This window comes from Blastococcus sp. VKM Ac-2987 (genome assembly GCF_026967805.1).
Taxonomy (GTDB): Bacteria; Actinomycetota; Actinomycetes; order Mycobacteriales; family Geodermatophilaceae; genus Blastococcus.
In genome coordinates this window covers 1,115,897-1,228,022 of record NZ_JAPVBG010000001.1, presented here as the reverse complement: position 1 = coordinate 1,228,022, position 112,126 = coordinate 1,115,897, and the positions used below count along the sequence as shown (strand labels likewise).

Annotated in this window: 114 protein-coding genes and 1 tRNA gene (1 of these 115 only partly in view); 53 read left to right on the top strand and 62 right to left on the bottom strand. The window is 74.3% G+C overall.

The features are described 5' to 3' along the window. The 8 genes from O2W17_RS06090 to O2W17_RS06055 all read left to right on the top strand — a co-directional run. Positions 1–661 carry the 3' portion of a mechanosensitive ion channel family protein gene (locus O2W17_RS06090; RefSeq protein WP_269191505.1) on the top strand. Its footprint begins 533 nt before the window's first position, so only the last 661 of its 1,194 coding nucleotides appear in the window; the start codon falls outside the window, past its left edge; the stop codon is at positions 659–661. Between the two features lie 65 nt (positions 662–726). Beyond that, positions 727–2,004 carry a phosphopyruvate hydratase gene (eno, locus tag O2W17_RS06085; protein WP_269191504.1) on the top strand — a complete coding sequence of 426 codons (1,278 nt, stop codon included), beginning with the start codon at positions 727–729 and terminating at the stop codon, positions 2,002–2,004. 82 nt (positions 2,005–2,086) lie between these two features. Next, the gene (locus tag O2W17_RS06080) at positions 2,087–2,620 is read left to right on the top strand and encodes a septum formation initiator family protein (RefSeq protein ID WP_269191503.1); all 534 of its coding nucleotides are present in this window, start codon (positions 2,087–2,089) and stop codon (positions 2,618–2,620) included. Then, complete coding sequence (locus O2W17_RS06075; RefSeq protein WP_269191502.1) at positions 2,617–3,162, top strand: DUF501 domain-containing protein; 546 nt, start codon at positions 2,617–2,619, stop codon at positions 3,160–3,162. The genes O2W17_RS06080 and O2W17_RS06075 overlap by 4 nt, the downstream gene beginning before the upstream one ends. Beyond that, positions 3,159–4,115 carry a Ppx/GppA phosphatase family protein gene (locus O2W17_RS06070; protein WP_269191501.1) on the top strand — a complete coding sequence of 319 codons (957 nt, stop codon included), beginning with the start codon at positions 3,159–3,161 and terminating at the stop codon, positions 4,113–4,115. The genes O2W17_RS06075 and O2W17_RS06070 overlap by 4 nt, the downstream gene beginning before the upstream one ends. 54 nt (positions 4,116–4,169) lie before the next feature. Further along, positions 4,170–4,931, top strand: coding sequence for a uracil-DNA glycosylase (locus O2W17_RS06065; RefSeq protein ID WP_269191500.1), 762 nt, complete (start codon positions 4,170–4,172; stop codon positions 4,929–4,931). A 41-nt stretch (positions 4,932–4,972) separates the two neighbouring features. Further along, positions 4,973–5,046, top strand: a tRNA-Leu gene (locus tag O2W17_RS06060). Between the two features lie 150 nt (positions 5,047–5,196). After that, positions 5,197–6,048, top strand: coding sequence for a Bax inhibitor-1/YccA family protein (locus O2W17_RS06055; protein WP_269191499.1), 852 nt, complete (start codon positions 5,197–5,199; stop codon positions 6,046–6,048). A 70-nt stretch (positions 6,049–6,118) separates the two neighbouring features. Here O2W17_RS06055 and O2W17_RS06050 read toward each other — a convergent pair whose 3' ends face one another. Together O2W17_RS06050 and O2W17_RS06045 are read right to left on the bottom strand one after the other, a co-directional pair. Beyond that, positions 6,119–7,339, bottom strand: coding sequence for an acetyl-CoA C-acetyltransferase (locus tag O2W17_RS06050; protein ID WP_269191498.1), 1,221 nt, complete (start codon positions 7,337–7,339; stop codon positions 6,119–6,121). Between the two features lie 130 nt (positions 7,340–7,469). Then, positions 7,470–8,501, bottom strand: coding sequence for an SGNH/GDSL hydrolase family protein (locus O2W17_RS06045; protein WP_269191497.1), 1,032 nt, complete (start codon positions 8,499–8,501; stop codon positions 7,470–7,472). Positions 8,502–8,596: 95 nt separating this feature from the next. On the opposite strand from O2W17_RS06045, the gene O2W17_RS06040 reads away from it, so the two are divergent. Next, positions 8,597–9,949: a DUF2252 domain-containing protein gene (locus O2W17_RS06040; RefSeq protein WP_269191496.1), complete on the top strand. Its 1,353-nt coding sequence runs from the start codon at positions 8,597–8,599 to the stop codon at positions 9,947–9,949. Positions 9,950–10,047: 98 nt separating this feature from the next. On the opposite strand, the gene O2W17_RS06035 is transcribed toward O2W17_RS06040, so the two are convergent. Beyond that, complete coding sequence (locus tag O2W17_RS06035) at positions 10,048–12,033, bottom strand: VWA domain-containing protein (RefSeq protein WP_269191495.1); 1,986 nt, start codon at positions 12,031–12,033, stop codon at positions 10,048–10,050. A gap of 1 nt (position 12,034) precedes the next feature. After that, a complete protein-coding gene (locus O2W17_RS06030; protein WP_269191494.1) occupies positions 12,035–13,498 on the bottom strand; it encodes a sigma 54-interacting transcriptional regulator in 1,464 nt (487 codons plus the stop codon). A gap of 178 nt (positions 13,499–13,676) precedes the next feature. On the opposite strand from O2W17_RS06030, the gene ilvA reads away from it, so the two are divergent. From ilvA to O2W17_RS06005, 5 genes are all read left to right on the top strand, one after another. Next, positions 13,677–14,900 (top strand): threonine ammonia-lyase, encoded by a 1,224-nt coding sequence (gene ilvA / locus O2W17_RS06025; RefSeq protein ID WP_269191493.1) that lies wholly within the window; start codon positions 13,677–13,679, stop codon positions 14,898–14,900. A 127-nt stretch (positions 14,901–15,027) separates the two neighbouring features. Further along, complete coding sequence (locus O2W17_RS06020) at positions 15,028–16,026, top strand: ATP-binding cassette domain-containing protein (protein WP_269191492.1); 999 nt, start codon at positions 15,028–15,030, stop codon at positions 16,024–16,026. After that, a complete protein-coding gene (locus tag O2W17_RS06015) occupies positions 16,023–16,829 on the top strand; it encodes an ABC transporter permease (protein ID WP_269191491.1) in 807 nt (268 codons plus the stop codon). Before O2W17_RS06020 ends, O2W17_RS06015 begins: the two co-directional genes overlap by 4 nt. A 65-nt stretch (positions 16,830–16,894) precedes the next feature. Continuing rightward, a complete protein-coding gene (locus tag O2W17_RS06010; RefSeq protein WP_269191490.1) occupies positions 16,895–18,958 on the top strand; it encodes a M3 family metallopeptidase in 2,064 nt (687 codons plus the stop codon). Between the two features lie 118 nt (positions 18,959–19,076). Next, positions 19,077–20,003 carry a DUF5996 family protein gene (locus tag O2W17_RS06005; protein ID WP_269191489.1) on the top strand — a complete coding sequence of 309 codons (927 nt, stop codon included), beginning with the start codon at positions 19,077–19,079 and terminating at the stop codon, positions 20,001–20,003. Positions 20,004–20,116: 113 nt separating this feature from the next. Here O2W17_RS06005 and O2W17_RS06000 read toward each other — a convergent pair whose 3' ends face one another. Further along, positions 20,117–20,464: an RNHCP domain-containing protein gene (locus tag O2W17_RS06000; protein WP_269191488.1), complete on the bottom strand. Its 348-nt coding sequence runs from the start codon at positions 20,462–20,464 to the stop codon at positions 20,117–20,119. Between the two features lie 4 nt (positions 20,465–20,468). Further along, positions 20,469–21,035, bottom strand: a complete 567-nt coding sequence (greA, locus tag O2W17_RS05995) for a transcription elongation factor GreA (protein WP_269191487.1) — start codon at positions 21,033–21,035, stop codon at positions 20,469–20,471. 181 nt (positions 21,036–21,216) lie between these two features. Here greA and mca point away from each other — a divergent pair, with 181 nt between their 5' ends. From mca to O2W17_RS05975, 4 genes are all read left to right on the top strand, one after another. Further along, a complete protein-coding gene (gene mca / locus O2W17_RS05990; protein WP_269191486.1) occupies positions 21,217–22,104 on the top strand; it encodes a mycothiol conjugate amidase Mca in 888 nt (295 codons plus the stop codon). Beyond that, complete coding sequence (locus O2W17_RS05985) at positions 22,101–22,424, top strand: hypothetical protein (RefSeq protein ID WP_269191485.1); 324 nt, start codon at positions 22,101–22,103, stop codon at positions 22,422–22,424. The genes mca and O2W17_RS05985 overlap by 4 nt, the downstream gene beginning before the upstream one ends. Positions 22,425–22,491: 67 nt before the next feature. Further along, positions 22,492–23,307 (top strand): discoidin domain-containing protein, encoded by an 816-nt coding sequence (locus O2W17_RS05980; protein ID WP_269191484.1) that lies wholly within the window; start codon positions 22,492–22,494, stop codon positions 23,305–23,307. Positions 23,308–23,490: 183 nt separating this feature from the next. Continuing rightward, positions 23,491–24,930, top strand: a complete 1,440-nt coding sequence (locus O2W17_RS05975; RefSeq protein ID WP_269191483.1) for a sodium/glutamate symporter — start codon at positions 23,491–23,493, stop codon at positions 24,928–24,930. A 16-nt stretch (positions 24,931–24,946) separates the two neighbouring features. Here O2W17_RS05975 and O2W17_RS05970 read toward each other — a convergent pair whose 3' ends face one another. Beyond that, the gene (locus O2W17_RS05970) at positions 24,947–25,723 is read right to left on the bottom strand and encodes a hypothetical protein (protein ID WP_269191482.1); all 777 of its coding nucleotides are present in this window, start codon (positions 25,721–25,723) and stop codon (positions 24,947–24,949) included. 172 nt (positions 25,724–25,895) lie between these two features. Here O2W17_RS05970 and O2W17_RS05965 point away from each other — a divergent pair, with 172 nt between their 5' ends. Together O2W17_RS05965 and O2W17_RS05960 are read left to right on the top strand one after the other, a co-directional pair. Next, positions 25,896–26,495, top strand: coding sequence for a hypothetical protein (locus O2W17_RS05965; RefSeq protein WP_269191481.1), 600 nt, complete (start codon positions 25,896–25,898; stop codon positions 26,493–26,495). A gap of 34 nt (positions 26,496–26,529) precedes the next feature. After that, positions 26,530–27,780: a geranylgeranyl reductase family protein gene (locus O2W17_RS05960; RefSeq protein ID WP_269191480.1), complete on the top strand. Its 1,251-nt coding sequence runs from the start codon at positions 26,530–26,532 to the stop codon at positions 27,778–27,780. A 195-nt stretch (positions 27,781–27,975) separates the two neighbouring features. Here O2W17_RS05960 and trhA read toward each other — a convergent pair whose 3' ends face one another. Continuing rightward, positions 27,976–28,788, bottom strand: coding sequence for a PAQR family membrane homeostasis protein TrhA (gene trhA, locus O2W17_RS05955; RefSeq protein ID WP_269191479.1), 813 nt, complete (start codon positions 28,786–28,788; stop codon positions 27,976–27,978). 141 nt (positions 28,789–28,929) lie between these two features. Here trhA and O2W17_RS05950 point away from each other — a divergent pair, with 141 nt between their 5' ends. From O2W17_RS05950 to O2W17_RS05920, 7 genes are all read left to right on the top strand, one after another. Beyond that, positions 28,930–29,709 (top strand): isoprenyl transferase, encoded by a 780-nt coding sequence (locus O2W17_RS05950; RefSeq protein ID WP_269191478.1) that lies wholly within the window; start codon positions 28,930–28,932, stop codon positions 29,707–29,709. A gap of 46 nt (positions 29,710–29,755) precedes the next feature. Then, positions 29,756–30,973, top strand: a complete 1,218-nt coding sequence (locus tag O2W17_RS05945) for a DUF885 domain-containing protein (RefSeq protein WP_269191477.1) — start codon at positions 29,756–29,758, stop codon at positions 30,971–30,973. Between the two features lie 3 nt (positions 30,974–30,976). Then, positions 30,977–31,432 (top strand): hypothetical protein, encoded by a 456-nt coding sequence (locus O2W17_RS05940; protein ID WP_269191476.1) that lies wholly within the window; start codon positions 30,977–30,979, stop codon positions 31,430–31,432. Between the two features lie 57 nt (positions 31,433–31,489). Further along, the gene (locus tag O2W17_RS05935) at positions 31,490–32,497 is read left to right on the top strand and encodes an ATP-binding cassette domain-containing protein (protein WP_269191475.1); all 1,008 of its coding nucleotides are present in this window, start codon (positions 31,490–31,492) and stop codon (positions 32,495–32,497) included. Further along, positions 32,494–33,252: an ABC transporter permease gene (locus O2W17_RS05930; protein ID WP_269191474.1), complete on the top strand. Its 759-nt coding sequence runs from the start codon at positions 32,494–32,496 to the stop codon at positions 33,250–33,252. The genes O2W17_RS05935 and O2W17_RS05930 overlap by 4 nt, the downstream gene beginning before the upstream one ends. A gap of 265 nt (positions 33,253–33,517) precedes the next feature. Then, on the top strand, positions 33,518–34,813 hold the full coding sequence (locus tag O2W17_RS05925) for a PhoH family protein (RefSeq protein WP_269191473.1): 1,296 nt from the start codon (positions 33,518–33,520) through the stop codon (positions 34,811–34,813). Positions 34,814–34,979: 166 nt separating this feature from the next. Further along, a complete protein-coding gene (locus tag O2W17_RS05920; protein ID WP_269191472.1) occupies positions 34,980–35,915 on the top strand; it encodes a type IV toxin-antitoxin system AbiEi family antitoxin domain-containing protein in 936 nt (311 codons plus the stop codon). 83 nt (positions 35,916–35,998) lie between these two features. Here the strand turns inward: O2W17_RS05920 and O2W17_RS05915 are convergent, their stop codons facing one another. The 31 genes from O2W17_RS05915 to O2W17_RS05765 all read right to left on the bottom strand — a co-directional run bounded on the left by O2W17_RS05915 (position 35,999) and on the right by O2W17_RS05765 (position 64,921). After that, positions 35,999–36,244 carry a hypothetical protein gene (locus tag O2W17_RS05915; protein ID WP_269191471.1) on the bottom strand — a complete coding sequence of 82 codons (246 nt, stop codon included), beginning with the start codon at positions 36,242–36,244 and terminating at the stop codon, positions 35,999–36,001. Next, positions 36,241–39,234 (bottom strand): hypothetical protein, encoded by a 2,994-nt coding sequence (locus tag O2W17_RS05910; RefSeq protein ID WP_269191470.1) that lies wholly within the window; start codon positions 39,232–39,234, stop codon positions 36,241–36,243. Before O2W17_RS05910 ends, O2W17_RS05915 begins: the two co-directional genes overlap by 4 nt. Then, positions 39,215–41,260: a flagellar biosynthesis protein FlhA gene (gene flhA, locus O2W17_RS05905; protein WP_269191469.1), complete on the bottom strand. Its 2,046-nt coding sequence runs from the start codon at positions 41,258–41,260 to the stop codon at positions 39,215–39,217. Before flhA ends, O2W17_RS05910 begins: the two co-directional genes overlap by 20 nt. A gap of 174 nt (positions 41,261–41,434) precedes the next feature. Continuing rightward, complete coding sequence (locus O2W17_RS05900; RefSeq protein WP_269191468.1) at positions 41,435–42,583, bottom strand: EscU/YscU/HrcU family type III secretion system export apparatus switch protein; 1,149 nt, start codon at positions 42,581–42,583, stop codon at positions 41,435–41,437. Further along, the gene (gene fliR / locus O2W17_RS05895) at positions 42,583–43,347 is read right to left on the bottom strand and encodes a flagellar biosynthetic protein FliR (protein WP_269191467.1); all 765 of its coding nucleotides are present in this window, start codon (positions 43,345–43,347) and stop codon (positions 42,583–42,585) included. The genes O2W17_RS05900 and fliR overlap by 1 nt, the downstream gene beginning before the upstream one ends. A 4-nt stretch (positions 43,348–43,351) precedes the next feature. Then, a complete protein-coding gene (gene fliQ, locus O2W17_RS05890; RefSeq protein WP_269191466.1) occupies positions 43,352–43,627 on the bottom strand; it encodes a flagellar biosynthesis protein FliQ in 276 nt (91 codons plus the stop codon). 85 nt (positions 43,628–43,712) lie between these two features. Then, complete coding sequence (fliP, locus tag O2W17_RS05885) at positions 43,713–44,561, bottom strand: flagellar type III secretion system pore protein FliP (RefSeq protein WP_269191465.1); 849 nt, start codon at positions 44,559–44,561, stop codon at positions 43,713–43,715. Beyond that, positions 44,558–44,995 (bottom strand): FliO/MopB family protein, encoded by a 438-nt coding sequence (locus O2W17_RS05880; RefSeq protein ID WP_269191464.1) that lies wholly within the window; start codon positions 44,993–44,995, stop codon positions 44,558–44,560. Before O2W17_RS05880 ends, fliP begins: the two co-directional genes overlap by 4 nt. Beyond that, positions 44,992–45,732, bottom strand: a complete 741-nt coding sequence (gene fliN, locus O2W17_RS05875) for a flagellar motor switch protein FliN (protein ID WP_269191463.1) — start codon at positions 45,730–45,732, stop codon at positions 44,992–44,994. Before fliN ends, O2W17_RS05880 begins: the two co-directional genes overlap by 4 nt. Further along, positions 45,729–46,724, bottom strand: a complete 996-nt coding sequence (locus O2W17_RS05870) for a flagellar motor switch protein FliM (RefSeq protein WP_269191462.1) — start codon at positions 46,722–46,724, stop codon at positions 45,729–45,731. The genes fliN and O2W17_RS05870 overlap by 4 nt, the downstream gene beginning before the upstream one ends. A gap of 178 nt (positions 46,725–46,902) precedes the next feature. Further along, positions 46,903–47,388 carry a flagellar basal body-associated FliL family protein gene (locus tag O2W17_RS05865; RefSeq protein WP_269191461.1) on the bottom strand — a complete coding sequence of 162 codons (486 nt, stop codon included), beginning with the start codon at positions 47,386–47,388 and terminating at the stop codon, positions 46,903–46,905. Then, positions 47,385–48,287 carry an OmpA/MotB family protein gene (locus O2W17_RS05860; protein ID WP_269191460.1) on the bottom strand — a complete coding sequence of 301 codons (903 nt, stop codon included), beginning with the start codon at positions 48,285–48,287 and terminating at the stop codon, positions 47,385–47,387. Before O2W17_RS05860 ends, O2W17_RS05865 begins: the two co-directional genes overlap by 4 nt. Positions 48,288–48,312: 25 nt before the next feature. Beyond that, a complete protein-coding gene (locus O2W17_RS05855; RefSeq protein WP_269191459.1) occupies positions 48,313–49,083 on the bottom strand; it encodes a motility protein A in 771 nt (256 codons plus the stop codon). A gap of 3 nt (positions 49,084–49,086) precedes the next feature. Next, positions 49,087–49,374, bottom strand: coding sequence for a flagellar FlbD family protein (locus tag O2W17_RS05850; protein ID WP_269191458.1), 288 nt, complete (start codon positions 49,372–49,374; stop codon positions 49,087–49,089). Between the two features lie 164 nt (positions 49,375–49,538). Then, positions 49,539–50,771, bottom strand: coding sequence for a flagellar hook protein FlgE (locus O2W17_RS05845; RefSeq protein WP_269191457.1), 1,233 nt, complete (start codon positions 50,769–50,771; stop codon positions 49,539–49,541). Between the two features lie 67 nt (positions 50,772–50,838). After that, the gene (locus O2W17_RS05840) at positions 50,839–51,261 is read right to left on the bottom strand and encodes a flagellar hook assembly protein FlgD (protein WP_269191456.1); all 423 of its coding nucleotides are present in this window, start codon (positions 51,259–51,261) and stop codon (positions 50,839–50,841) included. A gap of 19 nt (positions 51,262–51,280) precedes the next feature. Further along, positions 51,281–52,657, bottom strand: coding sequence for a flagellar hook-length control protein FliK (locus O2W17_RS05835; protein ID WP_269191455.1), 1,377 nt, complete (start codon positions 52,655–52,657; stop codon positions 51,281–51,283). After that, positions 52,654–53,610 carry a transglycosylase SLT domain-containing protein gene (locus O2W17_RS05830; protein ID WP_269191454.1) on the bottom strand — a complete coding sequence of 319 codons (957 nt, stop codon included), beginning with the start codon at positions 53,608–53,610 and terminating at the stop codon, positions 52,654–52,656. The genes O2W17_RS05835 and O2W17_RS05830 overlap by 4 nt, the downstream gene beginning before the upstream one ends. Then, positions 53,598–54,053 carry a flagellar export protein FliJ gene (locus O2W17_RS05825; RefSeq protein WP_269191453.1) on the bottom strand — a complete coding sequence of 152 codons (456 nt, stop codon included), beginning with the start codon at positions 54,051–54,053 and terminating at the stop codon, positions 53,598–53,600. Before O2W17_RS05825 ends, O2W17_RS05830 begins: the two co-directional genes overlap by 13 nt. Next, positions 54,050–55,360: a FliI/YscN family ATPase gene (locus O2W17_RS05820; protein WP_269191452.1), complete on the bottom strand. Its 1,311-nt coding sequence runs from the start codon at positions 55,358–55,360 to the stop codon at positions 54,050–54,052. Before O2W17_RS05820 ends, O2W17_RS05825 begins: the two co-directional genes overlap by 4 nt. Continuing rightward, positions 55,357–56,118 (bottom strand): FliH/SctL family protein, encoded by a 762-nt coding sequence (locus tag O2W17_RS05815; protein WP_269191451.1) that lies wholly within the window; start codon positions 56,116–56,118, stop codon positions 55,357–55,359. The genes O2W17_RS05820 and O2W17_RS05815 overlap by 4 nt, the downstream gene beginning before the upstream one ends. A 211-nt stretch (positions 56,119–56,329) precedes the next feature. After that, positions 56,330–57,388 carry a flagellar motor switch protein FliG gene (fliG, locus tag O2W17_RS05810; RefSeq protein ID WP_269191450.1) on the bottom strand — a complete coding sequence of 353 codons (1,059 nt, stop codon included), beginning with the start codon at positions 57,386–57,388 and terminating at the stop codon, positions 56,330–56,332. A gap of 73 nt (positions 57,389–57,461) precedes the next feature. Next, entirely contained in the window at positions 57,462–59,051 is a 1,590-nt protein-coding gene (gene fliF, locus O2W17_RS05805) for a flagellar basal-body MS-ring/collar protein FliF (RefSeq protein ID WP_269191449.1), read from the bottom strand. Then, a complete protein-coding gene (locus O2W17_RS05800; protein WP_269191448.1) occupies positions 59,051–59,365 on the bottom strand; it encodes a flagellar hook-basal body complex protein FliE in 315 nt (104 codons plus the stop codon). Before O2W17_RS05800 ends, fliF begins: the two co-directional genes overlap by 1 nt. Beyond that, positions 59,365–59,769: a flagellar basal body rod protein FlgC gene (flgC, locus tag O2W17_RS05795; RefSeq protein ID WP_269191447.1), complete on the bottom strand. Its 405-nt coding sequence runs from the start codon at positions 59,767–59,769 to the stop codon at positions 59,365–59,367. Before flgC ends, O2W17_RS05800 begins: the two co-directional genes overlap by 1 nt. Positions 59,770–59,771: 2 nt before the next feature. Next, positions 59,772–60,119, bottom strand: coding sequence for a flagellar basal body rod protein FlgB (locus tag O2W17_RS05790; RefSeq protein ID WP_269191446.1), 348 nt, complete (start codon positions 60,117–60,119; stop codon positions 59,772–59,774). A gap of 286 nt (positions 60,120–60,405) precedes the next feature. Beyond that, entirely contained in the window at positions 60,406–60,762 is a 357-nt protein-coding gene (locus O2W17_RS05785; protein WP_269191445.1) for a hypothetical protein, read from the bottom strand. Continuing rightward, a complete protein-coding gene (gene fliS, locus O2W17_RS05780; RefSeq protein WP_269191444.1) occupies positions 60,759–61,151 on the bottom strand; it encodes a flagellar export chaperone FliS in 393 nt (130 codons plus the stop codon). Before fliS ends, O2W17_RS05785 begins: the two co-directional genes overlap by 4 nt. A gap of 45 nt (positions 61,152–61,196) precedes the next feature. Then, positions 61,197–62,570 (bottom strand): flagellar filament capping protein FliD, encoded by a 1,374-nt coding sequence (fliD, locus tag O2W17_RS05775; RefSeq protein ID WP_269191443.1) that lies wholly within the window; start codon positions 62,568–62,570, stop codon positions 61,197–61,199. A 111-nt stretch (positions 62,571–62,681) separates the two neighbouring features. Beyond that, entirely contained in the window at positions 62,682–63,854 is a 1,173-nt protein-coding gene (locus O2W17_RS05770) for a flagellin N-terminal helical domain-containing protein (protein WP_269191442.1), read from the bottom strand. A gap of 140 nt (positions 63,855–63,994) precedes the next feature. Beyond that, a complete protein-coding gene (locus O2W17_RS05765; RefSeq protein WP_269191441.1) occupies positions 63,995–64,921 on the bottom strand; it encodes a sigma-70 family RNA polymerase sigma factor in 927 nt (308 codons plus the stop codon). 265 nt (positions 64,922–65,186) lie between these two features. Between O2W17_RS05765 and O2W17_RS05760 the strand changes: the two genes are divergently transcribed. The 9 genes from O2W17_RS05760 (at position 65,187) to O2W17_RS05720 (ending at position 72,099) form a co-directional block, all read left to right on the top strand. After that, positions 65,187–65,672, top strand: coding sequence for a flagellar protein FlgN (locus O2W17_RS05760; RefSeq protein WP_269191440.1), 486 nt, complete (start codon positions 65,187–65,189; stop codon positions 65,670–65,672). Continuing rightward, positions 65,669–67,069 carry a flagellar hook-associated protein FlgK gene (flgK, locus tag O2W17_RS05755; protein ID WP_269191439.1) on the top strand — a complete coding sequence of 467 codons (1,401 nt, stop codon included), beginning with the start codon at positions 65,669–65,671 and terminating at the stop codon, positions 67,067–67,069. Before O2W17_RS05760 ends, flgK begins: the two co-directional genes overlap by 4 nt. A 4-nt stretch (positions 67,070–67,073) precedes the next feature. Continuing rightward, positions 67,074–67,958: a flagellar hook-associated protein FlgL gene (gene flgL, locus O2W17_RS05750; RefSeq protein WP_269191438.1), complete on the top strand. Its 885-nt coding sequence runs from the start codon at positions 67,074–67,076 to the stop codon at positions 67,956–67,958. Continuing rightward, on the top strand, positions 67,958–68,407 hold the full coding sequence (gene fliW, locus O2W17_RS05745; protein WP_269191437.1) for a flagellar assembly protein FliW: 450 nt from the start codon (positions 67,958–67,960) through the stop codon (positions 68,405–68,407). Before flgL ends, fliW begins: the two co-directional genes overlap by 1 nt. 92 nt (positions 68,408–68,499) lie before the next feature. Next, positions 68,500–68,802 (top strand): carbon storage regulator CsrA, encoded by a 303-nt coding sequence (gene csrA, locus O2W17_RS05740; RefSeq protein ID WP_269191436.1) that lies wholly within the window; start codon positions 68,500–68,502, stop codon positions 68,800–68,802. 201 nt (positions 68,803–69,003) lie between these two features. Next, positions 69,004–69,510, top strand: a complete 507-nt coding sequence (locus O2W17_RS05735; RefSeq protein WP_269191435.1) for a hypothetical protein — start codon at positions 69,004–69,006, stop codon at positions 69,508–69,510. Positions 69,511–69,581: 71 nt separating this feature from the next. Further along, positions 69,582–70,685 carry a flagellar biosynthesis protein FliA gene (locus O2W17_RS05730; RefSeq protein WP_269191434.1) on the top strand — a complete coding sequence of 368 codons (1,104 nt, stop codon included), beginning with the start codon at positions 69,582–69,584 and terminating at the stop codon, positions 70,683–70,685. 302 nt (positions 70,686–70,987) lie between these two features. Further along, entirely contained in the window at positions 70,988–71,335 is a 348-nt protein-coding gene (locus O2W17_RS05725) for a hypothetical protein (RefSeq protein ID WP_269191433.1), read from the top strand. After that, positions 71,332–72,099 carry a hypothetical protein gene (locus O2W17_RS05720; protein ID WP_269191432.1) on the top strand — a complete coding sequence of 256 codons (768 nt, stop codon included), beginning with the start codon at positions 71,332–71,334 and terminating at the stop codon, positions 72,097–72,099. Before O2W17_RS05725 ends, O2W17_RS05720 begins: the two co-directional genes overlap by 4 nt. Before the next feature lie 19 nt (positions 72,100–72,118). On the opposite strand, the gene O2W17_RS05715 is transcribed toward O2W17_RS05720, so the two are convergent. The 4 genes from O2W17_RS05715 to O2W17_RS05700 form a co-directional block, all read right to left on the bottom strand. Beyond that, the gene (locus tag O2W17_RS05715; protein ID WP_269191431.1) at positions 72,119–74,248 is read right to left on the bottom strand and encodes a D-alanyl-D-alanine carboxypeptidase family protein; all 2,130 of its coding nucleotides are present in this window, start codon (positions 74,246–74,248) and stop codon (positions 72,119–72,121) included. A 177-nt stretch (positions 74,249–74,425) separates the two neighbouring features. Next, positions 74,426–74,617 carry a hypothetical protein gene (locus O2W17_RS05710; protein ID WP_269191430.1) on the bottom strand — a complete coding sequence of 64 codons (192 nt, stop codon included), beginning with the start codon at positions 74,615–74,617 and terminating at the stop codon, positions 74,426–74,428. A gap of 107 nt (positions 74,618–74,724) precedes the next feature. Continuing rightward, positions 74,725–76,041, bottom strand: coding sequence for a citrate synthase (locus O2W17_RS05705; protein ID WP_269191429.1), 1,317 nt, complete (start codon positions 76,039–76,041; stop codon positions 74,725–74,727). A gap of 146 nt (positions 76,042–76,187) precedes the next feature. Then, positions 76,188–77,603 carry a class II fumarate hydratase gene (locus O2W17_RS05700; protein ID WP_269191428.1) on the bottom strand — a complete coding sequence of 472 codons (1,416 nt, stop codon included), beginning with the start codon at positions 77,601–77,603 and terminating at the stop codon, positions 76,188–76,190. Between the two features lie 109 nt (positions 77,604–77,712). Here O2W17_RS05700 and O2W17_RS05695 point away from each other — a divergent pair, with 109 nt between their 5' ends. Together O2W17_RS05695 and O2W17_RS05690 are read left to right on the top strand one after the other, a co-directional pair. Beyond that, a complete protein-coding gene (locus O2W17_RS05695; protein WP_269191427.1) occupies positions 77,713–77,859 on the top strand; it encodes a hypothetical protein in 147 nt (48 codons plus the stop codon). Between the two features lie 11 nt (positions 77,860–77,870). Beyond that, positions 77,871–78,500, top strand: a complete 630-nt coding sequence (locus tag O2W17_RS05690) for a DUF1707 SHOCT-like domain-containing protein (RefSeq protein ID WP_269191426.1) — start codon at positions 77,871–77,873, stop codon at positions 78,498–78,500. Positions 78,501–78,512: 12 nt separating this feature from the next. Here the strand turns inward: O2W17_RS05690 and glpX are convergent, their stop codons facing one another. Next, positions 78,513–79,565 (bottom strand): class II fructose-bisphosphatase, encoded by a 1,053-nt coding sequence (gene glpX, locus O2W17_RS05685; protein WP_269191425.1) that lies wholly within the window; start codon positions 79,563–79,565, stop codon positions 78,513–78,515. A gap of 113 nt (positions 79,566–79,678) precedes the next feature. On the opposite strand from glpX, the gene O2W17_RS05680 reads away from it, so the two are divergent. Both O2W17_RS05680 and O2W17_RS05675 read left to right on the top strand, forming a co-directional pair. Beyond that, positions 79,679–80,299: a DUF4245 domain-containing protein gene (locus O2W17_RS05680; RefSeq protein ID WP_269191424.1), complete on the top strand. Its 621-nt coding sequence runs from the start codon at positions 79,679–79,681 to the stop codon at positions 80,297–80,299. Positions 80,300–80,435: 136 nt separating this feature from the next. After that, on the top strand, positions 80,436–80,705 hold the full coding sequence (locus tag O2W17_RS05675; RefSeq protein ID WP_269191423.1) for a hypothetical protein: 270 nt from the start codon (positions 80,436–80,438) through the stop codon (positions 80,703–80,705). A 33-nt stretch (positions 80,706–80,738) separates the two neighbouring features. Here O2W17_RS05675 and O2W17_RS05670 read toward each other — a convergent pair whose 3' ends face one another. The 3 genes from O2W17_RS05670 to O2W17_RS05660 all read right to left on the bottom strand — a co-directional run bounded on the left by O2W17_RS05670 (position 80,739) and on the right by O2W17_RS05660 (position 83,465). Continuing rightward, the gene (locus O2W17_RS05670; RefSeq protein ID WP_269191422.1) at positions 80,739–80,960 is read right to left on the bottom strand and encodes an exodeoxyribonuclease VII small subunit; all 222 of its coding nucleotides are present in this window, start codon (positions 80,958–80,960) and stop codon (positions 80,739–80,741) included. Further along, entirely contained in the window at positions 80,957–82,198 is a 1,242-nt protein-coding gene (xseA, locus tag O2W17_RS05665) for an exodeoxyribonuclease VII large subunit (protein ID WP_269191421.1), read from the bottom strand. Before xseA ends, O2W17_RS05670 begins: the two co-directional genes overlap by 4 nt. A 64-nt stretch (positions 82,199–82,262) precedes the next feature. Further along, on the bottom strand, positions 82,263–83,465 hold the full coding sequence (locus O2W17_RS05660) for a hypothetical protein (protein WP_269191420.1): 1,203 nt from the start codon (positions 83,463–83,465) through the stop codon (positions 82,263–82,265). Positions 83,466–83,609: 144 nt separating this feature from the next. Between O2W17_RS05660 and O2W17_RS05655 the strand changes: the two genes are divergently transcribed. After that, positions 83,610–84,578 (top strand): 4-hydroxy-3-methylbut-2-enyl diphosphate reductase, encoded by a 969-nt coding sequence (locus O2W17_RS05655; RefSeq protein WP_269191419.1) that lies wholly within the window; start codon positions 83,610–83,612, stop codon positions 84,576–84,578. Positions 84,579–84,641: 63 nt separating this feature from the next. On the opposite strand, the gene O2W17_RS05650 is transcribed toward O2W17_RS05655, so the two are convergent. From O2W17_RS05650 to O2W17_RS05635, 4 genes are all read right to left on the bottom strand, one after another. Further along, complete coding sequence (locus tag O2W17_RS05650) at positions 84,642–85,238, bottom strand: DUF6542 domain-containing protein (RefSeq protein WP_269191418.1); 597 nt, start codon at positions 85,236–85,238, stop codon at positions 84,642–84,644. A 332-nt stretch (positions 85,239–85,570) separates the two neighbouring features. After that, positions 85,571–86,650 carry a DNA recombination protein RmuC gene (locus tag O2W17_RS05645; RefSeq protein WP_269191417.1) on the bottom strand — a complete coding sequence of 360 codons (1,080 nt, stop codon included), beginning with the start codon at positions 86,648–86,650 and terminating at the stop codon, positions 85,571–85,573. Positions 86,651–86,771: 121 nt separating this feature from the next. Then, the gene (locus tag O2W17_RS05640) at positions 86,772–87,302 is read right to left on the bottom strand and encodes a methylated-DNA--[protein]-cysteine S-methyltransferase (protein WP_269191416.1); all 531 of its coding nucleotides are present in this window, start codon (positions 87,300–87,302) and stop codon (positions 86,772–86,774) included. Next, complete coding sequence (locus tag O2W17_RS05635; RefSeq protein ID WP_269191415.1) at positions 87,302–89,008, bottom strand: AlkA N-terminal domain-containing protein; 1,707 nt, start codon at positions 89,006–89,008, stop codon at positions 87,302–87,304. Before O2W17_RS05635 ends, O2W17_RS05640 begins: the two co-directional genes overlap by 1 nt. Here O2W17_RS05635 and O2W17_RS05630 point away from each other — a divergent pair. From O2W17_RS05630 to galE, 6 genes are all read left to right on the top strand, one after another. Continuing rightward, positions 89,000–89,176 (top strand): hypothetical protein, encoded by a 177-nt coding sequence (locus tag O2W17_RS05630; protein WP_269191414.1) that lies wholly within the window; start codon positions 89,000–89,002, stop codon positions 89,174–89,176. The genes O2W17_RS05635 and O2W17_RS05630 overlap by 9 nt on opposite strands. Before the next feature lie 120 nt (positions 89,177–89,296). Next, positions 89,297–91,186: a putative bifunctional diguanylate cyclase/phosphodiesterase gene (locus O2W17_RS05625; protein WP_269191413.1), complete on the top strand. Its 1,890-nt coding sequence runs from the start codon at positions 89,297–89,299 to the stop codon at positions 91,184–91,186. A gap of 135 nt (positions 91,187–91,321) precedes the next feature. Then, entirely contained in the window at positions 91,322–91,810 is a 489-nt protein-coding gene (locus O2W17_RS05620; protein WP_269191412.1) for an STAS domain-containing protein, read from the top strand. After that, positions 91,807–92,589: a GAF and ANTAR domain-containing protein gene (locus O2W17_RS05615; protein WP_269191411.1), complete on the top strand. Its 783-nt coding sequence runs from the start codon at positions 91,807–91,809 to the stop codon at positions 92,587–92,589. Before O2W17_RS05620 ends, O2W17_RS05615 begins: the two co-directional genes overlap by 4 nt. Beyond that, positions 92,586–93,326: a GAF and ANTAR domain-containing protein gene (locus O2W17_RS05610; RefSeq protein ID WP_269191410.1), complete on the top strand. Its 741-nt coding sequence runs from the start codon at positions 92,586–92,588 to the stop codon at positions 93,324–93,326. Before O2W17_RS05615 ends, O2W17_RS05610 begins: the two co-directional genes overlap by 4 nt. Before the next feature lie 125 nt (positions 93,327–93,451). Further along, positions 93,452–94,450: a UDP-glucose 4-epimerase GalE gene (gene galE, locus O2W17_RS05605; protein WP_269191409.1), complete on the top strand. Its 999-nt coding sequence runs from the start codon at positions 93,452–93,454 to the stop codon at positions 94,448–94,450. Here galE and O2W17_RS05600 read toward each other — a convergent pair. From O2W17_RS05600 to O2W17_RS05560, 9 genes are read right to left on the bottom strand one after another with little or no spacing between them, the layout of a single operon-like run. Beyond that, the gene (locus O2W17_RS05600) at positions 94,438–95,169 is read right to left on the bottom strand and encodes a PIG-L deacetylase family protein (RefSeq protein ID WP_269191408.1); all 732 of its coding nucleotides are present in this window, start codon (positions 95,167–95,169) and stop codon (positions 94,438–94,440) included. The two genes, galE and O2W17_RS05600, sit on opposite strands and share 13 nt — an antisense overlap. Next, positions 95,166–96,374 (bottom strand): glycosyltransferase family 4 protein, encoded by a 1,209-nt coding sequence (locus O2W17_RS05595; protein WP_269191407.1) that lies wholly within the window; start codon positions 96,372–96,374, stop codon positions 95,166–95,168. Before O2W17_RS05595 ends, O2W17_RS05600 begins: the two co-directional genes overlap by 4 nt. After that, entirely contained in the window at positions 96,371–97,225 is an 855-nt protein-coding gene (locus tag O2W17_RS05590) for a sugar phosphate isomerase/epimerase family protein (RefSeq protein WP_269191406.1), read from the bottom strand. Before O2W17_RS05590 ends, O2W17_RS05595 begins: the two co-directional genes overlap by 4 nt. Then, the gene (locus O2W17_RS05585) at positions 97,222–98,670 is read right to left on the bottom strand and encodes a YcaO-like family protein (protein WP_269191405.1); all 1,449 of its coding nucleotides are present in this window, start codon (positions 98,668–98,670) and stop codon (positions 97,222–97,224) included. Before O2W17_RS05585 ends, O2W17_RS05590 begins: the two co-directional genes overlap by 4 nt. Continuing rightward, positions 98,667–99,539, bottom strand: a complete 873-nt coding sequence (locus O2W17_RS05580; protein WP_269191404.1) for an MBL fold metallo-hydrolase — start codon at positions 99,537–99,539, stop codon at positions 98,667–98,669. Before O2W17_RS05580 ends, O2W17_RS05585 begins: the two co-directional genes overlap by 4 nt. Then, a complete protein-coding gene (locus tag O2W17_RS05575; protein ID WP_269191403.1) occupies positions 99,536–100,564 on the bottom strand; it encodes a Gfo/Idh/MocA family protein in 1,029 nt (342 codons plus the stop codon). Before O2W17_RS05575 ends, O2W17_RS05580 begins: the two co-directional genes overlap by 4 nt. Next, positions 100,561–101,598, bottom strand: coding sequence for a methyltransferase domain-containing protein (locus tag O2W17_RS05570; protein WP_269191402.1), 1,038 nt, complete (start codon positions 101,596–101,598; stop codon positions 100,561–100,563). The genes O2W17_RS05575 and O2W17_RS05570 overlap by 4 nt, the downstream gene beginning before the upstream one ends. 12 nt (positions 101,599–101,610) lie before the next feature. Further along, on the bottom strand, positions 101,611–102,510 hold the full coding sequence (locus tag O2W17_RS05565; RefSeq protein ID WP_269191401.1) for a hypothetical protein: 900 nt from the start codon (positions 102,508–102,510) through the stop codon (positions 101,611–101,613). Further along, complete coding sequence (locus O2W17_RS05560) at positions 102,507–103,694, bottom strand: inositol-3-phosphate synthase (protein WP_269191400.1); 1,188 nt, start codon at positions 103,692–103,694, stop codon at positions 102,507–102,509. Before O2W17_RS05560 ends, O2W17_RS05565 begins: the two co-directional genes overlap by 4 nt. Before the next feature lie 210 nt (positions 103,695–103,904). Here O2W17_RS05560 and O2W17_RS05555 point away from each other — a divergent pair, with 210 nt between their 5' ends. From O2W17_RS05555 to O2W17_RS05535, 5 genes are all read left to right on the top strand, one after another. Further along, on the top strand, positions 103,905–104,804 hold the full coding sequence (locus O2W17_RS05555) for an ABC transporter ATP-binding protein (protein WP_269191399.1): 900 nt from the start codon (positions 103,905–103,907) through the stop codon (positions 104,802–104,804). Next, positions 104,801–105,643 (top strand): ABC transporter permease, encoded by an 843-nt coding sequence (locus O2W17_RS05550; protein WP_269191398.1) that lies wholly within the window; start codon positions 104,801–104,803, stop codon positions 105,641–105,643. Before O2W17_RS05555 ends, O2W17_RS05550 begins: the two co-directional genes overlap by 4 nt. Next, complete coding sequence (locus O2W17_RS05545) at positions 105,640–106,887, top strand: sensor histidine kinase (RefSeq protein ID WP_269191397.1); 1,248 nt, start codon at positions 105,640–105,642, stop codon at positions 106,885–106,887. The genes O2W17_RS05550 and O2W17_RS05545 overlap by 4 nt, the downstream gene beginning before the upstream one ends. Continuing rightward, positions 106,884–107,546: a response regulator gene (locus O2W17_RS05540; RefSeq protein WP_269191396.1), complete on the top strand. Its 663-nt coding sequence runs from the start codon at positions 106,884–106,886 to the stop codon at positions 107,544–107,546. The genes O2W17_RS05545 and O2W17_RS05540 overlap by 4 nt, the downstream gene beginning before the upstream one ends. Before the next feature lie 93 nt (positions 107,547–107,639). Further along, positions 107,640–108,896, top strand: coding sequence for an HNH endonuclease signature motif containing protein (locus tag O2W17_RS05535; protein WP_331254272.1), 1,257 nt, complete (start codon positions 107,640–107,642; stop codon positions 108,894–108,896). A gap of 50 nt (positions 108,897–108,946) precedes the next feature. On the opposite strand, the gene O2W17_RS05530 is transcribed toward O2W17_RS05535, so the two are convergent. Next, on the bottom strand, positions 108,947–110,245 hold the full coding sequence (locus tag O2W17_RS05530; RefSeq protein WP_269191395.1) for a sensor domain-containing phosphodiesterase: 1,299 nt from the start codon (positions 110,243–110,245) through the stop codon (positions 108,947–108,949). Positions 110,246–110,310: 65 nt separating this feature from the next. Further along, positions 110,311–110,928: a GDSL-type esterase/lipase family protein gene (locus O2W17_RS05525; protein WP_269191394.1), complete on the bottom strand. Its 618-nt coding sequence runs from the start codon at positions 110,926–110,928 to the stop codon at positions 110,311–110,313. Between the two features lie 35 nt (positions 110,929–110,963). On the opposite strand from O2W17_RS05525, the gene ychF reads away from it, so the two are divergent. Next, positions 110,964–112,037: a redox-regulated ATPase YchF gene (ychF, locus tag O2W17_RS05520; protein ID WP_269191393.1), complete on the top strand. Its 1,074-nt coding sequence runs from the start codon at positions 110,964–110,966 to the stop codon at positions 112,035–112,037. The last annotated feature ends 89 nt before the right edge of the window (positions 112,038–112,126 follow it).

The window sequence follows — 112,126 nt, the reverse complement described above, 5'->3', positions numbered from 1 at the left end:
CAACGTCTTCGCCGGGCTGCAGCTGGCCTTCACCGACGCCATCCGCGTCGACGACGTCGTGGTGGTCGAGGAGGAGTGGGGCCGGATCGAGGAGATCACCCTGACCTACGTCGTCGTCCACGTCTGGGACGACCGCCGGCTGGTGCTGCCCTCCACCTACTTCACGACCACGCCCTTCGAGAACTGGACGCGCAAGGAGTCGGCCGTGCTCGGCTCGGTCGAGCTCGACGTCGACTGGACCGTGCCGTTCGACGACATGCGCGCCGAGCTGCACCGGCTGCTCGAGGGCGAGGAGCTGTGGGACGGGCGGGTGTCGGTCCTGCAGGTGACCGACGCGGTCGGCTCGGTGGTGCGGGTCCGGGTGCTGGTCAGCGGCAAGGACGGGCCCACCCTGTTCGACCTGCGCTGCCACGTCCGGGAGGGCCTGGTCGGGTGGCTGCAGCGGGAGCACGGCCGCGGGCTGCCCCGGGTGCGGGTCGAGGAGCTGTCGGCGGCGGCCGGGCGGCGCGACCCGGCCGGGGCGCCCCTCCCGGCGGGGCCGGCCGAGGGCGCCTCGCTGTTCACCGGCAGCAGCGAGGCGCTCGAGCGCTCGCGGGCGTTCACCGGTCCGAGCGGGGCGGAGACGGCCGACCGGGACACCCCGCCGGGGCCCGGCCGCTGACCGTCGCCGACCTGGTCGGGTGAGGCGGGCGGTGCCGCGGCGCGTGGCTGGTTAGGCTGCCTCCCGTGCCGAGCATCGATGCCGTAGGCGCGCGGGAGATCCTCGACTCGCGCGGAAACCCCACCGTGGAGGTCGAGGTCGCCCTCGACGACGGGACGATCGCCCGGGCCGCCGTGCCCAGCGGCGCCTCCACGGGCGCCTTCGAGGCGGTCGAGCTGCGGGACGGGGGTGAGCGGTACGGCGGCAAGGGCGTGACCAAGGCCGTCGACGGCGTCCTCGACGTCATCGGCCCCGAGCTCGTCGGCTACGAGGCCAGCGAGCAGCGGCTGATCGACCAGCGCCTGCTCGACCTCGACGGCACCCCGGACAAGTCCCGCCTGGGCGCGAACGCCATCCTCGGCGTCAGCCTGGCCGTCGCGCGCGCCGCCGCCGACTCCACCGGGCTGCCGCTGTTCCGCTACGTCGGCGGGCCGTCGGCGCACCTGCTGCCGGTGCCGATGATGAACATCCTCAACGGTGGCGCCCACGCCGACAGCAACGTCGACGTGCAGGAGTTCATGATCGCACCCGTCGGCGCCGGCACCTTCGCCGAGGCGCTGGCGATGGGCACCGAGACCTACCACGCGCTCAAGGCGGTCCTGAAGGGCCGCGGGCTGGCCACCGGCCTCGGCGACGAGGGTGGCTTCGCCCCCGACCTGCCCAGCAACCGCGACGCCCTGGACCTCATCGCCGAGGCGGTGGAGAAGGCCGGCTACACCCTCGGCTCCGACATCGCCTTCGCCCTGGACGTCGCCGCGACCGAGTTCCACACCGACGGGGGCTACGACTTCGAGGGCCGGTCCCGCTCGGCGGAGTACCTGGTGGACTACTACCGGGGCCTGGTCGACGCCTACCCCATCGTCTCCATCGAGGACCCGCTCGACGAGGAGGACTGGGACGGCTGGATCGCGATGACCGCCGCCCTCGGCGACCGGGTGCAGATCGTCGGCGACGACCTGTTCGTCACCAACCCGACGCGGCTGGCCGACGGCATCGCCCGCGGCGCGGCCAACGCGCTGCTGGTGAAGGTCAACCAGATCGGCACGCTCACCGAGACCCTCGACGCGGTCAACCTGGCGCACCGCAACGGCTACCGCTGCATGATGAGCCACCGCTCCGGCGAGACCGAGGACACCACGATCGCCGACCTCGCCGTCGCCACCGACTGCGGGCAGATCAAGACCGGTGCCCCGGCGCGCAGCGAGCGCGTGGCCAAGTACAACCAGCTGCTGCGCATCGAGGAGGAGCTGGACGACGCCGCCCGCTACGCCGGTGCGGCGGCGTTCCCGCGGCTGAACGGCTGAGCCGGGACCGATGAGCAGCGTTCGTGGCCGGCGGGGCGGCCCCCCGGCCGACGGACGTCGGGCGACCGGCCGGGTGCCGCGCGTGCAGCACACCCGGCCGTTGCGCACCGGCCTGCGGTCGAACGCGTCCAGCCGGCCCGGGCAGCGGCGGTCCGACCGCCGCCCGGAGCGGCGGCCGGCCACCCCGGCCGCGGTCCGGCGCCGGCCGCTGTTCACCGGCCGCGTGGTCGTCCTGGTCGGGCTGGTGCTGCTGCTGGCGCTCACCCTGGCCGGTCCGCTGCGGCAGTACCTGGCCGGTCAGGCGGAGCTCACCCGGCTGGCCGCCGAGGGGGAGGCGCTCGACCAGCGGGTGGCCGACCTCGAGGGCGAGCTGGAGCGGCAGTCCGACCCCGCCTACGCGCAGCGGCAGGCGCGGGAGCGGCTGTCCTACGTGCTCCCCGGTGACCGGCTGCTGATCGTCGTCGACGGCGAGGCCGTCGAGGGCGACGCCGGCACGCTTGCCGCCGCGGCGGAGCAGCCGGAACCGCTGTCCTGGTACGAGGGGCTGATGCGGTCGGTGGCCGACGCCGACGCGGACGGGACCGATGGGACCGGCGCGGGAGGTGCGGACGAGTGAGCGAGCCGGTCACCCCGGAGGACCGGGAGGTCGTCGCGCGCCAGCTCGGCCGGCCGCCGCGCGCGCTGGTGGGTGTGGCCCACCGCTGCCCGTGCGGGCAGCCCGACGTGGTCGAGACCTCGCCGCGGCTGGAGGACGGCACGCCGTTCCCGACGCTCTACTACCTGACCTGCCCGCGGGCCTCGGCCGCCGCCAGCCGGCTGGAGTCCGCCGGCCGGATGCGGGAGTGGCAGGACGAGCTGGCCACCGACCCCGCGCTGGCCGAGGGATACCGGGCGGCGCACGAGTCGTACCTGGCGACCCGGGACGCCCGGGACGTGCTGCCCACCCGCGCCACCGCCGGCGGCATGCCCGACCGGGTCAAGTGCCTGCACGCCCTCGCCGGGCACGCCCTGGCGGCCGGGCCTGGGGTGAACCCGATCGGTGACCGCGCGGTCGAGGGCATGGGCGAGTGGTGGGCCAAGGGCCCCTGCGCGCTCCCGGAGGGCTCCGGTATCGAGGGCTCCGGTACCGCGGGCTCTGCCCCCGGGGACGACGCGTGACCCGGGTCGCGGCGATCGACTGCGGCACCAACTCCATCCGGCTGCTGGTGGCCGACGTGCCCGCCGACGGTGGGCACACCGACCTGCTCCGCCGGATGGAGGTGGTGCGGCTCGGCCAGGGCGTGGACGCCACCGGCCGGCTCGCACCGGAGGCGATCGAGCGCACCCGGCTGGTCCTGGCCGAGTACGCGGCGGCGGCCCGCGACCTGGGCGCCACCGACGTCCGGATGGTGGCCACCAGCGCCACCCGGGACGCGGCGAACCGCGCCGAGTTCGAGGACATGGCCCGGGCCACGCTCGGCCGTACGCCCGACGTGGTGACCGGCCGCGAGGAGGCCGAGCTGTCGTTCCTCGGCGCCACCGGCTCGGTCGCCGCCGCGGCGGCGGCGCACGGGCTCCAGCCGCCCCGCCCGCCCTACCTGGTGGTCGACATCGGCGGCGGCTCGACCGAGTTCGTCCTGGGCGACGACGACGGCGTGCTCGCCGCGCGGTCGGTGGACATCGGCTGCGTCCGGCTCACCGAACGGCACCTGCACGACGATCCGCCGACGCCCGAGCAGACCGCGCTCGGCGAGCGGGACATCCGGACCGCCCTGGCCGAGGTGACCGCCGAGGTACCCGTCGACCGGGCCGCCACCCTGGTCGGGCTGGCCGGGTCGGTGACCACCGTGGCGGCGCTCGCCCTCGACCTGCCGACCTACGACTCCGAGGCCATCCACGGCTCCCGGATCCCGGTCGACGACGTCCGGCGGGTCGCGGCCGGGCTGCTCGCGGCCACCCGGGTGCAGCGGGCGGCGTCGCCGGTCATGCACCCCGGCCGGGTCGACGTCATCGGGGCGGGGGCGCTGGTCCTCCGGGTGCTCATGGACGAGTTCGGCCTGCCCGAGGTGACGGTCAGCGAGCACGACATCCTCGACGGCATCGCGCTGCGCCTCGCCCGCCCCCAGGCATAGGAAGCTATGCCTGCGGTCCACGCGCTCCGGACGGGGGCATAGCCTCCTATGCCCATGGACGCCGAGGGCTTCCCGGTCACCCGCACGCCGGCGGGGGTGGTCCGCGGCGCCAGGGCGGTCCGCGAGCTCGCCGTCCTCGACCAGCGCATCTCCGGCTGCTACGCCTGCCCCCGGCTGGTCGCGTGGCGCGAGGAGGTCGCGCAGGTCAAGCGGGCCTCGTTCCGCGACCAGGACTACTGGGGCCGCCCCGTGCCGGGACTGGGTCCGGCCGACGCCCGGATCGCCGTCGTCGGCCTGGCACCGGCCGCCCACGGCGGGAACCGCACCGGCCGGGTGTTCACCGGTGACCGCAGCGGCGACTGGATCTTCGCCGCGCTCTGGCGGGCGGGGCTGGCCAACCAGCCCACCTCCACGCACCTCGGGGACGGCCTGGAGCTGACCGACGTCCGGGTGGCCGCGGCGGTGCGCTGCGCGCCGCCGGCGAACGTCCCGACGCCGGCGGAGCGGGACACCTGCTCCCCGTGGCTGGCCCGGGAGCTGGAACTGCTGCCCCGGCTGCGGGTGGTCGTCGTCCTCGGGGGCTTCGGCTGGACGGCGCTGTGGCCGGTGCTGGCCGCCGCCGGGTACCCGCTGCCCCGGCCGCGGCCGGCGTTCGGCCACGGCGTCGAGGTGGCGCTGACCGGGCCCCGTGGCCCGCTGACCCTGCTCGGCAGCTACCACGTGAGCCAGCAGAACACCTTCACCGGCCGGCTCACCGAGCCGATGCTCGACGCCGTCCTCACCCGGGCGGCGGAACTCGCCGCGACCGCCGGCTGAGGTCCCGGCGGTCGCCCCCGGCCCGCTAGCGTTCGGCGCACGCCCCCGTAGCCCAATCGGCAGAGGCAGGCCCCTTAAAAGGGTCCCAGTGTCGGTTCGAACCCGACCGGGGGCACCGCACCGCCCGCCGCGGCGTGACCCAGGGCACCCGGGCGGGGGATCTCCGGGCGTCGTGGAACGCTTCGGGCGTGTCGGGCGTTGACCTGACCGAGTGGAGTGCAGGAGGTTGGCTCCACGACCGACGAGTCACCTCGAGGAGATGACGATGGCCAGTAGGAACCCGGCGTTCAGCCGTGGCTTCGGGAACGCGGGCCCCGGCCAGCAGCAGGCCGGCTGGGGCAACACGTCCCAGTACGGTGCGCCCCAGTACGGGGCCCCGACGCAGTACGGCGCACCCGCGCCGCAGCAGGACGCGTACACCGCGCCGTCCCCGTACGGGACGACCGCGGACACGCGGTACATGACGATGGACGACGTCGTCACCAAGACGGGCCTGGCGTTCCTGGTCACCGTCGTCTCCGCCGCCGCGACCTGGGCCATGCCCGGCCAGGCTGCGTGGGGGCTGGCGCTCCCGGCCGTCCTGGTCGCCTTCGTGCTCGGCCTGGTGATCGCCTTCAAGCAGATCGCCAACCCGGCCGCGACGCTGGCCTACGGCGCGCTCTACGGTGTCGCGCTCGGCACGATCAGCGAGGCGTTCAACGACGTCTACCCGGGCATCGTCATGCAGGCGCTGATCGGCACCTTCGGTGTCTTCGCCGGCATGCTGGTGGTCTACAAGACCGGCGCCATCCGGGTCACCCCCAAGCTGACCCGCTGGGTCATGGCCGCCGGTATCGGTGTCCTGGTCCTGATGGTGGCCAACTTCGTGGCCGCCTGGATCGGTGGCGGCGACGGCCTGGGCCTGCGCTCCGGCGGTCCGCTGGCGATCGGCTTCAGCCTGCTGGTGATCGGTGTGGCGGCGTTCTTCCTGCTGCTCGACTTCGACATGGCCGACGAGGCCATCCGTCGTGGGGCGCCGGCCAAGTTCGCCTGGTACATCGCCTTCGGTCTGCTCGTGACCGTCATCTGGCTGTACATCGAGATCCTGCGCCTGCTCAGCTACCTCCAGGACGACTGACCTCGTCCGCACACGACAGTGGCCCGGTCCCCGCGAGGGGGCCGGGCCACTGTCGTGTCAGGGGGCTACCTCAGGAGAGGCGCTCCAGCACCATGGCCATGCCCATGCCGCCACCGACGCACATCGTCTCCAGACCGAAGGTCTTGTCCTTGGTCTGCAGGCCGTTGATCAGGGTGCCCGTGATCCGGGCGCCGGTGCTGCCGAAGGGGTGCCCGACGGCGATGGCGCCACCGTGCACGTTCAGCTTCTCGATCGGGATGTTCAGGTCGCGGTAGCTGGGGATGACCTGCGCGGCGAAGGCCTCGTTGATCTCGACGAGGTCGATGTCGTCGATGGTCATGCCGGCCCGCTTCAGCGCCAGGCGGGAGGCGTCGACCGGGCCGTAGCCCATGATCTCCGGCGAGAGGCCGGTGACCGCGGTCGAGACCACGCGGGCCAGCGGGGTGAGGCCCAGCTCGGCGGCCTTGGTGTCGCTCATGACCACGACGGCGGAGGCGCCGTCGTTGAGCGGGCAGGCGTTGCCGGCGGTGACCCGGCCGTCGGGGCGGAAGACCGGCTTGAGGCCGGAGAGGCCCTCGAGGTTCGTGCCCCGCCGCGGGCCGTCGTCCTGGGTGACGACGGTGCCGTCGGGCAGCGTGATCGGGACGATCTCCCGCTCCCAGAAGCCGTTGTCGATCGACTCCACGGCGAGGTTCTGGCTGCGGACGGCGAACTCGTCCATCTCCTCGCGGGTGACACCCTTGAGCAGCGCCAGGTTCTCGGCGGTCTGCCCCATCGCGATGTACACGTTCGGGGTGTCGCCGTTCTCCCGCGGGTCGGCCCAGGAGTCGGCGCCGCTCTCGGCCACCTTGGCCACGCGGGCCTCGGCGTCGGCGAACACCGGGTTCTTCGTGTCCGGGATCGCGTCGCTGTTGCCCTTCACGAACCGGGAGACGGTCTCCACACCGGCGGAGATGAAGACGTCACCCTCGCCGGCCTTGATGGCGTGCAGCGCCATGCGGGTGGTCTGCAGCGACGAGGAGCAGTAGCGGGTGACCGTCGTGCCGGGCAGGTGGTCCATGCCCAGCAGCACGCTGACGATGCGGCCCATGTTGTAGCCCTGCTCGCCGCCGGGGAGGCCGCAGCCGAGCATCAGGTCATCGATGTCGGTGGGGTCGAGCGCGGGCACCTTGTCGAGGGCGGCACGGACGACGGCGGCGGCCAGGTCGTCGGGCCGCATGTCCTTGAGCGAGCCCTTGAAGGCGCGGCCGATGGGCGAGCGCGCGGTCGCGACGATGACGGCTTCGGGCATGGGAGCCTCCACGTTGAGGGGGGTCCGACGCGGATCGCCGGACGTCGGTCACCTCGGAAACTACCCTCGTCGCGCGGCGGAAAGCCCCGGCGCCCGCCAGGAGGACGCCGGTGTGGCCCGGGTCACGTGGTCAGCCGGCGACCGGGGACGCGGCCTCCGCCTCGGCCGGCTCGGCCTGCTCCGGGGTCGGCACCTCGGTCGGGCGGCGCCGGCGCAGCAGCGCCCACGGGCCCCAGGGACCGGTCTCCGAGCCGGCCACCTCGGCGGCCTGGACCTCGGTGCCGGGACGGTTGGCGGCCCGCGCCGCGGCGCGGGCGACCGGCCGCACGGTGTCGCGGCGCAGCGAGCGCAGGCCCCGGTCGGCGCGAGCCGGCCACACGCCGAGCGCATCGGCGACCGAGGGCAGCAGGACCGCCGCCGCGGCGGCGTAGCCGGCCCCGCTGGGGTGGAACTCGTCCACGCTGAACATGGTCTGGTCGGAGGCGAAGGCGGGGCCGAGCAGCGAGCCCAGCGACACCGTGCGCCCTCCGGCCTCGACGACGGCGATGGTCTGCGCGGCGGCCATCTGCCGGCTCCACCGGCGGGCCAGCGTGCGCAGCGGCTGGGCGATGGGCCGGATGGTGCCGAGGTCGGGGCAGGTGCCCACGACGACCTCGCAGCCGGCCTCGGTCAGCCGGCGGACGGCGTCGGTGAGGTGGCCGACCGACACCGCGGTCGAGGTCCGGGCGGTCACGTCGTTGGCGCCGATCATGATGACCGCGACCGTCGGGTTCTCGGCCAGGGCGCGGTCGACCTGCACCTCCAGGTCGGCGGCGCGGGCGCCGGACTTCGCCAGGCGCAGCAACCGGACCGGCCGCTCGGCCAGCTCGGCCAGTCCCGCGGCGACGAGCACGCCCGGGGTCTCGGCGGCGCGCTCCACGCCGAGCCCGACGGCGCTGGAGTCGCCCAGCACGGTGAGCACGATCGGCGTGCCGCGGCCCCGTCCGTAGACGCCGTCGCCCGACGGCGGGTCGCTCTTGTGGCCGCGGGCCTCGACCTTGCGCCGGGCGGACCGGGCCTCCTCGCGGAGCAGGGCGACCAGGGCGGCTCCCGCGATACCGACCCCGCCGCTGCCGTACGCAGCTCCGGTGGCCAGTCGTCGGGCCGTGTCGTTGCGCGTCATGGTCCCTCCGCTCCGGGTCGGCACCTACGTCGTCGGGGCACCACCGACGTTATCGGCCGCCTACGGTGCAAGCTGTGCCCCCATCCCTCCCTGGTATGACCCAGGCCCAGGACCCCGACGAGCGCACGCGGCAGATCGTCGAGGTCCTCGTCGAGGCGTTCGGCGACCTGATGGACGCCGACGCCGACGCCTTCCGCACCAAGTTCCGGAAGATGGCGGCCGACCCGTTCGCCTTCTACCGGGGGAGTGCGCCTCTTTTCTACGCGGACATGGCGACGTTCGAGGATCGGTGGTGCGACGAGCGCACGTCGCGCGTGTGGATCCAGGGTGACCTGCACGCCGAGAACTTCGGCACCTACATGGACAGCGCCGGCCGGATCGTCTTCGACGTCAACGACTTCGACGAGGCCTACCTCGGGCACGTCAGCTGGGACCTCCGCCGGTTCTGCGCCAGCTTCGCCCTGCTGGCCTGGCGGAAGGCGCTCGGTGACGACGTCATCGGCGAGCTGCTGGGCGGCTACCTGCGCTCCTACCTCGACCAGGTCGAGGCGTTCACCCGCTCCGACGAGGACCGCTCCTTCGCGCTTCGTGCGGACAACACCGAGGGGGTGGTGCGGGAGCTCATCTTCGAGACCACCACCCGCACCCGTCTCGGACTGCTGGAACGCATGACGGTGATCGAGGGCTACCAGCGGCGGTTCGCCGAACGCCCGCGCAACCGCCGGCTGGACGACGACGAGCGGGAGCGAGTGCTGGCGGCGGTCGAGCGCTACCGCGAGACCGTGCCGAAGGGGCAGCGGCGCCGCGAGGTCACCTACAACGTCAAGGACGTCATCGGCACCGGCGGGTTCGGCATCGGCAGCGCCGGCCTGCCCGCCTACAACGTGCTGCTCGAGGGGTACGACCAAGCCCTGGAGAACGACGTCGTCCTGTCGCTGAAGCAGGGCAACGTGCCGGCGCCCAGCCGGGTGGTCACCGATCCGGAGATCCGCGGCTACTTCGAGAACGAGGGCCACCGGACGGCGCTGAGCCAGCGGGCGCTGCAGGCGAACACCTCCCAGTTCCTGGGCTACACCGAGATCGGCGGCCGCGGGTTCGTCGTCGCCGAGCTCTCGCCCTACGAGCTCGACCTCGACTGGGAGGACCTCACCGAGCCGGAGGAGATCGCCCCGCTGCTGGCCCAGCTCGGCCGGGCCACCGCGAAGCTGCACTGCGTGGGCGACGCCGACAGCGACCACACCCTCGTGCCCTTCCAGACGGAGGAGGCGATCAGCGCGCTGGTGGGGGACCGGCGGGAGGAGTTCGTCGCCGACCTGGTCGAGTTCGCGCACTCCTACGCGCACCGCACCCAGGAGGACCACCGGCTGTTCGTCAACGCCTTCCGCGCCGGCGCCATCCCGGGGATCAGCTCCAGCGGCTCGCACCCCCTGCCGGCGGACCGGGCATAGGAAGCTATGCATACGTCTACGCGGTCGAAACCGTAGGCATAGCCTCCTTTGCCCAGGGGCGCCGGGCCGACGGGGCGGTCCCGGCACGAGGTCCGGTCTCAGCGGGCGCGGCGGCCGCGACGGGTCCGCAGGTAGTCGGCGACGACGTACTCGCCCAGCCGCTCGGTGTCGGGCTGGAACACCCGCCCGCCGGCCCGCTGGGTCAGGTCGTGGACGAAGTGCACCAGGCCGGGGTCGGGGTCGAGCGCGAAGACGTTCACGGTCGCGCCGGAGCGGGCCACCCGCTCCACCTCGGCGACGGTGCGGGCGATCGTCTCCGGCATCGGCGGCCAGCAGAAGAACGGTGTGCCGTCGTCCTCCAGGTGGGCGGTGGGCTCCCCGTCGGTGACCACCAGGACCACCGGCTCGGCGTCCCGGTGCCGGGCCAGGAACCGCCGCGCCAGCATCAGCCCGTGCTGCAGGTTGGTGCCCTGTAGCGTGTCCACGCTCAGCTCGGCGAGGGTCTCCGGGCGGAGCACCTGCGCGGTGGAGGAGAAGCCGATGATCTCGATCGCGTCCTGGGGGAACCTCGTCGTCACCAGCGAGTGCAGCGCCATCGCGGTGGACTTCGCCGCGCCCCAGGTGCCCCGCAGCGCCATCGAGTAGGAGAGGTCGACCAGCAGGGCGACGGCGGCCCCGGTGCGCCGCTCGGTCTCCACCACCTCGAAGTCGTCGACGGCGATGCGCACCTGCCGGTCGCCGTCCCGCCTGGGCTCGTGCGCCGTCCGCAGCACGGCGTTCTTCAGCGTCCGGACGACGTCCAGGGGCTGCTCGTCGCCGAACCGCCACTCCCGGGAGCTGCCGGTGAGCTCGCCCGCGGCGCCGGCGTCGGCGACGTCGTGCTCGCCGCGGCCGGTGGCGTCGAGCTGGGCGAAGACCCGCCGCAGCGCGGTGGCCCCGAGCCGGCGGACCGCCTTGGGGGAGAGTTCCAGCGTGCCGCCGGACCGGTTCAGGTACCCCTGGCGCTCCAGCTCGCGCTCCAGCTGCCGTAGCGCGGCGAGGTCGTCGGCGGCGGAGCGGCCGAGCGCACGCTGCAGCAGCTCCTCGTCGACGTCGGCCAGCGAGGCGCCGGCGTAGCCCTGCGAGAGCTGGTTCGACAGCGCCTCCAGGTCGGCCAGCTCGGCGACGGCGCTGGTGGCGTCGCCCAGGCCGAGGGACTGCTCGCCGTCGGGCACCTGGCCGCGCTGCCCCCACGGCAGGTCGGGGCGGGCCTGGCGCAGCGCGTCGGACAGGTGGGCCATCTCGCTGGCCAGCCCCATGTCCTCCATCGTCTGCGCCATCAGCTCGGACAGCTCGGCGCGCTGCTCGGGGGAGAGGCCGGCCATCATCCGCTCCTGCGCGGCCGCCCGGCGCGCGAGGGAGTCGATGAGCTCCTCGACCGACTGCGGGTCGTCGGGGAAGAACTGCCCGTGCTGCTCCATGAAGTCGGCGAACTGCTGGTCGGTGTCCTCTCCCCGGTTGTGGGCGTCGACCAGCCGGGACAGGTCGGCGACCATGTCCTTGACCGCCTGCATGTCCTGCTCGCCGGCGTTCTGCAGCGCCTGCTTCATCGAGGCGAACGAGCTGTCGAGGACCTCGCGGCGCAGCAGGTCCTGGATCTGCTCGTAGGCCTGGCGTCCCTCGTCCGAGCGCCACGACCAGTCCTTGAGCGCGCGGACCGCCCCGGAGGTGTCCTCGGGCAGCGCGTCGAGCTCCGCCTCGGCCAGGCGCGCGGCGTCGTCCGGGTCGGGGAACAGCTCCCGGCGCTCGGCCTCGACGGCCCGCTCGAGCAGCTCGCGGACCTCCTCGAGGGTGCCGTCCATCCGCCCGGCGGTCCGTGCCTTGCGCAGCCGGTCGCGCACCGCCCGGCGCAGCTCGTCCAGCCCGCGCCGGCCCTCGGCGCCGCGCCGGAGCAGCTCGCGGAGCGCCTCGCGCACCCCGCTGCCGCCGAGCACCGAGTCACCGATCTCGTCGACGGCGTTGCCGAGGTCGTACGGCGGGGCCAGCGGGTCGGGCCCGCCCCGCCACGCCCCGTAGCGGTAGCCCCGCGGGCGTCGCGTGCTCACGTCAGGCCCCGTAGACGGTGCGGCCGCCGTCGGTGTCCTTGGCCAGCCGGCGGGTGAGGTAGAGCCCCTCGAGGGCGAACTCGACGGCCGCCGCGGCCTGCTCGGCGGACTGGTCGCCCTCGGGCACGCCCAGCCGGCCGAGCAGCTCGGCCAGCTTCGGGATCGTGCCCAGCTGGCCCAGCAGCGCCGGTGCCGGCACCAGGTCACCGGACTCGACGGTCTCCCCGCCGGTGAAGTGCTCCTGCAGGCCGGTGAGGTCCAGCCCGGCGCAGCGGGCGCGGAAGGTCTGCGCGGTCGCCTGGCGCAGCAGGTGCTCCAGGATCTCCAGCTCGCGGTCGTCGTCGGGATCGGAGCCGGCGTCGGCGAACTCCACCTTGCCGCGGCTGGCCGGCACCACGCTCGGCAGGTCCACGACCCGGGCCACCGGCCGGGTCTCCCCGGCCACGGCGGCCCGGCGGACGGCGGAGGCGGCGACCGTCTCCAGGCCCGCGATGGCGAAGCGGGCGCTGACGCCGGAGCGCTGGTCGACGTGGCTGGACTCGCGGACCAGCCGGGTGAACCGGGCGATGATCTCGACCAGGTGCGCCGGCACGACGGGCTGCGCGAGGTGGTCGGCGCCGGACGCCGTCGGCCACGTCACCGCCGCCTCCTGCTCGAGCAGGCGGATCTCGTCGGCGAGCTCGATCGGGTAGTGGGTGCGCACCTCGGCGCCGAACCGGTCCTTGAGCGGGGTGATGATCCGCCCGCGGTTCGTGTAGTCCTCCGGGTTGGCGCTGGCGACCAGCAGCAGGTCCAGCGGCAGCCGCACCCGGTAGCCGCGGATCTGGATGTCGCGCTCCTCCAGGACGTTGAGCAGCGCGACCTGGATGCGCTCGGCGAGGTCGGGCAGCTCGTTGACGCTGAAGATGCCGCGGTTGGTGCGCGGGACCAGACCGTAGTGGACCGTCTCCGGGTCGCCGAGCGTGCGGCCCTCGGCGACCTTGATCGGGTCGACGTCGCCGATCAGGTCGCCGACGCTGGTGTCCGGCGTCGCCAGCTTCTCCCCGAACCGCTCGCTGCGGTGCAGCCAGCCGACGGGGGTGGCGTCGCCGTGCTCGGCGATCTGCCGGTGCGCCCAGACGCTGATGGGGCTGAGCGGGTGCTCGTTGAGCTCGCTGCCGACCAGCACCGGGGTCCACTCGTCGAGCAGGCCGACGAGGGTGCGGATCAGCCGGGTCTTGCCCTGGCCGCGCTCACCGAGCAGGACCAGGTCGTGGCCGGCGATCAGCGCCCGCTCGACCTCGGGCAGGACGGTGTCCTCGAAGCCGACGATGCCGGGCAGGGTGGGCTCGCCGGCGGCGAGGCGGGCGAGCAGGTTGGCGCGGATCTCGGCCTTGACCGGGCGGAACGCGGCGCCGGTCGCGCGGAGCTCGCCGAGGGTGGTGGGTGCAGGGGCGGGGGTTGCCGGTGCGGGGGTGTCCGTCACCTCCGCCACGGTACGACGCTGTGCCCAATTGTCGTCCTCCGGACGACACCGCGATCAATTGCCGTCCCCGGCGGTGATGAGCCGTTGCGTCGCTCCTGCGCGGACCCCTCGGGGGCCCACTCGGCGCGACGGCCGGCGGTCACGTTGCCGGGGGCCGCGCTCCTGAGATGATCGAGGTATGTCCGCACCGGAAGTTCCTCTCGTCAGTGGTGCGGACGTCGAGGCGGCGGCGCAGCTGCTGGCCGGCGTCGTCCGGCGCACCCCGCTGGAGCACTCCCGTGGGCTGGCCGATCGCGTGGGCGGGCCGGTGTGGCTCAAGTGCGAGAACCTGCAGCGCACCGGGTCCTTCAAGATCCGCGGCGCCTACACGCGGATCGCCCGGCTGACCGACGCCGAGCGGGCCCGCGGCGTCGTCGCCGCCAGCGCCGGCAACCACGCGCAGGGCGTCGCGCTCGCCGCGCGGCTGCTGGGCGCCCAGGCCACGGTCTACATGCCGGAGACCGCGCCCCTGCCCAAGCTGGCCGCCACGCGCCACTACGGCGCCACCATCGAGATGCTGGGGCAGTCGCTGGCCGAGCCGCTGCTGGCCGCCGCGGACCACGCCCAGCGCACCGGCGCCGTCTTCATCCACCCGTTCGACCACCCCGACGTCATCGCCGGGCAGGGCACGGTCGGCCTCGAGGTGCTCGACCAGTGCCCCGAGCTGGCGACGGTGCTGGTCTGCGCCGGCGGTGGGGGACTGGTCTCGGGCGTCGCAGCGGCGGTCAAGGAACGCCGTCCCGACGTCCGGGTGGTGGCGGTGCAGGCCGAGCAGGCCGCCGCCTTCCCCGGGTCGCTGGCCGCCGGCCGGCCGGTGGCGCTGACGTCGATGGCGACGATGGCCGACGGGATCGCCGTCCCCCGCCCCACCGACCTCACGTTCGCCCACGTGCGGGGGCTGGTCGACGAGGTGCGCACGGTCAGCGAGGAGGACCTGTCCCGGGCGCTGCTGTTCTGCCTGGAACGCGCCAAGCTGGTCGTCGAGCCGGCCGGTGTCGCGGCGGTGGCCGCCGTCCTGGCCGACCCGACGGCGTTCGAGCCGCCGCTGGTGGCGGTCGTCTCCGGCGGCAACATCGATCCGGTGCTGCTGCTCAAGGTCGTGCAGCACGGCATGGCGTCGGCGGGCCGGTACCTCTCGCTGCGGCTGCAGGTGCCCGACCGCCCGGGCTCGCTGGCCGCCGTCCTCGCGGAGCTCGCCGCCGTGGGAGCCAACGTGCTGGAGGTCGAGCACGAGCGCACCGGCACCCGCCTGCGGATCGGCGAGGTGGAGGTCTTCGTCGTCCTGGAGACCCGCGGGCCGGTGCACGCCGACGAGGTGGTGTCGGTGCTCCGGCGGGCCGGTTACGCGGTCACCCCGGAGTAGGGCCTGGACGCCGATGAGTTCGGTGCGCCCCCGCCGTCTCTGACTGCATGGAGACGGACGGGCGAACTCTGCGCCCAGGGCGAAAAGCTGTCGGGCAATGTCACAGGTCGGCCTTAGCGTGCAGGCCATGAGCGAAGCGATCGTCGTCGATGGCCTGATGAAGCGCTTCGGCGAGAACACCGCCCTCGACGGCGTCAGCTTCTCCGTCGCCGAGGGGGAGGTCCTGGGGCTCCTGGGCCCCAACGGTGCGGGGAAGACGACGGTGGTCCGGATCCTCACCACCCTGCTCCTGGCCGACGCGGGCCGGGCCGAGGTCCTGGGCCTCGACGTCGTCCGCGAGGCCGACCAGGTGCGCGGCAGCATCGGGCTGACCGGCCAGTACGCGGCCGTCGACGAGTACCTGACCGGCTTCGAGAACCTCGAGATGGTCGGCCGGCTCTACCACCTGCCGAAGGCCGAGGCGCGGGCACGGGCCGGTGAGCTGCTCGACCGCTTCGACCTCACCGACGCGGCGAACCGCCCCGCCAAGGGGTACTCCGGAGGCATGCGCCGGCGGCTCGACATCGCCGCCTCGCTGATCGCCCGGCCCCGGGTGCTCTTCCTCGACGAGCCGACCACCGGCCTCGACCCGCGAAGCCGGCTGGCCATGTGGGAGTTCATCGCCGACCTCGCCGACGGCGGCACGACCATCCTGCTCACCACGCAGTACCTGGAGGAGGCCGATCGGCTCGCCGACCGGATGGTCGTCATCGACCGCGGCACGGTGATCGCGCGCGGTACCGCCGACGAGCTGAAGGCCCAGGTCGGCGGTCAACGACTGGAGCTGACCGTCCGCAGTGCCGAGTCGCTCCCCGCCATGGTCGAGCTGCTGCGCCCGCTGGCACTGGACGAGCCGCAGGCCGACGAGCAGACCCGCCGGCTGAGCCTGCCGGTCAGCGGCGGCGCGGAGGTGCTCGCCGAGGCGCTCAAGCGCCTCGACGGCCACGTCCGGGAGATCGTCGACGTGGGGCTGCGCCGCCCCGACCTCGACGACGTCTTCCTCACCCTCACCGGGCACGCGGCCGAGGAGGCCGCGCCCACCGACCAGCCGGCCGACGAAGCCGTCGCCGCAGGGAGCACCCGATGACCGCGCTGGCCCTGACCGTCTCCGACAGCCTGACCATCACCCGGCGCAACCTGATCAAGGTCAAGCGGGTGCCGGACCTGATCGTGTTCGCGACGTTGTCGCCGATCATGTTCGTCCTGCTGTTCCGCTACGTGTTCGGCAGCGCGATTCCCGTCCCGGGTGGGCTGAGCTATGCGGAGTTCCTGCTGCCGGGCATCTTCGCCCAGACCGTGGTCTTCGGTAGCACGATCACCGGCGCGAGCCTGGCCGAGGACCTCCAGAAGGGGTTGATCGACCGCTTCCGCTCGCTGCCCATGGCGCGATCGGCGGTGTTGATCGGGCGCACGCTGTCCGATTTGTGCCTGAACGTCCTCACCATCGCCGTCATGATGATCACCGGCTTGCTGGTCGGGTGGCGGATCCACACCTCCATCGGCGAGGCGATCCTGGGCGTGCTCCTGTTGCTGTCCTTCGCTTATGCGATGTCCTGGGTCATGGCGTTCGTCGGCCTGCTGGTCCGCACCCCCGAGGTGGTGCAGAACGCCAGCTTCATCGTCATTTTCCCGATCACGTTCATCGCGAACACGTTCGTGCCGATCGACAACTTCCCGGCCGTGCTCAAGACCTTCGCGGAGTGGAATCCGGTGTCGGCGGTGGTCCAGGGTGCTCGCACACTCTTCGGCAACGTGGTGCCGGGGGCTCCGGAGCCGAACGGCTGGGCGCTGCAGAACCCGGTGCTCTACGTGTTCATCTGGGTGGCGATCTTCCTGGCGGTGTTCGTGCCCCTCGCGGTGCGCACGTACCAGCGGACCGCCAGCCGCTGAGGTAGCGACCCAGAGGATTGCGCTGGACGCGGTGCGATCCGGAGGATCGCGATGTAATGGCGGCGATGAGCACCGTCGACGTCCCCGCCCTGTCACCCGCCAACCCCCTCGCCGCGCCGTCGGAGCTGCCGTTCCGGCTGCCGCCCTTCGGCGAGCTCGACCTGGAGCACTGCCGAGAGGCGCTGCTGGCGGGCATGGCCGAGCAGCGGCGGGAGGTCGAGGAGATCGCCGGGGCGGCCGAGATGCCAGGCTTCGAGAACACGATCGTCGCCCTGGAGCGCTCGGGGGCGCTGCTCGACCGCGCGTGGTCGGTGTTCGGCAACCTCTCGTCGTCGGTCGCCACCCCGCGGCTGCGGGAGATCGAGCGGGAGGTCGCGCCGCTGGCCGCCGCCCACGGCGACGCGCTGCGGCTGGACCCGGCGCTGTTCGCCCGGGTCGACGCCGTGCACACCGCGCGGCACGACGCCGGCCTCGACCCGGAGGCGCTGCGGCTGGTCGAGCGCTACCACCTGGACTTCGTGCTGGCCGGGGCCCGGCTGGACGCCGACGGCCGCGCCCGGCTCAGCGAGCTGAACCAGCAGCTGTCGGAGCTGTCGACGACGTTCGGGCAGAACCTGCAGCTGGCCACCGAGGCCGCCGCCGTCCGGGTGGCCGACGCAGCCGAGCTCGACGGGCTCTCCCCGGAGGAGGTCGATGCGGCCGCGCGGGCGGCGGCCGACCGCGGTCTCGACGGCCACCTGCTCGCCCTGGTCCTGCCGACCGGGCAGCCGGTGCTCACCAAGCTGCGCGACCGCGACCTGCGGCGGCGCGTGTTCGAGGCCTCGGTGAGCCGCGCCTCGACCGGTGAGCACGACAACCGGCCGATCGCCGAGCGGATCGCCCGGGTGCGGGCCGAGCGTGCTCGGTTGCTCGGCTTCGGCACCCACGCCGACCTGGTGCTGGCCGACTCCACCGCCCGCACCACCGCCGCCGTCGACGAGATGCTCGCGTCGATGGTGCCGGCGTCGGTGGCGAACGCGGAGGCCGAGGCCGAGGTGCTGCGCGAGGCCGCCGCCCGCGACGGCGTCGAGCTGGCCGCCTGGGACTGGGCCTTCTACAGCGAGCGGGTGCGCGCCGAGCGCTACGCCGTGGACACCGCCGCGCTGCGCCCGTACTTCGAGCTGGACCGGGTCCTGGTCGACGGCGTCTTCTCCGCCGCGGAGCGGCTCTACGGCTTCCGGTTCAGCCCGCGGCCCGACCTCGCCGGCTACCACCCCGACGTCCGGGTGTGGGAGGTCCGCGACGCCGACGGCGCCGAGGTGGGGCTCTACCTGGGCGACTTCTTCGCCCGGGAGGGCAAGCGCGGCGGGGCGTGGATGAGCTCGTTCGTCCGCCAGTCGCGGCTGCTCGGCACCCGCCCGGTCGTCGTCAACAACCTCAACGTGTCCCGGGCGCCGGACGGCCAGCCCACGCTGCTCACCCTCGACGAGGTGAACACCCTCTTCCACGAGTTCGGGCACGCGCTGCACGGGCTGAGCTCCGCGGTGACCTACCCCCGCTTCTCCGGCACCGCCGTGCCGCGGGACTTCGTCGAGTTCCCCAGCCAGGTCAACGAGATGTGGGCCTTCTGGCCCGAGGTCCTCGCCGGCTACGCCCGGCACGTGGAGACCGGTGAGCCCCTGCCGGCGTCGGTCGTGGAGGCCATCGACGCCGCGCAGCTGTGGGGCGAGGGCTTCGCGACCCTCGAGTACCTCGGCGCCACGCTGCTGGACCAGGCCTGGCACCGGATCACCCCCGAGACCGAGGTCGGCGACCCGGTCGCGTTCGAGCGCGCCGCCCTCGAGGCGGCGGGGGTGGCCTCGGAGCTCGTGCCGCCGCGGTACCGGACCACCTACTTCCAGCACGTCTTCGCCGGCGGCTACTCGGCCGGTTACTACTCCTACATCTGGTCGGAGGTCCTCGACGCCGACACCGTGGAGTGGTTCAAGGAGAACGGCGGCCTGCGCCGGGAGAACGGCGACGCCTTCCGGCAGCGGCTGCTCGCGGTGGGCGGTTCGGTCGACCCGCTCGACGCCTTCCGCGCCGTCCGCGGACGCGAGGCCGACCCGGGTCCGCTGCTGCGCCGCCGCGGGCTGGCCCCCGTCGCCTGACGCCCGCCCTGGAGGTCGTCCTCGCGCTCCTGGGTCGTTGCCGGACTGCCGGTGCGCGGGGAACACTCCCGGAGGCTGGTCACCACCCGGAGCCGGCCTTTCCTGCGGAAGGTGTTCGATGGAGCTGTTCCCGCCGTTCCCCTACGCCGGGTGGTCGGACACCCTGGCGACGGTGCACCGGTTCGCGCAGGTGGTCGGCCGGGTCCGGCTGCTCGCGAGCCCGCGGCGCAACCACTGGTGGAACGTGCCCTTCCACCTCACCGGACGCGGGATCACGACGCGGCCCATGGCGCTGGACCCGACGTTCACCATCGACCTCGACCTGCTCGACCACCGCGTCGACGTGAGCACCGTCGAGGGGCGGCGGGTGTCCTTCGGGATGGTCGGGCGATCGGTCGCGTCGTTCCACCGGGAGCTGCAGGACGCCCTTGCCGCAGTCGGTGTCTCCGGCATCGACATCTCCGGTGCGCGCCCCTTCGACCTCCCGGACGCCGACCGGCCCTTCGCCCAGGACACCGAGCACGCGACCTACGACCCCGCGGCAGTCACCCGGTACTGGCAGGTCCTCAGCCAGGTCAACCTCGTCCTCGAGGAGTTCGCGGGCCGGTTCTCCGGCAAGACCAGCCCGGTGCACCACTTCTGGCACACGTTCGACGTCGCCGTCACCCGCTTCTCCGACCGGGTCGTCCGGCCGGCCGACGGCGCCGATCCGGTGACCCGGGAGGCCTACTCCCGCGAGGTGGTCAGCTCGGGCTTCTGGTTCGGGGACCCGACGTTCCCCGAGGCGGCTTTCTACTCCTACACCGCGCCCGAGCCGGCGGGGCTGGCCGAGGCCGCGTTGCCGGAGGGCGCGACCTGGCTCGAGCGGGGCGCCAGCCACCTGGCCGTCCTGCCCTACGAGACGGCGCGGGCCGCCGACGACCCCAGGGCAGCGGTGCTGGGATTCTTCGAGGCGGCCTACCTGGCGGGGGCGACGAGGGCGGGATGGGACGTCGAGGGCCTCGCCTGCCGGGACGGCGTCACCGACCCGGTGCTCAGGGGCTGAGCCCGCCGCCGCCACCTGGCCGCTCCGGGGGTCGTGCTCGCCCTCCGGGAGTCCTGCCGGACCCCCGGGCCGCGAGTTCGGCCCCCGGAGCCGCGGCACGCCCACCGGCACGGTCAGAGCCAGGGGAGGGCCAGCACCAGGTCCAGGTCGTCCGGCGCCGCGCCGTCGCGGACCAGCCGGTTGGGCTGGCGGTGGCCGCACGCGGTGCAGCGGTGGACCACCTGCCAGCCCTTGCCCGACTTCTCCACCAGCCCGATCGGCTCCATCGGCTGCCGGCACCCGCTGGCGCGGTCGCCCGGCAGGTCGTCGACGTGCAGCGACCACAGGCAGTACGGGCAGTGGTTGCGGTAGTGCCCGTCGGTGTTCGCCGGCACCGGTGCGCCGCAGTGCACGCAGGGGAAGCCGGTGTTCTCCGCCCGCCGGGAGCGGGCGCGCGGTGCTACCACGTCGTCCCCGCCCACCCCGTCAGGGGACGAACGGCTCGATGCCGACGACCTCGACGGTGATGTCCCGGCCGTTGGGCGCCTGGTAGGTGACCGACTCGCCCGGCTTCGCGCCCATGATCGCCGCCCCGAGGGCCGACTCCGGGGAGTAGACGGTGAGGTCGGTCGTGCCCGCGATCTCGCGCGACCCGAGCAGGAACTTCTCGGTGTCGTCGTCGCCCTCGAACCGGATGGTGATGACGGTGCCGGTGGCGGCGTGCGTGACCTTCGTCGGCGGCTCGCCCACGGTGGCCTTGCGCAGCAGGTCGGTGAGCTGGCGGATCCGGCCCTCCTGCTTGCCCTGCTCGTCCTTGGCGGCGTGGTAGCCACCGTTCTCCTTGAGGTCGCCCTCCTCGCGGCGGGCGTTGATCTCGGCGGCCATGGCCGGGCGGTTCGCCACCAGCTGGTCGAGCTCGGCCTTCAGCCGGTCGTGGGCCTCCTGGGTGAGCCAGATGCCCTGGTCGTGCTCGTCAGTGGGGGTGGACACGTGGGAGAACTCCTGGAACTCGGGGTGCCGCCCGGTGCGGACGGCCGTGGTCGATCCGGCCAAGCTAACACCGCGGGAGCGGCCGACGCTGCGATCCGCAGCGCCTCCCGGGATGCGGAACCGTAGTGTATCGGGGCGTGATCGACGACACGTTCCGCCTGTTCGGGTGGCTCACCTGCGAGGCGTCGGCCACACCCCGGTGGCCATCCGTCACCGTCGCCGTCCGGCGGGGGACACTGTTGCGGTGACCCAACCCGACCAGCTGCGCCTGCTCGCCGTGCACGCTCACCCGGACGACGAGTCGAGCAAGGGCGCCGCCACGATGGCGAAGTACGTCGCCGAGGGCGTCCGCGTCATGGTGGCCACCGCCACCGGTGGCGAGCGCGGCTCGGTGCTGAACCCGGCGATGGACCGCCCCGAGGTGTGGGAGCGGCTGCCCCAGATCCGCGTCGAGGAGATGGCCAGGGCCCGCGAGATCCTCGGCGTCGAGCAGGAGTTCCTCGGCTTCGTCGACTCCGGCCTGCCCGAGGGCGACCCGCTGCCGCCGCTGCCGGATGGCTGCTTCGCCCTGGTGCCGGTCGAGGAGGCCGCCGCCCCGCTGGTCGCGCTGATCCGCCGCTTCAAGCCGCAGGTGATCACCACCTACGACGAGCGCGGTGGCTATCCGCACCCCGATCACATCAAGACCCACGAGATCTCGGTGCACGCCTTCGAGGCGGCCGGCGACCCGGACCGGTACCCGGAGCTCGGCGAGCCCTGGCAGCCGAGCAAGCTCTACTACCACATGAGCTTCACGCTGCCCCGCACGAAGGCGCTGCACGAGGCCATCCTGGCGACCGGCGCGGAGTCGCCCTACGCCGAGTGGCTGGAGAAGTGGGATCCCGCCCACGACATCTCGCACCGGGTCACCACCCGCGTGCCGTGCGGCGAGTACTTCGCCGTGCGCGACGCCGCGCTGGTCGCGCACGCCACCCAGATCGACCCGCAGGGCCGCTGGTTCGCCTGCCCGGTGGACACCCAGCAGCAGATCTGGCCCACGGAGGACTACGAGCTGGCCCGCTCGCTGGTCGACACCCCGAGCCCGGAGAACGACCTGTTCGCCGGCATCCGCAGTGAGGTGACCGTTCGATGACCGCATCCGTGGACGTGCTGAGCGTCCTCGCCGTCGTCCAGCAGCAGGCGCCCCAGGACGTCGGCAAGGCCGGCCCGTTCGGCCTGCTCCTGCTCGTCCTGCTCCTGATCGCGTCCGGGCTGCTGGTCAAGTCGATGACCGGCCACCTGAAGAAGCTGCCGGCCAGCTTCGACCCGGCCGACCGGGAGCGGGTCGAGGTCCCCGACGACCTCTCCGGGCTGGACGAGGCCAGGGAGCAGCCCGGGCAGGAGCTGCTCGACACGCTGCGGCGGGCGCCGCTGGCCATCGAGCCGCCCCGCGACGGCGACCAGCGGCGCTGACCGCCGCGCCGGTGGCACCGGGGCGGCGCGCCGGAACGTGCGGTGCCGTCGCGCCGTTGGGCCGGTCATGACCCCTCGCGGCCGGCAGCTCCTGCTGGTGCCCGTCGCCGTCGTCGTGCTGGCCGGCTGTGGCGGTCCGGCGGCTCCTCCGTCCGCAGGTCCCGACGTCGTCGCGGCGGAGCAGGTGTTCGTCGAGCCACCGGTCGTGGTGCCCGACCCGTCGGGCACGTCGGCGACGCTGCAGGTCTCGACGAGCATCGACATGGCCTGCGCGGTGGTGTTCGGGCAGGACCGGTCCCTCGGGGACGGGATCGCCACGGATGCCGACATGGGCGGTGGCGCCCATGCCGAGCACCAGGCGGTCATGCGCGGGCTGGAGCCCGACACCGAGTACTTCTACCGGGTGCAGGGGTCCGGCGCCGACGGCAACCTCTACCGCAGCGAGCTGATGACCTTCCGGACGGCGCCCGCCGACGTCGACGTCGTACCCGGTGCCGACGTGGTCGTCGGTGCCCAGGTCGTCGACGTCAGTTCCGAGTTCTCCGACGCGTTCGCCGCCGCCAACGCCGTCGACGGCGACCTGGGCACGGAGTGGTCCAGCGACGGCGACGGCGACGAGGCATCGGTGACCGTCGACCTCGGCCGCCAGGTCGCCGTGGTGGGAGTGGCGCTGCGCAGCCGGTCGATGAGCGACGGCTCGGCGATCATCGAGACCTTCACCGTCACGGCCGACGACGGGCAGACCTTCGGGCCGTTCGAGGCGGGTACGGCCGCCGTGGTCAACGAGGCCGACTTCACCGGCCGGGTGCTGAAGATCGACGCGGTGACGACCACCGGCGGCAACACCGGTGCCGCGGAGATCGAGCTGTACGAGCGCCGCTGACCGCGGGGCCGCGGCAGGTCGCTTCCCGGCGCCGGACCGGAGAGTCCCGGACCGGCGCGCCGTGTCGTCGGCCGGGCGGCGCGATCGAGGGTTGTCCCGACTGCACGGAGCCGGGAAGGTGGCCCACCTCGGTCGGGGTGCCGGGGGAGGTGACCCGACGCGCAACCAGGCGACGGAGGCACCGTGTCCCCTGACCTCATCGGGCTCAGTCTGCTCGTGCTCGGCGTCCTGCTGCTGGTCGCCAAGCTGATCCGGATCCGGTCCCGGATCGCCCAGAAGCTCTTCCTGCCGAGCTCGATCATCGGCGGCTTCCTCGCCCTGCTGATCGGCCCGGAGGTGGTCGGTTCGATCGCCGAGGCGATCGGCGGTGAGGACGCCCCCCTGACCGGTGGCCTGTGGCCCGCCGGGTTCCTCGACGTCTGGGCGTCGCTGCCCGGTCTGCTCATCTCGGTGGTCTTCGCGACACTCTTCCTCGGCGAGCGGATCCCCAAGGTGAAGGAGGCCGCCGAGCTGGCCGGCCCGCAGCTGGCCCTCGGCGTGACGATGGCGTCCGGGCAGTACGTGATCGGCCTGCTGCTCGCCGTCCTCCTGCTGGTGCCCTTCCTCGGCCAGGACCCCATGGTCGGCGCGCTGATCGAGGTGGGCTTCGAGGGCGGGCACGGCACCGCGGCGGGTCTGGGTGACACCTTCGCCGAGCTCGGCTTCCCCGAGGGGCAGGACCTGGCGCTCGGCCTGGCCACGGTGGGCGTCGTCGCCGGTGTCGTCGTCGGCATCGCGCTGATCAACTGGGGGGTGCACACGGGCCGCGCCGAGGTCCTGGAGAGCGACGCGAAGACCTCGCTGGCCGAGCAGCGCGGGCTCTACGAGAAGGAGGAGCAGAAGCCGGCCGCGCTGATGACGGTGCGCACCGCGTCGGTGGAGCCGCTGGCCATCCACTTCGCCATCGTCGCGGTGGCCATCCTGCTCGGGCTCGCGCTGCTGGAGGGGCTGCAGGCGCTGGAGGCGGCGCTCTGGGCCGACACCGTCGAGCTCTTCGAGTACGTGCCGCTGTTCCCGCTCGCGATGATCGGCGGCGTCGTGGTGCAGAAGCTGGTCGACCGGTTCGACCGCACGGGCATCGTCGACCGGCAGATGATGCTGCGCATCCAGGGCATCTCGCTGGACCTGCTGATCATCAGCGCGCTGGCCACGCTGTCCATCCAGGCGATCGCGGACAACTGGCTGACGTTCCTGCTGCTGGCCGTCGCCGGGCTGGCCTGGAACATCGGGGTGTTCGTCTTCCTGGCCCGCCGGATGATCCCGCGGTTCTGGTTCGAGCGCGGCATCGGCGACCTCGGGCAGTCCCTCGGCGTGACGGCCACCGGGCTGATCCTGATCCGGGTCGCCGACCCCAACGCCGCGACCCCGGCGATGGAGGCCTTCGGTTACAAGCAGCTGGCCTTCGAGCCCTTCTTCGGCGGCGGGCTGGTCACCGCGGCGTCGCTGCCGCTGATCGCCCAGTTCGGCCCGGTCCCGCTGCTGGTCTTCATGGCCGTCCTGCTCGTCGTGTCGCTGGGGATCGGCATCTTCTGGTTCGGTCGCCGCTCGCCGGCCGAGGAGGAGGCCAAGGCGCCGGGCGGCTGAGATCGGGTGCGGGTCATCACCCGGCGTCCGTGCTGGAGGCCACCAGCACCAGCACCCGGGGGAGGGTGGCGCAGTAGGCGTCGAGGACGCCTGCCATGCCGGGGAGGGCGTCACGCAGCCCCGCCTGCCCCAGGGCCGCCGGCGTGGCACCGACCCGCCACGGGAGCCGCCGCGCGGCCTCGACGGCGCGCGCCTGCAGGTCGTCGGCGGCCGGCCGGGAGTCCCGGACCTGGGGCTGCAGCGCCGCCCAGGCCGGTTCCAGCAGGCCACGCCCGGCCAGCGAGCGCCAGATGCTGTTGACGATCGGCGTCTCCAGAGCGGCGCTGATCTCACCGTAGAGCTGCGGGGCCGGTGCATCCGCGGTGGAGGGGGCCGGGGCGCGGGGCTCCACCGGACGGGGTGCGGGGGCGTCCCCCGGAGCGGGCGGCAGGTCGAGCTCACCGGCCAGCGCCAGCCGCAGGCCGCCGGCCAGCAGCAGCATCCGGCTCAGCGGACCGGCGAACTGCGCGAGCCCGGCTCGGACGTCGGCGTCCCCGGGCGCCCGTGCGACGTCCCGCACCGAGGTGACGAGTTGCTGGGCGGTCGACCCGAAGGTGCTGTGCGACAGGACCGGGGTGGCCTGCTCGTGGGCCAGCACCAGGTAGCCCGGGCAGAGCGCCAGCGACTTGAACAGGCTCGGGACGAAGGGCATCTCGTCGAGGAGACCGGCGTAGACGGCCGCGACGACGCCGGTGGCGTCGGCCTCCTCCACCATGGGGTAGGTCGCGAACCCCGCGGCGGCAGCGGTGCCCATGCAGGTCCCTCCTCGGCTCGGGGGTCATCCGTCCGGTGCCATGCCCGCGCCATCCGCCGGCGATGCCTCGGCAGCGACACCTGTCCGCTCTCGGCGCAGCGATCGCCCTTCCGCCAGCGGCTCCACCTGCTTACGCTGCAACGGTGTAATCAACGCGCACCGGGAGGTCGCCATGCACGGACATCGTTTCGCCGACGCCCCCTTCGGTCCCGGCTTCGGCCGGGGTCGGGGCCGGGGACCCCGTGGCCGCGGAGCGGACGCCCCGCCGCCGGTGGACCGCGCCGAGGTCGCCGGCTGGCTCGCCGGACGCCTGCCCGACGGCTGGTTCACCGGCCCGGTCGAGCTCACCGTCGACCGGGACGAGATCACCGTCGTCGGCGCCCTGGAGGAGCCGTCGGCCGGTGAGGGGGACGCCGAGGCCGCCCGGACCGGCCGGATCGAGCGGTTCCGCGAGGAGACCCGGGGTCGGCGGATGGCGATCGCCGACGCCGCCCAGGAGCGCTACGGCCGTTCGGTCGCGTGGGGTGCGGCCTGCGGGGAGACCCGGCAGCTGTTCACCCACGCCTCGGTGCCGGTCATGACCCGGCTGCGCCAGCCCGAGCGGCTGGTCCTCGACACTCTCGTCGACGCCGGGGTGGCGCGGTCGCGGTCGGAGGCGCTGGTCTGGGCCGTGCGCCTGGTGGGGCAGCACACCGACGAGTGGCTGACCGAGCTGCGGAACGCCATGACGTCGGTCGAGGAGGTGCGCGCCCGGGGACCGCAGGTCGGCTGACCCCTGCGGCCGGCGGGCAGGGACACTGGGCTCCGTGCCCGCCGATGCCGTCCCCGCAGCCACCGACGTCCTCGTGGTCGGGGCGGGCCCGGCCGGCTCCGCCGCCGCGGCGTGGGCCGCGCGCGGCGGTCACCAGGTGGTGCTCGCCGACGCCGCCGTCTTCCCCCGCGACAAGCCGTGCGGGGACGGGCTGACCCCGCGGGCGATCGCAGAGCTGGACCACCTGGGTCTGGGGGAGTGGGCGCGGTCGAAGGCCCGCAACCGCGGCCTGCGCGCCGCCGGGTTCGGCCGCGAGTGGCAGCTGCCCTGGCCGGGTGGCGCCTTCCCCGACCACGGCAGCGCCGTGCCCCGCACCGAGCTCGACGCCCGCATCCGGGAGGCGGCGCTCGACGCCGGGGCGGTGGCCGCCGACGGCGCCCGCGCGGTGGACGTCGAGCGGGACGGCGACCAGATCACCGGCGTCGTGTTCGAGCACCCCGACGACAGCCGGAGCACGGTCTCCTGCCGTCGGCTCGTCGTCGCCGACGGGGTGCGGTCCCCGCTGGGCCGGGTGCTCGGGCGGGAGTGGCACCGCGACACCGCCTACGGGGTCGCCGCCCGTGGCTACGTCGCCTCCGGTCGGGCCGACGACGAGTGGATCTCCTCCCACCTGGAGCTGCGCGGCGCCGAGGGGGAGCTGCTGTCCGGTTACGGCTGGGTCTTCCCGCTGGGCGCCGAGGCCGGCGAGGTCAACATCGGCGTCGGCACCCTGGCCACCGCCCGCCGGCCGGCCGGCGTTCAGCTGAAGTCGCTGCTGGAGACCTACGCCGATGCCCGCCGCGAGGAGTGGCGGCTGGACGGCGACGTCCGCCTGCCGGCGTCGGCGCTGCTGCCCATGGGGGGCGCGGTGTCCGGGGTGGCCGGGCGCAACTGGGCGCTGATCGGCGACGCGGCCGGGTGCGTGAACCCGCTCAACGGCGAGGGCATCGACTACGGCTTGGAGACCGGCCGCACCCTCGCGGGGCTGCTCGACGAGGACGACTGGACCGCGGCGTGGCCGGCGACGCTGCGGCAGCACTACGGGGAGGCCTTCTCCATCGCCCGGCGGCTGGCCGGCCTGCTCACGGTGCCGCGCTTCCTCCCGGCGGCGGGGCCGGTGGGCATGCGCTCGCGGGCGCTGATGACCGTCGCGCTGCGGGTGATGGGCAACCTGGTCACCGACGAGGACCGCGACGTCGTCGCCCGGCTGTGGCGCACGGCCGGCCGGCTGTCGGTGCGCATGGACGAGCGTCCACCGTTCTCCTGATCACCCGGCCGAGCGGGGCCCGGAGGGTTCCCGAGGGCGGGTGAGGCCCGTCGGTCGTCAGGAGCGGGGGCCGGAGGCTCCCCGAGTGGCGACCAGGCGCGCTCAGCGCGACAGGGGTACGGCACGTGGTCGCGGTGCGATCCGGAGGATCGCGATGTCACGGGACGGTACCTGGCCGCGGTGTCTGAGCGGAGCTCAGACGAAAGGAGAGTTGTACACCGCGAAGTACACGGCGATGTAGTGGCAGATCGCCGCGACGACGGTCATCGCGTGGAACACCTCGTGGTAGCCGAAGGTGCCGGGCCAGGGGTTGGGCTTCTTGATGCCGTAGGCGATCCCGCCGAAGGTGTAGAGCACCCCGCCGACGGCGAGCAGCACGAGCGAGGCGACGCCGGCGATGTGCAGGATGTCGGTGAGGATGAAGACCGCGACCCAGCCGAGGCCGATGTAGAGCGGCACGCCGACCCAGCGCGGCGCCGTCGGCCAGGTCATCTTGAGGCTGACGCCGGCCAGTGCGCCGGCCCAGACGCCGGCGAGGATCCAGTAGCCGGTCGGCTGGTCCACGGCGAGCAGCGCGAACGGCGTGTACGTGCCCGCGATGAACAGGAAGATCATCGAGTGGTCGAGCCGCTTCATGATCTTCCAGCCGCGCGGTGACCAGCGCCGGCGGTGGTAGAGCGCGCTGATCCCGAAGAGCCCGCAGATGGTCAGGCAGTAGACCGCCACCGGCCATCCGGCCCGGGCGCCCTGCGCAGAGGCGAGCGGGACGAGGACCGCGCCGGCGACGATCGCGCCGAAGAAGGAGAACAGGTGGATCCAGCCGCGCGCCCGGGGGCGGGTGTCGGGGTGGTCCCAGTCGTCGTCGTCGAAGTCGGCGGCGGTCCAGGCGTGCTCGACCTGCTCGCCTTCTGCTGCGACCGCGGCCATCGCCTGCCCGGCCGGGGCCTCGAGCTCCGCGCCGTCGGCCTCCACCCGTACCTGTGCGCGATCGGAGGGTGGGACGCTCATGGGTCCGAGGCTACGGAGCCGTAGGTTGTGCGGCATCCGCTGCGGCGTGTGAGCTTCCTGCCAGCGCGGACGCCGGAGGTGGCGCGACGGGCCCCGTCGGGCTCCCGGCCTGCCGGGGACGAGGGGCCTAGGGTGACCGCCGTGAGCGTGCGCCGGCGGGTCCGTGACGCCCTCATCCAGGTCTACGAGCGGCGGCTGGCCCGGGAGCTGGGGGACGCGGACGTGCCGCGGCACGTCGGCGTGATCATGGACGGCAACCGGCGGTGGGCGCGCTCCATCGGCCTGGAGGACGTCGCCCACGGGCACCGCCGCGGCGCGGACAAGATCGTCGACCTGCTGGCCTGGTGCGACGACGCCGGGGTGCAGGTGGTCACGCTGTTCATGCTCTCCACCGACAACCTGCGCCGTCCCGACTCCGAGCTGCAGCCGCTGCTGCGGATCATCGAGGACGTCGCCGTCGACCTGTCCGGCCCGGACCGGCGGTGGAAGGTGCGGCAGATGGGCGCGGCGGAGGTGCTGCCGCCGGAGACGGTCGCGATCCTCAAGCAGGCCGAGGAGGACACCTGCGACCGCCCGGGGGCGACGGTGAACCTCGCCGTCGGCTACGGGGGGCGGCGGGAGATCGCCGACGCCGTCCGGTCGCTGCTGACCGAGCACGCGGCCCGGGGCACGTCGCTGGAGGAGCTGGTCGAGGTGCTCGAGGTGGAGCACATCGCCGACCACCTCTACACCCGCGGCCAGCCCGACCCCGACCTGGTCATCCGCACCAGCGGCGAGCAGCGGATGTCGGGCTTCCTGCTGTGGCAGACGGCGAACGCGGAGTTCCACTTCACCGACGTCTACTGGCCGGACTTCCGGCGGATCGACTTCCTGCGGGCGCTGCGCGACTACTCCGCGCGGCACCGCCGTTTCGGGGGGTAGGGGGCCGGGCGGTCCGGGCTGCGGCCGTGGCTGCGAAACTGCCCCCATGACCGCGGGAGCTCTCGACGTCGCCCTGGAGTACGTGCGGCTGGGACTGCGCTTCGACCGTCTGGAGTCGGGCTTCGTCGACGCCTACACCGGCGACCCCCGGATCCGCGCCCAGGTGCAGGACGAGCCGGCTCCCACGCCGCGGCAGCTGCGCGACCGGGCGCGGGAGCTGCTGCGCGAGCTGGACGCCGCGGGGCTGCCCGACGACCGCGCGGACTTCCTCCGCGGCCAGCTCACCGGCCTGGAGTGCAGCGCCCGGAAGATGAGCGGGGAGCCGGTCGGCTTCGTCGAGGAGGTCCGCGGCTACTTCCAGGTCGACGTCGAGCTGGGCGACGAGGCGGCCTACGCCGGTGCGCACGCCGAGCTGGACGCCCTGCTGCCCGGCGACGGCTTGCTGGCGGAGCGGTACGCGGCGCACCGGCGCCGGGAGGAGTGCCCGCCGGACCGGCTGGAGAGCGCGGTGCAGGCGCTGTCGAGCGCGCTGCGCGACCGCGTCCGCGGGCAGTACGGCCTCCCCGAGGTCGAGACGGTGCGCTACGAGGTGGTCACCGACAAGCCGTGGTCGGGGTTCAACTACTACGAGGGCGGCTACCGGTCCCGCGTCGCGATCAACGCCGACCTGCCGCACCGGCTCTCCCAGCTGTCGCACCTGGTGGCGCACGAGTCCTATCCCGGGCACCACACCGAGCACTGCCGCAAGGAGCGCGGACTGGTCGAGCGGTCGGGGCGGCTGGAGCACACCGTCTTCCTGGTCAACACCCCCGAGTGCCTGATGGCCGAGGGGCTGGCCGATCTCGGCGTCCCGGCCGCGATCGGCGACGGGTGGGGGGCCTGGTCGGCGGAGATCCTCGGTGACCTCGGGCTGCGGTTCGACGGCGCGCTGGCCGAGCGGATCGCGGCCGCGGCGGCCCCGCTGAACCGGGTCCGGCAGGACGCCGCGGTGCTGCTGCACGACCGGGGGGCCGACGCCGACGAGGTGCGCGCCTACCTGCAGCGCTGGGCGCTGGTCAGCCCCGAGCGGGCCAGGCAGCAGATCCGCTTCCTCACCGATCCGCTGTGGCGCGCCTACATCTCCACCTACGTGGAGGGCTTCGACCTGCTGTCGCGGTGGCTGGCCGCCCGCCCCGCGGACCAGCCGGTCGCCGACCGCTTCCTCCGCCTGCTCGACGAGCCGCTGACCCCGCAGCGGATCGCCGCCGAGACCCCGGCCGCCTGACCGGTGCGCCGCCGTTCGCCGGCGCAGGCCCGGTTCCTGGGCCTGTGGACCGCGGGCTGGCTGGCCGTGCTGCTGGTCGTCGGCATGGTCCGGTTCGGCGACCCCGCGGTGCAGTGGCCGGTCCTGGTGGTGCCCGCCGTCTGGGCGCTGGTCGCCTGCCGTCCGCGGCGCCCGTCCCGGGGTGCGTGGGAGGAGCGGCACCGGGCAGACCGGGCCGGCGGGGAGCGGTGGACCGGCGGGGACGGGTGGACCGACGAGCACGCGAGGGCCGGTGACGGGCGGCCCGACGACCGGTGGGACGACAGGACGTGGGACGACGACCGGTGGGACGACGGGACGCGGGACGACGGGACGTGGGACGACGACGCCCGCCGGTGGCCGGCGCCCGGCGAGCGGACCGACACCGTCGAGCGCCCGGCGCTGCGCCGCCGGTCCGACGGCACGGGCGAGCGGTGGTGACCGGCGCCCGCTGACGCCCTCGGCGAAACCGGTGGAAGCTGTAGGGGGGACCGGTGGATGCTGTCGCGCGTGATCCACGCCCGCGGCCTGGCCCGCACGTTCCGCAAGCGCAAGCAGGAGGTGCACGCCGTCGCGGGGGTCGACCTCGACGTCGCGCCGGGTGAGATCGTCGGCTTCCTGGGCCCCAACGGCGCGGGCAAGACCACGACGCTGCGCATGCTCACCACGCTGCTCGAGCCGACGGCCGGGACCGCCACGGTGGCCGGTTGCGACCTGCGGACCGACCCGGTCGGGGTCCGCCGCCGGATCGGCTACGTGTCGCAGAGCGGGTCCACCGCGCCCGAGGCGCGGGCGGGGGAGGAGGTCGTCGCCCACGCGCGGCTCTACGGGATGAGCACCGCCGAGGCCACCGAGCGCGGCCGGCAGCTGTTCGCCGAGCTGGACCTCCACGGCCTGTGGGAGCGCCAGCCCAAGGCCATGTCCGGCGGCCAGCGCCGCCGGCTGGACATCGCGGTCGGCCTGATCCACGTGCCCGAGCTGGTGTTCCTCGACGAGCCGACGACGGGGCTGGACCCGCAGGCCCGGGCGAACCTGTGGCAGCACATCCGCGGGCTGCGGGAGGACCGCGGCACCACGGTCTTCCTCACCACCCACTACCTCGACGAGGCCGACGCGCTCTGCGACCGGATCCTGGTCATCGACCACGGCGCGATCGTCGCCGAGGGCACCCCCGACCAGCTGAAGTCGCAGGTCGGCGGCGACGTCCTCACCGTGACGGTCGAGCGCCCGGAGCAGGTCGCCGAGGTGGCCGGCCTGGTCGGTCGGCTGCCGGGCGCCGAGCCGCCGCAGCTGGTCGCCGACCGGGTGGTCGGCCGGGTCCCGCACGGGGGTCGCGCGCTGATCGACCTGGTGCGCGCGCTGGACGCCGCCGGCATCGTCGTCAGCGGCATCGAGAGCCGCCGGCCCAGCCTCGACGACGTCTTCCTCGGCCTGACCGGGCGCTCCCTGCGCGAGTCCGGCGGCGCACCGGCGCCCGCCCCTGCCCCGGAAGTGGCCGCCCGGTGAACACCCTGCTGCGCGACACGGGGACGGTCTTCACCCGCGCGATGCGCATGTCGCTGCGCAACCCGGCCTGGCTGCTGATCAGCCTGATGCAGCCGATCCTCTACATCGTGCTGTTCGGCCCGCTGCTGGAGCCGCTCGCCGATCAGCTCGGTCCGGGCAACGCCTACCAGATCTTCGTGCCGGGCATCCTCGTGCAGCTGGGCATGTTCGGCGCGCTGTTCGTCGGCTTCGGCCTCATCGCCGAGTGGCGGGCCGGCGTCGTCGAGAGCCAGCGGGTCACCCCGGCCAGCCGCACGGCCCTGCTGCTGGGCCGGGTGCTGCGCGACGTCGTCGTCCTGCTGACGCAGGGCGTCCTGCTGGTGCTGGTCGCGCTCCCGCTGGGGCTGCGCGCCCCGGTCGCCGGCGTCGCCCTGACCCTGGTCCTCGTGGCGCTGCTCGGGGGCGCGCTCGCCGCGGTGTCCTACGCCCTCGCGCTGACGCTCAAGAGCGAGGACGCGTTCGCGCCGCTGCTGAACGCGGTGGTGTTCCCCGTCGTGCTGCTGTCGGGGATCCTGCTGCCGATGACCCTCGCGCCGGGCTGGCTGCAGGCCGTCAGCGACGTGAACCCGTTCAAGCACATCGTCGAGGCGGCGCGCGAGTTCTTCGTCGGCGGCTACGGCACCGCGACCGCCTGGTGGGGCGTCGTGCTGACCGCGTTGCTGGCGGTGCTCGGGTGGCTCTTCGGCGTGCGCCGGTTCCGCCGCGAGTCGAGCTGACCGACCGGGTGGGACGGCTGGTACCGGTGGTTCTTCCGGGTGACATCCACCCCTCTTCGTGGGGTGTACGTCACGCGGATGTCACTCCCCGGGCCTAGCGTCCGCAGTGGACGGCGAGCTGCCCTCGCCGTCCACGGGAGGCCCGGTTGGTGCGACAGCGTTCGTCGTCCAGAGGGGCCGGTACCCGGCCCCTGTGCCGGGGCCCGGTCACCTTCGAGCCGGGGCGCGCTCTGCCACCGCAGGTGCGCCCCACGGGAGCCGATTCGTGAACACTCGCCGCACGTTCGTCCTCGACACCTCGGTCCTGCTCTCCGACCCCGGCGCGCTGCTGCGCTTCGGGGACGCCGACGTGGTGCTGCCGCTCGTCGTCATCGGGGAGCTGGAGGACAAGCGCAACCACCCGGAGCTGGGGTGGTTCGCCCGCCAGACGCTGCGCATCCTGGACGACCTGCGGGTCACCCACGGCCGGCTGGACGCCCCCGTCCCGGTGGGGGAGGAGGGCGGCACGCTGCACGTCGAGCTGAACCACAGCGACCCGTCGGTGCTCCCGGCGGGCTTCCGCAACGACAGCAACGACAGCCGGATCATGATGGTGGCGCTCAACCTGCGGGCCGAGGGCCGGGACGTCTGCCTGGTGACCAAGGACGTGCCGCTGCGGGTCAAGGCGGCGGCGGTCGGCCTGGAGGCCGACGAGTACCGGGTGCTCGACGCGGTCGACGCCGGCTGGACCGGGATGGCCGAGCTGAGCCTCGACGACGCCGACATCGACGAGCTCTACGAGGCCGGGGAGGCCTTCCTGCCGGCCGCGGCCGAGCTGCCCACGCACACCGGGCTGGTGCTGCTGTCCTCGCGCGGATCGGCTCTCGGCCGCGTCCTGCCGGACAAGAAGGTGCGGTTGGTCCGCGGCGACCGGGAGGCGTTCGGCCTGCACGGGCGCTCGGCCGAGCAGCGGGTGGCGCTGGATCTCCTGCTCGACCCGGAGATCGGCATCGTCTCGCTGGGCGGCCGGGCGGGCACCGGCAAGTCGGCGCTGGCGCTGTGCGCCGGGCTCGAGTCGGTGATGGAGCGGCGGGCGCACAAGAAGGTCGTCATCTTCCGGCCGCTGTACGCCGTCGGCGGCCAGGAGCTCGGGTACCTGCCGGGCAGCGAGGGCGAGAAGATGTCGCCCTGGGCGCAGGCGGTGTACGACACCCTCGGTGCCCTGGTGTCCAAGGACGTGCTCGACGAGATCGCCGCGCGAGACCTCATCGAGGTGCTCCCGCTGACCCACATCCGCGGGCGGTCGCTGCACGACTCCTTCGTGATCGTCGACGAGGCGCAGTCGCTGGAGCGCGGCGTGCTGCTGACCGTGCTCTCCCGGCTGGGCAGCAACTCCCGGGTGGTGCTCACCCACGACGTCGCCCAGCGCGACAACCTGCGGGTCGGCCGGCACGACGGCGTCACGGCGGTCATCGAGAAGCTCAAGGGGCACGTCCTGTTCGCGCACATGACGCTCACCCGGTCCGAGCGCTCGCCGATCGCGGCGCTGGTCACCGAGATGCTGGAGGACCTGCCGCTCTGACCTGATCCGCGGCCGCTCTGGGGGTGTTCCTCGTGCCCCGCGGGTCCTGCCGGACCCCGGTAGCGCGAGAACCACCCCCAGAGCGCAGTCGTCCACAGGTCAGGGCTCCATCCACCGGACCGCTGCGGCCCTGGCCCCGGCGTCGCGGGCGCCGGACGGTCGGCGCATGACCGAGCCGCCCGCCGTGCCGCCCCTCCGCCTCCGCCGTGACGCCGTCGCCGCCGGATGGTCCGACGACGAACTGGCGCGCGCCGTGCGCGCCGGGGAGCTGGCCCGGTTGCGGCGGGGCGCCTACGTCGACACCGTCCTCCCCGCCGCGCCGGCGGCCCGCCATGCCCTCCTCGTGCAGGCCACCGTGGCGCAGCTGCGCCGTCCGGCCGTGGTGAGCCACCAATCGGCAGCGGTCCTCCTCGGGCTGCCGTTGTGGGACGTCCCGCTCGACCGCGTGCACGTCACCCGGCCGCCCGGCTCGTGGCACGACCGGAGCAGGGTGCTGTGCTGCCACGTCGCCCGCATGCGTGACGACGAGCTGGTCGACGTGGACGGCGTCCTGGTGACCGGGCCGGTCCGCACGATGCTCGATCTGGCCCGCTCGCTACCGCACGAGGCTGCCGTCGTCGCGCTGGACGCCGCGCTGCACCGGGGTCGGCTGGCGCTCGACGAGCTGCGCACGCGGCTCTTCGACATCGCCGGTTCGCCCGGCGCACGGAGCGCGGCACGGGCGGTCGCCGCGGCGGACCCCCGCAGCGAGAGCGTCGGCGAGAGCCGGAGCCGGGTGATCCTCCAGCGCTGGCAGCTGGCGCCGTCGGCGCTGCAGTTCGAGATCAGGTCAGGGAGCGGAGCGCTGGTGGCCAGGACGGACTTCGCGTGGGAGGACGCCGGGCTCGCCGGCGAGTTCGACGGGCGGGTGAAGTACGGCCGACTGCTGCGGCCGGGGCAGGAGCCCGGCGACGCGGTCTTCGCCGAGAAGCTCCGGGAGGACGCCATCCGGGACGAGCAGTGGGGCGTGGTGCGCTGGATCTGGGCCGAGCTCGCCGTCCCGCACCGGCTCGCGGCCAAGGTGCGCAGAGCCCAGGAGCGGACCCGGGGCCGCCGGGGATGACGGGTCCGGGGGTCGAACTCGTGCTCGTGGAGTCCTGCAGGGGTCTGCCGGCGGGAGTTCGACCCCAGGAGCGGTCCACCTGGTCAGGCGTCGGCGGGCTCCTCGGCGGGAGCCGGCTGCGGCGCGGGACGCCGCCGGGGCTTCGGGGCAGGCTTCGGCGGAGCAGCGACCGCGCGCACCAGGGCGACCGCGGCCCAGCCGGCGGCCAGGCACCACGGCAGCCGGTCCACCATCTCCTCGGTCGTGAAGTCCCCGCGCAGGCCCAGCGCGAGGACCGGGATGGCCAGCACGAACCCGACGAGGAGCACGTCCCAGCGCAGCGGGTTCATGCCTGCGGGCTGTCCAGGCGCTCGCAGAGGAGCGACGCCCAGCGGTGCGGCGTCGCAGGCACGCCGTCCAGGAGGGCCACGGGCACGGCGAGCCGCTGCAGCACCGCGGCGGGGTCGGCGCTGAGATCGGTGTCCTGCACGACCAGCGCGTCCACCCGGGCCAGCCCGTCGAGCCACAGCTCCAGGTCCTCGGGCTTGCGGGTCGCCTCCACGACGGCCCAGACGGCGGCCGGCGACCAGATGGCCAGCATCTGCGCCATCCAGTAGACGTCGCTGCGCAGCGGTGCGTCGACGGCCACGATGGTCACCGTGCCGGCGGTGGCCGACTCCTGACGGCGGTCGATCGCCGCGTCGATCGTGGTCATGCGGCTGCCCTTGGGGGCCAGGCCCGCCAGGTCGCCGCGCGTCGCCCACTGCACCCGGTCCGGGTCCAGCCGGAGCGAGGCGGCCAGCCCCCGGGCGGCGCGCAGGGTCTCCACCCCCGGGCCGACCAGGAACAGCACCTCACCGGCGCCGCCGGGAACTGCGGGCACCTCGGGCAGCCGGGTGGCCAGCACGCGGGTGAGCGCGGCATAGGTGCCGTCGACCGCCACGCGGCGGGCGAAGCCCTCGCCGAGCAGCTCCTGCGGGACGCCGAGGCCGGCCAGGCGGGTGACGACCTCCTCCGGGGTGGTGGGGGTCGGCTGCGCCGGGGCCTCGATGCGCGGGGACGCCGCGAAGAGCTCGTCCTCGTCGTCGAGCTCCGGCACGTCGTCGGTGGCCATGAGCGGTGCCACCGGCAGGCGGGTGACCGTCGCCAGGGCGCGGGGCGCCGGGGTGGGGGTGTCGGCCACGGCGGCGGGCTCGTCCGCGGTCTTCTCGGGAGCGCCGGAGGACGCCGGCCGAGCCGACGGGACGGCGGGCCGGGACGACGACGGCGGCACGGGCGGCAGACCACGGCCCCGGGAACCCGGCAGCGGCGGGAGCAGGGAGACGCGCGGCATGACGGTGGTCGCGTCCAGCGACATGGAGAGCGGAGCGGGGTCGCTGGCCGTGCGGGCGAGCAGCGGCGCCACCTCCGCGGCCTCCGCGACCTCGACGGTCTCGCTCGGCGCCTCGGCCACTGCCTCGACCGCGGACTCCACGTCCGGCTCCTCGACGGCGGGGACGGCCGCCTCCACGGTCGCGGTGGGCTGCTCCTCCGGCTCGGGGGTTCCGACGGTCGCCGCGGACTCGTCGGCGGCGGGCTCGTCGACGACGACGGTGTCCTCGACGACGGGGAGGGAGGCCGGCGCCTCCGCGGTGACCGGCGGCAGCCAGTCCTCGACGACGGGTGCGGGGGGCGCGACGACGTCGGCGGACGCGGACGGTGCCGGGTCCTCGAGGAGGACGTCGGCCCGGATCGGGGCGTCGGTGCGCGCGGGAGGGGCGTCGGCGTCGGTGGCCGGCTCCCCCCACAGCGGCGTGGCGACGGCGGGGGCGTCCCAGCCGAGGTCCACGACCGGGGCCGCGGGAGCCGGGGTGTCGAACAGCGAGAACGACGACGAGGGGACCGCGAGGTCGAGAGCCGCTTCGACGACGGGCGCCGGGACGGGCTCCGGGGCGGCGGCCGGCGTGGCGGAGAGCGGCGTGGTGAAGAGCGACGTGGTGAAGAGCGACGCAGCCGGCTCGAAGGCAGCCGGCTCCAAGGCAGCCGGCTCCACGACGGCGAGCGGCTCGACGACGGCGACCGCCACGGGCTGGGCGGTGACCGGCTCGGCCACGCGCGGCTCGGGCACGGTCGGCAGGGTCGCGGACGGCGCCACGACCTCCGGCTCGACGACCTCCGGCTCGACGAGGACCGGCTCGGGGGGGACCGGCGCGACCACGGGCTCGGCGATCGCCTCCTGCGGCGGGTCGCCGGCGAGCATCTTGCGCAGGATGCCGGCGAGGGCCTCGTCGGAGTGCCCCTTGGCCAGCGCCGCACGCAGCGCTTCGGCGATCTCCTCCTGCCGCGTGGACGGTGCCGCCGCGACGGGGTCGGGCTCCGCCCAGGCGGGCAGGGTCCCGGTGGTGCTGGTCGTGGCCGTGGAGGGCGGCGCGGTGGCCTGATCTCTCACCGGGGTCTCCTCCTGGTGCACGGCCTGCGACCGCATCGACGGATCTGCTGAACGGATGGCCGCGGCCAGGGTCGGCCGGAGCGCCGGTGTGCCGGCCGGCTCGTCCGCGGACGTCGCTGGAGCCGGGGCCGTGGAGAGCCCGGCCGGCTGCTCCAGCGCCTCGGCGACGGCCTGGCGCACCTCGCGGTCCCCGGAGACCATGCGGGCGAGCGCGGCCGTGAACGGCGACGGGGCCGGGGCCTCGTCCGTCGCCGGCTTCCTCGCCGGCGCCGAGGCGGTCTGCGACCGCGAGGCTGCGGGCGCGGCCTCGCGGGTGGTCTGCGGGAACGTGGCGCGGGTGGCTGCCGCACCGCGGCCGTAGCCGGTGGACGGGGCCGACGGGACGTCGGAGAGCGCGAAGCCGGCGGCCGGCAGGGACCCGGAGGACGGCCCCGCGGCCGAGGCCGGCACCGGGTCGCCGAGCAGGCCGGCCAGCTCGTCGAGCCGGAGGTCGTCCTCCAGCGGCCGCGTCACCATGTGGGTGGCGCGCGGGGTCACCGGGCGCACCGACAGCTGCTGGGCCGAAGCGGTGCCGGACGGCGCCGACCGGGCAGCCTCTGCGGCCCATGCGGCCGCCCCGTTGCGGGCGGGTGCCGCCGAGCGCGCGCGGGCGGGGGCCGCCGACGCCAGCGGGGAGTCGTAGGCGGCGACGGTGGCGGCGGGCACGGGCCCGGTCGACGGCGAGGGGACGCCGGGCCGGAGGAACTGGTCGGGGGCCACCTCGGCGATGTAGCGCTCGGTGGCGAAGAAGCCGAGCACGCCACCGGACCGCACCCGGCGCACGCCGACGACCCGGGCGTGCGGCCCGAACTGCTCGCGCGCGGCCGCGATCGCGTCGTCGCGCGTGGCGGCCTCAACGGATCGCAACGGCACCGCTCACCACTCCCAGCGACTCGATCTGGGCCGTCCGGGACACCTCCGCGTAGGAGATGACCGGCAGCCGGGGCAGGATCTGGCGCATCAGCCGCGAGAGGGCCGCGCGGACCTGGGGCGAGCAGACGAGGACCGGGGACAGGCCCTGCCGCTCGGCCTCCTCGAGCATGCCGCCGCAGCCGTGGACGAGGGCGTCCACCGTGCCGGCGTCGAGGGCCAGGACGGCGCCCATCTCGGTCTGGCGGACGGACTCGAGCAGCCGCTGCTCGAAGCCGGGCTCCAGGGTGAACACGTGCAGCCGCTCGTCCGGCGTGACGTAGGGCTGGCTGATCGCCGACCCGAGCGCAGCCCGGACCGCCTCGACCAGACCGTCGAGTTCGGTCGAGTGCTTGGCACGCACAGAGAGTGCCTCGAAGATGCGCACCAGGTCGCGGATCGACACACCCTCGGCGAGCAACGAGTGCAACACGCGTTGCACCTCTCCCAGGGTGAGCAGGGTCGGCGTCAGCTCCTCGACGACGACGGGGTGCGAGCGGCGCACCATCTCCACGAGCAGGCGGACGTCCTCCCGGCCGAGGAGCTCGGCGGCGTTCTGCCGCACGACCTCCGCCAGGTGCGTGGTGATGACCGAGGAGCGGTCGACGACGGTCGCCCCGGCCATCTCGGCGGCGCGCTGCAGCTCGACGGGCACCCACTTGGCGGCCAGGCCGAACACCGGCTCGCGGGTCGGCTTGCCGGGCAGCCCGTCCAGGGCGTCACCGATGGCCAGGATGGTGCCGGCGGGGGAGCTGCCCTTGGCCACCGGGACGCCGTTGAGCCAGATGACGTACTGCGACGAGGGCAGGTCGAGGTTGTCGCGGGTGCGCACCAGCGGGATGACCAGCCCGGTCTCCATCGCGACCTTGCGGCGCAGCGCCTTGACCCGGTCGAGCAGGTCCCCGCCGCGGGCGGCGTCGACCAGGTCGACCAGGTCGAAGGCGACCTCCAGCTCCAGCGGGTCGACCCGCATCTTCTCGGCGATGGCCTCGGGGGAGTCCGGCGCGGGCTCCATCTCGGCGGCGGCCGCGGCGGCCTCGGCCTCCTCGTCGACCTCCGGCTCGTCGGCCATCCGGGTGGAGAGGAACAGGAAGAGCCCGCCGACGAGCAGGAACGGCAGCTTCGGCAGGCCCGGGATCAGGCACAGGGCCAGGGCCGCGCCTCCGGCGATGCGCACCGGCTGCTTGAAGCGGCCCAGCTGGGCGATCAGGTCCGTGCCCATGTCGCCCTCGGTGGCCGAGCGCGTGACGATGATGCCGGTCGCGGTCGACATGAGCAGCGCCGGGATCATCGAGACCAGGCCGTCGCCGACGGTCAGCAGCGAGTACGTGGTGACGGCCTCGGCCGGGGCCAGGCCGCGCTGCATCATCCCGATGGCGAAGCCGCCGATCAGGTTCACCAGCGTGACGATGATGCCGGCGATGGCGTCGCCCTTGACGAACTTCGACGCGCCGTCCATCGAGCCGTAGAAGTCCGCCTCGGCGGTGACCTCGTGCCGGCGCTTGCGCGCCTGCGCCTCGTTGATCAGGCCGGCGTTCAGGTCGGCGTCGATGGCCATCTGCTTGCCGGGCATGGCGTCGAGGGTGAAGCGAGCGCCCACCTCGGCCACCCGGCCGGCACCGTTGGTGATCACGACGAACTGCACGATCGTCAGGATCAGGAAGATCACCAGGCCGACGATGAGAGAGCCGCCGATGACGATGTGGCCGAAGGCCTCGATCACCTTGCCGGCGTAGCCGTCGGTGAGCACGAGCCGGGTGGACGAGACGTTGAGCGCCAGCCGGAAGAGCGTCGCGATGAGCAGCAGCGACGGGAAGACGGCGAAGTCCAGCGGCTTCTTGATCTGCATCGCCACCAGCAGGATCAGCAGCGAGACCGCGAGGTTGAGCCCGATCAGCAGGTCCATCATCGCCGCCGGCAGCGGCACCACCAGCATGAGCACGATGGCGACGACGCCGATCGGGACGGCGGCCTTGCCCAGGCCCTTCACTGGCCCATCCCGGGCGGGCACGACGGACGCTGGCTCACCCCTCCCTCATCGGCAGGCCGGCGACGGGCCGGTACCTCCCCGGAACTGCCGGTCCTGGCTCACCGTGGCGGGTCCTGGCTCACGGTCGACGGTGAGCCAGGACCCGGATCGACCAGGTGACCTGATCAACACGGGTCAGGCGGCGACGGTGGGGCGGCGCCGGCCGGCCTTCGGCAGGTCGGTGGTGTCGGGGGCCTCGAAGCCCGGGCGGTGGAACCCGCCGCGCACCCCGCGGGCACCAAGGTGCATGACGAAGGCGAGCACGCGGGCGACCGCGGTGAACAGCTGCGGCGGGACCTCCTGGCCGAGCTCGCAGGATGCGTGCAGCGCCCGGGCCAGGGGGATGTCCTGGACCATCGGGACGCGGGCCTCCGCGGCCTTCTCGCGCAGCTTCGCCGCCACCGCCCCGGCGCCCTTGGCGACCACGCGCGGCGCGCCCTTGGCGGCGTCGTACTTGAGGGCCACGGCGACGTGGGTGGGGTTCACCAGCAGGACGTCGGCCTCGGCGACCTCGCTCATCATCCGGTTCCGCGACATCGCCATCTGCACCCCGCGGCGGTGCGCCTTCATGTGCGGGTCGCCCTCGGCCTGCTTGTACTCCTGCTGGATCTCGTACTTGCTCATCTTGAGCTCTTTCATCATCTTCTTGCGCACGACGAGGTAGTCGGCGACGGCGATGACCAGGCCGGTGACCGCGACGACGCGGAACATCAGCACGGCGGAGTCGGTGAAGGTGGCCGCGACCGCCGACAGGGGCAGCGAACCCGCGGAGGACACCAGCGCCTGCGCCCGTTCGCTGGTGATGATGACGACCGTGCCGAGGGCGGCGGTCTTGATCAGCGCCTTCGTCGCCTCCCAGAGGCCCTGGGTCCCGAACATCCGCTTCATCCCCGGGAACGGGTTGAGCTTCTTGAGCTTGGGCTGCATCGGCTTGCCCGTCACGTGCACCCCGCCCTGGGCCGCCGACGCCGCCACGCCCACGAGCATCAGCGCGACCGCGGTGGGGAGCAGCGTCGTCAGGAAGGCGATGAGGGCCTTGCCCAGCAGGGCGGTGACCGAGGAGGCCTGGGGGTTCTTCACCACCGTGCCCACGTGCACGAACAGCTGCTGGACGGCGTCGAACGCATTGCCCACGAGCATCGGCAGCAGGAAGCTCGCCGCCGCCACGCCCAGCCAGGTGCCCAGCTCCTGGGTGCGCGGGATCTGCCCGTCCTTGCGCGCCTTCTTCAGGCGCTGGGGAGTGGGCGCCTCGGTCTTCTCCCCGCCCGGTCCGTCCTTGGCCATCAGCCGCCGCGCAGGGAGATCATGGCGCGGGTGCCGTGCTCGAGCAGGCCGTCCAGAGCCGGGGGGAGCAGCGGGAAGGTGAGCCCGAGCATCGCCAGGGTCAGCATGATCTTCACCGGGAAGCCGAGGGCGAAGACGTTGAGCGCGGGTGCGGCCCGGCTGAGCAGGGCCAGCGCGACGTCGGCGAGCAGCAGCACGGCGACCATCGGCCCGGCGATCTGCAGCGCGGCCAGGAACATCATCGAGAACGCGGTGATGAGGACCGCCGCGATCTGGTCGGTGGGCACGTCCCCGCCGACCGGCAGCCCCTCGTAGGAGGTGGCGAACCCCTTGACCATGAGCAGGTGCCCGCCGCTGGTGAACAGCAGGGTGGTGGCCAGCAGGTAGTGCAGCTTGCCCAGCGAGCTGTTCTGGGTCATCGCCATCGGGTCGTAGCCCGGCTGCAGCGAGAAGCCGCCGGCCACGTCGAGGATGTCGCCGGCCATCTGCACGGCCGTGAACAGCACCTGGACGACGAAGCCCAGCGCCGCGCCGATGACCACCTCGGTGAGGGCGGTGACCAGCAGGAAGCCGGCCGTCGGTGCGGGGAGGGTCGGGGCGATCTGGGTCGAGAGCAGCACCGACAGCGACAGCGCCAGCGCACCCTTGACCGCACCCGGGATGACCCGGGAGTTGAACGGCGGGGCGAAGAGGACGAAGCCGGCGGCGCGCGCCGTGCCGAGGAGCAGGGCGGCGAGCGTGACCGCCGGGACCGAGAGGTCCACGGCGCTACGTCCGGTCGAGCAGCGCCGGCAGCTGGTCGAACAGGGTGTGGGTGAAGCTGACCAGCTCGGAGAGCACCCAGTTCCCGGTCACCAGCAGGGCGATCGACACGGCGATCATCTTCGGGACGAAGGAGAGCGTGGCCTCCTGGATCTGCGTCGCCGCCTGGAACAGCGAGATCAGGAAGCCGACCAGCAGCGCGGTCAGCAGGATCGGGGCGGCGACCTTCGCGGCGACCATCATGGTCTGCGCGGCGATCTCCGTGACGTCGGCGTCGCTCATGGCTCGACTCCGAACTCGTTCCGCTCCTCGGTCGCTGGCGCTCCCTGCGATGCTCGCTCGCTCGTCGTTCTCGCGTTGCTCATCGCTACCCCGCCCCTCCGTAGGAACCCACCAGCGCGGTGGTGATGAGCGCCCAGCCGTCGACGACGACGAAGAGCAGCAGCTTGAAGGGCAGCGACACGATGGTCGGCGGGACCATCATCATGCCGAGCGCCATGAGCGCGGCGCTGACGAGCATGTCGAGCACCAGGAACGGGATGAAGATGACCAGCCCGATGATGAACGCGCTCTTCAGCTCCGAGAGGACGAACGCCGGGATCAGCGTCGTCATGCTGACCGCCGCCGCGTCGGCGGGGGCCTCTTCGCCGGAGAGCCCGATCATCAGCGTCAGCTCGTCCTCGCGGGTGTTGGCCAGGAGGAACTCGCGCAGCGGCACGACACCGGCGTCGTAGGCCTGCGACACCGACATCGCCCCGTCCATGTAGGGCTGGACGGCGAGCTCGTTGATGTCGGTGAGCACCGGGCCCATCACGAACAGCGTGAGGAACAGGGCGATTCCGGTGAGCACCTGGTTCGGGGGCGACGTCGCCATGCCGAGCGCGTTCCGGGTCAGCCCCAGGACCACGATGATCTTGGTGAACGAGGTGGCCAGCAGCAGCACCGACGGTGCGACCGAGAGGACCGTGATCGCGAGGATCAGGGTGATGGAGCTGCTGGGTGAGCCGTCGCCGATGGAGATGTCCACGTTGCCGTCCACCGTGGGTGCGACGGGCGCGGTCGGTGCCGTCGGTGCCGTCGGTGCGGCCGTCGCCGGGCCGGCGAGCAGCACCGCCGCCACGGTGGCGAGCAGCAGCGCCAGCAGGACGACGGCGGTGCGCCGCCGGGTCCCCGGGCTGCTGCCCGGCCGCGGCAGCGGGCGCACGAGGGCGGTCATGACCGGCGGACCGTGCGATCGCGCAGCCCGTCGACCAGCGTGCCCCAGCTGTTGCGGTCCAGGACCGACCCGGCGAGCACGCCGTCGGCGGAGCGGGCGACCTGCGCCGGGATGGCCGGCGCGTCCTCGCCCGGCTCGCCGGCGGGGCGCAGCCGGACCGGTGCGCGCCGGTCGCCGAGCGCGGCGTCCACGGCCTCGGCGTCGACCTCGGCCAGCAGGGTGACCTGCTCCTCGGTGGCGCCGATGACCAGGACGACGTCGGCGATCCGGACGACGTTGACGGTGCTGGTGCGGCCCATGCGCTGCCGGGCGACGACCTCGATCAGGCCGTTGCCCTGGCCCAGGCCCTTCTTCTTGGCCAGGGCGGCGGCCCACCAGAGCACGCCGCCGATCAGGGCCAGCGACAGGAACAGCCGGATGATCATCCACGTCATGAGGCCGCGGCTCCCAGCTCTGCCGCGTCGGTCACGATCTCGCTGATCCGCAGCCCGAAGTCCTCGTCGACGACGACGACCTCGCCGCGGGCGATGAGCGTGCCGTTGACCAGCAGGTCGGCCGGGGCGCTGGCCGCGCGGTCGAGCTCGACGACCTCGCCGGGGTGCAGCGAGAGCAGCTCCTGCACGGTCATCCGGGTGCGCCCGATCTCCACGGTGACCTCCATGGCCACGTGCCGGAGGAGCTCCAGGCTGCCGCGCTGGTCGCGGGTGGCCGGGAGGGTGACCTGGAGGGCGAGCGTCGCCTGGTGCTCGCCGTCGCCCAGGAGCGGGACGGCGACGAACATGCCCTTGTCGCGCAGCCCGTCGAGCGCGGCCACCGGCTCCTCGGTGCGCTCGGCGGCCACGCGCACCCGGCCCAGGGCCGCGGCGGCCGCCTCGAGGGCCGGGCGCAGCGCGGAGGCGACGTCCATCTGGCCGACTGGGGAGTTCTGCAGGGCGTCGACGACGTCACCGGAGATCACCAGGACGACGTCGCCGGACACCTCGCCGGAGAGGCCGGCGGTCACCGCGACGGCGGCGGCCGGGGGGAGAGGGACGGTGTCGGGGTCGCTGACCGGGGCGCCGGCCGTCAGGGCCGAGGTCGAGGGGACCAGGGCGGCGGCCGCGCGCGCGGCCGCGGCGACGACCGCCGTGACGGTCTGGGAGTCCTGCGAGTTGGTGCGGGGCGCGGTCATGCGGAGTCCTTCGCGGCGTGCGGAGCGTGCGGGGTGGGGACGATCGAGGCGGCGAGCCGGCGCCGGTGGTTGCTGGCGATCGCGTAGGCGAACGTCGTGTCGTTGGTCGTGACCTCGAGCGGGCTGTCCCGCGGGTGGCGGAGCAGCAGCACGTCGTCGACGGCGAGGGAGAGCAGGTCGGAGGAGGAGACGGTGAGCGGGGCGAAGCGCACGCTCACGTCGACCGGCACGAGGTTGAGCCGGGCGGCCAGGGCCTCACGGGCCCGCTGCCGCTTGCGCAGCGCGGACTCCGACAGCTGCGGGGACGCCGCGTTGTTGAGCGACTGGGCGAAGGAGGAGAACGGCAGCACGACCGTCGCCTCGCCCTCGCGGCTGCCGACGGCCATGGCGAAGGTGGCCACCATGACGGTGTCCGAGCCGGCGGCGGCCTGGGCCAGCTGGGGGTTGTACTCGCGCCCGACCAGCACCGGCTGGATGTCGGTGACCGGGTTCAGCGAGGTGGCGAACTCGTCGAGCAGCCGCTCCAGCAGGTGGTTGGTGATGGTGGTCTCCATCGCCGTCATCGGCCGGTTGGGCTGGGCGGCGCTGCCCGATCCGCCGAGCATGTGGTCGACCATCGACATCGCCATGTCGAGCGGGAACGCCAGCAGCCCCTTGCCGGCCAGGGGCTCCATGGTGAACGTCGAGATGAAGGTGGGGTTGGGCAGCGTCCCGATGTAGTCGTCGTACGAGAACTGCTCGATGCTGCCCAGCTCCAGGCGGGCGCCCGCGCGCAGGAACGTCGTCAGGATGGTCGTCGCCTGGCGGGCGAAGTTCTCCTGGGCGATCTGCATGACCCGCACGTGCTCGCGGGAGAGCTTCGTCGGGCGGCGGAAGTCGTAGGTGCGCGGCTCCCCGCGGCGGCTGCGGCCGCCCGGGCCGGCGGCGGGTGCTGGTGCGGGTGCCGGGGCCGGCGCGGCGGCCGGGGCCGGTCCGGTCTCGGGGGTGGTCACGAGAAGCCTCATCGGCGGGGCGCGGGACCACCCTGACCGGGCACCGAGCGGCCACCGTGCCGACAGGGGGTGGTGTGACGGGTGGGGCCCCTGACGCGCGTCAGGGGTGCCCTCCGGAACCGGAGGACACCCCTGCGTGGTCGGGCCGCCGCGGCGCCGGAGCGCCGCGGCGAGTACGTCACTGGGTGACGTACTCGGTGTAGTAGATGCCCATGACCGCCTTGACGTCGTGGTCGGTGTAGGCCTCGACGATCTTCGCCTGCAGCGACTCCTTGAGCGCCTCCCGGGCACCGGTGACGTCGGCCGGCGCGGCCTGGGAGAACGTGGAGATGACCAGGTCCAGGGCCTTGGTGCCGTCGACGCCCCCTCCGCCGTGCCCGTCGCCGGCGGCGGCCCCCTCCTCGGTCAGCTCCAGGGCGACGCCGATCTTCAGGTAGCCGCCGCCGGCGAGGTTCACCGCCACCGGCTCGAGCGGGAGGTAGGTGCCGCTGGACACCGGCTCCACGGCCTCGGCCTCGGCCGAGCCGGCGAAGAGGAAGAAGTAGCCGGCGCCGGCGCCGGCGAGCAGCACGGCGGCCAGGACGAGGAGGAGCTTCTTCTTCCCGCCCCTCCCCTCGCCCTCCTCGCCGTCGGCGGGGGCGGGGGCGGTCTTGTCCTTGCTCATTCGGGAACTCCCTGGTTGGCGGCGGCGTCGATGCCCGGCAGGAGGGCGTTGGCCTCCGCCGAGGCGGTGGACAGGACGACGACGTCGACGCGCCGGTTGACGGTGACGGCGTTCGGGTCGGACTCGGGCACCAGCGGCCGGGTCGAGGAGTAGCCGGTGGCGGACATCCGCGGCTGCGGGACGCCCTGGTCGCCGAGGTACCGCAGCACGGTGGTGGCGCGGTAGGTCGACAGCTCCCAGTTCGACGGCCACGGGCCGCCCCGGGTGACCGGGAGGTGGTTGGTGTGGCCCTCGACGCCGAGCTGGTTCGGCAGCCCGGTCACGGCGGGGGCGACGGCGGCCAGGATCGCGCGGCCCTCGGGCCGCAGCACGGCCTCCTCCGCGTCGAAGAGCACCTGGTCGGCCACGATGTGCACGACCAGGCCGCGCTCGTCGATCTCGTACCGCGCGGCGCCGGCGTAGCCCGCCTCGGCGAGCGCCGCCTCGATCCGGTCGCGGGCCGCGGCCAGCTCGTCGTACGCGGCCGCGGCCTCGGCGGCGATCCGCTCGGCGCGCTCGGCCGCCGCCCGGGCCGCGGCCTGGTCGACCTGCGCCTGCTGGACCGTCGGGTCCGGCGGGATGGCGGAGGCGATGTCGATGGCGCCCGGCAGCCCGTCGAGGACGGACTCCTCGGGGGACGCAGCCGGCGTCACCGTGATCGGGCCGCCCAGGCTCTCGTTCAGGCCCTTGGCCAGGGCGGCGAACTTGGCCGTGTCCACCTGGCTCATGGCGTAGAGCACCACGAAGAGCACCAGAAGCAGCGTCATCATGTCCGCGTAGGACACCAGCCACCGCTCGTGGTTCTCGTGCTCCTCCTCCTCGTGCTTCTTCCCCCGGCGCCGGCCGTGGCCGGAGCTCACGAGCCGGCCCGGGCGGTCCCGGGGCTCACGCCGCCTCCTTCGCGACGGAACCCGGCGGCACGAGCGAGGTCAGTTTGAGCCGGACGGCGCGCGGGCTGGTGCCGGCCTGGATCTCGGTGATGCCCTCGACCAGGAGCTCCATCTGCGCGGCCTGCAGCTCGCTGACGCGCATGATCTTGGCGCCCATGGGGAGGAACCAGAAGTTCGCGGCCATGACGCCCCACAGCGTGGCGACGAACGCCGCGGCGATCATCGGCCCCAGAGCCTCGGGGTTGCTCAGGCTGCCCATCACGTTCATCAGGCCGACGATGCAGCCGACGATGCCGATGGTCGGCGCGTAGCCGCCCATCGTGGTCATGAACTTGGCGGCGACCTTGTCCTCGGACTTCTTGGCCGCGATCTCGCTCTCCAGGACCGCGCGGAGCTCCTCCGGGTCGGTGCCGTCGATGCCCATCTGCAGGCCGCGCCGCAGGAACGGGTCCTCGATCGCCTTGACCTGCCCCTCGAGGGCCAGCAGTCCCTCCTTGCGGGCCTTCTCCGCCAGCGAGACCAGGGTCTGGATCTGGTCGGTGGGCGGCGGCACCTTGGCCGGCATCAGGGCCATCTTCATCCAGCCGGGCATCTTCTTGAGGTCGTCCATCGTCTGGCCCGACATCGCCGCGCCGAACGTGGCGACGATGACCAGGATGATCGCCGGGATGAAGATCAGCGAGCTCGGGTCGGCGCCCTCCATGATCATGAAGACCAGGAGCGCCGCCATCGAGATGACGAAACCGATCAGGGTGGCCGGATCCACGGGTCAGCGCTCCTCTCGGATCGGGAAGGGCACGACCGACGAGTCGCCGATGTCCTGCTGCTGCTCGGGGACGTGCGGGCGGTAGGTGCCGCGGTCCATCGCGTACGAGATGGCGAGGATGCCGGCGCGGTACTCGCAGATCTCCTGGAGCACCTCGTCCACGCTCTCCCGCACCACGTACTTCGTGCCGTCCACCAGGAAGGCAACCGTGTCGGGGTGGGCCTCGACCTTCTCGATGAGGTCGGGGTTGAGCGCGAACTGGTCGCCGTTCAGGCGCGTCACTCGGATCACGGGTCGGTCCTCTTGCTCGGTGGGGCCCGTGGAACGGGCAGCACAGTTCTCATCGGTCCCGGAACGGGCTTCCTTGAGCCGAAACGCCCTGGCCGGGGGCGTGTGACGGACGGCCCGGTCACCCTTCCGGGCGGCCGGGCCGTCGGCCGGTGGAGCGACGTGCGTCAGCGCTTGAGGTTCACCAGGTCCTGGAGGATCTCGTCCGAGGCGGTGATCACCCGGCTGTTCGCCTGGAAGCCGCGCTGGGCGACGATCAGGCCGGTGAACTCCTCGCTGAGGTCCACGTTCGACATCTCCAGCGCGCCGGAGCTCAGCTCGCCGCGGCCGCCCTGGCCGGCCAGGCCGATCATCGCGACGCCGGAGTTGTCGCCGACGCGGAAGGCGGAGTTACCGGCCTTCTCCAGGCCGCTGGGGTTGTTGAACGAGGCCATGGCCAGCTGGCCCAGGGGCTGGCGCAGGCCGTTGGAGTAGACCCCGGTGATCGTGCCGTCGTTGCTGAGCGTGAACGACTGCAGGGAACCGAGGGCGTAGCCGTCCGGCTTCGGCGCGGCCAGCGTGTTGGCCCCGCCGAACTGCGTCAGCCCGGCCAGGCTCATCGTCACCGGGTTGGTCCAGCTGGGGTAGCCGGCCGGCGTGAACGGGGCCAGCGCGAAGTTCGGACCGGCCGGGGTGGTCAGGTTGCCGGCGGCGTCGAACACGATCCCGGTGGTCCCCATGAGCGGGGTCCCGTCGGCGTGCACGACGCTGACGTCCCAGGTGTTGGGGCCGGTCTTCGCCAGGTTGTAGGCGACCTTCTGCAGCACGCCCTGGCTGTCGTACATGTCGGCGCCGACCTGGAAGGTGGTCCCGTCGGCGACGTCGGAGGGCAGATTGCCCAGGATGCTGCCGGCCGTCGTCGGCTTCGGGTTCACGATCTGCCCGTAGGGCACGGTCAGGTCCCGGACCGGACCGTTGGCGTTCACGACGCCGTTCGCGTCGGCCACCCAGCCCTGCAGGATCGAGCCGTCCGGGGTGACCAGCTTGCCGCTGGCGTCGAAGTCGAACGAGCCGGCGCGGGTGAACAGCTGCTGGCCGCCCGCACCGTTGACGACGAAGAACCCGTCGCCCTCGATCATGAAGTCGGTGGACCGGCCGGTGGACTGCGCCGCACCGTTGGTCCAGTTGGTGGTGATGCCGGCCAGCTTGACGCCGAGACCGATCTGCGCCGGGTTCGTGCCACCCCGGTCGGCGGCCGGCTGACCGCCGGCGCGCACGACCTGGGAGAGCGTGTCCTGGAAGACGGTGGCGCTGCTCTTGAAGCCGACGGTGTTGACGTTGGCGATGTTGTTGCCGGTGACGTCCATCTTGGTCTGGTGGGCACGCAGACCGGAGATGGCGGAGAACATGGAGCGGAGCATCGGGGGTCTCCTCCGGGTTGGGGCTCGGGATGGTGGCGCGCGGGTCGGCGCGGGGCCGGGGTGGGGGTCAGCCGGCGCCGACGGCGGTGATCCGGCCGACGGGCACGGCGACGCCGCCGATGGTGGCCTCGGCCTCGGCCTTGTCGGTGGCCAGGCGGACGGAGCTGACGACACCGCTCTTCGCGGCGCCGGTCGAGTCCGTGTAGGTGACCGTCTGGCCGACCATCGCGCCCGCGCTGCTGGAGCGCTGCAGGGCCAGCATCGAGGCGTTCTGCTTGGCGATCTCCTCGAGCTTCTCCACCTGGCTGAAGGTCGCCGTCTGCGCCATCAGCTGGTTGGTGTCAGCGGGGTTGCCGGGGTCCTGGTACTTCATCTGGGCGACGAGGAGCTTGAGGAAGGTGTCCTTGCCCATCTGGTCGCCGCGGTCCACGGTGTTCGTGGCCGAGTAGGTCGCGGCAGCGCTGGTGGCTCCGGTCACTGCGTCCGGCATCGGTGGGTGGCTCCTTCTCTCAGGCGAGCACGTCCACGCCGGACGACGTGGAACGGGTGCGGGGCTGGTTCGCGCGCCCTTCTCCGCTATCGGCAGTCCGATCCCCGGACGGGAACCGCTCGCCGGCCCGGTCCCGTGCCGGTCCGCGGTCGCCGGATCCCTGCTGCGCCTGCTGCTCGGCGGCGTGCCGGGCGAGCCAGGAGGTGTCGGCGTCGGCGTCGAGCTCGACCTTCGAGGGGGTCAGGCCGGCGGACTCCAGGTCGCGGCGGAGCTCGGGGAGCGCGTCGAGGAGCGCCGCGCGGCCCAGCTCGGAGGCGCCGCGCAGGGTCAGGTCGAGGCCTTTCTCGCTGACGGTCACCCGGACCTCGACCGGCCCGAGGTTCTCGGGGGTGAGCACCAGCGTCATCGTGTGGGTGCCGTCGCCGGCCCCGCTGAGCACCGCCACCTGCCGGGCGACCTGACCGGAGACCGGCAGCGAGGCGCCGGTCCCGGTGGCCGCGTCGACGTCGGCCGGAGCCGGCACGGCCGCGCCGGCCGGGGAGACCGCCGGGGCGCCGCCGGCCGGGGACGTGACCGGTGCCGCGGACTCGGGAGCCGTCTCCGCGGTGGTCTCCGTCCCCGGCACGGCGAGGGCGGGGGAGCCCGGCCGCGGCTCGCCGTCACCGGGCCGGTCGGACCCCGCCGCGGGAGGACCCGCCGCGAGGACCGGGGCAGGGGTGCCGTCGGAGGGACCGGCCCCGGTGGAGGTGGCCGGGCCCGGACCGGCGGGCGGCGGGCCGGCAGGGGCCTCGGCGCCGCCGGCCGGGCCGGCTGCCGTGGCCGCGACGGTGACGACGGGCAGCGGCCCGGCCGCCGTCGCCACGGTGGCCGGTGCGGGGACGGCCGGGACCGCCGGGCCGGCTGCCGCGGGCCGACCGCCTGCGGCCGGCCCCGCCATCGGTGCGGGCACGGCCGGCGCGGGGACGGCCGGGACGTCCGCGGCCGGCCCGGCAGGGATCGCCGGCAGGACCGGCGGCCCCGGCGGCACGAACCCCGCCACGAGGGCGCCGGGCGGTACCGCGGTCGCCGGCCCGGCGGGAACCGGGCCACCCGGGGCCGGGCCCGCGGCCGCGCCGAGGGCCAGCGCCCACAGCGCCGCGGCCACGCCCGCCACGGCGGCGTCGACGACCGGCACCGCACCGTCGGCCGGCGCCTCGGTCTCGCCGCCGGTCGCCGACCCGCCGGAGGACTGCTGCCCGCTGCCGGTCCCGGCGTCCCGGACCGCGCCCCGGCCGCCGGCCAGCGCACCGTCGAGGGCGGACGCGAAGGGCGCCGCGCTGTCGGTGGACCCGCCGTCGGAGGACGACGTCGACGCCGCGCGCGCGGCCGGGACGGCGGAGGTCACAGGAGCTGTCATCGGTAGGCCTCTGCCTTGCTCATCACGGAGCGGACGTAGTTCTGGGTCTCCGGGTAGGGCGGGATGCCCCCGTAGCGGCTGACCGTCCCGGGGCCGGAGTTGTAGGCGGCCAGCGCCAGCTCGGTGGAGCCGAACTGCTGGGTCAGGCTGCTGAGGTACTTCGCGGCGCCGTCGATCGCCGAGCCGGGGTCGAGCGGGTCGACGCCCAGGCCCCGGGCGGTCGCCGGCATGAACTGCATGAGGCCCTGGGCGCCGGCGGGGGAGACGGCCGAGGCGTCGAAGCCGCTCTCCTGCTTGGCGACCGCCGCGAGCAGCGGGGCGTCGACCCCGTGCCTGCCGGCCGCGCGGGTGAACAGGTCGGCGTACGGGACCCCTGTGAGCGCGGAGCCGGTGGGACGTGCCGTCGGCGCCGCGGCCGTCTCCGGCAGGACCCGGCGGATGGCGGTCGGGGTACCGACGTCACGGATGCCGACGGTGCCCCCGGGCTTCGGCGAGTCGATCATCTTGCCGTCGCCCACGTAGATGCCGACGTGGTCGACCCCGGGCCGGTCCGAGGAGTAGTCGAAGAAGACCAGGTCGCCCGGGCGGGCGGAGTCGAGCGAGGCGACGGCCTTGCCGGTGGTGGCCTGCTGGGAGGAGGTGCGCGGCAGCTCGACGCCCAGGTTGCCCATGACCAGCTTGGTGAACCCGGAGCAGTCCAGGCCCTTGCCCGGGTCGGTCCCGCCCCACAGGTAGGGGACGCCGAGGTACTTCTGCGCCTCGGTGACGACGGCGCTGCCCGACGCGGTGCCCCCGCCGGTCGCCGAGGTGCCGGCCGCCGAGGTGCCGGTCAGGCCCGCGGCGCCGGCGGCCGACGCCCAGGCCGCGGACGAGGTCGCGGTCGCGGTCGCGGTCGGCTGGAACCGGGCCTGGATCTCGGAGATCCGGGCCTGCACGGCGGTCAGTCCGTCCATGCCGTCCCCCTCGGTGCGCCGGTGCCCCGGCCGGCCCGGCCGGTGACCAGATCGTCGGCGGCGCGCTCCTCGGCGACGTCGGCGGCGTGCTGCTGGGCGGCCCGGTGGCGCTCGGCGAGGCGCTCCAGGGCCTTGGTGCGCTGCGCGGCGGCGGTCCACTCCGCGCGGACGGCCTCGGCCTGCTCGGCCTGCGCCGTGGCCAGGGCCCGGGCATCGGCGGCGTCGGTGGCGGCCGTGCGCAGCAGCACCATGGCCGCCACGAAGGACCCGGCCGGGAGCGACGGCGGCAGCACCGCGCCGGACAGGGCCGTCTCGTACTCGGTCGCCCGCCGGGCGGCGTCGGCGGCCGAGGTGGCGGCGGCAGCGGCCGCGGCGGCCGCGGCGCGCTCCTCGGTGCGGCGCAGCTCGAGCACCGGCTGCAGCCGGAAGCGGGTCGGCTTCATCCGCCCCTCACGATCCGCTGCAGCCACGCCCACGCCTCGGCGGGCGGGGTGGACTCGCCCAGCGGCTGCTGCAGGAACGCGTCGATGCCGGGCGCGAGCTGGCGGGCCCGGTCGACGAGCGGGTCGCTGCCGGCCTGGTACGCGCCGATCTCGATCAGCTCGCGGACGTCGCGCAGCGCGCCCATGAGCCGGCGGATCTCCCGGGCGTCGGCCATCTGCGCCGGTGGCACCACCGCGCCGGCGACGCGGGAGATCGACTCCAGCACGTCGATGGCGGGGAAGTGCCCGGTCGTGGCCAGCTTGCGGGTGAGGACGATGTGCCCGTCGAGGATCGAGCGGGCGGTGTCGGCGATGGGCTCGTTGTGGTCGTCGCCCTCGACGAGCACGGTGTACAGACCGGTGATGGAGCCGGTGGTGCCGGTCCCGGCCTTCTCCAGCAGTTGCGGCATCATCGCGAAGACGCTCGGCGGGTAGCCGCGGGTCGCGGGCGGTTCCCCGGCGGAGAGGCCGACCTCGCGCTGGGCCATCGCCGTCCGGGTGATGGAGTCCATCAGCAGCAGGACGTCGCGGCCCTCGTCGCGGAAGGCCTCGGCGATGCGGGTGGCGACGAAGGCGGCCTTGAGCCGCACCAGCGGGGGCTCGTCGGAGGTCGCGACGACGACGACCGTGCGGGCGAGGCCCTCCGGGCCGAGGTTCTCCTCGATGAACTCGCGCACCTCGCGGCCGCGCTCGCCGATCAGCCCGATGACCCGCACGTCGGCGTCGGTGCCGCGGGTGATCTGGGCGAGCAGGCTGGACTTGCCGACGCCGGAGCCCGCGAAGATGCCGAGGCGCTGGCCCTTGCCGCAGGGGACGAGGGTGTCCAGCGCGCGGACGCCGAAGGTGAGGGGCTCCTCGACCCGGGCGCGGGAGAGCGCGTGCGGGGTCTGCGTCTCCAGGTCCACCCAGTCGACCCGGCTGCCCAGCGGCGGGCCACCGTCCACGGGGCGGCCGAGGCCGTCGAGGACGCGGCCGAGCAGCGCCTCGCCCACCGGCACCTGGAGGGGGCGGCCGGTGGCGCGGACCGGGGCGCCGGCGTGGACGCCGGAGAGGCCGCCCAGCGGCATGCAGGTGAGGCGGTCGCGGCCCACGGCGACGACCTCGGCGAGCAGCGGCCGGTCGGCCGGGTCCACCTCGACCAGGTCGCCGACGGCCGCGCTGACGCCGTCGACGCTGAGGGTCAGGCCCATGGCGCCGGTGACCGTGCCGGTCACCTGCGGGCGGGCGGCTGCGCGGGCACGCTCCAGCAGCACGGGGGAGACGCTCACGACCCGAGCACCGCCTGCACCCGCTGCAGCGCCGAGCTCAGCTGCGCGTCGATCCGGCGGGGGCCGGACTCGGCGACCGCACCGGCCCGCTCGACGGCGGGGTCGGCGACGACGCGCACGCTGGCGGGCAGCTCCGCGAGCGCCTCGGCGGGCACCTCGGCGAGGTCGTCGGGATGCAGCCGCACGACCGTCGGGGCGTCGGCCGGGCAGAAGGTCAGGGCCCGGCGGACGGCGTCCATGACCGGGTCGGCGGACAGCGCGAGCTCGCGGCCGAGGAGGTCCTCGACGAGGGTCAGCACCGTGCCGACGATCGAGTCGCGGATGTCGTCGGCCACCGGCACGGCGGTCCCCTCCAGCTGCCGGGCCGCCGCACCGAGCGCGGCGGTGGCCGAGACCAGGCGCCGCTCCCAGCGCGCCTGGACCTCGGCGAGCCGCTGCTCGGCGGCGCGCTCGGCCTCGGCGACCACCGCGTCGGCGGCCAGCAGACCCTCGGCATGGCCGGCGGCGAAGCCCTCGGTGCGGGCCTGTGCCCGCAGCCGGGAGAGCTCCTCGGCGTAGACGTCGCCGAGCCGGAAGGAGGGCTTGCTGCCGGCGACCGGCTGGTCCTCGGCACGGCGCACCGACGTCCGGCGCTCCACCGGCGAGGGCTGGAACGGGATGGCCGGGGAGGGGGCCGGCGCCGGCACGGAGGCCGGCACCGCCGTCGCCGGGCGGGCGACCGGCACGGCTGCCGCGACGGCGGCGCCGCGCTCGGCCATGACCTCCCGGTAGGGGCGGGCCAGCGCGGCGGAGCCGCCGCGCAGGATCGCGCCCTCACGCAGTGCCCATGGGCGTGACTCCGCGCCCCGGTCCGCTCCTCGCTCGACGACCCACGGCGCCTCCGCGGTCGCTCCGCTCCTCGCTCGTTCCTCGCTGCGATGCTCGCTCCCTGTCGGCGCCGGCCTCGCTGCGATGCTCCCGAGGCTGTCGTCACGCAACGAAGTCATCGTCCCCACCGCGGTTGATGGTCAGCACGCCCTGCTCCTCGAGGGTGCGGATGACCGCGACGACCTTGGCCTGCGCCTCCTCGACGGTGCGCGTGCGCACCGGGCCGAGCAGCTCGATCTCCTCGGACAGGTTCTCGGCGGCACGCTCGGAGAGGTTGCGCTTGATCTTGTCCTGGACGTCGGGCCGCACACCCTTGAGCGCGGTGGCCAGGTCGTTGGCCTCGACCTCGCGCAGCACCAGCTGCAGGGAGCGGTCGTCGATGGTGACGATGTCCTCGAAGACGAACATCTGCGCGCGGACCTGCTCGGCCAGCTCCGGGTCGCTGGTGTCCAGCCACTCCAGGATCGAGCGCTCCGTCGGCCGCGGGGAGCGGTTGATGATCTCGACGAGGGTCTCGACGCCACCGACGGTGGTCATGTCCTGGTGCGCCAGGATCGAGCCCATCCGGCGGCCGAGCTCCTCCTCCACCAGCCGCACCATCTCGGGTGAGGTGCGGTCCATGGTGGCGATGCGGTGCGCGACCTCGGCCTGCTGCTCCGGGGCGAAGCCCGAGAGCACCTCCGCGGACTGGGCGGCCGTGAGGTGGGCGAGCACCAGTGCGATGACCTGCGGGTGCTCGTCCTTGAGGAAGGTGACGAGCTGGCGGACGTCGGCGTTGCGCAGCGAGGCGAAGGGCACCTCGGTGTAGACGACGTTCAGCCGGGACAGGATGCCCTCGGCCTTGTCCTGGCCGAGCCCTGCGGCGAGGATCTCGCGGGCGAACTCGACACCGCCGCGACCGACGAAGTGCTGGGCGGTCATCAGGCCGTGGAACTCGCGCATGACGCCGTCGACGTCGTCGAGCTCGACCGAGCCGAGCTTCATCAGCTCGCGGGTCAGCGCCTCGACCTCGCGGGGGCGCAGCTGGGCCAGCAGGACGCCGGCCTCCTCCTTGCTCATCTGGGCGAGGAAGACGGCGGCCTTGCGCAGGCCGGGCAGCTCTTGGCGCGGCGGGACGGCGACGGCCGAGCCGGGTGCCGTGGGGATGCTGGCGAGGGTCATGCGATCACCTCGCTGGCGCTCGGCGTCCGCATGCCCATGGGTGCTCTGCTCATTCCTGAGCTCGCGAGCTCGCTCACGACTTGTTCTCGCTCAGCCAGCCGCGCAGCATGGCCGCGACCTCGTCCGGGCGCTCGCTGACCATCGCCGAGATCTCCCCGCGCACCTTGGCCCGTTCGGCCGCCTCGAGCTCCATGGCCGCGTTGTCGACCGCGACCTCCTCGCGCGTGCTGGCCACCCGCAGGCGGTCCAGCTCGGCCAGCATGTCGTCGTCGAGCTCGAGCGGCTCGTAGTCCTCCTCGTCCTCCACCTGGCGGCGCGAGCGCAGCCAGACGATCAGGACGACGAGCGCGATGCCCGCGGCGATGCCGCCGGTGCGGATCATCGACCACATCTGCTCGTTCGCCTCGGCCTCGCGGGCGGCCTCCATGGCCGCGGCGGCGTTCTCGGCCGCGGTCGCGTCGAAGGGCAGCGAGGCGACGGTGATGTCGTCGCCGCGGGCCTCGTCGAGGCCGACGGCGGTGACCATCAGCTGGGTCATCTGCTGCTGGTTGAGGTTGCCGGCGACGGCGTCGTCCATGACGACGGAGACGGTGAGCCGGTTGAGCTCACCGGGGGCGCCCTGCACGACCTCGGTGGTCTCCCCGACGGCGTTGTTGGCCGTCGTGGACTCCTTGTTGTACGTGGACTCGCCGCCCGCGATCCCCGCGGCGTCGGGCATGTTCTCCGGGCCGAGGATGCCGCCGACCGGGGCGCCGCCGCCGGTGTACTCCTCGACGGTGGTCTGCTCGGAGATCGGCGGGACCTCCTCGTCGAAGGTGTACGTCTTCGAGGTGGTGCTGCGCTCCGAGAGGTCGACGTCGGCGCGCACGGAGACGACGGAGCGCCCCGGCCCGACGACCGAGTCGAGGATCTTCTGGGCGCTGGCCGAGAGGCGGTTCTCGTACTCCTGCTCGACCTGCGAGCGGGCGTCGCCGGCGGCCGCGGTGACGCCGGTGCCGGCGGCGGAGAGCACCTGACCGGTCGAGTCGGCCACGGTGACCTGGTCGGGGTCCATGTCCTGGATGCTGGAGGAGACCAGGTTGGTGACCGCCTGGATCTGCTCGCCGGAGAGCGTGGTGCCCGGCGTCAGGTCGAGCAGGACCGACGCGGTCGGCTCGGCCTGGTCGGTCACGAACACCTCGTCCTCGGGCAGCGCCACGTGGACGACGGCGGAGTTGACGCCCGCCAGCGCCTTCAGGGTGTTGGCCAGCTCGCCCTCCAGGGCGCGCTGGTAGGTGACCTGCTGCTGGAACTCGCTGGTGGTGATGCCCTGCTCGTCGAGCAGCGCGTACCCGGTGTCCTGGCCGGCGGGCAGGCCCTTGCCGCTCATGGCCAGGCGCAGGTCGTAGACCGCGTCCTTGGCGACCATGATCGTGCCGCCGCCGTCGGCCAGCTCGTAGGCGACGCCCTGGGCGTTCAGCTCGTCGACGATCGCCGAGGCGTCGGCGGCGGCGAGGTTGGAGAACAGCGGGGCCTGGGTCGGCGTGGTGATCCAGGTGACGAAGAAGACGCCGCCGAGGGTGAGCCCGGCGAGCAGCAGGCCGATGACGACCTTCTGCCCGAGGCTGACCGTGTCGAACGTGGAGCGGGCACGCTCCAGCGTTCCGGCGAGTGCCGACTTCATCAGATCTGCATCCTCATGATCTCGTTGAACGCCGCGACGGCCTGGTTCTTGATCGTCACGACCATCTCGGTCGCCACGCCGGACTCAGCGCTGGCGATCATGTAGTCGTGGACGTCCTTCAGGTCGCCCGTGGCGGCCTGCACGGCCTTTCCCGCGGTCACGGACTGGGTGGCCTGGAGCTTGTCGAACGTCGAGGCGAGGACGGCGGCGAAGCCGTCGGCGCCTTCGGCGGCGGGAGTGCCGCGGGTGCTGCCGGCGACCCCCGTGACCGCACCGATGCCGACCGGCGGGATGCCGCCGAGCGGGATGGTCATCAGCGCTTCCCGAGCTGCAGCGCCGCCTGGTAGGCGGTGGTGGCCCGCTCGACGACGGCGAGGTTCGCCTGGTAGCCGCGCTGCGCCATCATCATGTGGGTCATCTGGTCCCCGAGGTCGATGTCGGGGTACTTGACGTAGCCCTCGGCGTCGGCGAGCGCGTGGTCGGGCTGGTAGACCATGCGGCCCTCGGGGTCGCCGAACTCCGCGCGGGCCACGCGGACGCCGCCCTCGCCGGTCCCGTAGTCCACGGCCTGGGCCACGACGAGCCGCTCCTGGAAGGCGTCCTCGTCGGTCCGCCGGACCGTGTTGATGTTCGCGATGTTGTCGGAGACGGCGTCGAGCCACTTCCGGTGCGTCATCAGCCCGGACTGGGAGATGCTCAGGGCCTGGAACATGCTCATGGTCAGGACGTCCTCAAGGCGGTGCGGAGGGAGTTGTACCGGCCGTCCAGCGCGTTGAGGGCCAGCTGGTAGCGCAGCCCGGTCTCGGTGGCGATGACGGTCTCCGCATCCAGGTTGACGTTGTTGCCGTTGGTGTTGGTCGGCTCGAGCGAGCGGGCGGTGGTGCCGCTGGAGATCACCGGCGTGGAACCGCTCCGGACGGCCCCGCGCAGCGACGTCTCGAAGTCGGTCCGCCCGGCGAGGAAGCCGGGGGTGTTGACGTTCGCGATGTTGTCGGCGGTGACGCGCTGCCGCTGTGCGAGCCCGGCGAGGGCCGCCTTCAGGACCGTCGAGGTGGCGTCGGGGATCATCGAGCGGATCCCCGGCGGGTGGAGCAGGACACGATCGACCTCCGGGTACGCGGAAGACACTCGCGAACGAGTGCAGGGCCGCCGATCCGTGGCGATGGTGGTGCTCTCCGTGCACAAGCCTCATCGGCACCGCCGGCGCGGGGCTTGACCGCCGTTCCCCGACAGGAGGGGAGCGGCGGTCAGGAGGGGTGCGGGGGACGGTTGTGACGGACGAGCCGGGCGGGAAGCACGACGGCCGGCCACCGCGGGAGCGCGGTGACCGGCCGGGAGGCGGGCGGGTTGGGCGTCAGAGGGCCCGGTCGACGAAGGAGGCGACGGGCCGGCTGGGGGCGTAGGACATGCGGGCGGCGAGATCGCGCTGGCGCTGGGACTGCATGATCCGCTCGACCAGTTCCTCGGCGACGGCGAGCTGGTGCTGCAGCAGCGCGGCGGCGCGCTCGCGCAGGTCGTCGGGCAGGGGGCCGAGGCTGGAGGGCGGCACCCAGTCGTCGATGCGGCGGCCCCAGGAGGCGATCTCGTCGGCGCGGCCGGAGGCCATGGTGTGCTCCGCGGCGACCACCTCGCCCTCGAGGTGGGTGAGCACCGTGGTCCAGTCGACGGGCTGCGGCGCGCCGTCCCCGGGCGTGTCCCGGGACGGCGTCATGACGCCGAGGCCGAGCCGGCCAGGGACGCCGCGGCCTGGCGCCAGGCGTCGCGGAGCGGCTCGACCACCTGGCGGCAGGACGCGATGCGGTTGCCGTCGAGCTTGATGTTCGCCTGCACCAGCTCGCTGATCAGCCAGTTGTAAAGGGAGGCCAGCCGGGGGCCGCCGTCCCAGACGTCGACCCGCAGGCTGGAGAGGAGCTCGTAGACGATCGCCTGCGCGTGCTGCAGCTGCTCGCTGGCCTCCTGGCGGTCACCGGCGGCCACGGCGAGCTGGGCCCGCTCGAGGTCGAGGGCCAGCCGGTCGTAGAGCATGACCAGCACCTGCTGCGGCGACGCGGTCGCGACCGTGTCGCCGAGGTAGCGGGCGCGGAGGGAGGCGGCACTCATCGGGGTTACTCCTGGGACGAGGGGGCGGTGCGGGAGGGAGCGGGATCAGCCCATCGCGCTGAGCTGGCCGGCCAGCCACGTCGACTGGTTCTTGAGGGAGTTCAGCGCGGTCTCCATGGCGGTGAACTGGCGGGTGAGCATCTCGCGGCGCTTCTCCAGCCGCAGGTCCCAGGCCTCGATGCGTCCCTCGATGTCCTCGGCCTGGGCGTCCTGGCCCTTGGCCAGCGCGACGAGCGTGCCCGTCGTGACGTCGGACGCGGACTTCGAGACCTCGAGCACCCGAGCGGCGATGCCGGGCGCAGCCTTGACCACAGCGCCGTCGGCCCTGGTGGTCTCCGGCGTGCCGAGGACAAGCTTGCTGGCCAGCTCGGGCTTGTCTTCCAGCGCGGCAAGGAAGGTCTCCTTCTTGAAGGTCACCGTCCCCTCCCTGGTCAGCGAGAAGCCCACCTGGGCGGGCGAGCCGCTGGCGCCGACGGCGCTGGAGACCGCATCGAGGAGACGACCGGCCAGCTGGGTGACGGAGAAGTCCCCACGCAGGGCTGCGGTGCTGCCCTTGGTGTTGTTGGTGTAGTCCTTGACCGTCTTGATGGCGGCGTTCACCGCGTCGACCATCGTCTGCACCTTGCCGGCGACCGCGTCGGGGTCGCTGGCGACCGAGACCGTCACCGGGGAGGCCTCCGCCTTCGTGACCGTGAGCGTCGTGCCCGGCATGACCTTGTCGAAGACGTTGGTCGAGGAGTAGACGGAGTAGCTGGTGGCCCCGCCCTGCCCGCCGATCTTGAGTTCCGCGTTCGCGCCCAGTGCCGTCGTCTCGAAGGTGCCTGCCCCACCCAGTGAGAAGCGGCTGTCTGCGCCGGTCGCCTTGCTGGTCACCTGGAGGACGTACTCGGGGGTCGCGCCGTCGCGCACCTGCACGACCGCGGCGCTGAGACCGAACGTCTTGTCGGCGTTGATGGCAGCGGCGGCGTCGGCCAGCGTCTGGCTCCCGCCGATGGCGATCGACCCCTTGACGGCGCCGGCGTCGTCGCGGACCTCGATGCTGGAAGCGCCGTAGCCCGCCGAGGGGGCGGCCCACGCGGTGGTGCCGCGGTTCAGGACGCCGTGGCTGCTGGCGACGCCCACGACCGTGAACGTCAGGGAGCCCGTCGGAGCGCCGGTGGTCGCGGTGGCGGCGACGCTCGACGACGAGCTGGAAGCCTTGGTCGGCGTCCAGGCATTCGGCTTGAGCGCGGCCTCGGCCGCGGCGGTGATCGCCAGGAACGTGGTGTTGACCGTGCGGTAGGCCGACGCTGTGTTGCCCGTCGCGGTCAGCCGCGTCTTGAGGGCCGCCTGAGACGCTCCCTCGGCCGCCACAAGCTGGTTGATCAGGTTCGTGGTGTCCAGCCCGGAGACGAGGCCGTCGACGCTCATGCCTGCCATGCGGTTCCTCCTGGTCCGGGGATGGGCTGGGTGTGAGTGAGGGGGGAGGCCGCAGGGCCTCCCCCCTCACCCGGGTGGTGCTGAGGTACTCCCTCAGCTACTCAGCTGAGATCAGCGGAGCAGCGAGAGAACGCCCTGCGAGGCCTGGTTGGCCTGCGCGAGCATCGAGGTACCGGCCTGGGACAGGATCTGGTTCCGAGTGAACTGGACCATCTCCTGCGCCATGTCGGCGTCCCGGATGCGGCTCTCCGACGCGGTCAGGTTCTCGACCGTGACGTTGAGGTTGTTGATGGTGTGGTCGAACCGGTTCTGCAGCGCACCGAGGTCCGCGCGGGTCGTCGACACCGTCTTGATGGCCTCATCCAGCTGCGTGATGGCCAGGTCCGCACCCGAAGCCGACGCGAAGCTGATGGTCTTGTTCGGGACATCGGCAACCGAGGTGGGGGCCGCGGTCGTGAACGTGAGACCAGTAGCGGTGTTGGCGACCGTTGCCCCGACACCGGCGTCGGTCAGCGCGGTCTGGATGGCCGTCGTCCGCTGGGCAGCGGTCGAGCCATCCGCGAACTTCACCGTGGACAGATCAAGGCTCTTGTCGCCGACCGTGATCGTGCCGTTGAGCTTGTCGAAGCTCTCGGCCAGGGTGTAGTTGTTCGCGGCGCCCACGGTGGCAACACCGGCGGTGCCGGTCGTGCCGTTGTGGCTGGCCGCGGTGCCGACCGCGCCGGTGAGAGCGTCGGCTGCGGCAGCCAGGGTGACGTCCAGGCCATCGATCTTGAGACCAGCAGCGCTCATGTCGGTGCCGACCTTGACGGTGATCTTCTCGCCGGCGTTGGCGCCGACCTGGAAGTTCCCCGCGTAGCTGCCGTCCAGCAGCTTGGTGCCGTTGAACGTCGTGGTGTCGGCGATCCGGGTCAGCTCGCTCTTCAGCTGGCTGATCTCGGACTGGATGTTGCCCTTGGCGTCGTCGTTCAGACCACCGGCGTTGCTGGCCTGGACCGACAGGTCGCGCATGCGCTGCAGGATGCTGTGCGTCTCGGTGAGCGCACCTTCAGCGGTCTGCACGACCGACACGCCGTCCTGGGTGTTGCGGACGGCGACCTTCAGGCCACCGATCTGCGAGCGCAGGCCCTCCGAGATGGCGAGCCCGGCCGCGTCGTCGGCGGCGCGGTTGATGCGGAAACCGGAGGAGAGCTTCTCCAGCGACTTCGACATCTGGTTGTCCGTGACGGACAGGTTGCGGTACGCGTTGAGTGCCGCGATGTTGTTGTTGACGCGCAGACCCATGGTGATCCTCCTTGGACGGGGTCGTACTGGGTGTTCCCGCTGCATCCGTGCTGCGGGCCGTGCTGGTGTCGCACAACGGGTTTCGGCCTGGGGCCGCTGGGACTTGAGGCGAACGAAATTTTTTCTCGGCCGCGTATCCCTCAGGCGGGTCGGGCCGCGGCACGCTCGGGGGTGATCCACGCGCCGGCGCGGGCCCGGGGCGGTGGCGGCGCCGGTATCGACGACGGCAGGGCACGACCGGCCCGGCCGGTGAGCCGGTCCAGGTAGCTCCGCTGCTGGTTGCGCGCCCGCACCCCGCCGGTGGCGGCGACGGGCGTGCCCTCCCACGTCTCGCCCATGGCGGCGTGCAGCAGGGTCAGCGCCCGGGCGCGCATCTGCGAGACCCGCGACAGCGTCACGCCCAGGTCTTCCGCGATGTCGGTCAGTGATTCATCACCGAAGTAGTTGCGCTCGATGACCTCGTCGAGCCGGTCGGGGAGGGCCCGGATCGCCTCGTGCAGGTGCCGGGCGCGTTCGCCGCGCAGGACTGCGCGCTCGGGGGACTCCCCGGTGTCGGGCAGGTCGAGGGAGGCTCCGTCGGGGCCGACCTCGGCGTCGATGCTGACCATGACGGCCCGGTGGACGTCCACCTGGAGGTGGTCGAGCTCGCTGCGCGCGAGGCCGAGGCTCTGCGCCAGCTCCTCCCGCGTAGGGGGCCGGCCGAGGCTGATCGTCAGGGCGTCGGCGGCGGCGTCGGTCCGCCGGGCCGCGGCGCGCACCGATCGGCTGGCCCAGTCGCCGGACCGCAGCTCGTCGAGCACCGCGCCCTGCAGCCGCGCGAGGGCGTAGGTGGCGAACGAGGCGCCCGCGGCCGGGTCGAACCGGCGCGCCACCTCGACCAGGGCCACGTGCGCGCAGGAGAGCAGGTCGTCCCGGCTCACGTGGCTCGGCAGCGAGATCCGGGAGGCGACGGCGTTGACGGCGAAAGCGGCCAGCGGGAGGTGCTCGGTCACCAGCGCGTCGACCTCCCGCGCGGACCGCCCCTTGACCGGGTTCGGGACCCGGCCGTTCTGGGGGCGTTCGTGCAACGGCCGGTCATGCGCCGACCGCTCACGCAGGGGTCGCTCGGTCGCGAGGGCACGGACTGGGGTCACGTCGTACTTCTCGGCGGGCGGCGCCGGGGTCGGCACCACCCGTCGGCACAAAACCTGCCGAACTTGAGCGCCAGTTCGGAGCTTCGGCTCAACCCCCTCCGAAGGGGTGCCGATGCCAGGTCCGACGGCGGACGCCCCGGAGCTGCGGCCCGGGACCGCGCGAGCGAGCACGAGTGAGACGACGGAAGGCGGTGGACACGTGGACTACCAGCACCTGTCGACGTTGCTGTGGCGGGAGCAGGAGCTCCTGGACCTGCTGCTGTTCAAGGCCGAGGAGAAGCAGTACCTCATCCTCACGGGCAAGACCCGCTGGCTGCAGCGCATCGCCCACGAGATCGAGGTGGTCCTCGACCAGCTGCGCACCCTCGAGGTGGAGCGCGCCGCGGCCACCGAGGCCCTGGCCCAGAAGCTCGGCATCGAGTCGAACCCCTCGCTCCGCCAGGTGGCCGAGGTCGCCCCCGCCCCGTGGAACGACCTCTACGCCAAGCACCACGAGGCCCTGCTGGTCCTGGTCACCGAGCTGCGCAGCCTCTCCGACGCCAACCGCGAGCTGATCGAGGGCGGGCTGGCCGCCATCGGCGACGCCCTGCTGCAGGTGCGCACCCCCTCGGCCGGCACCTACGGCTCGTCCGGCCGGCACTCCGACGGCAGCCACCGTGCCGTGACCCTGGACGGCGCCCTGTGAGCACTTTCAGTGGGCTCAACACGGCCACCACCTCGCTGTGGGCCCAGCGCCGCGGCCTCGACGTCACCGGCCAGAACATCGCCAACGTGAACACCGACGGCTACTCGCGCCAGCGGGTGGACCTGTCCGCCATCAGCGGCAGCACCGTGCCGGCCTTCTTCTCGACCAGCACGGGCATCGGCCAGGGCGTCAGCGCCGCCGAGGTGCTGCGCATCCGCGACTCCTTCCTGGAAGGCCGGGGGCACACCGAGCACGCCAACCAGGCGCAGCTGGTTGCCGAGACCGACGCCTACGGGCTGGTCGAGCAGGCGTTCCGCGAGCCCGGCGACACCGGCATCCAGAAGATGCTGTCGGAGATGTGGAGCGGTTGGCAGGACGTCGCCAACACGCCCAGCGATCCAGCCGCCCGCGGCCAGGTCCTCAAGCGCCTGGAGACCCTCGTCGGCGGGTTGCGCTTCAGCCAGCAGCAGCTCGGCGGGCAGTGGGACCAGACCCGGGACAACCTCGCGGTCCTCGTCGACGACGTCAACGCTGCCGCGCAGAACATCGCCGAGCTGAACGTGGCCATCCAGCGGGCCACCCAGAGCAACCTGCCGAGCAACGACCTCGCCGACCAGCGTGACCTCCTCGTCATGAAGCTGGCCGACCGGGTCGGGGCCACCGTCCGGCACGGCAAGGACGGCGTGCTCGACGTCGTCGTCGGTGGCATGAGCCTGGTCTCGGCCGGCTCGGCCACGAAGTTCGCCCTCGCCGGGTCCACCGACCCCGACGCCACCGCCGGGGACCCGCTGCGGATCGTGACCGCGGTCGGCGACTTCGCCGTCCGTGTCGGCGGGACGGCCGCCGGACAGCTGAACACGCTGAACACGATCGTCCCGGGCTACCGCGTCCAGCTCGACGGCATCGCGACGACCCTGGCGACGGCGCTGAACGAGGCGCACTCCGGGGGCTTCGATCTCTACGGCCACGCCGGCACGGCGATCCTCGGCTCCTCCGGCGGCCCGATCACGGCGTCGACCATCTCCGTGGTGGTCAAGGACCCCAGCCGCATCGCGGCGTCGTCGGTGGGTCCGGGCACCCCGAACCTCGACCGCGGGAACGCCGACGCGATCGCCCAGCTGGCGAACTCGGTCACCGGCGTCGACGCCGGCTACCGGAAGATGATCGTCGAGCTGGGTGTCCAGTCGGCGGTGTCCCAGCGCAACCTCGCCATCCAGGGCAGCATCACGACCACGGTGGACGCGGCGCGCGACTCGGTCGCCGGCGTCAACCTCGACGAGGAGCTCACCAACATGCTCTCCTACCAGCACGCCTACGCGGCCGCGGGGCGGATGATCACCGCGATCGACGAGTCGCTCGACGTGCTGATCAACCGCACCGGCCTGGTCGGGCGCTGACCCGGTGCGGATCACCCAGCGCGCCGTCGCGCTCACCAGCCTGCAGGGCCTCAACTCCAACCTCGACGCCCTGGGCAAGCTCCAGCAGCAGCTCACCTCGGGCCGGATGCTCAGCGCTCCCTCGGACTCGCCGACCGGCACCAACCGCGCCATGCAGACGCGGGCGGACCAGGAGGCGGTCGCCCAGTACGCGCGGAACATCTCCGACGGGCAGAGCTGGCTGAACCAGACCGACTCGACGCTGCAGCAGATGCTGGACGTCACCCGCAAGGTCCGGGACCTGACCGTCCAGGGCTCCAACACCGGCGCCATGTCCGACACGGCCCGGCAGGCACTGGCCACGGAGACCGCGTCACTGCGGGAGAGCCTGCTCGGGCTGGCCAACACCACGGTCGCGGGCCGGCCGCTGTTCGGCGGGATCACCGCCGGTCAGCAGGCCTACGACTCCACGACCGGCGCCTACCTGGGACTCGCCGGCGCCGAGGTGTCCCGCCGGGTCTCCGCCACCGAGAGCGTCCGCATCGACGTCAACGGGCCCGAGGCCTTCGGCCCGGCGGGCGCTGACCTGTTCGCCGTCGTCGGGCGCATCGCCGGCAACCTGACCGCCGACCCCGCCGCCCTGGAGACCGACCTCGCCGACCTCGACGCGCTGGCGCAGGGGATGCAGTCGGCGGTCGCCGACATCGGCGCCCGCTCGGCGCGGATCGACCGCGAGGGCCAGATCAACGTCGACCAGGACATCAGCCTGCAGACCCGGCTGGCGGAGGTCGAGAACATCGACCTGCCGAACACGATCATGAAGCTGCAGATGCAGCAGACGGCGTACGAGTCGGCCCTCGCCGCCACCGCCAAGGCCATCACCCCGACGCTGCTCGACTACCTGCGCTGATGACCACCACCCTCGCCGGCAGCCCCGCGACGGCCCCGATGATGACGACGGCACCGGCTCCGCCCCCGGTCCAGGTGCTGTCGTTCGCCGAGCCGCTGCCGGGGTTCCCCCGTCACTCCGACTACGTGCTGGTCGCCGGGGACGGCGCCGGGCTGCTCTTCTGGCTCCAGGCGGTCGCCCCCGACGGCCCCCGGTTCCTCGCGGTGCCGGCGCGGGAGTTCTTCCCCGGGTACGCGCCGGTGGTCCCGGCCGCGGTGCAGGTGGAGCTGGGGCTGGCCGACGTGGCCGACGCCCGGGTCTACTGCCTGGTGAGCGTGCCCGGTGGCGACGCGGCCGAGGCGACGGCGAACCTGCGGGCACCGGTCGTCGTCGCCCCCGCGACGCACCGGGCGCGCCAGGTCGTGCAGAACGACGGCGCCCTTCCCCTCCGGCGGCGCCTGCGCCGATAACCTCAGCGGAACCGCGTCAGGGACGCGCTTCCCGTGCCCGCGCCCGCGGGCACCGCCACGGACGGCCACCACACACCCATGGAGGGGTACACGTGCTCACACTCACCCGCAGCGTCGGCGAGACGATCCGCATCGGGGACGACATCGAGGTGCACGTCGTCGAGGTACGCGGCGGCACCGTGCGGCTGGGCTTCAAGGCCCCCCGCGCGGTCGCCATCCACCGCGAGGAGGTCTACCGGCAGATCGCCGAGGCCAACCTCCTCGCCGCGCAGGTCACCGCGGACACGCTCGGCGCGCTCGCGGCGTTCGCGCCCACGGCCCTGCCGGACGCGACTCCCGACGGCGTCGGGGCCGAGAGCCCGGGCCCGGTCGAGGCGGGGCGTCCCGGCGACTGACAGATGTGCACGGCTGCCGGGGGGCGTCCCTCGGCAGTCCGTGCCAATCTGACGGCCCGACGGTCGTGATCGGGCGCGACACGGGCAACTATTGCCGAAGAGTCGGCCCGACAACTGCGTCAAACACAGCGAGTTGTGTGCCGAGTTCAGCGCGTGCATGCGGCAGATTTCTCCCCAAGCAAGTGACAGGGGGCGATCAAGATGGCACGCAACGCAATCACCGCAGCAGCGGCCGGCGACCAGACTGGTGAGCAGGAGTCCGTGGTGGTCCACGTGCAGCTGCGGCCGCGCCGCGGCTCCACCCGCAAGTGCCTCGCAGCGCTCGCGGCGCTGGCGGCCGAGCACGAGGACGTGGTCTTCGCCGTCACCGGGCTGAGCAAGGACGACCGGGTCGTCCGGGTGACGGTCGGGGTCGACCTCGGCCCGCGCACCGCGGTGGCCCGGTTCTCGCCGCAGGCGCAGGCGGCCTACGCCTTCGTCTCGGCGCTGTTCACCTCGCTGTACGACCACATGCCGGTCTACACCGCGGAGCCCAGCGGCGCCGAGCGCGCCGCCGCCACGACGCTCCTCGAGCACGTCACCGCGGGCGTCGCGCGCGCCGACGCGCTCCCCGTCGACGCCCTCGACGCGCTGCCCGGCTCGTCGGTGGCCCACTCGCCCATCCCCTCGCCGCGCCTCCCCGGTCCGGGGGAGCGCATCCCGGCCTGACGGCCTTCCGCGCGGTACGCCGGAGCCGGCGTATCCGGCACCTCTTCTTCCCCGTAGTGCCTGGAGTTCCGATGCCCGACCGCACCCCGTCCTCGACCCCTCCGACCGCAGACGACCGCGCCCGCAACCGGCAGCCCCTGGTGTTCGGCGGGATCCCCGAGGCCGAGGGGTGGGCGCTGGCGCCCATCACCCCGCGCGATCGGGTGCACTTCCGGGTCGACCACGAACTGCCGCTCGACGAGTTCCGCCGGGAGCTCCCCGACGGCGTCACGGCCAGCTACGACCAGGGTGACGGCCTCTACCGGGTCGACGGCGCCTGCGGGACGGCCGCGGTCCTCGCCGACTGGGTCAAGGCCTGGTGCGCCGGGCGCGGCGTGACCACCGTCGGGCTGCGCGCCGAGACCGGCGTCCGCCGCCGCGCCCCCCGGGACCTGCCGGGGGACTTCCTCGCCGACCTGTGCCGGCACTACGGGCCGGTGAGCCTCAAGCGGCTGCAGCGGAACATGAGCACGATCCGGCTGCACCTGCCCGACCCGGACGACCTCGGGCAGCAGGTGTTCGAGTGGGTGCTCAAGGCGGTGGCCCAGTACGACGAGACCAAGTCGGTCCCGTTCGGGGCCTTCCTGGCCACCCAGCTGTCCAAGTGGGTGCACGACCTGGGGCGCAACGCGCACGGGCGCACGGCCGCCGACACCGAGCACAAGCAGCAGAAGGCCATCGCCGCCTTCATGGCCGAGCACCAGCGCCGGCCGAGCGAGAAGGAACTGGCCGCCTACATGGGTCAGAGCGTCGCCACGCTGCGCCGCAACTCCCAGACCGTCGCGACCCTCAACGGCCTGCGTAACCTGCAGTCGCTGGACGGCACCCCCGAGACGACGGAGATCCTGCTGCCCGACTCCTCCGAGGCGCCCGACGAGATCATGGGGGAGGCCGAGCAGACGCTGCTGTCGCACGCCCTCACCGCCGCCTGCGCCCCCGACCCGAACGCGCGCAGCGACCAGCGCGCCGGCCAGCCCAACGTCCTCGGCTGGGCGACGTGGTACCTCACCACCTGGGGCGGGCAGACCAAGACCCAGCTGTCCGCCGACCTCAACACCTCGGTGCGGAACATGAACGTCTACGCCGACCGGGTGGAGAAGGCCCTCAAGGACCGGCTGGCCGAGCTCGCCGACTGACCGCGGCCCGTGCCGCGGTCCTCCCGATCCCGCGAGCCCGCACCGACCCTTCCGGACGGTGCGGGCTCGCGGGATCTCGTGCGTCCGGGGGTGCCGTGGCGCCCGGCCGGTGCCAGGGGTGCGCGCGGGACGGGGCGTGCCTGCGTGCCCGCGCGCGGACCGAATCCGGAAAAGCCCCCGGTGAGGGGTCCGTTGGCTCCTGCACCTGCCGATATCCACTCTGTGACGCCCAGTCCGAGCACCTGCCGCCGCGCCGCTCCGGCGTCGTCGGCGGCCGGACCGCGCGACCGGGACGACGCACGGTGAGCGCGCTGCCGTTCGGGGACCCGGCTGTGCCGGTCCTCGTCCCGCACTGGCTCGACGCCGCCGCCCGGGACCTGCTCGCCGAGACCGTGCGGACCGCGCTGGGGGACCGCACGGTGCACCCGGTCACCGCCATCCACCTGCAGGACGTCCTCACCGAGCTGCACGTGGCGACCGCCCGCGAGGCGGTCTGGCCTGCGTCGACGGCCCGGGTCCGGCTCGCCACCGGCTGGGGTGCGGACGTCCTGCCCGTCCGGCTGAGCCCGGCCGAGCTCGCCGGCGTCCTGGCCCTGCCCGGCCTGCCGGACCGGCTGCGCGGCCTGCTCGCCACCGGGGGGCGCGCGTGACCGCCGGCCTCTTCGGCACCGCGCCCTCCGCCCGGTTGCTGCACCGCTTCCGGGCGGCCCCGATCGAGGTGGCCGACCTGCACGACGTCGCGGCCGAGCTGCTGCCCCGCCTGTCGTCCCCGCGCCTGCAGCTGGACCTGGTGCGGCGTCCGGGCGCCGGCACCGTGCTCCACCTCGCGGAGGACGAGCGGGTCCAGCGGGTGCCGCTCACCGATCTGGCCGACGACATGACCCGGGCCGGGGTGCCGGGTACGGCCGCGGGCATCGCCGCCGCGCTGCGGACCTGGGTGGCCCGCCGCCCGGTCACCGACGTCGCGGCGGCCGCCGCCGGGATCGCGGTGCTCGACTGGGCCGACGCCGGGCAGACGTCGATCGGCTGGACCGTCGTCGTGGTGCGCGGGGAGCTCGCCGTGCCGTGGGCGCCGTCGTCGGCGGCACGGGCGGCGGAGCTGCACCGGGTCCGCTCCGCCGCCACCGGCCGGGCCCACGACGTGCACCTGGAGCTGCGGGTGGAGGGGCCCCTGGCGCTCTGGTCGCACCGCACCGTGCCGGTGCTCGCCTCGGCCGCGCTCGTCGCCCCCGAACTCCTGCTGCACCGGATCACCGGCGCGGGTCTGACCCTGCCCGACATGCACGTCGTGGTGACGCCGCACCGGCCGGTCGCCTGCGCGGGGCCCGGGGTCGCGCGCCGGCTGGCCGGCCAGGCCAGCGACGCGAGCGTGACGCTGCCCTGGCGCCGCGTCGTCGACCTGCCCTGGATCTGAGCGCCTCCCGGCACCGCGGTCAGGAGATGTAGCCGTACTCCCAGTGCCACGGCTCCGGCTTCTCGCCCCCGGGGCGGGCCCACTCGGGCTGCACGAAGCCGAAGCGCGCGGCGTTGGCCGTCATCCAGGTCCACTGCGGCGTGCCGGCGACGTTGACCCCGCCGCCGAGGTCGACCGCGAGGGCCCAGCCGTGGTTCGACGTGCCCGGGACGGCCGCCAGCCCCGGCTTGGCGTAGTAGGCCGCCACCTGCGCGCCGAAGGACCGGTAGGAGTCGGTGATCCGCAGCGGCGTGCCGAACTCCGCGGCGAAGGCCGCGTCGAGCCGGGCGTAGGAGGCAGCCGCGTCGCAGCGCAGCGCGTGCCCGGCGATGCCCAGCCGGCACAGCGCCTCGGCGGGGATGCGGCCGTTGGACCAGCCACCCCACTGCGGGCTCGCCGGCCCCGGCGTCGGCAACGGGGCGCCGCACGTACCCGCCCCGCCGCCTGGGGGCAGAGGTGCGTTCGGCCCGGCGGGGGCCGGCACCGGCACCCGCACCGCCGAGGCGCCGGCCGGCAGCGGTCGCACGCCCACCTGGTACGACGCCGCGGAGGCGCCGACGACGTCGCCGTCGCCGACGTAGATGCCGACGTCCCGGCCGCCGGGGGAGAACACCAGGTCGCCCACCTGGACGTCGCGGAACGGCACGGCGGCGCCGGACGCCCACTGGGCCTCAGGGGTGCCCGGCAGCGCGTACCCGCCGAGCAGCCAGGAGGCAGCGGTGAACCCACCGCAGTCGTACGTCTCCGGACCGGCGGTGCCCGCGACGAACGGTCTGCCGAGCTGGGAGAGGGCGTTGCTGACCGCGGCCACCGTCTCGGCGGGCAGCACGGTCACCGGTTCGTTGCCGATGATCGCCCAGACCACGCCGGGGACCGGGCGGCCGTCGGGGTCGAGCGCGGGCGACAGGCCGGCCGGCAGCGCCGCGAGGTCGGCCAGCGCGGCCGCGGGCGGCGGCACGATGCCGGCGGCGGCGAGCCGGCCGAGGTACTCCTGCCAGCGCCGCGTCGCCGCGTCGTTGCGCTCCTGCTGCGCGCCGGCGGCGGGGATGGTGCCCAGGCCGGCCAGCCGGCCGGAGACCTCGGGGGGGAGGTCGCCGACCTCCGCCCGCACGGCGACCAGGACGTCGGCGGCCCGCTGCTCGGCGGCCGACACGGCGGCACGCGCGTCGGCCACGCGAGCGGTCGCGGCCGCGAGCCGGGCGGCGCTGCGGGCCGCCCGGACCGCGTCGCCCGACAGCTCCGCCCCGGCGCGCTCGGCCAGGGCCTGCCGGTAGAGCACGCCGGAGGTCGCGCCGGCGTCGTGCAGGTCGAGACCCAGCACCGGGTAGCGGCTGGTGGCGTCGGCCCGGTACAGCTCGGCGGCGGCGGCGCCGACCGACAGCTGCGTGACGGCGAGCTCGTCCCGGGCGGCCTGCTCGGCGGCCAGCGCGTCGGCGAGCCGGGTGCGCCGCTGGTCGGCCGCACCGGCCAGCCGCTGGTAGCGGTCGGACTGCTCCAGCAGCGAACTGCGCGCCGTGAGCGCCAGCGTGGTCGGGTCCAGCGCCGAGCCGGCCACGTCGGGCGCCGGGGTACCGGGCAGCAGGAGGGCGAGCGCAGCGGGGATCAGCAGGGCACTGGTCGCGATCACGCCGAGGCGGGTCGACCACGTCGTCCCGGTGCGGGGGGTGCGCCGCGCGGTCCGCGAGCGGCCGCGGGCCGGCGGCCGGCGGACCGCGGTGCGCCCGCCGGCGGGGCGGCCCCGGCCTGCCGGGGTCCGGGACGTGCTCGTCCGCGGGGCACCCGCGCGTGCGGCGACGGCCGCGCGGGCCGCGGCGAGCTGCTCGGGGGTGACCCCGGGCCGGGCGGCCGCCGCCTGGCGCAGCGCCAGCGCCTCGCGCAGCGCCGCGGCCTCCGCCGGGGTCAGGTGCGGTCGGGCCGACGCGCGCTTCCCGCCGGCAGCCCCCGAGCGGGCGGCGGCGGTGCGGGTGCCGGTGCCGCGGGCCGTGGACGTCCGGGGCGCGGCGGTGCGGGTCGTGGACGTCCGGGGAGCGGCGCTGCGGCCGCCGGTGCTGCGGGCCGCGGACGCCGGCCGGGGCGAGTTCGCACGCGCGGGCGTACGCGATGCGGCCACTGCGTCCCCCGGGCGGTCTCGTCGGAACGGATGGGGCTCCTGGGACCGGTGAGGTCAGGAGCTCTCGCACATCCATCGACACGCCGTGGGAGATGCTTGAAAAGGCCGTTCCGGCAAGTCACCCGTTCGGGGTGGGGTGAACCTCGGGGGAGGGAAGGAGGGCGCGGGGCGCACGCCTCAGGGCGCCCACCAGGCGCCGTGCCGGTGCTCGAGCGGGATGCGCAGCTCGCCGCCGTCCTCGGTCCAGACGACGAACTCCAGCCTGGTGATGCGGACGGGCGGGCCCTCGCCGTCGGGCTCCAGGAGCCGGCCGGTGGCCAACGGCATGGGCGGCAGGACGAGGAGGTCCTCGTCGGGGAGCTCGGCCATGCGCGGTCCTTCCGAGAGCGGGGTCGCACCCACCGTAGGGATCGCCCCGGGGTACGCGACGGGCCGGGTGACCCCGGAGGGTCACCCGGCCCGGGAGCGAGGTGCGGTCAGCGCGCGTCCAGGGGGACGTAGTCCCGTTCGGTGGCGCCGGTGTAGAGCTGCCGGGGCCGGCCGATCTTCGTGGTCGGGTCGGCGATCATCTCGCGCCACTGGGCGATCCAGCCGGGCAGCCGGCCGAGGGCGAACAGCACGGTGAACATCCGCGTCGGGAACCCCATCGCCTGGTAGATCAGCCCCGTGTAGAAGTCGACGTTCGGGTAGAGCTTGCGCTCGACGAAGAAGTCGTCCTCCAGCGCGATCTCCTCGAGCTGGCGCGCCAGGTCGAGCAGTTCGTTGTTGCCGCCGAGCTTGTCCAGGACGGTGTCCGCCGTCGACTTCACGATGGCCGCGCGGGGGTCGTAGTTCTTGTAGACCCGGTGGCCGAAGCCCATCAGCTTGACGCCGGGCTCCTTGTTCTTCACCCGCTCGACGAACCGCGGGATGTCCCCGCCGTCGGCCTTGATGGCGTCGAGCATCTCCAGCACCGACTGGTTGGCCCCGCCGTGCAGCGGCCCGAACAGCGCGTTGATGCCCGCCGACACCGAGGCGAACAGGTTGGCGTGCGAGGAGCCGACCAGCCGGACGGTCGACGTCGAGCAGTTCTGCTCGTGGTCGGCGTGCAGGACGAAGAGCATGTCCAGCGCCTTGACCAGGTCGGGGTCCTGCTCGTAGGGCTCGGCCGGGAAGCCGAACGTCATCCGCAGGAAGTTCTCGACCAGCCCGCAGGAGTTGTCCGGGTACAGAAAGGGCTGGCCGACCGACTTCTTGTAGGCGTAGGCCGCGATGGTGGGCAGCTTCGCCAGCAGGCGCAGGGTCGACATCTCGACCTGCTCCTCGTCGAAGGGGTCCAGCGAGTCCTGGTAGAAGGTCGACAGCGCGCTGACCGCCGAGGAGAGCACCGGCATCGGGTGCGCGTCGCGCGGGAAGCCGTTGAAGAACTGCTTGAGGTCCTCGTGCAGCAGGGTGTGCCGCCGGATCCGCTGGTCGAACTCGCCGAGCTGGTCGGCGGTCGGCAGCTCGCCGTAGATCAGCAGGTAGCTGACCTCGAGGAAGCTGGACTTCTCCGCGAGCTGGTCGATCGGGTAGCCGCGGTAGCGCAGGATCCCGGCGTCACCGTCGATGTAGGTGATCGCCGAGGTGCACGACGCGGTGTTCACGAAGCCGATGTCCAGCGCGACCTTGCCGGTCGTCGCCAGCAGCTTGCTGGTGTCGATGCCGTCGGCACCCTCGGTTCCGCTCTTCAGCGGCAGGGGCAGTTCTCCACCGGGGTAGCGCAGGGCGACATCGGGGCTCGCTACGTCACCGGCGCTCGTTGTCTCGGTCATAGAGCCAGGACGCTACTCACTTCCGACCGGCTTGGCACATGTCACGCGAGCCCTTCGGCAGTGCGTGGTGCTCATCGGCGCGCGTCCCGGGTGACCATCCGCCGGCGGTCGGGGGCTCGTGCGGCCCCGACCGCCGGCGGCCGGCGTCAGGGGTGGGTCATCGAGAGGACGTCGAGCGCCTCGTCGAGCTGCTGCTCGGTGAGCTTCCCCTGCTCCACGTAGCCGCGCTCGACGACGACCTGGCGGATCGTCTTCTGCTCGGCCAGCGACTGCTTGGCGACCTTGGCTGCCTCCTCGTAGCCGATGTACTTGTTCAGCGGCGTGACGATCGAGGGGGACGACTCGGCGTAGGTGCGGCACTGCTCCACGTTGGCCGTGATGCCGTCGACGCAGCGGTCGGCCAGCAGCCGGCTGACGTTGGCCAGCAGCCGGATCGACTCCAGCACGTTGCGCGCCATCAGCGGCAGCGTCACGTTCAGCTCGAAGACGCCGGTGGTGCCGGCGTAGGTGACGGCGGCGTCGTTGCCGATCACCTGGGCGCCGACCTGGATCACCGCCTCGGGGATCACCGGGTTCACCTTGCCCGGCATGATCGAGCTGCCCGGCTGCAGGTCCGGCAGGGCGATCTCGCCGAGGCCGGTGCGCGGGCCCGAGCCCATCCAGCGCAGGTCGTTGGCGATCTTCACCAGGCCGACGGCGATCGTCTTGAGCTGCCCCGACCCCTCCACCAGCGCGTCGCGGGAGCTCTGCGCCTCGAAGTGGTCCCGGGCCTCCGACAGCGGCAGCTCCATCTGGCCGGCCAGCTTCTCGATGATCGCCGCGGCGAACCCGGGCGGGGTGTTGATGCCGGTGCCCACGGCCGTGCCGCCGAGGGGCAGCTCGCCGATGCGGGGCAGCGAGGCCTCCAGCCGCTCGACCCCGTAGCGCACCGCCGCGGCGTAGCCGCCGAACTCCTGGCCCAGCGTCACCGGGGTGGCGTCCATCAGGTGGGTGCGGCCGCTCTTCACGACCTCCGCGAACTCCTCGGCCTTCCGCTGCAGCGATGCCTCCAGGTGCCGCAGCGCCGGGATCAGGGTGACGACGATGGCGCGGGTGGCGGCGATGTGGATCGCCGACGGGAAGACGTCGTTGGACGACTGCGAGGCGTTCACGTGGTCGTTCGGGTGCACCGGCGCGCCGAGCGACTCGGTGGCCAGCGAGGCGATGACCTCGTTGGTGTTCATGTTGCTCGACGTGCCCGAGCCGGTCTGGAAGACGTCGATGGGGAAGTGCTCGTCCCAGTCGCCACGGGCGACGGTCCCGGCCGCCTCGGAGATGGCGTCGGCGATCGAGCGGTCGAGCACGCCGAGGTCGGCGTTGACGGTGGCCGCCGCGCCCTTGATCGCCGCCAGGGCGCCGATCAGCTCCCGCTCGATGGGGGTGCCGGAGATGGGGAAGTTCTCGACGGCACGCTGGGTCTGCGCCCGCCACTTGGCCCAGGAGGGGACGCGGACCTCTCCCATGGAGTCGTGCTCGATGCGGAAGTCCCCGCCGTCCTGCGCTGCGCCGTTCTGCTGGGCCACGCTGTGCTCCCGGTGGTGTGGATGGTGACAGTGCTCCGCACGGGACCCTAGACACCCGTGGGGGGAGAGGTCGGTTCCGCCCTCGCCAGGGGCCGCCGGGCCGTCGCGGGTGCGGCCCTCGGGCGGGCTGGCCGTCGGGGCGCTGGCGGCCAGGTTCCTGGTGGGCGCGGCGTTCGTCGGCATCGGCCGGGTGAAGGCCCACGCGGAGATGGTCTGCACCGCGATGGAGTGGGACCGGGCGCCCGATCTCGGCTAGCGTCCGGGTGCGTGAGCGATCCCGACGACACGCCCCGCCCGCCCGCCGTGCGCGTCTCCGACGCGGAGCGGGAAGCGGTGGTGGCGCAGCTGCAGGCCGCCGTCGGGGAGGGGCGCCTGGACCTCTCCGAGTTCGGCGAGCGCGCCGAGGCCGCCTACGCGGCGGTGACGCGCGCCGACCTCGACCGGCTGGTGGCCGACCTGCCGTCCGACGGGTCGCCGCCGGTGCAGATCGTGGGGCAGCGCCCGAGCGAGGTGGTGTCGAGCGCCTTCGGCGACATCACGCTGACGGTCGCGACGACACCGCCGCGACGGGCGGGCACGGTGTTCGGCGACATCCGCATCGACCTGCGGGGGCTGCGGACCGACGCCGACCGGATCGACCTGACGCTCAGCACCGTCTTCGGCGACATCGACGTCATCCTCGCCGAGGGGGTTGACGGCGAGCTGCACGGCCGGACCGTCTTCGGTGACCGCAAGGTCCAGCTGGCACCGGTACCGCGGCTCGCGGGCACGCCGCTGGTCGTCGTCCACGCCCGGGCCGTCTTCGGCGACCTCCGGCTGCGCAGCCTCGCCCCGGGCGATTCCCCGACCCGCTGGGGCGCCCTGATGGAGCGGCTGGCCCAGCGCCGCCGGCCATGACGCCGGCGGGCCTCAGTCGCGGTCGAAGGGGACCGCGGAGTACGCCCGCAGCTTCTCCAGCGAGTGCAGGCTGTCGATCGAGCGGATCGTGCCCGAGCGGGAGCGCATGACCAGCGACTGCGTGGTGCAGCCCCCGGCGCTGTAGCGGACGCCGCGCAGCAGCTCGCCGTCGGTGATGCCGGTGGCCACGAAGAAGACGTCGCCCCGCACCAGGTCGTCGATGTGCAGCACCCGGTCCAGGTCGTGGCCGGCGTCGAGCGCCTTCTGCCGCTCGGCGTCGTCCTTCGGCCACAGCCGGCCCTGCAGCGCGCCGCCCATGCACTTGAGCGCGCAGGCGGTGATGATCCCCTCCGGGGTGCCGCCGATGCCCAGGAGCAGGTCGACGCCGGTGCCCTCGCGCGCGGCGGCGATCGCACCCGCGACGTCGCCGTCGGTGATGAACTTGATGCGGGCGCCGGCCTCCCGGACCTCCTGGACCAGCTGCTCGTGGCGGGGCCGGTCGAGGATGCAGACGGTGACGTCGCCGACGGAGCTCTTCTTCGCCTTGGCAATGCGGCGGATGTTCTCCGCCACCGGCGCGGTGATGTCCACGACGTCGGCCGCGGCCGGGCCGGTGGCCAGCTTCTCCATGTAGAAGACCGCCGACGGGTCGTACATGGCGCCGCGCTCGGCCACGGCCATGACCGCGATGGCGTTCGGCATGCCCTTCGCCATCAGCGTGGTGCCGTCGATCGGGTCGACGGCGACGTCGCACTCGGGCCCCTGGCCGTCGCCGACCTGCTCGCCGTTGTAGAGCATGGGCGCCTCGTCCTTCTCGCCCTCGCCGATGACCACGACGCCCCGCATGCTCACCGTGCCGATGAGCGCGCGCATGGCGTCGACCGCCGCCCCGTCGCCGCCGTTCTTGTCGCCGCGGCCCACCCAGCGCCCGGCGGCCATCGCGGCCGCCTCGGTCACGCGCACGAGCTCCAGCGCCAGGTTCCGGTCGGGCGCCGGGCGGTCGGGGGAGAACCCGTGCCCGGACGTCGTCGAGGGGAGGGGGCCATCGGGAAGGGGCAGCGACACAGGACCTCCTGGGAAGGACCCCCTCCGCCCGGTCCCGCGCCGGCTCAGGGCGGGGTCCGGGACGGGGCCGTGGGCGGCGAGGTGGGGGAGAGCTCGCCTGCGATCCTAGGGGCATGACCGGAATCGGCCCGACGAGCCAGCGTCCCCAGGTCCCCGACGACGCGGGCGCCTCCAGGGCGGAGGTTCCGCCGCCGTCGTCCGCGGTCCAGCGCGCCGACCGGATGAGCGCGGCCAACATGCTGCGCTCGCTGCTGCCGCTGGTGGTGATCAGCCTGCTGATCGTGGGCTGGATCGCGTTCAAGAACGACCCCGGGGACCCGGTGCGCGAGGTCGACCCCTCCACCACGATCCAGCTGGCCCAGTCGCGGGCGGACCACCCCGTGCCGGTCCCCGGCGGGCTGGGCGAGGACTACCGACCGACCAGCGCGCGCACCGACGCGGGCAACGCGGCCGAGGGCGACGCGGTCACCCTGCAGATCGGCTACCTGACGCCGTCCGGTGGCTACGCCGGCTACGTCGTCTCCGGCGCCCCCGACGCCGAGGCGGTCGACGCGGTCCTCGACGGCGCGACGGAGGACGGCGTCACCGAGCTGGGCGGCGAGCAGTGGACCCGCTCGACCACCGAGCGCGGGGAGACCGCGCTGTCGCGGGTCGCCGACGGGGTCACGCTGGTGGTCACCGGGTCGGCCGACGACGACGAGCTGGCCGCCGTGGCGGCCGCGGTTCGGCCCTGACCCCGCCGGCCGGGGCCGCGGCTCGATCGCGAGGTCACGACTCGGTGACTGCCCGGTGCGTCCGTCAGCGGCGGCCTGGCTCCGCCGGGAAGGTGTCGGCATCGACCCACTGAACCGACTGCCTGAGGAGCCCCGGATGCTGGCACGCGAGGACTGCACGAGCAGTGATCACCGGGCTCCGGCCGACGGGGGGTCGTGCGCGTGCGGCATGGTCACCCGCATCCCGGTGGCCCGGGTGCCCGGGTCGACCGACGTGCGGGACGTGCTGGCGCGCTGCCTCGAGGAGGAGTCCGCCGGCGCCCGCCCGTCCGCGGTGCTGCAGCAGCGCGTCGAGCGAGTGCTGGCCGCCCTCGTCGACGCCGGGCTCGTGGTGGCCCCGGACACCCGGCTCCGCCCGCCCGCCTGATCCGCCGGCCTGACCCGCCGGACCGCTCGCGGCTCAGGCGTCGTCGGGGGGCGCCGCTGCGGCCAGGCGCTCGCGGGCGCGGTCCAGCCAGTGCTGGCACAGGCGGGCCAGCTCCTCGCCGCGCTCCCACAGGGCCAGCGACTCCTCCAGCGTGAGGCCACCGGCCTCGAGCCGGCGGACGACGTCGGCGAGCTCCTCCCGGGCCTGCTCGTAGGTGGTCGCCGGCTCGGGGCCGCGCTCGTCGGTGGCGCTCATGCGGGGTCCTCCTGGGGGGTGGGTTCGGCGGCGCGGTCGACGCGGACGGCGAGCCGGCCGCCGGCGACCCGTACCCGCAGCAGCTCGCCGTCGGCCACCGCGGCGGGATCGCGCACCAGCGAGCCGTCGTCCTGCTGCACCACCGCGTAGCCGCGCTCGAGGGTGGCGGCAGGGCTGAGCGCGGCCACCCGCGCCCGGGCGTGCTCGAGGTCGCGCTCGGCGGCCTCGACGCGGTGGGTGAGGGTGCGCCGCGCTCGGGTGCGCAGGGCGAGCACGTCGTCCTCCCGGCCGTGCAGCAGCCGGTCGGGGGAGGCCAGCACCGGGCGCGTGCGCACCGACTCCAGCCAGCGCTGCTGCTGCTCCAGCCGGGCGGTGACGAGGTGCCTGGCCCGGGCGCGCAGGCCGTCGACCAGCCGCCGCTGCTCGCCGATCTCGGGCACGATGCGGTGCGCGGCGTCGGTGGGGGTGGCGGCCCGCACGTCGGCGGCGTGGTCGACCAGCGTGGTGTCGGTCTCGTGGCCGACGGCGGTGACCACCGGGGTGCGGCACCCGGCGATCGCCCGCACCAGGCCCTCGTCGGAGAAGGGCAGCAGGTCCTCGACGGAGCCACCGCCGCGCGCGACGACGATGACCTCGACCGCGGGGTCGGCGTCCAGCGCGCGGAGGCCCTCGATGACGTTGGCCGCCGCCTGCGGCCCCTGGACGGCGCAGTTGTGCACGGTGAAGCGCACCGCCGGCCAGCGGCGGCGGGCGGTCACGAGCACGTCGCGCTCGGCGGCGCTGTCCCGGCCGGTGACCAGCCCCACGACGCGGGGGGCGAAGGGCAGCGGCCGCTTGCGGGAGGCGTCGAACAACCCCTCGGCGGCGAGCAGCCGGCGGATCCGCTCGATGCGGGCGAGCAGCTCGCCGAGGCCGACCGCCCGGATCTCGGTGGCCCGCAGCGAGAAGGAGCCGCGGGCGACGTAGTAGTCCGGCCGGGCCCGCACGATGACGCGGGCGCCCTCGGTGAGCTCCAGCCCGGGGCGCTCGGCGACGTCGCGGTGGCAGGTGACCGGGACGGAGAGATCGGCGGCCGGGTCGCGCAGGGTGAGGAAGATCGTCGCCGCGCCGCTGCGCCGGGACAGCTGCGCGACCTGGCCCTCGACCCACACCTCGCCGAGGCGGCCGATCCAGTCGGCGACCTTGCGGGCCACCGTGCGCACCGGCCAGGGGGCCTCCGGGCTCGACGGGGCGGTCATGCCCCGAGCGTGTCAGACGGCTCCGACACCTCCCGGACGCCCCCTGGCCGGGGGTGGGGTCCGCTCAGGCGCCGCGCGGGGAGAGCGGGCTGGACTCGACCGCCTGCTCCTCGAGCTTCTCCAGCCGGTTGCGCAGCATCCGCAGGTAGGGCTCGCGGGCGCGGGTGGCCTGCTCGTAGGCCAGGAGGTCGGAGACCGAGTTCAACTGGTAACCGCGCAGCCGGCCGCGCAGCTGGGCGATCGAGAAGCTGTCGTAGCCGTCGACGGGGGCCTCGGCGGGTGCCTGGGCGGTGGAGGTCTCGGCCGTGGCGGTGTCCGTCGCGCCCTGGGCCGTGCCTGCGTCGGTCCCCGCGGTGTCCGCCGTGGCCGACCCGGTCGCCTCGGCCACGGGGGAGCCGCTCTCGTCCACGGCCACGTCCGAGCCGGCGTCCGAGTCCACGGTGTCGGTGGCGGTGCCGTCGGTGGTCGCGACGGTCTCGTCGGTACCGGGCTCCTCCGCCGGGGCCTCGACGGCGGCGACACCCTCGTCGGTGACCGTGGCGTCGACGGTCTCGATGCCGCCCTCGGGCGTGAGGACGTCCACGGAGGTGGCGACGTCGGCCGTGACGTCGGTGTCGGGGGCCGGCGCCGGGTCGCTCTCCAGCAGGGCGCGCTCGAGGGCGTCGGCGTCCTCGGTCGCCGCAGCGTCGCCGGGGCCCTCGACCGCCGCCGCGTCGCCGGTGCCCGGCGTCAGCGGGTCGGTGTCCGGCGTCGCCGGGACCATCTCGTCGATGGCGAGCTCGTCGAGCACCTCGTCGGTGCTCGGCGCCTCGTCGGCGGGCAGGTCGGCGAGGCTCTGCTGGGCCTCGTCCGCGCCGTCGGCGAGGTCCTCCACCAGGCCCTGGCCGAGGTCGTCGATCGCGGCGACGACGGCGTCGGCGGCCGGGTCGTCGGGGAGGTCGGCCACCTCCGCGTCGGTGATCGCGTCGGCGTCGGCGGCGGCGACGCGGTCGAAGGCCGAGTCGCGGAAGCCGGTGGCGGGCTCCTCGTCGTCGTCGAAGGTGGCCAGCCCCGGCTCGGCATCGCCGCGCAGCCCGACGAGCAGCTCGTCGCCACGGGCGACGAAGCCGGCGTAGGTCTGCTGCACCTTCATCGCGTGCTGCATCGCCATGCCGATGATGCGCACCGGCAGACCGGGCAGGGTCTCGGGCAGCTTCCGGGTCTCGTCCAGCACGGTGGCCGCCAGACCGGCGGCGGCACGGACGACCTCGGGGATCTCACGGGACATGCGCACAGCGTGCCCCAGAACCACCGGTGCGACACACCCGACCAGCATCGATGCACCCGCCGGGGGCATGTGCCTGGTCACATCCGTGTCCCGGACCACCCGCGGCCGCCGTCCCGGTCGTCCCGGCCCACCTACCATGGGTGCATGGCTGATCAGCGCGGACGTGTCCTGCTGGCCGATCCCCGGGGGTACTGCGCCGGCGTGGACCGGGCGGTGGTCGCCGTCGAGCGCGCCCTGGAGATCCACGGCGCTCCCGTCTACGTCCGGAAGCAGATCGTCCACAACAAGCACGTCGTCGCGACGCTCGAGCGGCGTGGCGCGATCTTCGTGGACGAGACCGACGAGGTGCCCGAGGGCTCGGTCGTCGTCTTCAGCGCCCACGGGGTCTCCCCGGCGGTGCACCAGGAGGCGGCCGACCGGCAGCTGCACACGATCGACGCCACCTGCCCGCTGGTCACCAAGGTGCACCAGGAGGCCAAGCGCTTCGCCCGCGACGACTACGACATCCTGCTGATCGGGCACCGCGGGCACGAGGAGGTCGAAGGCACCTCCGGTGAGGCCCCGACGCACATCCAGCTCGTCGACGGCCCCGAGGACGTCGCGAACGTCCAGGTGCGCGACCCGGAGAAGGTGGTCTGGCTGTCCCAGACCACGCTGTCCGTCGACGAGACCCTGGCGACGGTGGACCAGCTGAAGAACCGGTTCCCGGGGCTGCAGTCGCCGCCGAGTGACGACATCTGCTACGCCACGCAGAACCGGCAGCAGGCCGTGAAGAAGATGGCCGGCGAGTGCGACCTGGTGCTCGTGGTCGGTTCCACCAACTCGTCGAACTCCGTCCGGCTGGTGGAGGTCGCCCTGGAAGCCGGTGCGCGCGCCAGCCACCTCGTCGACTACGCCGCCGAGATCGACCCGGCCTGGCTCGAGGGCGTGGCGACCGTGGGCGTGACCAGTGGCGCCTCGGTCCCGGAGATCCTGGTCAGCGAGGTGCTCGACTACCTCGCCGCGCAGGGCTTCCCCGACGTGGAGACCGTCAAGGCCGCCGAGGAGCGGCTGGTGTTCGCCCTGCCGCACGAGCTGCGCAAGCCCCGGCTGAGCGGCCCCGCCGCCGACTGACCCACGACGACCGAGCCCCGGTCCCGCTCAGCGGGACCGGGGCTCCGTCGTGGGACGGGAGGATCAGCGGCGGGTGACCAGCCGGACCAGCGTCAGCACCACGGCGATGGCGGTCGCGACGGCCATGGTGGGGAAGCCGCGGACCAGCAGCGTGGCCATGGTCGGCAGGTTGAGCGTCGCCGACGGGGCCAGGCTGATGTTGACCACGGCGACCAGGACGAAGACCAGCGGCGGCGCCACGATGACCGACAGCAGGTCCCGCCGTCGGACGAGCAGGGCGGCGGCCGCCGTGCTGGCCGACAGGGCGACCAGCGTGATCATGCCCAGGCCCATGCCGACGAAGGAGTCGACGGCGCAGCCCGCGAGGGTCAGCAGGAACATGCCCAGGACGGCCAGCGAACCGCGGAGCTTGCTCTCGCGGGTGGCGGCCGGAGCAGCGGTGCCACCGCGGGCACGCTCCTGGGCGGCCCGCGCGGCGGGACGGCCGGGCGCGGAGTCGTGCCGCCGGGCACCGGGTGCGGAGTCGTGCCGCGCGGCGGGACGGCCGGGCGCGGAGTCGTGCCGCCGGGCACCGGGTGCGGGCGGCTGGGCGTAGCGGTCGTAGCCGTGCTCCCGCTCGGCGGCGCGCAGCCGCTCGCCGGCCCGGCCGGGTGCGGGCACGGGCGGCCGCGAAGGCCGGCCCGGGCGGTCGCCGCCGACGGGAGGACGCGGTGCGCGTGCGGGCTGCGGCCGCTCGGGGCGCCCGCCGCCCTGCCATGCGCCCGCCGTGCTCGCCGTGGCCATGGCGCACCTCCGTCCCGTTCCGCAGGGCGACCCGCCTGGCCGACCTTCCGGGCAACGGTAGCGACCCCAGCTGGGAGTTCGTGGGAGGACGGCGCCGCGTCGTCGGGCACCCGTGGTGATCCAGTAACGCAGCGTGGTGCTTGGGACACGCGGTGCGGACGGGTTCGTCCACCGACGTCGTCGCCGGTCGTTCCGCGGTCGCCGCGGTGTCAGCCGGACGTGCCGTCGCGCTCCCGCTCGGCGGTGTCCAGGAGGCCGATGTCGTCGGTGGGCCGGAGGGTGCGGATCGTGGCCTCGACGGCCACCGGCTCCGGCACGGGGGACTCCGCGATCCCCAGGTCGTCGAAGCGCCGCGCCGCGGTCAGCACCGAGCGTTCGTAGGAGCCGACCGTCTCGTTGTAGCGGCTCAACGTCGTCGACAGGGCCGAACCAAGGCGGGTGAGGTGGCCGGAGAGGGTGCTCAGGCGGGCGTGCAGGCGGCGGCCCACCTCCAGCACCTGGTCGGCGTCGCGCGCCAGCCGCTCCTGCCGCCAGGAGTAGGCCACCGTGCGCAGCAGGGCCAGCAGCGTGCTCGGCGTCGCCAGGACGACGTCCCGGGCGAACCCGTGCTCGAGCAGCCCCGGCTCGGCCTCCAGGGCGGTGGTGAGGAAGCCGTCGGACGGCACGAACAGGACGGTGAACGGCGCGGCCGGGCGGAAGGCGGTCGGGTAGCGCCGGGCGGCCAGCGCATCGACGTGGGCGCGCAGCTGGCGGGCGTGCATCGCGACGCGCTCGGCCCGCACCCCCCGGTCCTCGGCCTGCACGGCCTCGATGTAGCCGGTGAACGGCACCTTGGCGTCGACGATCACCTGGCGGCCGTCGGCGAGGGTGACGACCAGGTCGGGGCGCACGCCCGCGCCCTCGTCGTTGGTGCCGGCCGGCTGCTCGACGAAGTCGCAGTGCTCGAGCAGCCCGGCCACCTCCACCACCCGGCGCAGCTGCACCTCGCCCCAGCGACCGCGGACGTGCGGCGTGCGCAGGGCGGTGACCAGCGCGGCGGTCTCGTGCTTGAGCTGGGCGGAGGCGTGGCCGACGGTGCCCATCTGCTCCCGCAGCTCGCCGTGGGCGGTGGCGCGGGCGCGCTCCATCCCGGCGAGCAGCCGGTGCAGGTGGTCCAGCGACTCGTGCACCGGTTCCAGGCCGGCGTCCGCCGGGCGGCGGCGGGCCAGCAGCGTGACGACGCCGAGGGTGACGGCCGTGGCCAGCAGTGCACCGAGGAGGAGCCCGAGGAGCAGGGAAGCGGCATCCATGGCGGGGACCCTGCCGGACGGGTCCGACAGTTCGGGTCAGCCTCGCGGGTGGGGGGCATAGGAGGCTTTGCCTACGGATCAGGGCCGTGAACCGTAGGCATAGCCTCCTATGCCCGGGGAGTCAGGCGGGGACGGTCGCGTGCGCGGCCTCGTGGTCGAGCAGCCAGCGCTTCACCGGCGTCCCCCAGCGGAAGCCGCCCAGCCCGCCGTCGGAGCCGAGCACCCGGTGGCAGGGCACGAAGAGGGCGGCGGCGTTGCGGGCGCAGGCGTTGGCGGCGGCGCGCACCGCGGCGGGACGGCCGCACCGGGCGGCGAAGCCGGCGTAGGTGTCGGGCCGGCCCGCGGGCACGGTCCGCAGGACCACCCACGCCTCCTGGAGGAAGGGCCCGGACCGCTGCTGGACGGCGACGTCGTCGATGGCGCTGACGTCGCCGGCGACGAAGGCCTCCACGGTGTCGAGGACGGGCACCCGGGCGACCGCCTCGGACGCGGCCGGCCGCAGGGCGGGGTGCACGACGGCGAGCAGGTCGGCGACGTCGGCGGTCCAGCCGCTGGCGAGGACGAGCTCCCGGCCGTCGCCGTCGGTCGTGACGACCGCGGTGAACGGGCCGGGCGGGGTGGCGACGGTGGCGTGCCGGACGGAACCGGTCATCAGGCGCTCCTCGGGAGGGCGGGGGTGGTGGTTGGGATCGGGCGGGTGAAGAGGGACGGCACGGCCAGCGCCCACAGGTGCAGGACGGCGTAGGAGCGCCACGGCCGCCACCGGGTCGCGGCGTCGGCGTCGCTGCTGCCCAGCGCGGCGAGCGACTTCCGGAGCGCGAGGTCGCCGGGGAGCCAGACGTCGGGGTCGGCGAGCCCGCGCAGGCCGACCAGCGCCGCCGTCCACGGCCCGATGCCGGGCACGGCGAGCAGTGCGCGCTCGGCCTCGTCCCGCTCCGCGCCGGGTCCGAGGGCGATGGCGCCGTCGGCCAGGGCGGTGGCCAGCGCGGCGACGGTGCGCCGGCGCGCACCGGTCAGCCCGACGGCACCGAGGTCGGCACCGGCGAGCGCCTCCGGCCGCGGGAAGGCGTGGGTGAGGTTGCCGACCGGCTCGGCCAGCGGTGTGCCGGCGGCCGTGACCAGGCGGGCGGTGAGGGTGCGCGCGCCGGCGACCGACACCTGCTGGCCGAGCACGGCGCGCACGGCCAGCTCGTCGGCGTCGGGGGAGGCGGGCACCCGCCGCCCGGGGGCCGCGGCGACGAGCGGGGCGAGCGCCGGGTCGGCGGCGAGGACGTCGTCGACGGCGGCTGGGTCGGCATCGAGGTCGAGCAGCCGGCGGCAGCGGCTGACCGCGGCGCCGAGGTCGCGCAGCTCGGTCAGGCGCAGCCGGGCGCTGACCGCCGCGCCGCCGTCGGGCGCGGGGGAGAGCCGGACCACCGCGGGGCCGTGCGGCAGGTCGAGGACCCGCGAGAACGTCGTCCCGTCCCATTCCTCGAGGCCCGGGACGGCGTGCGCGCCGAGGAAGAGCAGCACCTCCTCGGCCGCGTACGGGGCGCGGGCGGTGAGCCGGAGGGAGAGCCAGCCGGGCGGCCCGCCGTGCGTGCCGCGTCGGCCCCGGCGCAGCTCTCCGGGGGTCGCGGCGAACACCTCGCGCACGGTGTCGTTGAACTGGCGGATGCTGGCGAACCCGGCCGCGAAGGCGACGTCGGCCATGGGCAGATCGGTGGTCTCGATCAGCACCCTGGCGGTCTGCGCGCGTTGCGCGCGGGCCAGTGCGAGGGGGCCCACGCCCAGCTCGCCGACGACGAGCCGGTGCAGCTGGCGCTCGGAGTAGCCGAGGCGCGCGGCGAGGCCCGGGACGCCGGATCGCTCGACCTCCCCGTCGGCGATCAGCCGCATGGCGCGGGCGACGACGTCGGCGCGCACGTCCCACTGCGGTGAGCCCGGCGCGGCGTCGGGCCGGCACCGGCGGCAGGCGCGGTAGCCGGCGCCCTGGGCCGCGGCCGCGGTCGAGAAGAAGGCGACGTTGCGGGCCAGCGGGGTGCGCGCGGGGCAGGACGGCCGGCAGTAGATGCCCGTGGTGCGCACCGCGGTGAAGAACCAGCCGTCGAAGCGCGCGTCCCGGCCGGCGACGGCGCGATAGCAGCGCTCGTGGTCCAGGGGTTCGCTCACGGCACCGAGCATGCCAGTGCCCGGCGACGGGCTCTGGCGGATTTCGGACGCCGCCGTGCGATCAGCCCCGACCAGCGCGGCGACCCCGTCCAGCAGCCGGGCGAGGGCGAACTCGAACGTCCGCTCGGGCGCGTAGCCGCTCAGCTCCTGATCGGCCTGCTGCACCGGCTGGTGGACGGCGGGCGGACGGTCGTCGTCGTGGAGCACGACCTGGACGTCGTCGCGCGGGCGGACTGGGTCCTCGACCTGGGCCCCGGTGCCGGTCACGACGGCGGGCTGATCGTCTTCCAGGGGACGCCGGGCGACCTGCTGGCGGCCGACACGCTGACCGCCGAGCACCTGCGGGCGCACGTCCGGACGCCGGCCGCTGCCTGACCCGCGGGCCACCGCAGGAATGGAGCCGTGCCGGTCGGCCCCGTATGGTTCCGCCCACCACGCCTCGTGGCGTGTCCCGTCCAGATCCCGCGGGTGAGTTCACCGTGGGCTGGGGGCGACGTGGTCGACGAGGTCACGCTGTCATCGGTGCTGAGCGACTTCGCCCGCACGCTGACGACGGACTTCCCGATCCAGGGCATCCTGGACCACCTGGTCGAGCGGATCGTCGACGTCCTGGACGTCACGGCGGCCGGCGTCACGCTGATCTCGCCCGGCACGGCACCGCGCTACGTCGCGGCGTCGGACGCCGACGCGCTGGCCTTCGAGCGACTGCAGACCGAGCTCGGGCACGGCCCGTGCCTGACCGCCTACCAGACCGGCGACGCGGTGACGGTGCCCGACCTGCGGGACGACGGTCGGTTCCTGGACTTCGTTCCCACCGCGCTGGCCGCGGGCGTGCGCGCGGTCTTCGCGTTCCCGCTGCGGCACGGCGCCGGCCGGCTCGGCGCCCTGGACCTGTACCGCGACCGGGCCGGAGAGCTGGACCCGCGGGACATGGCGGCGGCCCAGACCCTTGCCGACGTCGCGGCGGCGTACCTGCTCAACGCGCAGGCGCGCCAGGAGGCCCTCGAGATCTCCGACCGCTTCCGCGCCGGCGCGCTGCACGACCCGCTCACCGGGCTGCCCAACCGCACGCTGCTGCAGCAGCGGATCGAGCACGCCGCCCAGCGCGCCCACCGCTCGCACACCCAGGCCGCGGTGCTCTTCGCCGACCTCGACCGGTTCAAGGAGGTCAACGACACCTACGGCCACCGGATCGGGGACGAGCTGCTGGTCGGGGTGGCCCGCCGGCTGTCCGACGTCGTGCGCCCGGGGGACACCCTGGCCCGGGTGTCCGGCGACGAGTTCGTCATCCTCTGCGAGGACATGGTGGACGTGGGCGACGTGCTGCGCCTGGCCGCCCGGGTGGGCGACGCGTTCACCGCCCCCTTCGTCGTGGCCGGCACCGAGATCAGCTGCACGGCGAGCGTCGGCGTCGCCTACTCGGGGCCGGGCGAGGCCGTGACCGACGAGCTGATCACCCACGCCGACCTGGCGATGTACCAGGCCAAGCGACTGGGGGGTGCGACTCACCAGGCGCTCAACCAGCGCAGCGCGACCACGGCCGGTGACCGCGGCCGCCTGGACCGCGATCTGCGCACCGCGCTGTCCGCCGGGCACCTGGACCTGGCGTACCAGCCGATCGTCCGCACCCGGGACCGCTCCGTCGTCGGGGTGGAGGCGCTGCTGCGCTGGACCCACCCCCAGCACGGCACGGTGCCGGCGCTGACCACGGTCGGCATCGCCGAGCAGAACGGCCTGATCGAGGGGATCGGCGCCTGGGTGCTGGAGCGCGGCTGCGCCGACCGGGGCCGCTGGCTCGCCGAGCACCCGGGGCAGCCGGTGGACGTGTCGGTGAACGTGTCGGTCCGCCAGCTCATGGGGCCCGGCTTCGCCGACACCGTCGCCGGTGTCCTGGAACGGACGCAGATGGATCCCGCCGCCCTCGTGCTGGAGCTGACGGAAGGCGTCTTCATCGAGGACGGCAGCCGCGCCACGGCCGTGCTGGCCGACCTGAAGGCCCTGGGGGTCCGGCTGACCCTGGACGACTTCGGGACGGGGTACTGCTCGCTGGGCTACCTGCGGCGCTTCCCCGTGGACGCGATCAAGATCGACCAGGACTTCGTCGCCGACATCGGGCACGACGCGTCGGGCGCGGCCATCGTGGCGGCGGTCAGCGACCTGGCGCACGCCCTGGGCATGGACGTCACGGCGGAGGGCGTCGAGACCCTGGAGCAGCACGACGTCGTCACCAGCGTCGGGTGCGAGCACGCGCAGGGCTTCCTCTACGGCCGACCGCTCCCGGCGTCCGGCGTCCCCGAGCTGCTGCGCTGCGCCGGCGACCGTGCCGCGCACCGGTCCGCAGGCGTCCGGCCGCCGGCGTCGGGCCCGAGGTGGCAGGCGTCGTGAGCGGGAGGACCGGGCGAGCAGGCGGTGGACGGGCGGTGGACGGCGGCCGGACGGCGCGATGCCGGAGGTCGGTGTGGCGCAACCGGTGACAGCTGGGGTCCGACGCCGTAGCGTCATGGCATCGCCGCATCGTCGGTGCTGTCGCTCCGGTCCCTGGTGACGTCGGCTCATCTGATGTCGTCGGTGGGGCTCATCATGCTCGTCCAGCAACTGCCCGAGCGCCGGTTCTCGTCGGCACTGTCCGTCTCCCCCTGTTCCGCAGGCCCCGGTCTCGTCGTCGTCATCGGCGGCGAGGCCGACTGGACGACTGCCGACCAGCTGCGCGAGGAGCTGGCTGCCGCCCTCGCATACGGTCCGCGATCCGCGGTCCTCGATCTCACGGACCTGGTGTTCTGCAACCTGCGCGGCCTGGCCGCGCTGCTCGAGGCCGTCGAGGTCGCGCGGCGGTCCGGCACGGACGTCACGCTCCGGGGGATGTCGCGCCAGCTGACCTGGTTGCACGCCTCGCTCCTGTCGGCCACCGGGCGATCGGGTGCGGCGTGGTCGGGGTATGCCCGCGGAGCTCTCGCCGTGGAAGCCGTCACCGCCTCGGCGCATCCGTGGGAGAGTGCTGACACGGCATGATCGACGAGGGGGCCGCGATCAGCGACGACGACGGGCTCCACGCGAAGCTGGCCACGGCCATGGCCGGTGCCGACACCGCGCTCGCGGCGGCCGATCTGCTCTGCCGGGCCTGCGTCCAGCTCTTCCGGGTGGACGGCGCCTCGGTGTCGTTGACCCACGACGGGAGCACGCAGGGGACGTTCGGTTCCAGCGGCGACCTGAGTCGCCGGCTGGACGAGCTGCAGTTCACCTTCGGCGAGGGTCCCTGCCTGGACGCCGTCCGGCACGGGCAGCCGATCCTGGTCGCGGATCTCCGCGATCCCGCGGAGACGCGCTGGCCCGCCTTCGCCGGCGCCCTGGTGCGCTCGGGGATCAACGCCGTGTTCGCGCTGCCGGTGACCATCGCGTCGAAGCCGATCGGTGCGCTCGACCTGTTCCGGCGTTCCGCCGGTGGCCTGGGTGAGCCGGCGCTCACCGGCGGGCTGCTCGCCGCGGAGCTGGCCGCGCTGCCGCTCATGGACCTGATGAGCTCCGGCCTGGACTGGGACACCGCCCTGCAGGGCGGCGACGGCTGGGAGCAGCTGGCGTCGCTGTCGCGGGTCGAGGTCTACCAGGCGACCGGCATGCTGATCGGAGCGCTGGACGTGGGGCCGACGGAGGCGCTGCTGCTCCTGCGCGCGTACGCCTTCGCGCACGACATGACCGCGACCGACGCGGCCTGGGCGATCGTCGAGGGGCGGTTGTCGCTGGACCCCGGCGACTGGCTCGGACCGGGCCGACACAGGGAGGAACCGGGATGAGCGCCTCCCGCGAACGCGACGTCACCGGGTCGTTCGTCCGGCTGGCCAGCAGCCTCGTCAGCGGGTACGACGTCGTGGACCTGCTCAGCGAGCTGACGGCCGACTGTGCCCACCTGCTGGACATCGCCTCGGCCGGTCTGCTGCTCGCCGACGAGCGGGGGGTGCTGCACGTCGTGGCGGCGTCGTCCGAGCGCACCCGTCAGCTGGAGCTGTTCCAGGTGCAGCGCGCCGACGGCCCGTGCCGGGACTGCTACCTCGACGGCGCTCCGGTCAGTGCGCCCGATCTGCGCACCGAGGCCGACCGCTGGCCCCAGTTCGCGCCGGCGGCGCTGCGAGCGGGGTTCGCCAGCGTCCATGCGGTACCGATGCGCCTGCACGACCAGGTCCTCGGGGCTCTGGGCCTGTTCGGCACGTCGTCGGGCTCCCTGGATCCCGAGGACCTGTCGCTGGGTCAGGCGCTCGCCGACGTCGCCAGCGTCGCGCTCGTGCAGGACAAGGAGAAGTCCGACCAGCGCAGCGTGAACGAGCAGCTGCAGACCGCGCTGCAGAGCCGGATCGTCCTGGAGCAGGCCAAGGGCGTCCTCGCCCAGCAGGGCGCGCTGCAGATGGACGAGGCCTTCGCCGTGCTGCGGCGGTACGCCCGCGACCACAACCTGCGGCTGACCGCCGTCGCGGAGGCGGTGGTCGACCGCCGGCTGCCCGCCCAGCAGCTGCTCGCGCGGTCCGGCCGGAGCTGAACCCGGCAGCCCCCTCGGGTCCCCCGTCGTCCCGACAGGCCGACCGGCGCTCCCGGTGCTTGACTCCTCCACAGGCAACACGATGGCGCGCCACAGGGTCGTGGCCGACCGTGGAGGAGGCGCCGGTGCGCTGGCTGGTGACCGGAGGAGCCGGGTACGTCGGGGCGCACGTCGTGCACGCGCTGGTGGCCGCCGGGGAGGGCGCCGTCGTCCTCGACGACCTGTCGGCGGGGGACGTCGGCCGACTCGCCGGGCTGCCCGGCGTCCCCCTCGTCGTGGGATCGGTGCGCGACCGGGCGCTGCTGCACCGGGTGCTCGCCGAGCACCCGGTCGGCGGGGTGGTCCACCTGGCGGGCCGCAAGCAGGTCGCCGAGTCGGTGGCCGACCCGCTGCGCTACTACGGCGAGAACGTCGACGGGGTCCTCGCGCTGCTCGGGGCCTGCCGGGAGGCCGGCGTCTACCGCGTGGTGTTCTCCTCCTCGGCCGCGGTCTACGGGCTGCCCGGCACCGATCGGGTGGCCGAGGACGACGACTGCCGGCCGATCTCCCCCTACGGGCGCACCAAGCTGGTCGGCGAGTGGGCGCTGCGGGACAGCCGGTCGTGGGGCCTGGCCGCGATGTGCCTGCGCTACTTCAACGTGGCGGGGGCCGGCTCGGCCCACCTCGGCGACCGCGGGACGACCAACCTCGTGCCGCTGGTGTTCCAGGCCCTCGACGAGGGCCGCCGCCCGGTCCTCTTCGGCGCCGACCACGCGACCCCCGACGGCAGCCCGGTGCGCGACTTCGTGCACGTCTCCGACGTCGCCGAGGCCCACCTGGCCGCCGCCCGGGCGCTGGCCGGCGGCCACCCCGGCGGCGTCTACAACGTCGGCTGCGGCGAGGGCAGCAGCGTGCGGCAGGTGCTGCGCGTCGTGGGAGAGGTGACCGGCCGCGACACCAGTCCCGAGGTGGCCGGGCGGCGCCCCGGTGACCCGGCCCGCGTGGTGGCGGCGGTCGACCGGATCGCCGCCGACCTCGGCTTCCGGGCCCGCTGCGACCTGCGCTCGATGGTGGCCAGCGCCTGGGGTGCCTGGCGCTGGGACGCCCGGCGCCGGGCGGCGCTGCCGGCGGATCAGCCCGCCTGACGCTCGGCGGTGAGCACCGCGCGGGCCCGCGCCCCGGCCAGCAGCACCTCGGGCAACCCGGCCAGCGCGGAGCGCATGCCCTCCACCCCGCCGAACTGGAACCCCAGCTGGGTGCCGTAGCAGGCGCAGGCGGCCGCGCGCCGGCCCGCGTCCTGGGGCAGCCGGAGCGGGTCCAGGTCCGCCGGCAGGTCCGGGCCCGGGGCGGCGGCCGGGTCGCGCAGCACGTAGGGGCTGTCCCGCCACCACAGCACCGGGGGGTCCAGCGCGGCGACCGCGCGCAGCACCTGCAGGTGGTCGACGTGCCCGCCGAGGGCCTGCGGCGCCAGCCACAGGTCGGGGTCGACGTCGGCGGCGAGGACGGCGAGCCGGCCGGCCAGCTCGCGCCAGAGGTCGTCACCCCGGTGCACGCCGGCGAACAGGTCCGCGGGGCCGGTGTAGCCGCGGTGCGGGGCCTCGGGCAGGTCCCAGTGCACGGGGGTGGCCCCCAGCGTGGCCATCGCCGCGGCGTCCTCGGCCCGGCGCAGCGCCATGTAGTCGGCGTCGGCGGGCAGCCCCTTGTCCAGCTGGCAGGCCAGCGCGAAGCCGGTCGGGTGCGGCACGCTCGCGGTCAGGCAGGTGACCACCGTGACCGCGTGGCCCGCGTCGGCGAGGGCGGCGAGCGTGCCGCCGACGGAGAACGCCGCATCGTCCAGGTGCGGGCTGACCGCCAGCACCCTCACAGCAGGTGCGCCGCCGACCGGAACCGGCAGGAGAGGTCGACGCCGTCCGGCATCGTCCAGCCGGCGTCCGGCGTCGTCCCGGCCACCTGCCGGTGCACCGCGTCGACCGCGCGGGCCAGCACGGGCCACGAGTACCGCCGCCGCACCTCCTCCAGCGCGGTGGCGGCCAGCCGGGCCCGCAGGTCGCCGTCGGCCAGCAGCCGGTCCAGCTGCGTGCGCAGGCCGGCGATGTCGCCGGGGGTGTGCAGCAGTCCGTTCTCCCCGTGCCGGATGCAGTCGACGACGCCGACGCTGTCGGTGCTCACCACCGGCAGGCCGCTGGCCATCGCCTCCAGCAGGGTGTTGCTGAACCCCTCGCTGTAGGTCGGGCTGACGAAGACGTCGGCCGACCGGTAGACCTCCGGCGCCTCGTCGGGCGGGACGTAGCCGAGGAACGTCGTCCGCCCGTCGGCGCGGGCCCGGGCCTCGTCGAGGTCGGGACCGATGCCGGAGACCACCAGCCGCACCCCCTCGGGTAGCGCCTCGAGCAGGTCGAGCACGCCTTTGCGCCGGTCGACCCGGCCGTGGAACAGCAGCACCGGCGGCTCGCCCAGCGCGCCCGGGGGCCGCTCGGCCGGCGTGAACCGCCGGGTGTCGGTCGCCCCGGGGACGATCGTGAAGCGCGCCGGGTCGCTGCCGAGGTTGCCCACCACCTCGTCGCGGAAGCTGGCGCTGCCGATCAGCACCGCGCTGGAGGCGTCCACCACGGTCCGCATCGCCTGTGCGTGCGTGCTGCAGCAGGTGCCCACCCAGTGCCCGTCACCGCCCTGGATGCTCACCACGGCGGGCAGGGCGGTCTCGTGGGCGGCGGCCAGCACCGCCAGGCCCGGGGGGTAGCCGTACTGGGCGTGCAGCACGTCGAAGGGTCGCTCGGCGTGCAGGCCGACGACGGTGCGCACGATCTCGGCGATGTCGCCCTCCCAGTCCGCCGGGACGACCGTCTCCCCGCGGCTGGGCAGAGCCACCACCTCGACCCCGGCGGGCACCCGCTCCGGCGGGGGCGGGCCGCCGCCGTACACCCGGGTCCCGGCCTCGTCGTCGCGGTACTGGCTGACCAGCGTCACCTCCTGGCCGAGGGCCACGAGCTCGCGCAGCAGGTTCTCCGCGTACACGCTCATACCGCTCACCGCCGGCCAGTAGCGCCGGCTCACGAAGCAGGTCCTCACGTCGCCTCCTCGCCGCCGGCCGTCTCCGCGGCCCGCAGGGTCGCCATCGCCCGCGGCACCATCTGGTGCGCGCGGTGCCCGTCGCGGGAGAGCTCCAGGGTGACCAACCGGTCGAAGCCGGCGGTCCGCAGCGCGCGCAGCACGGCGGGCAGGTCGACGTCCCCCTCGTCAAGCGGCAGGTGGTCGTGGACGCCGCGGCGCATGCCCTCGACCGCGACCGTGCCCAGCTGGTGCGCGAACGCGGTCACCGCCTCCTCGGGGGCGTACCCGCCGGCGACGACGCAGTGCCCCGTGTCGAGGGCCAGCGTGATCCCCGGGGCCGCCGCGGCCAGCCGGGCCCAGCCGTCGCAGTCCTCGACCAGCATCCCCGGCTCGGGCTCGACGGCGAGGGCGTAGCCGCGACCGCCGTGGCTGTCGACCAGCGCGCGGACGCCGTCCACCAGCCGGCCCCACGCCTCCTCGCGGTCCACCTCCGGGCGCGGCACCCCCGCCCAGAAGCTCACCGCCTCGGCGTCGAGCACCTCGGCGAGGTCGCAGGCCAGCCGCAGGTAGGCCAGCCGGCGGGCGCGGCCCTCGGCCGACGGCGAGACCAGCGTCGGCTCGTGCTTGACCCGCGGGTCCAGCAGGAACCGCGCGCCGGTCTCCACCACGACGCCCAGCCCCAGCTCGTCGCAGCGCGACCGCACCCGCTCGGCCTGCCGGAAGGCGTCCTCGGCGAACGGGTCGAGGTGCACCACGTCGAGCGTCAGGGCCACGCCCGCGTACCCGGTGTCGGCCAGGAGGGCCAGCGCGTCGTCGAGCCGGTGCGAGGTCAGCCCGTTGGTGTTGTAGGCGTAGCGCAGCGCGTTCACCGGGCCGCTCCCACGCTCGCGGCCACGTGCCGGCCGGGCTCCCGGTAGAGGGCGTAGAGGGGGCCCACCCGGGCGTCGGCGCCGGCGCGGTCGAACCAGGCCGGCCCGCCGAGGCGCTCCCTCGCGTCCGGGGTCAGGTGCACCCGCGCCCAGCCGCCCGGGTCGGGGCCGACGGCGACCAGCGGGTCGCCGCGCTCCAGCAGCCGGCGGACCCCGCGCTCACCGATCCGCCCGTAGGACATGGTCTCCACCTCGAGCCCGGGGGCCAGCACCTTGGCCGCGACCGCCTCCCCGTCGGAGGGGTGCAGGTCGACCAGGACGTCGAGGCCGTCGGCCGCCAGCCGCCCGGTCAGGGTGGCCAGCAGGTCGTCACCGGCCCAGGTCGGCAGGCCGGTCAGCGGGACGGTCTCCCGCCGCGAGAGCACCGTGCCGCGCAGGAGGTCGACCAGCGCGGGCGTGCCCTGCCGGGTCCAGTCGAGCATCGCGGCCAGCGCCCGGTCCTCCTCGACCAGCCGCTCGGGCGGGTGGCCGGACAGCCACGCGTCGAGGTAGCCGGGCGGCGTGGCCGCGGCGACCCGGTCCAGCGGGCCGTGCATGAAGGCCTTCCGGGCGCGGGCGGCGGCGAACTCGAACAGCGCCTTGCGGACGGCGGTGTCCCGGTCGGGGTGCGCGGCCTCCCCGCAGGCGGTGGCCATCACCGGCACCGGCTCCGAGCCGTCCCGCGTGCAGCCCACGGCGTAGACGTCGACCACCCCGAAGGCGGTGCTCGCCAGCTTCACGAGCACGTCGATGCCCGCCGCGGCGAGCCGGTCGAGCAGGGCGAGCGCGTCGGGGTCCCGCAACCCGGCGAGGTCGAGCACCACGCCGCGGTCCATGGCCCGGAAGGCGGTGGCGTTCCCGTCGCGCTGCAGCACCTCCAGCAGCGCGTGGGCGGTGGCCCGGTCGGCGTCGAACGCCGCGCCCTGTCCGTTGGTGACCACCGTGGTCAGCCAGCCCCCGGGCGGCGGGTCGCCGGGCAGGTCCTCGGGGCCGGAGGCGACCAGCTCGGCGGGCACGAGCACGGTCCCGCCGTCGGAGAGGCGGCGCATCGGCAGCCACTGCAGCGGCCGGTCCTCGTCGTAGGGGCTGCCGGCCTCCAGCGCCAGCGTGCGCGGGTCGGCCACCCGGTCGCGGCCCTCACGCCGGACCAGCTCGGCGTACGAGGCCTGCACCCGGGGCCGGGTCGCCAGCGCGCGGGCCGACAGCGCCATCTCGGCCATCTCGCCCAGCGCCCCGGTGCGCGCCTCCTCCCGGGTGGCGCCGTAGCCGAGGCCCGAGCCGCCGGCGTGCGCCGGGGAGTCGACGAGGAAGGCGCTGTGCAGCGGCACGTCGAGGACGTCGAGCCCTTCGACGGCGAACTCCTCGACCGGCGGGAACGAGGCCAGGTACCGCTGCGCGGGGGTCACAGCTCCTCCAGCGCGACCGGGGCGGCGTCCGGCGGGCCGGCGAGCAATCGGCGCACCAGGCGCACGACGGTGTCGGTGGTGACCCCGCGCACCAGCTCGAACGGCGTCGCCACCGTGTCGAACTCCAGCGCGCCGACCACGGTCAGGTACTCGCGCAGCTCGCCGTGGGAGAGCGGGATCTGCGCGTGGAACGCCTTGTGCGCGCTCAGCGCGACCGGCGTCCCGTCGTCGGCCAGGTCGACCTTCAGCGAGTCGCCGCAGAACAGCACGCCCCGGCGGCGGTCGTGCAGCACCGAGTGGCCGGGGAAGTGCCCGCCCGTGCGGTGCAGCGTGAGGTCCGGGGCGAGCTGGAGGACGTCGTCGGCCGGCCAGGTGACCCGGAAGGCCTTGGTCCACTCCAGGTCGCGCACCCCCACGCACACCACCCGGGGTTCGAGCTCGGCCTGCAGCTGCCACAGCGCGCCGTAGCCGTGCACGTGGCTGGAGGCCAGGACGTCGAAGCCACCCTTCCCGGCGGCCATCCGGCGCAGCTCGGCCAGCATCGGTGCGGTGTACCAGGGGGCGCACTCGAAGCCGACCAGGCCGATGTCGGTCTCGATCACCCACCCGCGGCTGTCCAGCCCGAACCGCGGCTCGGTGCCGAACTCGGTGACGCCCTCGACGGCGGTGGGCCGCCAGAAGCCGGTGACCAGCTCGTCGGCCTGCTTGTCGGTGACGAACTCGAAGCCGTGCTCGGGCAGCGCGTTGCGCACGTCGGCGCAGACCGGGCAGGTCAGGGGGCCGGGGGCCGGCCAGCGCTGCCAGTGGCCGCAGTTGGTGCAGGCGTAGGCGGGCAGGTCGGGCAGCAGCCCACGGTAGGGGTTGGTCATCGGGTGCCTCCCAGGGCAGCGGGTTCCGGTGCGGCGTCGTCCAGGGCGGTGAGCAGGAGCCGGTGCAGGCGCAGGTCGCGATCGGGGGCGTAGGGCCAGTCCGCCGCCCCCGCGACCGCGGCGGTGAAGGCGGCGAACTGGGCGGCGAACGGGGACGTGGCGGGGAAGGGGACGTCGACCGGCTCCGGGCGGTACAGCGTCAGCGAGCCGCCCGCGGTCTGGCCCATCGTGTCGACGGCCACCGCCATGCCGCGGGTGCCGACCACCTCCAGCCGGCGCCGGGGCAGCGCGTCGGGGGTGTTGTAGGCGACGTGCAGGTCGACCAGGACGCCGCTCGCGGTGCGGCCGGCCAGCAGTGCGCCGTCGTCCACCGGGTAGCCGTGCACCCGCCGCTGCAGCAGCGCGGTGAGGGTCTCGACGTCCTCGCCGAGCAGCACGCCGGCCAGGTCCAGCCCGTGCGGGGCCAGGTCGATCGCCGCGCCGCCCCCGGCGCGGGCCGGGTCGACCCGCCAGTTGTCGTGCGGCCGGCCGTCCGGCGTCCAGTCGGCGGGCAGCCAGCAGCAGTAGACGACCCGGACGGCGGTCACCGTGCCCAGCTCGGGCAGCAGCTCGCGCAGCCGCACGTGGGCGGGGTGCCAGCGCTGGTCGTAGGCGGTGCCCAGCAGCTCCCCGGCGTCGCGGCAGGTGCGCACCAGGGCCTCGGCGTCGGCGACGTCGGCGGCCAGCGGCTTCTCCACCAGGACGGCGCACCCCGCGGCCGCCGCCGCCTCCACGACGGCCCGGTGGGCGGCGTTGGGCACCGCGACGTAGACGGCGTCCAGGCCGGGGGAGGCCAGGAAGGCGGCGAGGTCGGTGCCCCGCGGGGTGTCGCCGTCCACCCGGTCCAGGGCCTGCCCGTCGCGGTCGTGCAGCGCCACCACCCGGGCGCCCGGCGTGGCCCGGAGCGCGGGCAGCGCGTGGTCGCGGGCCACCCACCCGCAGCCGGCGACGCCCCACCCGACGGTGCCGGGGCTCCCTGCGCTCACCACGCCTCCGGTAGGTCGACCAGCAGCCGGCGGCGGGCCGCGTCGGGGGGCAGCGGGTCCGGCCAGCGCTCGGGGAGGTACCCGGAACGGGGGCCGTACTCCGCTCCGTAGCGGGCGCTGGGCCAGGTGCGCACCCCGTCGACGTAGAGCGGGTTGGGGCGCAGCGGGGGCAGCGGCGTCCCGAGGTCGGCCGGGGCGGGCCGGAGGGGGTCGCCGGCGACGAGCGCGACCGCCTCGCTGCCGTGCAGGTCGGCGGGCGCGGCGGGGCGGGGCGGGCGGCCTGCGAGCAGCGCGCGGGTGAGCTCGTCGTCGTCGTAGAGCAGGTCGGTGCCCAGCACGGCGGCGTAGCCCTCGGGGGTCAGCGGCTCCCCGGCCGGGTCGGTGACGTGCGCGTGGCCCACCACGACCGTGCCGCCGGGCCCGGCCAGCGCGTGCAGCGCGGCCGCGGCGGCGGGCTTGTCGCGCAGGAAGTAGAAGGCGTCGGAGCACAGCACGTAGGCCGGCCGCGGCACGTCGAGACCGGGGACTGCGGTCCCCGGGACGGCGGTGGCGTCGACGCACACGTACCGGGCGCCCGGGCAGACGAACCGGCGGGCCAGCCAGAGCTTGGCCCACACCACGTCCACGCCCACCAGCCCGGTGCAGCCGCGGCGGGCCAGCTCGCGCAGCTGGGTGCCGATGCCGCAGGCGACGTCGACGACCGGGCGGGAGCCGGGCCAGTGCTGCTGGAGCAGGGCGAGCCCGGCCAGGTGGGTGGGGTCCGACCAGCGGTGGGCGAAGTAGTCGGCGACCCGGCCCATCCCCAGCAGCGCCATCGCCTCGCGCAGCGTGCCGGCGGCCGGCACCCGGGCGAGCTGCTCGGCAGGTGGCGGCGGCTCGGTCCACCAGTCGTCGGTGTCGGCGAGCAGCAGCACCCGGGCCCGGTCGACCTCCCCGGCGGCGACCAGCCCGGCGACCTCGGCGCGCAGCTCCTCGCGGCCGGCCCGGGCGAACGGGATGCCGTCGACGACGGGGGCGGGCAGCGCGCGGGTCACGAGCTCACCGGCTCACAGCCCGGCCGCCGACAGCACCTCGAGGTGGAAGCCCTGGACCGGGCCGGCGTGCACCAGGTCGAGGTGGTCGAGGGCCTGCTCGGCGGTGAAGGCGGCGGCCCGGGCGTGGTGGTGCACCTGCAGCACGCGGTCGAGGACGTCGGCGGCGTGGAAGGCCCGCGCCTCCGCCGGCCCCGCGTCGGCGCGCAGGGCCAGCACCCCGCGCAGCCGCCCGGCGAGACCCTCGGGCAGCGCGGCCAGCTCGCGCTCCTCCAGGGTCGCCACGACCCTCGGCAGCGCACCGCCGAGCAGCACCTCGCCGGCGAACCCGGCGTCGGGCAGCGCGACGTTGTGCAGGTGGTGGGCCAGCCCGACGAGGAACGGCGGGACCGGGTCGGCGCCGAACAGCGGCGCGACGAGCACCCCGTACACGGCGACGGTGAGGCAGTGGTCGCCGTGGCTCTCCGGCGGCTCCACCACCACGCGCGCCCGGCCGGGGGCGGTGGCCCCGGCGCGGGGCTGGGCGGCGAGCCGGCCGGCCAGTGGGGGAGGCGGGGGCTGCGGGAGGTCCACGACCAGGGCGGCGCGCAGGTCCGCGGCCGCACCGGGGTCCAGGGGCCCGGCGACCTCGTCGAACGACCGCCGCAGGACCGCCAGCGCCTCGTCGTCGGCGAGTCCGGCGGTGCGCAGCACGCCGCCGTCGATGCCCGCCAGCCGGGCGCGGGCCACGGCCGCGGCGGTCTCCGAGAGGGCCACCGCGGCGGGGTCCTCCCCGGCGACCAGCCGGCCCCAGGCGCGGGCGAACGCCTGCTCGGCCAGCGAGCCGGGCGCCCCCGCGACCCGGACCCGCTTGGCGTCCCCGATCTCGGCCAGCAGCGGGCGCAGCTCCGCGAGCGGGGCCTGCCCGGTGCTCACCGGGGGGCGGGCGTGGCGAGCCAGTCGAGCAGCGCCCGCTCCTGGCGGTGCAGGGCGTGCTCGGGAACCTCGCCGTCGGCGGTCATCGGGGCCTTGAAGAACCAGCCCAGGTGCTCCTGCACCCCACCCTGCCCCCGCTGCTGGGCCAGGTCGGTGAGCCGGGCCAGCTCGATGGCCAGCGGGGCCGCGAGGATCGAGTCGCGGCACTGGAAGTCGACCTTGATCTGCATCCGCTGGCCGAGGAAGCCGACCAGGTCGATGGCGTCCCAGGCCTCCTTCTGGTCGCCGCGCGGCCGGTAGTAGTCGATCCGCACGACGTGGTCCTCGACCGGGTAGCCGAGGATCGAGTCGAGCACGCTGCCCTTGGTCTGCAGCTTGCTCGACAGCGAGTCGGGGTCCTCCAGCGCCAGGCCGTCGCGGTTGCCCAGGATGTTGGTGGAGTACCACCCCTCCACGGTCAGCGCGCGGCTGCGGAAGGCCGGCGCGAGCACCGTCTTCATCATGGTCTGGCCGGTCTTGCCGTCCTTGCCGGCGACCGGCACGCCCCGCGTCGTGGCCAGCTCGAGCAGCGCCTGGACGTCGGCGCCCAGCGACGGGGTGAAGTTGACGTAGCCGACGCCCTCGCTGATGGCGGCGTGGGCGTAGATCATGGCCGGGGTGATCGCCCGGTCGTCGGCGTCGAGGCCCTCCTCGAAGGCGGCGGCCGACTGCAGGGCCGGGGCGGCCGGGTCGGGCCACCGCTCGGTGGAGGCGAGGTTGACCAGCACCAGCCCGTCGAGGCGCTGCTCCTCCCGGAAGCGGCGCAGGTCCGCGCGCACGATGTCGGACTGCGCCCGGCGGGTGCCGGCGAGCACCACGTTGCCGCCGGTCACGTTGCGGCAGAAGTCGGCGTCCCCGGCCGCCGGCCACGGGGTCAGCGCCGACAGCGCCGGGGCGGCCTGCTCGAGCTGGCGGGGGTCGAGGACGCCGTGCTGCTCCGCCGCCTTCGCCAGGTCGGCGCCGTCGAGGTCCCAGCCCCCGACCACCAGGTCGGCGTAGCCGACCAGGCCGGTCGCGGCCTCGACCGGCTTCCCGTCGACCTCCATCCCCGCCAGGGGGAGACCGGCGGGGTCGACGGCGCCGAGCCGGAGCAATTCCAGCCCCGCGACGGCGGTCGTCGCGACCGCACCCCCCAGACCGACCACCGCGATACCGACTCGACGAGAAGCACCGGACAACGCAACCTCCGTTGGTTGTGCTGGATCAGGTCTTGCGCAATCGAGCCTGGCACAGGTCTCCGGTGCTCGCTGGGTGAGCGCGCGGCTCCGGTACGACCATGGCGTCCACCGACCGGTGGACGCCGGATCAGCGCTTCGGTCGTCCCCCCGACGCCGTCCAGGGTCCAGGGTGGAGGCATGACGACGACCCACGGGGCGCCCGCCCTGCCGGCTGCGGCCTCCGGCGAGCGACCGGCCGTGCAGGTGCGCGGTCTGGTCAAGCGGTACGGGGGGCGGGCCGTCGTCGACGGCGTCGACCTCGACGTGCGGCGGGGCGAGGTGTTCGCGCTGCTGGGCCCGAACGGGGCGGGCAAGACCACGACGGTCGAGATCCTGGCCGGGCTCCGGCGGCGGGACGGCGGATCGCTCGAGGTGCTGGGGGAGGACCCGGCCGGTGCCGACCGGCGCTGGCGGGACCGCGTCGGTGTGGTGGGGCAGAGCACCGGCGCCGGCGATGCGCTGACCGTCCGGGAGACCGTCGACCACTACGCGCGCTACCACGCGACCCCGCAGGACAGCGCGGAGCTGCTCGACGCCGTCGGCCTGGAGGGGACGGCGCGCACGCGCGTCGACCGGCTCTCCGGCGGGCAGCGGCGGCGGCTCGAGGTCGCGCTGGGCGTGCAAGGGCGGCCGGAGCTGCTCTTCCTCGACGAGCCCACGACCGGGCTCGACCCGGCCGCCCGACGGCAGTTCTGGACGCTGATCGAGGGGCTGCGGGACCGCGGCACCACCGTCCTGCTGACCACCCACTACCTCGACGAGGCCGCGCACCTGGCCGACCGCGTCGGGGTGATCGCGGGCGGCCGGCTGGTGGAGGTCGCCGCGCCCGGGGCGCTCGGTGCCGGGCTGCGGCAGGAGGCCACCGTGCGCTGGACCGAGGACGGCGCCGCCCGCGAGGTCGTCACCCGCGAGCCCTCCGCCGTCCTGCGCGACCTCCTGGCCGCGGCACCGACCGGGGAGATCCCCGACCTCAGCGTGACCCGACCCGGCCTGGAGGACGTCTACCTCCGGCTCGTCTCCGAGGGAGCGTCCCGATGACCGACCTGCTGCCGTCCCCGCCGCCGGCCACCCGCCGCCCGGCCCCGCCGGGCGCCCTCTCGATCGGGTGGGCCCGGGTGGCCCTGGAGCTGCGGCTGTTCGTCCGCGACCCCGGCCAGCTGGTGTTCTCGTTCGCCTACCCGGTCGTGATGCTGGTGATCTTCGGGTCGATCTTCGCCGACCGCGAGGTGGCGCCGGGCGTGGACTTCCGGCAGTACTTCCTCGCCGGGATCGCCGCGACCGGGATCATGCTCACCAGCTTCCAGGCCGTCGGCCTCGCGATCACCGAGGAGCGCGACCGGGGCGACCTGGTGCGGCTGCAGACGCTCGGCACCCCGCCGCTGGCGTACGGGATCGGCAAGGCCGGTCAGGTGGTGCTCACCACCGCCGTCCAGCTGACCGTGCTGCTGGTCGTGGCGGCGACGGTCTACGACGTGCCGATGCCCGACGACGCCGGCCGCTGGCTGACCTTCGCCTGGGTGGCGGTGCTGGGCGTCCTCGCCGGCACGGTCCTCGGCATCGCGGTGTCGTCGTTCGTGGGCAGCGCGCGGGCGGCGGGCACGGGCATCCCGGCGGTCGCGATCGTCCTGCAGTTCTTCTCCGGCGTCTTCTTCGTGTTCTCGGAGCTACCCGGCTGGATGCAGCAGCTCGCCGCGGTGTTCCCGCTCAAGTGGATGACCCAGGGCATGCGCTCGGTCTTCCTGCCCGACGCCGCGAAGGCCGCGGAGCCCGCAGGCAGCTGGGAGCACGGGACCACTGCCGCGGTGCTGGCCGCTTGGGTGATCATCGGCGTCGTGGTCTGCGCCCGGAGCTTCCGCTGGCGGCGGAACGCCGGATGAGCCTGCGCAGCCGGCTCGGCGCCGCCTTCCTCCCCCCGCCGGACGAGGACGACGGGGCCGAACCGCTGTCCGAGCGCGGGTGGCAGGCGACCGTCGTCGGGATGCACGTCATCTCGGCGGCGCTGTGGGCGCTGGCCGTGGCGACGGCGGTCGCCGACCACGACGGGAGCCGACTGGTCGCCGTCCTCGCGGTGCTGGCGGCGTTCGCGCTGGCGTACCTGCTGGCCGGTGCGCCGGCGCTGACCGGCAGCGCACCGGTGCGCGCGGTCGGCTACCTCACGGTCCTCGTCGCCGGGTTCTGCGCGCTCGGGTTCCTGGCGCCGGGGCTGTTCTTCCTGCTGTTCCTCGCCTACCCGCAGGTGTGGTTCGTCGTCCACGGCCGGATGACCGGGGTGGCGTGGACGGTGCTGCTGGCGGTCGCCACCGCGGTCGGCCCGCTGGTGCGCGCGGTCTCCGGCGAGCTCGCCCGCGACGTGCTGCTGCAGACCTGCGTCAGCCTGCTGTTCAGCCTGGCGCTGGGGTTGTGGGTCAGCCGGGTGCTGCACCAGAGTGCCCACCGCGCCGAGCTCATCGAGCAGCTCGAGCGCACCCGGGCGCAGCTGGCGGGGGCCGAGCGCGAGCGCGGTGTGCTGACCGAGCGGGAGCGGCTGGCGCAGGAGGTGCACGACACGCTCGCGCAGGGCTACACGAGCATCGTCGTCCTGGCGCAGACCGCGGCCGCGCAGCTCGCCACCGACCCGGTGGCCGCCCGCGAGCGGCTGACGCTGATCGAGGAGGTGGCGCGGGAGAACCTCGCCGAGGCACGCGCCATGGTGGCCGCCTTCCGGCCGGTGGCCCTGGACGGCTCGACCCTGGTCGAGGCGCTGGCGCGCCTGGCCGACCGGTTCGGGCGGGAGACCGGCCTGCCGGTGCGCGTGGACACGGCCGCGCTGGACGGCGGGCTGGAGCTGCGCCGGGACGAGGAGGTCGTGCTGCTGCGCGGGGCACAGGAGGCGCTGACCAACGTGCGGCGGCACGCGGCGGCGCGGGCGGTGGTGATCCGGGTGTCCGTGGTCGGCGGCGAGGGGGTGCGGCAGGTGTCGGTGCACGTGGAGGACGACGGCGTCGGCTTCGACCCGTCCCGCGCGCGGGGATCCGGCATCGAGGGGCTGCGCGACCGGGTGTCGTCGGTGGGCGGGGAGGTCGACGTCGCCTCGGCTCCCGGTGCGGGCACGCGGGTGACGGTGCGGGTGCCCGCGTCGTGACCGGCGACGGCGTCATCCGGGTGGCGGTGGTCGACGACCACCCGGTGGTCCGCGGCGGCCTGGTCGGGTGGCTGGACGCGCAGCCGGACCTGTCCGTGGTCGGCGAGGCGGGCGACGGCACGGAGGCGCTCGCGCTGGTCGCCGAGCAGGAGCCGGACGTCGTCCTCATGGACCTGCGCATGCCGCGGATGGACGGCGTCGCGGCCACGGTCCGGATCGCGGCGGAGCATCCCGCGGTGCGGGTGCTGGTGCTCACCACCTACGACACCGACGCCGACATCGTGCGGGCGGTCGAGGCGGGGGCCACCGGCTACCTGCTCAAGGACACGCCCCTGCCGCGGCTGGCCGACGCGGTGCGCGCCGCGGCCCGCGGCGAGACGGTCCTGGCGCCGCCGGTGGCCGCCCGGCTGGTGTCCCGGATGCGGGTGCCGGCCGTCGAGGCGCCGACCGCGCGGGAGCTGGAGGTGCTGGCCGGGGTGGCGCAGGGGCTGACCAACGCGGAGATCGGCCGGCAGCTGTTCATCGGGGAGGCGACGGTCAAGACGCACCTGCTGCGGGTCTTCGCCAAGCTCGGGGTCGACGACCGCACCCGGGCGGTGCTGGTGGCCGTGGAGCGCGGGCTGCTCCCCGGGCCCGGAGGGGCTGCCGGTCCCCGCTGATGCCGCCGCCGACCTGCACTTGTGGAGTCCTGCTAGGCGTCTGACCTGGGGTTTCGGGTTGTCGACGACTGCCCGCCCCGGTAGTCTTCGATCATGTGTTCGACCGCTGCGAGGGGCGCGCTGGACCGGCTGGGGTCCGCGCTGGACGACCTCGCGGGTGAGGACCTGTCGGGCCGGTTCGGGCCTCAGTTGCTGGACCGGCTCACCGGCTTGCTCACGGCGCAGAACCGGCTGGCGGCGCAGGTGGCCCGCACGGTGCGCGAGTGCGAGGTCGCCCAGGCGCCGGAGCGGGACGGGTTGGCGTCGATGGCCTCCTGGCTGCGCGGGCACGGCAAGCTCTCGCCGGCCGCGGCGTCCCGGGTGGTGCGCACCGGGCGGGCGCTGGCCGAGCTTCCGGCAGTGGCGGAGGCCTTCGACCGGGGTGCGGTGACCGCCGAGCAGGTGGCGTTGATCGCCCCGGTCGCCGCACCGGGGAACGTGGCCGCCGCTGACGCCCAGCAGGTCGACCTCGCCGGGGTCGACGCAACCCTGGCCGAGGTCGCCGCGAGTCGCCCGCACGCCGAACTCCGCCAGGTCGTGGACCACTACCTCACCCGGCTGGACCCCGACGGCCCCGAGCCCGATCCGACCGAGGGCCGGTCGCTGGTGTTCACCACCCACGCCGACGGCAGCGTCGGGTTCCGCGGCGAACTGGACGCTGTCGGCGGGGAGAAGCTGCAGGCCGCGGTCGAGTCGATCGTGCAGGCCACCCGCCCCGCCGGGGACACCCGCACCCGCGCCCAGCAGTCCGCCGACGCCCTGGTGCAGCTCGCCGACAACGCCCTCGCCGCCGGCACCCTTCCGGTCCTGCGGACGGTCAAGCCGCAGGTGGTCGTGCGGATCGACCTGGCCGACCTGGTCGACCCGGCCACCGGACCGGGCGCGGCGACCACCGGGTTCGGGGCCACCATCTCCGCCGCCCGCGCCCGCTGGATCGCGTGCGACGGCAACGTCTCCCGGATCGTCATCGGCCCCGACGGGGAGCTCCTGGACCTGGGCCGCCGACACCGGGTGGTGCCGCCGCCGCTGCGCCGCGCGGTCGAGTACCGCGACCGGGGATGCGTGTTCACCGGCTGCGACGCCCCGGCCTCCTGGTGCGACGTCCATCACCTGGTGCACTGGGTCGATGACGGTCCGACGTCGCTGGAGAACTCGGCCCTCCTGTGCGAACGGCATCACACCAAGGTCCACCACGGCTTCCGCATCGAGCGGGATACCAGCGGCCGGTGGCACACCTACCGGCCCGACGGCACCGAGATCCTCACCCTCCCCCGCATCAGCGGGGATCCCGAACGGTCGCGGACGGGCTGATCGGTGCCGCCCGCGCGCGCCGATCGGCGGTGCCCGCACGCGCGCCTGGACTACGGGAAGCGCGGCACGCTGACCCGGTCCAGCAGGGAGGACCGGGGTATCGGGACGCCCACGACGGCCGGCCTCCCGTGGCTCGCGGCCGGGGCCACGGTCGGGGCGGGCACGGTAGGGGCGGGCACGGCCGGGCGGCCGAAGTGCCAGCCCTGCCCGTAGTCGACCCCGAGTGCGCGGAGAGCGTCCGCCTCCGCGGCCGTCTCGACGCCTTCGGCCACGACGCGTGCCCGCAGGCCGCGGGCGAAGTCGACCAGGGAGCGGATCAGGACGGTCCGCACCGGATCGGTGTCCAGGCCGCTCACGATGCTGCGGTCGATCTTGAGGACGTCGGGCGACGTGACGACGATGTGCCGCAGCGAGGAGAAGCCGGCGCCGACGTCGTCGATGGCCAGCCGCAGCCCGGCGGCGCGGAAGGGGGCAAGCGCCGCGGCGAGCGCGTCGTAGTCGTCCACCGGGTCGTGCTCGGAGAGCTCGAGCAGCACCCGGTCGAGGGGGAGCTCGGAGAGGAGCTCGGCGCACTCCGGCGTCAGCAGGGTGCCGGGGGAGACGTTCATGGCGACGTACCCGTCGGCGTCGGCCAGCAGGTCGGCGGCGCGGCGCAGGGCCAGCAGCTCCAGCTGGTCGCCCAGGCCCACGCTGTGCGCGTCGGCGAACACCACGTCCGGCGCCTGCTCCCACGCGGCAGGGAAGCGGCTGAGCGCCTCGGCGCCGACGCGGACGCCGGTGGCGAGGTCGACGATCGGCTGCAGCGCGACCACCGGCCCACCGCCGGCGACGAGGGGCAGCAGCCGCCCCTCGATGCCGGTGCGCCGCCCCTCCTCCTTCACCTGCGGCTCGATGATCACCGAGGCGGCCGACGCGAGCACGTCCATCAGCGCCTTGTCCCGCTTGGTGAGATCCTTGTCCGAGGTGAGGCCGGCGGCGCAGAAGGTGCCGTAGAGGGTGCCGTCCGACAGGGTCACCGGCACCGACACGTAGCTGCGGATCCGCGGCATCCGGGCGGCCGGCAGCTTCATCGCCTCGGGAAAGTCCTTCAGGTTCGGGATCACCGCGGGCAGCTTCTTGTCCAGGATCGCCTGGCACAGCGTCGTCTCCTGCACCTGGGTGACGCCCTCCTGGAACAGGAAGGGCACCGAGGACTCCACGACCTCCAGGTGCTGCGTCGTCCCGTCGAGCCGGGACAGGAACGCCACGGACAGCCGTAGCGACTTCTTCGCCGTGCGCAGCAGATCGGCGATCTGCTGCTCGGCGTCCGTGCGGTGCTTGCCCACTCTGCGTCCCTTCGAGAAGTCCACCTCCCTCGTCGGCCCGGACCGGGCGGAACTGGAGCGCCGACCTCATCCGGACGGGGGACCGGACGTCAGCCGGTGCGACGGTCCGCGAGGGTGCCCAGCCAGGTCGTGAAGACGGGGGAGATGCTCCGGCTCAGCCGCTCGTAGCCGCGGGCCGACGGGTGGGCGCCGTCCCCGGAGGCGACGTCCGCCAGCCACTCGTCGTCGAGGCCGGCGGCGAGCTCGACGAACGGCAGGCTCCGCCGGCCGCAGCGGTCGGCCATGGCGGCGGAGAGGGCGGTGATGCGGCGGTTCTGCTCCGCGTCGGCGACCAGGGTGGGGCCGACGACGAGGAGCGGCCACCCCTCGGCGCCGGCCTGATCGGCGACGAGGTCCACCGCGCCGAGCGTCCCGGCCTCGGGCACCCGGCGCCGTCCGCCCTCGACGGTGGTGTCGTTCACCCCGACGGCGAGCACGACGCCGCACCCGTCGCCGTGACGGAGCCGGGGCGCGGCCTCGGCCATCCACCGGGCGGCGACCTCCGGGGCGGTCTCCCGCCGGACGCCGAGGTTGTAGCCGGTCAGGTCCGTGCCGGCCCCGCGGGCGGCGACCACGAGCCGTCCCACCCAGCCCAGCGCGGCGTCATCACCGACCCCGGCGGTCAGCGAGTCGCCGAGGAAGCACACGCGGAGATCGGGCGGCGGCATGGGGGGCAACCTAGCGACGCCTAGGCTGGACCCCCGTGAGCCTCACCATCGGGATCGTCGGCCTGCCCAACGTCGGCAAGTCGACCCTCTTCAACGCCCTGACCAAGAACGACGTGCTGGCGGCGAACTACCCGTTCGCGACGATCGAGCCGAACGTCGGTGTGGTGGGTGTGCCCGACGAGCGGCTCGCGAAGCTGGCCGAGATCTTCGGCAGCCAGAAGATCATCCCGGCGACGGTGTCCTTCGTCGACATCGCCGGCATCGTCCGCGGCGCCAGCGAGGGGCAGGGGCTGGGCAACAAGTTCCTGGCCAACATCCGCGAGAGCGACGCGATCTGCCAGGTGATCCGGGTCTTCACCGACCCCGACGTCGTGCACGTCGACGGCAAGGTCAGCCCGGCCGACGACATCGAGACGATCAACACCGAGCTCCTGCTGGCCGACCTGCAGACGCTGGAGAAGGCGATCCCGCGGCTGGAGAAGGAGATGCGCAAGGACAAGGAGCGCGCCGCCCTGCACGCGGCCGCCGTCCAGGCGCAGGAGGTGCTGAACGAGGGGAAGACCCTCTTCGCCGCCGGCATCGACCCGGCGCCGCTGCGCGAGCTCGGCCTCATGACGACCAAGCCGTTCCTCTACGTCTTCAACGTGGACGCCGACGAGCTGGCGAACACCGAGGTGCTCGACGAGCTGCGGGCGCTGGTCGCCCCGGCGGAGGCGATCTTCCTCGACGCGCAGACCGAGTCGGAGCTGATCGAGCTGCCGGCCGACGAGGCCGCCGAGCTGCTCGAGTCGATCGGCCAGAACGAGCCGGGCCTGGACCAGCTGGCGAGGGTCGGCTTCCGCACGCTCGGGCTGCAGACCTACCTGACCGCCGGCCCCAAGGAGTCGCGGGCCTGGACCATCCCGGTCGGCGCCACCGCCCCGCAGGCCGCCGGGGTCATCCACACCGACTTCCAGCGCGGCTTCATCAAGGCCGAGATCGTCTCCTTCGGCCAGCTGGTCGAGGCCGGCTCCATGGCCGAGGCCAAGTCCAAGGGCTGGGTCCGCATGGAGGGCAAGGAGTACGTCATGGCCGACGGCGACGTCGTGGAGTTCCGCTTCAACGTGTGATCTGTCCTATTCCTCCAGGTCAGCCGCCTGCAGTGGTCCTCCAGGCAACACCCTGTCAACAGGATCTTGCGTTCCAGGCCCGCGCGCGG

Coding starts and splice junctions, on each gene's coding strand:
- O2W17_RS06065 (WP_269191500.1), top strand. CDS start 4,170: ATGGACGCCGAGGGCTTCCCGGTCACCCGCACGCCGGCGGGGGTGGTC.
- O2W17_RS06055 (WP_269191499.1), top strand. CDS start 5,197: ATGGCCAGTAGGAACCCGGCGTTCAGCCGTGGCTTCGGGAACGCGGGC.
- O2W17_RS06050 (WP_269191498.1), bottom strand. CDS start 7,339: ATGCCCGAAGCCGTCATCGTCGCGACCGCGCGCTCGCCCATCGGCCGC.
- O2W17_RS06045 (WP_269191497.1), bottom strand. CDS start 8,501: ATGACGCGCAACGACACGGCCCGACGACTGGCCACCGGAGCTGCGTAC.
- O2W17_RS06040 (WP_269191496.1), top strand. CDS start 8,597: ATGACCCAGGCCCAGGACCCCGACGAGCGCACGCGGCAGATCGTCGAG.
- ilvA (WP_269191493.1), top strand. CDS start 13,677: ATGTCCGCACCGGAAGTTCCTCTCGTCAGTGGTGCGGACGTCGAGGCG.
- O2W17_RS06020 (WP_269191492.1), top strand. CDS start 15,028: ATGAGCGAAGCGATCGTCGTCGATGGCCTGATGAAGCGCTTCGGCGAG.
- O2W17_RS06015 (WP_269191491.1), top strand. CDS start 16,023: ATGACCGCGCTGGCCCTGACCGTCTCCGACAGCCTGACCATCACCCGG.
- O2W17_RS06010 (WP_269191490.1), top strand. CDS start 16,895: ATGAGCACCGTCGACGTCCCCGCCCTGTCACCCGCCAACCCCCTCGCC.
- O2W17_RS06005 (WP_269191489.1), top strand. CDS start 19,077: ATGGAGCTGTTCCCGCCGTTCCCCTACGCCGGGTGGTCGGACACCCTG.
- O2W17_RS05985 (WP_269191485.1), top strand. CDS start 22,101: ATGACCGCATCCGTGGACGTGCTGAGCGTCCTCGCCGTCGTCCAGCAG.
- O2W17_RS05980 (WP_269191484.1), top strand. CDS start 22,492: ATGACCCCTCGCGGCCGGCAGCTCCTGCTGGTGCCCGTCGCCGTCGTC.
- O2W17_RS05970 (WP_269191482.1), bottom strand. CDS start 25,723: ATGGGCACCGCTGCCGCCGCGGGGTTCGCGACCTACCCCATGGTGGAG.
- O2W17_RS05965 (WP_269191481.1), top strand. CDS start 25,896: ATGCACGGACATCGTTTCGCCGACGCCCCCTTCGGTCCCGGCTTCGGC.
- trhA (WP_269191479.1), bottom strand. CDS start 28,788: ATGAGCGTCCCACCCTCCGATCGCGCACAGGTACGGGTGGAGGCCGAC.
- O2W17_RS05945 (WP_269191477.1), top strand. CDS start 29,756: ATGACCGCGGGAGCTCTCGACGTCGCCCTGGAGTACGTGCGGCTGGGA.
- O2W17_RS05935 (WP_269191475.1), top strand. CDS start 31,490: ATGCTGTCGCGCGTGATCCACGCCCGCGGCCTGGCCCGCACGTTCCGC.
- O2W17_RS05920 (WP_269191472.1), top strand. CDS start 34,980: ATGACCGAGCCGCCCGCCGTGCCGCCCCTCCGCCTCCGCCGTGACGCC.
- O2W17_RS05915 (WP_269191471.1), bottom strand. CDS start 36,244: ATGAACCCGCTGCGCTGGGACGTGCTCCTCGTCGGGTTCGTGCTGGCC.
- O2W17_RS05900 (WP_269191468.1), bottom strand. CDS start 42,583: ATGGCCAAGGACGGACCGGGCGGGGAGAAGACCGAGGCGCCCACTCCC.
- fliQ (WP_269191466.1), bottom strand. CDS start 43,627: ATGAGCGACGCCGACGTCACGGAGATCGCCGCGCAGACCATGATGGTC.
- fliP (WP_269191465.1), bottom strand. CDS start 44,561: ATGACCGCCCTCGTGCGCCCGCTGCCGCGGCCGGGCAGCAGCCCGGGG.
- O2W17_RS05880 (WP_269191464.1), bottom strand. CDS start 44,995: ATGACGTGGATGATCATCCGGCTGTTCCTGTCGCTGGCCCTGATCGGC.
- fliN (WP_269191463.1), bottom strand. CDS start 45,732: ATGACCGCGCCCCGCACCAACTCGCAGGACTCCCAGACCGTCACGGCG.
- O2W17_RS05865 (WP_269191461.1), bottom strand. CDS start 47,388: ATGAGCAAGGACAAGACCGCCCCCGCCCCCGCCGACGGCGAGGAGGGC.
- O2W17_RS05845 (WP_269191457.1), bottom strand. CDS start 50,771: ATGCTCCGCTCCATGTTCTCCGCCATCTCCGGTCTGCGTGCCCACCAG.
- O2W17_RS05840 (WP_269191456.1), bottom strand. CDS start 51,261: ATGCCGGACGCAGTGACCGGAGCCACCAGCGCTGCCGCGACCTACTCG.
- O2W17_RS05835 (WP_269191455.1), bottom strand. CDS start 52,657: ATGACAGCTCCTGTGACCTCCGCCGTCCCGGCCGCGCGCGCGGCGTCG.
- O2W17_RS05830 (WP_269191454.1), bottom strand. CDS start 53,610: ATGGACGGACTGACCGCCGTGCAGGCCCGGATCTCCGAGATCCAGGCC.
- O2W17_RS05825 (WP_269191453.1), bottom strand. CDS start 54,053: ATGAAGCCGACCCGCTTCCGGCTGCAGCCGGTGCTCGAGCTGCGCCGC.
- O2W17_RS05815 (WP_269191451.1), bottom strand. CDS start 56,118: ATGGCCGAGCGCGGCGCCGCCGTCGCGGCAGCCGTGCCGGTCGCCCGC.
- fliG (WP_269191450.1), bottom strand. CDS start 57,388: ATGACCCTCGCCAGCATCCCCACGGCACCCGGCTCGGCCGTCGCCGTC.
- fliF (WP_269191449.1), bottom strand. CDS start 59,051: ATGAAGTCGGCACTCGCCGGAACGCTGGAGCGTGCCCGCTCCACGTTC.
- O2W17_RS05800 (WP_269191448.1), bottom strand. CDS start 59,365: ATGACCATCCCGCTCGGCGGCATCCCGCCGGTCGGCATCGGTGCGGTC.
- flgC (WP_269191447.1), bottom strand. CDS start 59,769: ATGAGCATGTTCCAGGCCCTGAGCATCTCCCAGTCCGGGCTGATGACG.
- O2W17_RS05790 (WP_269191446.1), bottom strand. CDS start 60,119: ATGATCCCCGACGCCACCTCGACGGTCCTGAAGGCGGCCCTCGCCGGG.
- O2W17_RS05785 (WP_269191445.1), bottom strand. CDS start 60,762: ATGACGCCGTCCCGGGACACGCCCGGGGACGGCGCGCCGCAGCCCGTC.
- fliS (WP_269191444.1), bottom strand. CDS start 61,151: ATGAGTGCCGCCTCCCTCCGCGCCCGCTACCTCGGCGACACGGTCGCG.
- fliD (WP_269191443.1), bottom strand. CDS start 62,570: ATGGCAGGCATGAGCGTCGACGGCCTCGTCTCCGGGCTGGACACCACG.
- O2W17_RS05770 (WP_269191442.1), bottom strand. CDS start 63,854: ATGGGTCTGCGCGTCAACAACAACATCGCGGCACTCAACGCGTACCGC.
- fliW (WP_269191437.1), top strand. CDS start 67,958: ATGACCACCACCCTCGCCGGCAGCCCCGCGACGGCCCCGATGATGACG.
- O2W17_RS05735 (WP_269191435.1), top strand. CDS start 69,004: ATGGCACGCAACGCAATCACCGCAGCAGCGGCCGGCGACCAGACTGGT.
- O2W17_RS05730 (WP_269191434.1), top strand. CDS start 69,582: ATGCCCGACCGCACCCCGTCCTCGACCCCTCCGACCGCAGACGACCGC.
- O2W17_RS05710 (WP_269191430.1), bottom strand. CDS start 74,617: ATGGCCGAGCTCCCCGACGAGGACCTCCTCGTCCTGCCGCCCATGCCG.
- O2W17_RS05705 (WP_269191429.1), bottom strand. CDS start 76,041: ATGACCGAGACAACGAGCGCCGGTGACGTAGCGAGCCCCGATGTCGCC.
- O2W17_RS05680 (WP_269191424.1), top strand. CDS start 79,679: ATGACCGGAATCGGCCCGACGAGCCAGCGTCCCCAGGTCCCCGACGAC.
- O2W17_RS05675 (WP_269191423.1), top strand. CDS start 80,436: ATGCTGGCACGCGAGGACTGCACGAGCAGTGATCACCGGGCTCCGGCC.
- O2W17_RS05670 (WP_269191422.1), bottom strand. CDS start 80,960: ATGAGCGCCACCGACGAGCGCGGCCCCGAGCCGGCGACCACCTACGAG.
- xseA (WP_269191421.1), bottom strand. CDS start 82,198: ATGACCGCCCCGTCGAGCCCGGAGGCCCCCTGGCCGGTGCGCACGGTG.
- O2W17_RS05660 (WP_269191420.1), bottom strand. CDS start 83,465: ATGTCCCGTGAGATCCCCGAGGTCGTCCGTGCCGCCGCCGGTCTGGCG.
- O2W17_RS05655 (WP_269191419.1), top strand. CDS start 83,610: ATGGCTGATCAGCGCGGACGTGTCCTGCTGGCCGATCCCCGGGGGTAC.
- O2W17_RS05645 (WP_269191417.1), bottom strand. CDS start 86,650: ATGGATGCCGCTTCCCTGCTCCTCGGGCTCCTCCTCGGTGCACTGCTG.
- O2W17_RS05640 (WP_269191416.1), bottom strand. CDS start 87,302: ATGACCGGTTCCGTCCGGCACGCCACCGTCGCCACCCCGCCCGGCCCG.
- O2W17_RS05615 (WP_269191411.1), top strand. CDS start 91,807: ATGATCGACGAGGGGGCCGCGATCAGCGACGACGACGGGCTCCACGCG.
- O2W17_RS05610 (WP_269191410.1), top strand. CDS start 92,586: ATGAGCGCCTCCCGCGAACGCGACGTCACCGGGTCGTTCGTCCGGCTG.
- O2W17_RS05580 (WP_269191404.1), bottom strand. CDS start 99,539: ATGACCAACCCCTACCGTGGGCTGCTGCCCGACCTGCCCGCCTACGCC.
- O2W17_RS05555 (WP_269191399.1), top strand. CDS start 103,905: ATGACGACGACCCACGGGGCGCCCGCCCTGCCGGCTGCGGCCTCCGGC.
- O2W17_RS05550 (WP_269191398.1), top strand. CDS start 104,801: ATGACCGACCTGCTGCCGTCCCCGCCGCCGGCCACCCGCCGCCCGGCC.
- O2W17_RS05545 (WP_269191397.1), top strand. CDS start 105,640: ATGAGCCTGCGCAGCCGGCTCGGCGCCGCCTTCCTCCCCCCGCCGGAC.
- O2W17_RS05535 (WP_331254272.1), top strand. CDS start 107,640: ATGTGTTCGACCGCTGCGAGGGGCGCGCTGGACCGGCTGGGGTCCGCG.
- O2W17_RS05525 (WP_269191394.1), bottom strand. CDS start 110,928: ATGCCGCCGCCCGATCTCCGCGTGTGCTTCCTCGGCGACTCGCTGACC.